Origin of the sequence: Flammeovirga pacifica, assembly GCF_000807855.2 — a bacterium.
Lineage (GTDB): Bacteria > Bacteroidota > Bacteroidia > Cytophagales > Flammeovirgaceae > Flammeovirga > Flammeovirga pacifica.
This window is the reverse complement of the sequence record NZ_JRYR02000002.1, coordinates 911,127-1,026,469: the sequence shown is the minus strand read 5'-3', so window position 1 is coordinate 1,026,469 and position 115,343 is coordinate 911,127. Positions and strand designations below refer to the sequence as shown.

70 protein-coding genes (2 of these 70 cut by a window edge) are annotated in these 115,343 nt (G+C 33.6%); 44 read left to right on the top strand and 26 right to left on the bottom strand.

Annotated features, from left to right (window positions below; all coding sequences use genetic code 11):
• From NH26_RS22985 to NH26_RS22960, 6 genes are all read left to right on the top strand, one after another.
• Positions 1-2,496, top strand: partial view of a SusC/RagA family TonB-linked outer membrane protein gene (locus NH26_RS22985; RefSeq protein ID WP_044227621.1) — the 3' portion only. The gene continues 555 nt to the left of window position 1, outside the view; 2,496 of the gene's 3,051 nt are visible here — the last part of the coding sequence; its start codon lies off the left edge, out of view; its stop codon occupies positions 2,494-2,496.
• Between the two features lie 10 nt (positions 2,497-2,506).
• Positions 2,507-4,045, top strand: a complete 1,539-nt coding sequence (locus tag NH26_RS22980; RefSeq protein WP_158022017.1) for a RagB/SusD family nutrient uptake outer membrane protein — start codon at positions 2,507-2,509, stop codon at positions 4,043-4,045.
• Between the two features lie 72 nt (positions 4,046-4,117).
• Positions 4,118-6,496: a glycosyl hydrolase gene (locus NH26_RS22975; RefSeq protein ID WP_084812345.1), complete on the top strand. Its 2,379-nt coding sequence runs from the start codon at positions 4,118-4,120 to the stop codon at positions 6,494-6,496.
• A 58-nt stretch (positions 6,497-6,554) separates the two neighbouring features.
• Positions 6,555-9,002 carry a glycoside hydrolase family 2 TIM barrel-domain containing protein gene (locus tag NH26_RS22970; RefSeq protein WP_044227615.1) on the top strand — a complete coding sequence of 816 codons (2,448 nt, stop codon included), beginning with the start codon at positions 6,555-6,557 and terminating at the stop codon, positions 9,000-9,002.
• Between the two features lie 240 nt (positions 9,003-9,242).
• On the top strand, positions 9,243-10,526 hold the full coding sequence (locus NH26_RS22965; RefSeq protein WP_158022016.1) for a glycoside hydrolase family 16 protein: 1,284 nt from the start codon (positions 9,243-9,245) through the stop codon (positions 10,524-10,526).
• Positions 10,527-10,535: 9 nt separating this feature from the next.
• A complete protein-coding gene (locus NH26_RS22960; protein WP_044227610.1) occupies positions 10,536-12,086 on the top strand; it encodes a sulfatase family protein in 1,551 nt (516 codons plus the stop codon).
• Positions 12,087-12,186: 100 nt separating this feature from the next.
• Here NH26_RS22960 and NH26_RS22955 read toward each other — a convergent pair whose 3' ends face one another.
• Positions 12,187-12,897 (bottom strand): GNAT family N-acetyltransferase, encoded by a 711-nt coding sequence (locus tag NH26_RS22955; protein ID WP_052432236.1) that lies wholly within the window; start codon positions 12,895-12,897, stop codon positions 12,187-12,189.
• 111 nt (positions 12,898-13,008) lie between these two features.
• Here NH26_RS22955 and NH26_RS22950 point away from each other — a divergent pair, with 111 nt between their 5' ends.
• A complete protein-coding gene (locus NH26_RS22950) occupies positions 13,009-14,751 on the top strand; it encodes an ArnT family glycosyltransferase (protein WP_044227608.1) in 1,743 nt (580 codons plus the stop codon).
• Between the two features lie 106 nt (positions 14,752-14,857).
• Here the strand turns inward: NH26_RS22950 and NH26_RS22945 are convergent, their stop codons facing one another.
• Positions 14,858-16,402 carry a DUF1254 domain-containing protein gene (locus tag NH26_RS22945; RefSeq protein ID WP_199880288.1) on the bottom strand — a complete coding sequence of 515 codons (1,545 nt, stop codon included), beginning with the start codon at positions 16,400-16,402 and terminating at the stop codon, positions 14,858-14,860.
• 581 nt (positions 16,403-16,983) lie between these two features.
• On the opposite strand from NH26_RS22945, the gene NH26_RS22940 reads away from it, so the two are divergent.
• Positions 16,984-18,369, top strand: a complete 1,386-nt coding sequence (locus tag NH26_RS22940) for a hypothetical protein (protein WP_052432235.1) — start codon at positions 16,984-16,986, stop codon at positions 18,367-18,369.
• A gap of 217 nt (positions 18,370-18,586) precedes the next feature.
• Here NH26_RS22940 and NH26_RS22935 read toward each other — a convergent pair whose 3' ends face one another.
• The 3 genes from NH26_RS22935 to NH26_RS22925 all read right to left on the bottom strand — a co-directional run bounded on the left by NH26_RS22935 (position 18,587) and on the right by NH26_RS22925 (position 22,617).
• Positions 18,587-19,732 (bottom strand): glycoside hydrolase family 88/105 protein, encoded by a 1,146-nt coding sequence (locus NH26_RS22935; protein WP_044227606.1) that lies wholly within the window; start codon positions 19,730-19,732, stop codon positions 18,587-18,589.
• Positions 19,733-19,761: 29 nt separating this feature from the next.
• Positions 19,762-21,093 carry a BNR-4 repeat-containing protein gene (locus NH26_RS22930; RefSeq protein ID WP_044227604.1) on the bottom strand — a complete coding sequence of 444 codons (1,332 nt, stop codon included), beginning with the start codon at positions 21,091-21,093 and terminating at the stop codon, positions 19,762-19,764.
• A gap of 168 nt (positions 21,094-21,261) precedes the next feature.
• Positions 21,262-22,617: an AraC family transcriptional regulator gene (locus NH26_RS22925; RefSeq protein ID WP_052432234.1), complete on the bottom strand. Its 1,356-nt coding sequence runs from the start codon at positions 22,615-22,617 to the stop codon at positions 21,262-21,264.
• Positions 22,618-23,168: 551 nt separating this feature from the next.
• On the opposite strand from NH26_RS22925, the gene NH26_RS22920 reads away from it, so the two are divergent.
• Complete coding sequence (locus tag NH26_RS22920) at positions 23,169-26,201, top strand: glycoside hydrolase family 2 TIM barrel-domain containing protein (protein WP_071397274.1); 3,033 nt, start codon at positions 23,169-23,171, stop codon at positions 26,199-26,201.
• A gap of 109 nt (positions 26,202-26,310) precedes the next feature.
• Positions 26,311-27,549: a glycoside hydrolase family protein gene (locus tag NH26_RS22915; protein WP_052432317.1), complete on the top strand. Its 1,239-nt coding sequence runs from the start codon at positions 26,311-26,313 to the stop codon at positions 27,547-27,549.
• 93 nt (positions 27,550-27,642) lie between these two features.
• On the opposite strand, the gene NH26_RS22910 is transcribed toward NH26_RS22915, so the two are convergent.
• From NH26_RS22910 to NH26_RS22900, 3 genes are all read right to left on the bottom strand, one after another.
• Complete coding sequence (locus NH26_RS22910) at positions 27,643-29,145, bottom strand: T9SS type A sorting domain-containing protein (protein ID WP_084812342.1); 1,503 nt, start codon at positions 29,143-29,145, stop codon at positions 27,643-27,645.
• 117 nt (positions 29,146-29,262) lie between these two features.
• The gene (locus NH26_RS22905; protein WP_044229659.1) at positions 29,263-30,135 is read right to left on the bottom strand and encodes a sialate O-acetylesterase; all 873 of its coding nucleotides are present in this window, start codon (positions 30,133-30,135) and stop codon (positions 29,263-29,265) included.
• A gap of 73 nt (positions 30,136-30,208) precedes the next feature.
• Positions 30,209-31,687, bottom strand: a complete 1,479-nt coding sequence (locus NH26_RS22900) for an arylsulfatase (protein WP_044229674.1) — start codon at positions 31,685-31,687, stop codon at positions 30,209-30,211.
• 416 nt (positions 31,688-32,103) lie between these two features.
• Between NH26_RS22900 and NH26_RS22895 the strand changes: the two genes are divergently transcribed.
• The 4 genes from NH26_RS22895 (at position 32,104) to NH26_RS22880 (ending at position 41,817) form a co-directional block, all read left to right on the top strand.
• Entirely contained in the window at positions 32,104-33,585 is a 1,482-nt protein-coding gene (locus NH26_RS22895; protein ID WP_242427366.1) for a sulfatase family protein, read from the top strand.
• A 238-nt stretch (positions 33,586-33,823) separates the two neighbouring features.
• A complete protein-coding gene (locus NH26_RS22890; RefSeq protein ID WP_158022015.1) occupies positions 33,824-37,909 on the top strand; it encodes a hybrid sensor histidine kinase/response regulator transcription factor in 4,086 nt (1,361 codons plus the stop codon).
• A gap of 382 nt (positions 37,910-38,291) precedes the next feature.
• The gene (locus NH26_RS22885) at positions 38,292-40,160 is read left to right on the top strand and encodes an alpha-1,3-galactosidase-related protein (RefSeq protein ID WP_044220392.1); all 1,869 of its coding nucleotides are present in this window, start codon (positions 38,292-38,294) and stop codon (positions 40,158-40,160) included.
• Positions 40,161-40,272: 112 nt separating this feature from the next.
• On the top strand, positions 40,273-41,817 hold the full coding sequence (locus tag NH26_RS22880; RefSeq protein ID WP_084812388.1) for a sulfatase family protein: 1,545 nt from the start codon (positions 40,273-40,275) through the stop codon (positions 41,815-41,817).
• 555 nt (positions 41,818-42,372) lie between these two features.
• Here NH26_RS22880 and NH26_RS22870 read toward each other — a convergent pair.
• The 6 genes from NH26_RS22870 to NH26_RS22845 form a co-directional block, all read right to left on the bottom strand.
• Complete coding sequence (locus NH26_RS22870) at positions 42,373-44,517, bottom strand: hypothetical protein (RefSeq protein WP_139263253.1); 2,145 nt, start codon at positions 44,515-44,517, stop codon at positions 42,373-42,375.
• A 3-nt stretch (positions 44,518-44,520) separates the two neighbouring features.
• Positions 44,521-46,350: a RagB/SusD family nutrient uptake outer membrane protein gene (locus NH26_RS22865; RefSeq protein ID WP_071397271.1), complete on the bottom strand. Its 1,830-nt coding sequence runs from the start codon at positions 46,348-46,350 to the stop codon at positions 44,521-44,523.
• Between the two features lie 17 nt (positions 46,351-46,367).
• Positions 46,368-49,475 (bottom strand): SusC/RagA family TonB-linked outer membrane protein, encoded by a 3,108-nt coding sequence (locus NH26_RS22860; RefSeq protein WP_044220405.1) that lies wholly within the window; start codon positions 49,473-49,475, stop codon positions 46,368-46,370.
• A 513-nt stretch (positions 49,476-49,988) separates the two neighbouring features.
• Positions 49,989-51,506, bottom strand: a complete 1,518-nt coding sequence (locus NH26_RS22855; protein ID WP_044220407.1) for a sulfatase-like hydrolase/transferase — start codon at positions 51,504-51,506, stop codon at positions 49,989-49,991.
• Between the two features lie 276 nt (positions 51,507-51,782).
• Positions 51,783-52,502, bottom strand: coding sequence for an outer membrane beta-barrel protein (locus tag NH26_RS22850; RefSeq protein WP_044220409.1), 720 nt, complete (start codon positions 52,500-52,502; stop codon positions 51,783-51,785).
• A 118-nt stretch (positions 52,503-52,620) separates the two neighbouring features.
• Entirely contained in the window at positions 52,621-54,009 is a 1,389-nt protein-coding gene (locus NH26_RS22845; protein ID WP_044220411.1) for a hypothetical protein, read from the bottom strand.
• Positions 54,010-54,419: 410 nt separating this feature from the next.
• Between NH26_RS22845 and NH26_RS22840 the strand changes: the two genes are divergently transcribed.
• The 3 genes from NH26_RS22840 (at position 54,420) to NH26_RS22830 (ending at position 58,761) form a co-directional block, all read left to right on the top strand.
• Positions 54,420-54,815 (top strand): hypothetical protein, encoded by a 396-nt coding sequence (locus NH26_RS22840; protein WP_071397269.1) that lies wholly within the window; start codon positions 54,420-54,422, stop codon positions 54,813-54,815.
• Positions 54,816-55,039: 224 nt separating this feature from the next.
• The gene (locus tag NH26_RS22835) at positions 55,040-57,331 is read left to right on the top strand and encodes a TonB-dependent receptor (protein WP_044220416.1); all 2,292 of its coding nucleotides are present in this window, start codon (positions 55,040-55,042) and stop codon (positions 57,329-57,331) included.
• A 2-nt stretch (positions 57,332-57,333) separates the two neighbouring features.
• A complete protein-coding gene (locus NH26_RS22830; RefSeq protein WP_044220420.1) occupies positions 57,334-58,761 on the top strand; it encodes a PepSY domain-containing protein in 1,428 nt (475 codons plus the stop codon).
• Between the two features lie 49 nt (positions 58,762-58,810).
• On the opposite strand, the gene NH26_RS22825 is transcribed toward NH26_RS22830, so the two are convergent.
• On the bottom strand, positions 58,811-59,755 hold the full coding sequence (locus NH26_RS22825; protein WP_044220422.1) for a TRM11 family SAM-dependent methyltransferase: 945 nt from the start codon (positions 59,753-59,755) through the stop codon (positions 58,811-58,813).
• 85 nt (positions 59,756-59,840) lie between these two features.
• Positions 59,841-61,412, bottom strand: a complete 1,572-nt coding sequence (locus tag NH26_RS22820; RefSeq protein ID WP_084812340.1) for an arylsulfatase — start codon at positions 61,410-61,412, stop codon at positions 59,841-59,843.
• Between the two features lie 435 nt (positions 61,413-61,847).
• Here NH26_RS22820 and NH26_RS22815 point away from each other — a divergent pair, with 435 nt between their 5' ends.
• The gene (locus NH26_RS22815) at positions 61,848-63,509 is read left to right on the top strand and encodes a T9SS type A sorting domain-containing protein (RefSeq protein ID WP_044220424.1); all 1,662 of its coding nucleotides are present in this window, start codon (positions 61,848-61,850) and stop codon (positions 63,507-63,509) included.
• Positions 63,510-63,559: 50 nt separating this feature from the next.
• On the opposite strand, the gene NH26_RS22810 is transcribed toward NH26_RS22815, so the two are convergent.
• On the bottom strand, positions 63,560-64,033 hold the full coding sequence (locus tag NH26_RS22810) for an RNA methyltransferase (RefSeq protein WP_199880286.1): 474 nt from the start codon (positions 64,031-64,033) through the stop codon (positions 63,560-63,562).
• Between the two features lie 410 nt (positions 64,034-64,443).
• On the opposite strand from NH26_RS22810, the gene NH26_RS22805 reads away from it, so the two are divergent.
• The 10 genes from NH26_RS22805 to NH26_RS22760 all read left to right on the top strand — a co-directional run bounded on the left by NH26_RS22805 (position 64,444) and on the right by NH26_RS22760 (position 78,248).
• Positions 64,444-66,978, top strand: a complete 2,535-nt coding sequence (locus tag NH26_RS22805) for a beta-mannosidase (RefSeq protein ID WP_044220430.1) — start codon at positions 64,444-64,446, stop codon at positions 66,976-66,978.
• 202 nt (positions 66,979-67,180) lie between these two features.
• A complete protein-coding gene (locus NH26_RS22800; protein WP_044220434.1) occupies positions 67,181-68,428 on the top strand; it encodes an AGE family epimerase/isomerase in 1,248 nt (415 codons plus the stop codon).
• Between the two features lie 107 nt (positions 68,429-68,535).
• A complete protein-coding gene (locus tag NH26_RS22795) occupies positions 68,536-69,333 on the top strand; it encodes an aldo/keto reductase (protein ID WP_044220437.1) in 798 nt (265 codons plus the stop codon).
• Between the two features lie 214 nt (positions 69,334-69,547).
• Positions 69,548-70,414 carry an SDR family oxidoreductase gene (locus NH26_RS22790; protein WP_044220439.1) on the top strand — a complete coding sequence of 289 codons (867 nt, stop codon included), beginning with the start codon at positions 69,548-69,550 and terminating at the stop codon, positions 70,412-70,414.
• A 259-nt stretch (positions 70,415-70,673) separates the two neighbouring features.
• Entirely contained in the window at positions 70,674-71,249 is a 576-nt protein-coding gene (locus NH26_RS22785; protein ID WP_044220441.1) for a Crp/Fnr family transcriptional regulator, read from the top strand.
• Positions 71,250-71,340: 91 nt separating this feature from the next.
• Positions 71,341-71,970 carry a hypothetical protein gene (locus tag NH26_RS22780; RefSeq protein WP_044220444.1) on the top strand — a complete coding sequence of 210 codons (630 nt, stop codon included), beginning with the start codon at positions 71,341-71,343 and terminating at the stop codon, positions 71,968-71,970.
• 3 nt (positions 71,971-71,973) lie between these two features.
• Positions 71,974-72,411 carry a DUF2214 family protein gene (locus NH26_RS25900; RefSeq protein WP_044220446.1) on the top strand — a complete coding sequence of 146 codons (438 nt, stop codon included), beginning with the start codon at positions 71,974-71,976 and terminating at the stop codon, positions 72,409-72,411.
• Between the two features lie 226 nt (positions 72,412-72,637).
• On the top strand, positions 72,638-73,516 hold the full coding sequence (locus tag NH26_RS22770) for a sialate O-acetylesterase (protein ID WP_084812339.1): 879 nt from the start codon (positions 72,638-72,640) through the stop codon (positions 73,514-73,516).
• Between the two features lie 91 nt (positions 73,517-73,607).
• On the top strand, positions 73,608-74,021 hold the full coding sequence (locus NH26_RS22765) for an ACT domain-containing protein (RefSeq protein ID WP_044220450.1): 414 nt from the start codon (positions 73,608-73,610) through the stop codon (positions 74,019-74,021).
• 177 nt (positions 74,022-74,198) lie between these two features.
• Positions 74,199-78,248, top strand: a complete 4,050-nt coding sequence (locus NH26_RS22760) for a hybrid sensor histidine kinase/response regulator transcription factor (protein WP_158022013.1) — start codon at positions 74,199-74,201, stop codon at positions 78,246-78,248.
• Positions 78,249-78,459: 211 nt separating this feature from the next.
• Here the strand turns inward: NH26_RS22760 and NH26_RS22755 are convergent, their stop codons facing one another.
• From NH26_RS22755 to NH26_RS22740, 4 genes are all read right to left on the bottom strand, one after another.
• Positions 78,460-79,968 (bottom strand): T9SS type A sorting domain-containing protein, encoded by a 1,509-nt coding sequence (locus tag NH26_RS22755; protein ID WP_158022012.1) that lies wholly within the window; start codon positions 79,966-79,968, stop codon positions 78,460-78,462.
• 405 nt (positions 79,969-80,373) lie between these two features.
• Positions 80,374-82,098 (bottom strand): hypothetical protein, encoded by a 1,725-nt coding sequence (locus NH26_RS22750; RefSeq protein ID WP_044220456.1) that lies wholly within the window; start codon positions 82,096-82,098, stop codon positions 80,374-80,376.
• Between the two features lie 135 nt (positions 82,099-82,233).
• Complete coding sequence (locus NH26_RS22745; RefSeq protein WP_084812338.1) at positions 82,234-83,856, bottom strand: RagB/SusD family nutrient uptake outer membrane protein; 1,623 nt, start codon at positions 83,854-83,856, stop codon at positions 82,234-82,236.
• A 28-nt stretch (positions 83,857-83,884) separates the two neighbouring features.
• Positions 83,885-86,926: a SusC/RagA family TonB-linked outer membrane protein gene (locus tag NH26_RS22740; RefSeq protein ID WP_044220461.1), complete on the bottom strand. Its 3,042-nt coding sequence runs from the start codon at positions 86,924-86,926 to the stop codon at positions 83,885-83,887.
• A 596-nt stretch (positions 86,927-87,522) separates the two neighbouring features.
• Between NH26_RS22740 and NH26_RS22735 the strand changes: the two genes are divergently transcribed.
• From NH26_RS22735 to NH26_RS22675, 13 genes are all read left to right on the top strand, one after another.
• Positions 87,523-88,563 (top strand): nucleoside hydrolase-like domain-containing protein, encoded by a 1,041-nt coding sequence (locus NH26_RS22735; protein WP_084812337.1) that lies wholly within the window; start codon positions 87,523-87,525, stop codon positions 88,561-88,563.
• Between the two features lie 21 nt (positions 88,564-88,584).
• Positions 88,585-89,721 (top strand): glycoside hydrolase family 26 protein, encoded by a 1,137-nt coding sequence (locus NH26_RS22730; protein ID WP_044220466.1) that lies wholly within the window; start codon positions 88,585-88,587, stop codon positions 89,719-89,721.
• A gap of 14 nt (positions 89,722-89,735) precedes the next feature.
• Complete coding sequence (locus NH26_RS22725; RefSeq protein ID WP_044220469.1) at positions 89,736-91,619, top strand: sodium:solute symporter family protein; 1,884 nt, start codon at positions 89,736-89,738, stop codon at positions 91,617-91,619.
• A 33-nt stretch (positions 91,620-91,652) separates the two neighbouring features.
• Positions 91,653-92,861, top strand: coding sequence for a glycoside hydrolase family 130 protein (locus NH26_RS22720; protein WP_317040996.1), 1,209 nt, complete (start codon positions 91,653-91,655; stop codon positions 92,859-92,861).
• A 128-nt stretch (positions 92,862-92,989) separates the two neighbouring features.
• Positions 92,990-94,198 carry an AGE family epimerase/isomerase gene (locus tag NH26_RS22715; RefSeq protein WP_044220470.1) on the top strand — a complete coding sequence of 403 codons (1,209 nt, stop codon included), beginning with the start codon at positions 92,990-92,992 and terminating at the stop codon, positions 94,196-94,198.
• Position 94,199: 1 nt separating this feature from the next.
• Positions 94,200-95,540, top strand: a complete 1,341-nt coding sequence (locus NH26_RS22710; protein WP_044220473.1) for a glycoside hydrolase 5 family protein — start codon at positions 94,200-94,202, stop codon at positions 95,538-95,540.
• 6 nt (positions 95,541-95,546) lie between these two features.
• Positions 95,547-97,334 carry an arylsulfatase gene (locus NH26_RS22705; protein ID WP_084812335.1) on the top strand — a complete coding sequence of 596 codons (1,788 nt, stop codon included), beginning with the start codon at positions 95,547-95,549 and terminating at the stop codon, positions 97,332-97,334.
• Between the two features lie 75 nt (positions 97,335-97,409).
• The gene (locus tag NH26_RS22700) at positions 97,410-99,095 is read left to right on the top strand and encodes a DUF4493 domain-containing protein (RefSeq protein ID WP_206780206.1); all 1,686 of its coding nucleotides are present in this window, start codon (positions 97,410-97,412) and stop codon (positions 99,093-99,095) included.
• 6 nt (positions 99,096-99,101) lie between these two features.
• Entirely contained in the window at positions 99,102-99,728 is a 627-nt protein-coding gene (locus NH26_RS22695; RefSeq protein WP_044220480.1) for a DUF4493 domain-containing protein, read from the top strand.
• A gap of 382 nt (positions 99,729-100,110) precedes the next feature.
• Positions 100,111-100,524 carry a helix-turn-helix domain-containing protein gene (locus NH26_RS22690; protein WP_044220483.1) on the top strand — a complete coding sequence of 138 codons (414 nt, stop codon included), beginning with the start codon at positions 100,111-100,113 and terminating at the stop codon, positions 100,522-100,524.
• A 184-nt stretch (positions 100,525-100,708) separates the two neighbouring features.
• Positions 100,709-106,177, top strand: coding sequence for a PKD domain-containing protein (locus NH26_RS22685; protein ID WP_084812333.1), 5,469 nt, complete (start codon positions 100,709-100,711; stop codon positions 106,175-106,177).
• Positions 106,178-106,490: 313 nt separating this feature from the next.
• On the top strand, positions 106,491-107,054 hold the full coding sequence (locus NH26_RS22680) for a Crp/Fnr family transcriptional regulator (RefSeq protein WP_052431871.1): 564 nt from the start codon (positions 106,491-106,493) through the stop codon (positions 107,052-107,054).
• 70 nt (positions 107,055-107,124) lie between these two features.
• Positions 107,125-108,555 (top strand): hypothetical protein, encoded by a 1,431-nt coding sequence (locus NH26_RS22675; protein ID WP_044220488.1) that lies wholly within the window; start codon positions 107,125-107,127, stop codon positions 108,553-108,555.
• Between the two features lie 86 nt (positions 108,556-108,641).
• Here the strand turns inward: NH26_RS22675 and NH26_RS22670 are convergent, their stop codons facing one another.
• Positions 108,642-109,874, bottom strand: coding sequence for a threonine/serine exporter family protein (locus NH26_RS22670; RefSeq protein ID WP_158022011.1), 1,233 nt, complete (start codon positions 109,872-109,874; stop codon positions 108,642-108,644).
• Between the two features lie 423 nt (positions 109,875-110,297).
• Here NH26_RS22670 and NH26_RS22665 point away from each other — a divergent pair, with 423 nt between their 5' ends.
• Positions 110,298-111,755: a carbon starvation CstA family protein gene (locus NH26_RS22665; RefSeq protein ID WP_044221060.1), complete on the top strand. Its 1,458-nt coding sequence runs from the start codon at positions 110,298-110,300 to the stop codon at positions 111,753-111,755.
• On the opposite strand, the gene NH26_RS22660 is transcribed toward NH26_RS22665, so the two are convergent.
• A complete protein-coding gene (locus tag NH26_RS22660; RefSeq protein WP_044220493.1) occupies positions 111,752-112,045 on the bottom strand; it encodes a DUF3781 domain-containing protein in 294 nt (97 codons plus the stop codon). The two genes, NH26_RS22665 and NH26_RS22660, sit on opposite strands and share 4 nt — an antisense overlap.
• On the opposite strand from NH26_RS22660, the gene NH26_RS22655 reads away from it, so the two are divergent.
• Together NH26_RS22655 and NH26_RS25895 are read left to right on the top strand one after the other, a co-directional pair.
• Complete coding sequence (locus tag NH26_RS22655; RefSeq protein WP_044220495.1) at positions 112,046-112,243, top strand: hypothetical protein; 198 nt, start codon at positions 112,046-112,048, stop codon at positions 112,241-112,243.
• Between the two features lie 3 nt (positions 112,244-112,246).
• Entirely contained in the window at positions 112,247-112,408 is a 162-nt protein-coding gene (locus NH26_RS25895) for a T9SS type A sorting domain-containing protein (RefSeq protein WP_084812332.1), read from the top strand.
• Positions 112,409-112,429: 21 nt separating this feature from the next.
• On the opposite strand, the gene NH26_RS22650 is transcribed toward NH26_RS25895, so the two are convergent.
• The 3 genes from NH26_RS22650 to galE all read right to left on the bottom strand — a co-directional run.
• Positions 112,430-113,242 carry an alpha/beta fold hydrolase gene (locus NH26_RS22650; protein WP_044220498.1) on the bottom strand — a complete coding sequence of 271 codons (813 nt, stop codon included), beginning with the start codon at positions 113,240-113,242 and terminating at the stop codon, positions 112,430-112,432.
• Positions 113,243-113,501: 259 nt separating this feature from the next.
• Positions 113,502-114,548 (bottom strand): aldose epimerase family protein, encoded by a 1,047-nt coding sequence (locus NH26_RS22645; RefSeq protein ID WP_044220501.1) that lies wholly within the window; start codon positions 114,546-114,548, stop codon positions 113,502-113,504.
• A 100-nt stretch (positions 114,549-114,648) separates the two neighbouring features.
• Positions 114,649-115,343 carry the 3' portion of a UDP-glucose 4-epimerase GalE gene (galE, locus tag NH26_RS22640; RefSeq protein WP_044220504.1) on the bottom strand. 343 nt of this gene lie beyond the right edge of the window, so 695 of the gene's 1,038 nt are visible here — the last part of the coding sequence; its start codon lies off the right edge, out of view; the stop codon is at positions 114,649-114,651.

The window sequence follows — 115,343 nt, the reverse complement described above, 5'->3', positions numbered from 1 at the left end:
CCATTAGTATTGATTGATGGTGTTCCGGGTAGTATGCAAGATATATTGCCTTCGGATATTGAGAGTATTTCGGTTTTAAAAGATGCTGCTTCAGCATCGATTTATGGTACTAGGGCTGCCAATGGTGTAATCTTAGTGACCACTAAAACTGGTGGAGCTACAGAAAAATTAAAGGTAAACTATAACGGTTATGCAGGTTTACAAAAAGCGACAGTCTTACCGGATTTCTTGGATAGCTGGGATTATATGACGCTTAAAAATGAAGCAAATATTAATGCAGGAAGAAATCCGATTTATTCTGATGAGGAGATGGATATAGCAAGAGCAGGAAGTGATCCTTATAGATATGCCAATACAGATTGGGCAGACGAAACATTTAAAGATGGAGCTTTCTTCCAAAATCATCAAGTGTCGTTATCTCAAAAAGTGGGAAAAACACAATACATGGCTTCTTTAGGTTATTTAGATCAAAAAGGAATTATGTACGGTACTTCTGCGGAGAGAATCAACTACAGAATCAATTTAAAAAGTGACCTCGGAAAAGGATTTAAATTTGGTACTAATTTCTTTGGAGCAATTAAAAAATCAGAAGGATCAGCAGACTCAGACGATCAAGGTGTAATGCGATTAATCGCCAATTCATCTCCTCTAGTACCTGTGTTTAATCAAGATGGTTCTTGGGGATCAGCATCTGGTAACCCTTATGAAATCAATACAAAAAACCCACTGTTTTATGCAACAGAGGCAAGTAGACAATACAATAACTCAAATAAATCTACAATCAACCCTTATTTAGAGTTTACTCCAATAAAAGGATTGACTTTTAAGACCAACTTTAGTTATTCATTTACTCAAGGATTTAACAAATCTCATAAATATGATTTTCAGTTAACAGACAATGATGGTAATGATTCTGATATAACAAGAGTTCAAAATTCATTAGTGGACGCAGCCAATACGTATGAGACTGTTCAGTGGGAAAACACAGCCAATTATACTAAGAGTTTCGGAAAGCATAATATCAATGTTTTAGTTGGTACTACAATGAATTCTTATGCACATAAATGGACGAATGTTAGAGTAACTGATTTACCAAGTAATGACTTAACAGAGATTGGTTCAGGAAGTAACCCTACAGTGAATGGTACTTTTAATGAGTCAAGATTATTATCCTTATTTGGTAGATTTCAATACAATTACGATGATAGATATTTATTGGAAGCTAACGTAAGACAAGATGGGTCATCTAAATTCCCTTCTAATAATAGGTTTGCTGTTTTTCCAGCATTGTCAGCGGGTTGGATATTCTCTAATGAAGGATTTTTAAGTGATGCTGAATTCCTTTCATTTGGTAAATTTAGAGCCAATTGGGGACAGTTAGGTAACGATAAAATTGGTTATTATCCTTATTCTCAGACTTACACTCCTACAGATGGCTATCCTTTTGATGGTTCTTCGATTGCTAATGGCGGTTTAGCAGTAACTGATTTAGCTAATCCAGACATTAAGTGGGAAACAACAACTTCTTATGGTGTAGGTGCTGATTTTGGTTTTTGGGATGATATGTTAACGGTTACTGCAGATTATTTTGTAAAAGATACCGACGATATTTTATTGAAATTACCGATACCAGGAGCTACAGGTATTTCAAATCCTGCTTATCAAAATGCCGGAAGAGTAAAAAACACTGGATGGGAATTGGCTGTAAATCACTTTAATAAAGTGGGAAATTCTGGATTCGAATATAATATTGGATTCAATATCACCAACATTAAGAATGAGATTATTGATATGCAAGGCGAAACGCAGTATATCAATAACCGTCAAGTAAATATGGAAGGTCAAGCTATTGGTTCTTTCTTTGGATATGAGAATACAGGAATCTATAGAACAACAGAAGATTTAGAAAAATATCCTTATATCGATGGACAAACTCCTCAGTTAGGAGACCTTATTTACCATGATATTAATGGTGACGGTGTAATTGATGATCAAGATAGAACAATCATTGGTAACCCTAACCCTGAATATATGTATGGTATTAATCTAGGGGTTGCCTACAAAGGATTTGATTTGAAAATGTTCTTCCAAGGGGTACAAAATGTAGATATTTATTCTTCTGCTACGGGTCATCATAGTGGTGGTGGAAATAATTTAATGAACTGGACTACAGATTGGATGGACAGATGGACACCAGATAACCCGGATGCTTCAAAACCAAGATTGGGTAATGTAAACAATGAGCAAGTATCTTCTTTCTGGGTGGAAGACGCCTCTTACCTAAGGTTAAAGAACGTAGAAGTAGGGTACAATTTTAATGAAAATGTTTGCAGAAAATTAAAAATGCAACAATTCAGACTTTATGTAAACACTACCAATCCTTTAACATGGTCGGAGTTAGGTCATTGGGATCCAGAGAGATATGCTAATCAATCACGAAACGAAGCTTATCCTCAAACAACAACAATCACATTTGGTACAAACATCATCTTCTAAAAGTAGTAACATGAAAAAAGCATTAATCACTCTATTAGGCGCTACATGTTTCTCTTGTAGTAACTATTTAGATTTACAAGATAATAATACACTTAATCAAGATTCATTCTGGAAAACAGAAGATCACTTGAACTTAGCAGTCACTGCAGCCTACGAAAGCTTAACTCCTGAAGAACTTTACGGAAGAGGTATTCGAGATTTGGATTGTATCAGTGATAACGGTTACAACGAATGGACTTGGATGCAATATTGGGATATTTCTGTAGGTCAACATAACCCTGCCACCGATAGAATTGGTTGGGTATGGAATGACAACTACAAAGGTATTCGAAGAGCAAATGAAATTCTGGACAATGCTCCAGGGATGTCAATTAACGCAGAGGCTAAGGATATAGCAATTGGTGAAGCTTTATTTTTAAGAGGATTATTTTACAATAACTTAAACATGTTGTTCAATAATGTTCCGTTAATCTTAAAAGTGGTTTCTCCTCAAGAAGCAAGAATTGAAAAATCTTCTAAAGAAGAAGTATTTGATCAAATAATCGAAGATTTGAGTAATGCCATCGAGCTATTACCTGAAAAAGGTGAATTCGTTGGTAAAATCAATAAATATGCAGCAATAGCTTTAAGAGCAAGAGTGTATTTATATCATCAAGAATATGAGAAAGCATTAAAGGATTGTGAGGAAGTAATCAATTCAGGACAGTACAGACTGATGGATGATTATAAACAGCTATTCACTGCTGAAGGTCAAAATAGTTCGGAATCTATCTTCTCTGTTCAGTTTATTTCTAACATGAGATCAGGTGAGAAGTTTAGTGGTACATATAAAAAGCAGCCTCAATCTCACTTTGGTGTATTACCAAATTTAGTACATGACTTTTATACTAAAAATGGGTTAAAACCAGAAGATGATCCCGACGCAACTCCATTTAGTGTATGGGCAGATGAAAAGGGAGTACCCAAAAGTGCAAAAGAATTAGAAGCAGAAGGGCTTAGTATTTTTGATTATTGGGCTGAGTTTGCAAATAGAGATCCTAGATTAGACCATTCTATTTTAAGAGGTGGTGAACCTTGGTTAGATCAAGAAAAATGGGACAATGTAGTAAAAGCTACAAAGTATGGTATCCAAAAATATATCCGTGAAGAAGTTGGGATGTATGGAGATGGAGATAGAAATTTCATGATAATTAGATATGCTGATGTTTTACTAATGTATGCTGAAGCAAAAAATGAATTTAGTGGACCATCAGGTGATGTATTTAATGCACTAAATCAAGTTAGAAGAAGAGTAGGTATGCCTGATGTTGACGCGTCATTAAACCAAGAAACTTTAAGAGAAGAAATTCGACACGAAAGAAGAGTAGAATTGGCTTTTGAAGGTTTAAGATATTTTGATGAGTTAAGATGGAAAACTGCCAAAAATGACTTCGAAAATAAAGTGATTTTTCATGAAAGAACTTTTAACGAGGGTAAGCATTATTGGTGGCCAATTCCGCAAACTGAGATTGACAGAAATCCCAATTTATCTCAAAACCCAGGTTGGTAATTTTTTAACCTTAATTGATCTAGAGGGCTGTTTTTTGACACCCTCTAGAATGATATTTAATCTGACTCTAACATGAAAAATACATTCAAAAATATAATTCTAATTCTTCCATTGTTAGCAACATTAATAAGTTGTGACTTGGATGATATGATTAACAATAGACCAGTAGCAGGTGAAGGTGAAGTAGCACCTGAGGTATCTTATTATAAAAAAGGGTATGGACAAACTTTAAAAACACCAATATGGTCAAATTGTGTGGCAGGAGTTTTACCATACTGGCATTACTCATGGGGTAACGATTATCCTACAGATCTACCTGATAACGTTGAATTTGTTCCTATGCTTTGGGGAAGAAATGATGTAGCTGGTAAAGTTGAAAAATTAAAAGAATTAGCTGCAGAAGGAAAGATTTCTTATTTATTAGGCTTTAACGAGCCAGATAAAGAAGACCAAGCACATATGACTGTAGAAGAAGCCATTGAACTTTGGCCACTTTTAGAAACTGTTGGCGTGCCTTTAGGCTCACCAGCTCCAGCAAGTTTAAGCAGTGGTTGGTTAGACGATTTTATGGTGCAAGCTAATGCTAAAGGATTAAGAGTTGATTTTATTTGTTTACACCGTTACACGGATTCAATTGACCCCAATAAATGGATGGAAGCCTTCCAAAATGCGAATACTAAATGGGGTTTGCCTATATGGGTTACTGAAATGGGTTTGGCAGATTGGACTGCTACATCACCAGAAACAAATAAAAGAACCAAAGAACAAGCCTATGACTTAATGGCTGAATTACTTCCGATGATGGATGCCGCTAGTTATATCCAAAGGTATGCATGGTTTGACGGTGGTCGAGCTAAAAATCAAGCAGCTTTACATATTTCAGCTATTTATGAGCAGAATACTGATATGCTGACAGACTTGGGTGCTCTTTATGCTGAACATGATGCCAATTTAAGTACAGGTGGAGGTAGCGGAGAAATTCCTGAAGCTGGAGATTACGGTCTTGTTGTTGATGGCGGTTTCGAATTAAGAAATATCGATGGTGCTTGGGGTGGATACGATAATGGATTTACAGATGAAACTACTGCAAGACATGGTATGGTATCTGGTAAAATTCAAGAAGATAAAAATGGTGACGGTGGTTCAATGCTGCAAGAAATTACAGTTGAACCAAATACAGTCTATGAATTTAATTATTCAACAAAATGGGCGAGTACCCCTGATGGTACCATCTTAGTTCAGGTTCAAGACAGAACACCATCTAGTAAGCCTGAAGCAGGTTGGGATAGATTGTATGCAGAAGAAATCTCTACAAGCACAGATTGGGCAGATGTAAAAACTAAATTTACAACCGGACCAAATACAACAAAAGTATTCTTAGTGTTTTATAAAGGAGGTACAAACGATAATACAAACGCTGGTTTAACAGTACTATATATTGATGAGGTTGCTGTATTTAAAACTGATGAAGTAGTTATCCCTGATCCAGATGTGAAACCAGTACCAGATTCAGGTTTAATTGTTGATGGTGGTTTTGAAACTGTAACACCTGGTACTTTCCCAAGTACTGGTACTCCTTGGTATGGCTTTGATGGAAGTTTTGTTCAAGATATAGCAGGTGCACATACAGGAGAGCAATATGCTGTATTATCAATGGATAATAACAAAGATGGTGCATTTTTAAATCAGGTAGTTAATGGAATTAGTGGTAATAAAGTGTATGCTATTGATTTACATTCTAAATGGTTGACTGCTCCAACTACAGCTGGTATTATCAAGATATTCGATATTACAGACGGAGGGAAAACTGAGTTATTGAATGGTAATTTTGATTCATCAACAGATTGGACAAAAAGTACTTTGACATTCGAAACAAATGCAACTACTTCAGATCTAAGAATCACAATTATAAAACCAGGTGGAGAATTTGAAAATATCGTTCACATTGATGATGTACTACTATTTGAAGAAGGTGATGTAGAACCGCCAGTTACAGAAGATCTTGTTCAAGATGGTGATTTTGAAAATCTTACTGCGGGTGCATTAAGTGCAACAACATCTCCTTGGTCAGGTTATAATTCGGGATCTGCAGATGTTATCACTTCAGCAATTGCAACAGCTTATGAAGGCGAGCAATGTGGTCGATTGAAAAAAGATGATGCTTCTATCATTCAGACGATTACAGTAGAAGAAGGTAAAACATATGTTTTCTCATTGTTTACCAAATGGGAAGATGGGCCAGGTAAAGATCTAAAATTTACGATTAAACCTTCAAATGAGAATTCTTTAAAACATCAGGAAACAATTACTGAAAGTTCAGAATGGGCGGAGACCACTTTTGAATATACAGTACCAACAGGACATAACTCTTTGACTTTTAATATTTATAAAGGAAAAGATAATGATGGTGGGTACTTCTTGATAGATAATGTTTCTGTGAAAGAAAAGTAAGAAAATATAAAAAGTGTGGGAACCTTTTGGGGTTCCCCACTTAAAAAATGATTCATATATGAAAACGAACTACTTATTTTATCTCGTAATCTTATTTTTTGGATGTACGTTCGGTTGTCAAAAAATAGATAAAATTGATAATAACAATAGAGAAGTTACAAGGTTAACAGACGATTGGGAATTTCAGTATAATGATACATTACCACAAAAGTGGAGTAATGTAACTGTACCTCACGATTGGGCTATATCAATGCCTTTTGATAAGAAAATTGATATGCAAGAAGTACTTGTACTAGAAGATGGTGAGAGAATACCTAAGTTAAGAACAGGTAGAACAGGTGCTTTACCTCATATTGGTAAAGGCTTTTATAAAAAAACACTTCATTTTTCTAATCAAGATAAAGACAAAAAAGTTTTTATTCAGTTTGATGGAGCAATGAGTCATGCAAAGGTGTATCTGAATAAAGAATTTGTAGGAACATGGCCTTACGGTTATTCTTCTTTTGAGTTTGATTTGACTTCTTATATTCAATACAATCAAGATAATTTATTAGAAGTACACCTAGAAAATAAACCTTTATCATCAAGATGGTATCCAGGTGCAGGTATCTATAGAAATGTAAGAATTGTAAAAACTAATCCAGTTTATGTAACCAATTGGGGGACTTACATTACAACTCCTGAAATTACTGAAACAAAGGGAAAGGTAAATATTAAAACTACAGTAAAAAACGATTCACAAGAACCTAAGAACATAGAAATTATTCAATCTATCTTTTATAAAGATGAAAGAGTAAGTTCAACATCAAAAACTTTAAAAGTAACCCATACTGAAAAAAATATTGAAATGGATTTAGAGGTGTCATCACCAAAATTATGGTCGATGGAAACTCCTCATCTGTATCAAGTAATTACTCAAATTGCTATTGAAAATGAGATTGTTGATACATATAAAAGTCAATTCGGATTTAGAACAATAGAGTTCACCAATAACAAAGGATTCTTCCTTAATGGTAAATCTGTGAAATTCAAAGGGGTATGTTTACATCATGATTTAGGTCCATTAGGTGCAGCACATAACACATCTGCATGGAGACATCGTTTACTTAAAATGAAAGAAATGGGTGCTAATGCCATTCGTTCTACTCATAACCCTTCTGATCCAAGTTTAGTACAATTAGCCGACGAATTAGGTTTCCTATTTATTGCAGAAGCATTTGACGAATGGGAAGAGGCAAAAACAGAAAATGGATACAATAAACTTTGGAACGATTGGGCAGAAAAAGATTTGGTGGCACTCATTCATAGAGATAGAAACCACCCTTCTTTAATCATGTGGTCTATTGGAAATGAAATTCGAGAACAAAACAAAAAGGATGGATACAAAAATGCTCAATTCTTAACGGATATTGTACACAGAGAGGATCCAACGAGACCTTCAACGGCTGGGTTTAATAATTATAGAGCAGCTATTGATAATGGTTTGGCTGATGCAGTAGATCTACCTGGTTGGAATTACAAACCGAACAAATATAAAGCTACACATAAGGCACATCCTGAATGGAAAATGTATGGAAGTGAAACTGCTTCAACAGTAAGTTCTCGTGGTGAATATTTCTTTCCTGCAAAAGAAGGAAAACACAAGATACGTCCTAGTCTACACTCTAATTCTTTTGATATGGATTTCCCTAATTGGGCACAAACACCTGATAGAGAATTTAAAGCGCAAGAAAATAATGATTTTATTATGGGTGAGTTTGTATGGACGGGTTACGATTATTTAGGTGAACCAACACCTTACAATGAAGAATGGCCTACAAAGAGTTCTTATTTTGGAATCATCGATTTAGCTGGTATTCCAAAAGATCGTTTTTACCTGTATAAAAGCCATTGGTCTAATGAAAAGGTACTACATGTATTGCCACATTGGAACTGGGAAGAAGGTCAAAAAGTAAGTGTTCATGCTTATACCAATTATGATAAAGCAGAGTTATTTATCAACGGAAAATCATTAGGTATAAGAACAAAAAATCAAAGTAATTTATATGATTCTTATCGTTTAAGATGGGATGATATTACTTATCATGCAGGTGAAGTAAAAGTTGTTGCATTGAATGAAAATGGAGATGCAATTGCAGAAGATATAAAATATACAGCAGGTACACCTCATCAATTAAAGATTGAAGTAGATAGATCTGAGGTAAAGGCCAATGGAGAGGAAGTGGTCTATGCAACGGTATCTGTGGTTGATAAAAATGGCGTTTTATGTCCTAGAGCAAGTAATTTAGTGACATTTGATTTAGATGGTGAAGCCAATATTCTTGGCGTAGGCAATGGAGATCCAACTTCATTGGAATCATTTGTAGCACATAAGAGAAAAGCATTTAATGGTAAATGTGTGACTATTTTACAATCCTCTAAAAATGAGGGTACCATTACTTTAACAGCAAAGTCCAAAGGACTTACTTCAGCAGAAGTAACTATTAGTACTAAAAATTCAATTTAAAATGAGAAAGCTTTTCCCCTTGGATAGATGCAAAAGGATGCTATAAGTTCTATTTAAAATATAGAATGAGTGACAACAATTCTGTGTAATTCAAGGGGTAAGGTTTTTCAAATATCTACAGACATTTATATCTGGTAGATGCAACTGACTTTACTCAACGTATCGATAAAAAAAGAGTGCAAACTAATACACTCGTTTTTTGATCATGAATTTAATTTACTACCTCAAAACAAAAAATGTATGAAAAATGAATTTTACTTTCTGACTATTTTCTTTCTTTTTATGGGTTGTGTTAAAGACAATAGCCAACTTCAGAAAAAGGAAAATGAGGTTAAATATCAGCCTTATTTTTTATCAAGTAATCAAAAACAATTAGACTTAGGTGATGCGTGGATAGAAGTCTGGTCTGATGAGTTTAATGGTACTACTTTAGATACCTCTAAATGGACGAAGACTGTAAGTACAAAATCAAGAGCACCACGACCTGAATTAGGTATTAAATCATGGTTTTGGGTTGAAGATCATGTTTGGTTAAATGGAAATGGCCAATTGATTTTAAAAGGGTCAAAAGCATCCAATGATAAGATGTTTTGTGGTAGTGTAGATTCTAAAGGTAAGTATGAAACAAAATACGGTTATTTAGAAGCACGCATCAAAATTGCGGACACATCCAAAGGAAATCATACTGCTTTTTGGTTACAGGGACAGGAACAAGGAAATATAGATGGAACAGGGAATGATGGAGCCGAAATAGATATTTTTGAATCAGCTTGGACTTCAGATTTTACTAAAGCAGTAGTTCATATTGATGGATATGCTGCAGCACATAAAGCCAACACTAAAAAATATGATACACCTAATATTCATGAAGGTTATCATATTTATGGTTTATTATGGGAAGAAGACCGAATGGAAATCTACTATGATGGCGAACTTAAAGTAAGTTATGAGGGTATATGGGTACCACAAGTAAAAGAATGGTTATGGCTTTCTATTGGGGCTAGTTTTGGTGATGGTGATTTTGTAAATCAGCCTATTGGAGATTTATCTATTGCAGAGGTGGATTATGTTAGAGTTTGGGAAAAAGATCCCATGTATCAATCTCCGAATACAACTGATAATATTCGCTTAAGAAATAGAGAGACTGATTTTTATTTCAGGGTAAAAGGAGAAGGTGATGATGTAGCAATAGAACAAACTAATAACTCTAGAACGGGTAGTTGGACCCATTGGAAATTAGTAGAGGATTTCGCTCCATATTATTACATAAAAAATGAAGGAACTCAGAAATTTATCAGAGCTCAGGTGGATGAGAATAATGCACAAGTCTATACTAAGCCTTTAAATAATACCGGAGCATGGACGCAGTGGGAATTTATCTATGTAAATGAAGGCTATTTTTTGGTAAAAAATAAAGAGACTAAAAAGTATTTAAGAGCAACTTCCAAATCAAATGATTCTCCTATTTTACTAAGTACTTCTACAGATTATTATGCTCAATGGAAAATTGAAACGATCAACTAAATTAAATAAATGAAAAAATTACTTATTAGTACCGCAATGGTAGGTTTGATGTCTTGTCAGATGACTTCAACCGATCAAAAACAAGCGGTCAATCAGGAGGGGAAACCCAACATCATTATTTTTTATGTAGACGATTTAGGTTATGGAGATATTGGTGTCAATGGTTTAAAAGGAGCAAAAACACCAGAAATCGACAAATTAGCTAATGAGGGAATACTTTTTACGGATGTACATTCACCTCATGCAACGTGTACACCATCTAGGTATTCTATGCTAACCGGAGAATACGCTTTTAGAAAACAAGCTCAAATTCTTCCAGGTGATGCACCTTTACTAATCGATCCAAATAAAAAAACACTTCCTGATATGTTGAAGGAAAAAGGTTATACTACCGGTGTTGTTGGGAAATGGCATTTAGGATTAGGAAATGGAAATGTTGATTGGAATAAAGCTGTAAAACCAGGTCCTTTAGAAATTGGGTTTGATTATTCATTTTTATTACCCTCTACAGGAGATAGAGTGCCCTCTGTATATTTAGAAAATCATCATGTAGTCAATTTAGATCCTAAGGACCCGATTACGGTAAGTTATAAAAAGAATATTTCTGATAGACCTACTGGCAATGAACATCCTGAGCTTTTAAGACAGGGAGCTGATAAACAACATGGGAATACTATCATCAATGGTATTTCTAGAATTGGATACATGAAAGGGGGAGAGAAAGCAGTTTGGACCGATGAGGATTTTCCAGAGAAATTAGCAGGAAAAGCATCTGATTTTATCAAAAAGAATAAAGACAATCCTTTCTTTTTGTATTTCGCTTTCCACGATATTCATGTTCCAAGATTACCTTCAGATCAATTTAAAGGTAAATCTGAAATGGGTGTAAGAGGAGATGTGATTCTTCAATTGGATTATACAACAGGTTTGGTCATGAAAACACTTAAAGAATTAGGGCTTGATCAGAATACGTTAGTCATATTCACGTCAGATAATGGAGGTGTCTTAACAGATGGTTATGATGATCATGCCATCGAACTATTAGGCGATCATAAACCTAATGGTCCTTTTAGTGGAGGTAAATACTCTTCTTTTGAAGGTGGTACTAGAGTTCCTATGATCACTTATTGGCCGAATAAAATCAAAGGAGGACAAGTAAATGATGCCACGTTTTCTCATATAGATTTCTTCGCTTCTTTTGCTCATTTGCTTGGAGTTGAATTGCCTAAGGAGGTTGCTCCAGATTCTAAAAACATGCTTCAAGAATTGGTAGGTACGTCTGATAAAGGGCGTGATCTTATGCTCGAAGAAGGTTTTACTTTAGCATTAAGAAAAGGGGATTGGAAGTACATTCAACCTATTCCTAAAGGGAAGCGAATTCCTAATTTTATGGATAAAGTAAAACAAATTGAAGGAGGTATGTCGCGTCAACCTCAATTATATGATCTGAGTACAGATTTACAAGAAAGAGTTAATGTCGCCAAAGATCATCCAGAATTAGTAAAAGAGCTACAATCAAAATTAGATTCAATCAAAAATTATAAACAGAAGGAATCTTAGTATTGTTGGTTAGATAAAAAGAATGGAAGCATAACATTATATGCTTCCATTCTTTTATTTATCATAATTAGATGGTGTGAATTGTATTGAATACAGTGTTTTAATTCAATATTCTATACGTTTTGATTTCACCAAATTCTTCAAAACCATATTTTTTATAAATTGGTAATCCCAACTGAGACGCATGAAGAACTGCTAGATTTTTATTTTCTTTTTTGGCTTCCAAAAGAAGTTTTAGCGTCATTTTTTTACCAATTCCTTTACCTCTTGCTTCATCGATGGTACCGATCATGTGAAAACCGGCATTATTAAGACTATCAAAGAATAAAATACCACAACCTAATATTAATTCATTTTCTTTATAAATGAATGCTCGAATATTTTCAGACAAAGTCATATTAAATATAACTTCAGAAGAGACATTATATTTAAAGGAGGCAGAGGCTGTTTTTGCAAAAGACTCAGCATCTTTTTTATTTTTTACTAAAATGATGTTTTCATCGTCTTCATCAGAAAGTTTTGTTGTAGCTAATTTAACCGACATATTGATCTGATTAAAAGCATATTCAAAACGATCCTTATCAAGGTGAATATCAAGTTCACCATCTAATGTGACACCTTCAGGAATACTACCATTTTTTAATGAAGGCAGTTGATCTAGGTTCTCTACATCAATATCAAAAACTCTATTAGGCCAATCCGATGCTTTATGCCATACCATTTTAAATGTTTTCATATCAGAAAATAGATTGGATTGCTGTCCGACGAGAGTCCAGAATTCAAAAACGTTTTGGATGATTTGTTTTTTCATAGTGATGAGTATTATCAGTGAATGAGTTACGAAAATATATATTATAAATCAAAAAGTTCTTATGTAGATGAGTAATTCATTAACTTCGTTTTGTATACAGGTTAAGCAAAAATGAAATTATATAATAAGTTACCTCCGTTAATTGTCTATGTGTTTTTTCTATGGTTTATATTGACTAGTATAAATATAAATAAGGCATTTCATATTGATGATACATTTCATTTAGAAGCTGCTGAATGGATACGCAACAATCCTTTAAAACCAATGTCAGGTTTAATAAATTGGGGTGACCAAAAAGAGGCAATTTATGAATTTAATCAGCCTCCATTATTTTTTTATTTCGTATCCTTATCACTAACCATATTTGGAGATAGTGAAATTTTCCTTCACTTATTTTTCTCCATTTTTACATTCATAGCACTGTTATTTTTTTCCAAGTTATCTAACTTTTTAAAAGTTAGGTCACCCTTTTTATTACTCACGATTTTTGCCTTTTGCCCTGCTTTTATTGTCAATCAAAATCTGATGACAGATGTTCCAATATTAGCTATATCTCTTGTTGTCATGTATTGCCTTTTAAAAGGTCAGAATAGAGATAGTTTTAAATATTACCTGCTTTCTTCAATAATACTTTCTATTGGTTTACTTATAAAATATACCTTACTGCCTTTGCTTTTAGTAATACTCATTACTATTCTAGCAACAGGTAAGTTCAAAAAAAGTGTGGTGGTAGTTGTACCTTTGGTAGTATTGTTGATTTGGTCTATTTGGAATTTATTTGAATTTAATTTTATCCATTTATTTTTTCGAACTACTTCTATATCAGGATTAAACCAAAATAATATATTAGCTTTTATGGCTACCCTAGGAGCAGTTACAATTATTACGGTCGTCTATATATACAATTTGATTCCCAGTAAAATAACTTCTCTTCTTATTATTAGTAGTAGTGCATTTTTTTTATTATTAATTCCGTTAGTATACTTTGATATCATTAAAGAAGCTAGGTTTAATTCTTTATTGAACTACATATTTATTATTAATGGAACTCTTTTAACTCTTTTAATTTGTTATCAAGTTATACATTCTTTAATCTCTCAAAGAGAGAATTTTTTGCGTTCACCTTTTTTTTCTTTAGCCCTCTATATCATCGGAGTATCTGCATTTATAGTTTTATTTGCTCCATTTAATGCTACTCGACACGTACTTTTATTAATACCATTTATTCTGTTATTTGGTCATACGTTCTTGGAAAGAACACCGACTATTATAAATACTATAATGGTCATCACTACCATCATAGTAGGATTATTATTGGGGATTTCTGATTGGTTATACGCCGATTTTTATCGGAAGAACAGTCAAAATTTAAGTTTTAAAAATCAGAAGGTTTGGTCAATAGGTCATTGGGGTTGGCAATGGTATTCAAAAAAAACAGGTATGATAATTTACTCTGAAGAAGAGGAATTTAATATTAGAGAAGGTGAAATAATTATTATTCCTAAAGATGTGAGTTCTCAAAAATTAAGTAAAGATATCCAATTAGATACTATCCAGTTTATAACAGAAACACCAACATTTTTCACTTTTTTTTCAGGTAAAAACTTTGCGAGCATGTACAATTCATTTAGAGATAAACCTTCTTGGTCTTTATCCAAAATGCCTATTGATACAATTTTTATTTGTCAAGTGACAAAAGAGTTAGAGATTGAAGATATAGTTAATAGAATTAAGTCTGATGATAAAAGGTTATTTGAAATGAAAAACAAAGCTTTAAATAAAGGTATATCCTTTGATTCATTACTGATGATGGAGGCGACAAGAGCATTAGACAAAAAAAGAAATAGTAAATAAATATGTCATACATAAATAATGTAGGCGTATTCACTATTTTTGGTTTTAGTCATTACAAAAAAAAGGATGTATAAAATACACCCTTTTTTTAAATTAAAACAATAATTTACACTTTAACCTCTACGGCATCCGATGGATACCATTCACCATCAAACCAAGGTTCTAATGGACCATACAATCTAAAGATTGTATTCCACCCTTTACCTGGAACTGTCTGAATCCAGTTGTTTTCCATTCCTTTAGGGGCTTTAGGCCCAATGTATATATCCCAACTACCATCTTTGTTTTGTATCAATCCCTTTTTGTTGTTGTCTATACCTGGGAATTGTTGATCTGTTTGTAACATTGATCGAGTTTGGTTATCATAAATTGTAAAAGACCAGAAGTCTTTCATTGGAGGGTTAGCAGGAATGTGATATTTATATGTCTTATTCCCATCAAATGTGTTCCCATCTTTATCTGAATAAGCAATAGCATATTGAGAACCTTTTCCAATAATTTTCATCGACATGGCAGGGGTAATACCAGTGGCATAAAAGTGGAAAGCACTTCTTGCATCTAATAAACGCACCCCGTTATGTTCGAAAAGGTAGCTTTTATAGGCAAGAGGGTTCAACCATTGCGTTCCTTTGAACTTATATAAATATTCATTTCTAGGTTTAGCCATTTGAGTACGTACAATAGCACTACCTAATTTAGCCGCCTCTTTTAATATAGCTTGCATTCTTGGGTCAGGATTAAATTCTTTCCCTTTTTCAATACCGATTGCCGCAAGTGTACCTAAAATTTCAGGATTTTCTGCTGCAGATGGTTCTGATTGAACGACAGCATTGATTTCTTCATAAATTCTTTCATCCATTTTATGGATTGTATTGATATCTTGTCCTGATACATTCACAAAGTTCATTTTAGGTTGTTTGTTCTTTTGTGATAGCGGATATACTTTATAATTAGCTTTAGTAGCTCGAACCGCTGGTTTAGGGTCTCCATTTTTTTTGAAACCTCTCCAAATCACCCAATGTCCGTGAGTTTTTGCTTGTTTTACAAAATAACCCTTTGGTATATCACCTTTATAACCTGGAGGTAAGATTAAGAATTTACCTCCCTTCGCTTTATCAGGACCTAAACGTCCAAAGTCGGCTACATATTTAAAATAATGATCATCAATAATACCTAGTACATCAGGAGGAGTTTCAATAACCATGGGTTCATCTCCTAATTCTAACCAAGACATCATGTAGACATTTGTAGTATTGGCTGTGAGGAAGAACGATTTTGAATCCATCAATTCTTCAAAAATAACTACCGTTTGGTTGGCTGGGCCATATTCAAGAATACCTTGTTTCATCGCCTCCATAGAAGCAATCTGGATACCTTTTGTAAAAGCATCCACGGCGTGACCTAAATCTATATAATCATAGACTTTTTCAGCTGTTTCTGGTTTAGGTACACCATCAAAGAAAGATAGTTCTCCTAATGTTTCTGTTTTAATTTCATTTGAACTTTCAATTCCATCAGGAATGTCAGTAGTCATTTTCATTTTTGGAAGCGTATCAGTATTTCCTAATGAAGTATCATTGGAAGACTGTTGACAACTTGAAAATATTGTCCCCATCATGAGGATGGATAATAAGTGTTTGTAATTAAACATTTTGGTTGGTGTTAATTATTTGATAGTCTGATATTTATTTTTAGTATACAAAATTTATTTACTAAAAATTTCTTTTGACATATCAAATGTTGATTCGTACATTTTTTTTAATTTCTTGATTGATTTTTATATCAATCGATTCATATTGTTCATCAAAGTGACTTTTTGATGGATTATGAATCTGAGAATTTTAATAAGTAAGTATAATTTTCTTTCATTTTGATAGATGTTTGATCTTAAACATTAAGAATAATCATATAGTAATATCAAATCATTAAAAATGTCACTAAAAGAATGAATAAATTTATTTAGTTTAATGGTATACAATTTATTTGTGGTCAATAAGAGGAAAAAATCATTAATTTTTTATGCCAAAATGAGTGTAGAAATAAAGCATTTACAAAAGATTAACTCTTTAATTTTCAATATTAAATTGATTTAACAACAGTGCTACGTATAACTAAATAATCATGTTTACTACAGCGTGATTTTAAAAACTAAACTCTCAGAAGAGAAGATTCTACTGCGATCAATTAGACTAAAAAAACCAATTATCAAATTACCATTAAAGACATTACATTATGAGAATCATATACACCAAATCAATTCTATTGTCTTTATTTTTCTTAAGTATTTTCCATTGGACAAATGCACAAGATAAGACTACCGTAACAGCTACAGACGATGATATAAGTGCCAACTTAGATTTAGAAGTAGTCGCTGCCGTTTTTGGTGAGTCAAAAGACTTAGAGGAATTTGAAAAAAAATTAAACGATCCAGAACAACAAATTTCTAATTTAGATTTAAATAACGATGGAGAGGTAGATTACCTTAGGGTAGTTGATACTTCAAAGAAAAATACACACGTAATTACAATACAAGCTGTTATTGGGGAAGATAAATACCAAGATGTAGCTGTAATCGATGTGGAAAAAGATGAAAAAGGAGAAACACAAGTTCAAGTGGTAGGAGATGTCTACATGTATGGATCAAATTATATTGTAGAACCTATTTACGTACATCATCCTCCTATTTATGTTTGGTTTTGGGGACCTTATTACAACCCTTGGAGATCACCGTTTTATTGGGGTTATTATCCTCCTTATTATAGACCTTGGAGACCTTATCCTGTACCTTATTATAGAAATCATGTTAGGGTGAATATTAATATTCATCATAGACCAACCTATCGACATACTACAGTGAGAAAAAGTCATAGAGCGGTGAACATGCATAAAGAAATAAGAAAGACTGATTATGCAAAACAATACCCTAATAAGTCTTTTGATAAACGACATAAAGATGTGGGTAATGCGTCTCAATTACCTCAACAGAAACCTATTACTTCTGATGTGAAACCAAAGGATAAATCGGCAAAGCCAGCAACTCCAAAAACATCAGATAAGTCGATGAAACCTAAGACTTCAGATCATAAAGGAAAAGATAAATCGGTACAGCCGGGTACACCAAGTACTGCAGATAAAAATACGAAAGAGAATAAAGCGGGGAAACCAAATACTCCTGCAACTTCTGATAAACAGGTGAAATCTTCTCCATATAACACTTATGAAGAAAAAGCAAAACCATCTACATCAGATAAAAGAACAGGCAAGGCTTCTACAGGAAAACAGGTGCAAACCGATTGGAAGACGTCTTCAGAAAAATCTGGAAAGAACTCTAACGTGAAAAATAATAAGGTGAGTGTACCTACTTATAATTACCCTACACAAAAGAGTAATACAAAACAAAAGAAGACAACGACCACACCATCTCATAATAAGAAACAAACTCGACCTTCTACAATGCCTTCAAATACACAAAAGAAAGCAACAAGACCGTCGAATAATTCTTACAATAGATCGTACAATAAACCCCAACAGAGGCCACAAACAAGGCCCGCACCTTCTACACGACCTACAACAAGACCTGCTGCCCGACCAGCAACACCATCAAAAAGTCGACGATAGGCACAAGAAAAGGACGTATTTATACGTCCTTTTCTCGTAATTAATAATGTTTTTGTACTTCTACTATTTTCTGTAGGCCAATTTAATCGTAGATTTTCATTTTCTATTTCTGGAACTTGATCAAAGAGAAGAGATACCAATACTTTTGTGTTGATGACGCTAAGACTTTCTATACTGATATCGACTTTCTCCAATAAGACATAGAAAGTAAAATATTTTATTGTTGGCTAACTAGTTGATACATTTCACAAGCAGCAAGTAGGTAAGCACCCACACCAAAATCGGCTGTAGAATTTTCGTCTACTTGTTGACCGGGAATAGCACGTTCTCCGATAGGTTGAACATAACCAATTTTGCCATTTTCATTTAATGCAGTAGTGATTAAATAGTGCCAAGAATTTTGAATAACGGGTAAATACTTTTTCTTGGAAAGAACACCGTTATTAATACCCCATAAGTAACCATAGGTAAAAAATGCTGTTCCGCTTGTTTCTGGTCCTGGTGCATGTTCAGGATCTAAAATACTACGTGTCCAATAGCCTTCTTTTTGTTGTGCTTCTTTTAAAGTGATGGCCATTTTTTTGTAAATGTCTTCGAAATAAGCTCTCTTCTTCCAACTTTTTGGAGTGTCTTGAAGTACTTTTGCTAAGCCAGCAAATACCCAACCGTCACCTCTTGCCCAGAAATCTTTTTTACCATTTTCAGATGTGTGTTTTGGAAAAACATATCTAGCATCTCTGAAGAAAAGTCCAGTTTCCTTGTCATACATGATGTCTTTAGAGTACGAAAAATACTCGTAAAGTTTATCTAAATAACGTTCATCGCCAGTAAGTTGATATAATTTTGTCATGACTGGCATTACCATATAAAGACCATCTGCCCACCACCAATAATCAATTTTAGAGGTAGACATTTCATACTCCATCACTTCTTTTGCTCTAGCAATCATTTGCTCAGATTTATCATCAGATAATTGATACAAATCAATGTATGTTTGAAAGCAAATTTGCCAATCACCAAATAGAACATACTCATCTGTTTCTCCGTATTTGTATTTCCATTCTGATTTATTATTCGATTTAGCACCTTTCCATTCATTGTGTTTTGCCCATGCTAAGGAGTAATGAAAATAAGCTTCTTTTTTTGTGACTTTATACGCGGCTATATTTCCAGTATGATAAGCAGCATGATCCCAAAATGAACGTATCTCTGCTTTATGATTTGCTTGCCAATAATCGTTTACTTTTATAATAATGTCTTTTACCTCTTCTTTTTTAGCGATCGGTTGTTTGGGTGTTTTGTAAGCTACAAATAGTAAGGTTACTAAAGTTCCTATCCATCCAATTAATATCTTCTTTTTCATCGTTTTATCTTTATAATTTCTATTCCTTATTAGTTTACTTTTTCATCGTATTGAGGAGCATCACCCTTAAATTTTTTATTCATAAATTCTCCAACAATTCGTGCTCTATAATTCATATAAGTGGTATATCTACCATGAAACCAAAGCACAACTCGATCTTTAGATTTTGTAATACCTTTAGGAACATAAGGTCTTAAATTATCTTGTTTAGAGTCTTTTGTTATTGCAGTCCATTTCCAAGTATGACCATTGTCTTTTGTAATACCAGAATAGATTTCATAGCGTTCGCCTTCAATGTTTGAGATCGGGTTTTTATTAGAAGACATAAAGACTTGATTTGTATTATAGGGATTGATGGTGATAATTCCTGTATAATCATCTTCTCCTTTGTATAAACCTTTTCCAGCATCACTGACTAAATGATTGCTCCATTTTGTACCATCCCATTTTGCATAATGATAAGTGATATGATCAATATCAATTTGTTTAGAATAACTTACTACCGGGTAGCCTTTAGCATCATAATTAATGTTATGTGTCCAAGCTCTTGCTTTAGTACCATCAGACCCAAATTGATACAGTTTCTTTACGGAAGAAACATCAATAGGTTTGCCATCAAATATGCTTTCTAATTTTGTGATAAAAGTGCCATCCGTTTGATAAATATTGCCTTGTGTCCCGTCTTCATTTGTTTTATAATAGCAATGATATAAACTGTTATCAGCCTTTCGAGGATGACCATCAGTAAAGAAGAAGTCAATTCGATCAATATTATTTGAAGTATATTTTACATATGGACGTACACTGCCATCTCCATTTTTAAAAAGAATAAAATCTTTACCTTTTCTCAGAGGTTCACCAGTATTCGAATAGGTTTTTACATTAGGGTTGAAATTATTGGTACGCATAAAGTTATAAATCTTCCCATTTTCTCCACTTAACTGAAAAGCGTTATTATAGGTTGCACCTTTATGGTCTGAATTATTTGTGGTGATCTGAGTTATTTCTTTTCCCCAATCTTTTTGTTGAGTAGGTTCATCAACTAAAGACGTTCTAAAATAGTTCTTTTTGGGACCAATATGCTTACTATAAAATGCCATGACTTTCCCATCTTTTCTCATTAAAACAGAGGCATTATTATGATCATCTTTTTGGGCCCAAGTACTTAATATTATTTCATTTCCAATAGTTGCCCCAGTTGAAATATCTGTGGTGGATAATGCTGTTTTACCATCACTTTTGACATAAGAAGTATATAATATTCCATTTTTAAAGGCCGCACGCTCGTCGTTGTACCAAGTCCAAGCACCGTCTTCGGCTACGATAAAATCGAACCCTGTTTTAGTATTGTGTTGTGCCATCGCAGTTGAAAAACTGCAAAATAGGATCAGGCTTATTATTAGATTATGTAGTTTCATATAGATAGATTTTTTAGTTCTTATCTAAACATAATCTGTGATATTTTTATTGATCTTCAAATTTGTGCTAAATACGCCTATAAATAAATGCTATTATTGATTGTCAGTGTTTTATGTGTTGAATATTGGGGACTTATTTTCAATATTTGAAAGCTGTTCTTGATATTCTAACGGACTTTTGCCTGTTATTTTTCTAAAAACCGTACTAAAGTAATTAGGATTATTGTACCCCACTTTATAAGCTGTATCACTTACAGAAGTATCGAAAAGATGTTGTTGAGCAGCTTCAATTCTTAGCTTGGTTTGAAATTGCAATATTGTTTGCCCCACTGTTTTTTTGAACTCTCTCATTAAATGTGCTTTACTTAAACCAGCGATAAGTGCGATTTGGTCAACACTTAAATCTTCGTCATAATGTTCTTGAAGATAATCTACCACAGTTTTTACCGCACGAGTATTTTTTTGTAATGGATTATCACTTATCATTTCAGATAATTGTTGTGCTTCACTAAAAATGATTTCATTTACTTGTTTAGCATCTTCACTCTCCAAAATTGCATGAGTTCGTTCAGCATTTCTTTGCAATAAGGCTTCTTTATCACCTCCAGCTTCAATAGTTGTATCAGTAAACATCATAAGGATTTCTCGTATCCTCATTTTATAAATTTCCAGATCGCCGTAAGAGACTTCTTCCAGGTTTTCTAATAGAGATTTGACTTCTTTAGTCTTCACTCCCTGATCTGATTTTATGATAAATTGTAGCTCTTCTTTTAAAAGGCTTACTTTTCCTTTCATGTCGTTGATATCTAAGAAAACGGCCCAAATCCACATACCACCAACAGGTATAGAGGCGATATAGTATAATCCGATATTTTGTGGCTCTGTTCCAATACCAATAACTAAACTAAGTCCGAAAAGTACCCCACCTGCAAGAAAGAGTAGCAGTTTTAATTGTCTTCGGCCTAAAATTTCTTTAATGATAAGAATTGAACAAGGTAGAATCAATTGAATAATGGCTCCAACAATTTGAACTTTATGAGCACTTTTAATACCATCTATATTTACAATTGAATCACTCACAAACCAATGTAATGTTCCATAATCAAAAAATAAGATATAGTTAATGGCAAGAATTACACCCATAGAGTAAGGTAAAATATAAAGACTTTTTGAGGACCTAATTCCACTTTGTTTTGCTGTTGCAATGAGGAGTGAGGGTATACCTATTCCAAGAAGTAAAAACATTCTAACATAAAGAACAATTACTGCATTAGTTTCTGAGGCATAAACCCAAGCCATTCTCCCAATTAAAAACAAAGTAAAAGAGGATAGAAATAAATTGTATAATTTGTAGTCTGCAGAAATTCTTTTTCTTACAATAGTAAAGTATAAAAGTATTGTAAAAAATAGCTGGGCAGAAACCACAGGAGCCAATACGTATTCAAAAATGTCGCGATTTAATTCCACTATTTAGTATGAGTTTAAAGATAGAAGTGTATTAATGATATAATTTATCACCTTTATCGCTCCCCAAAAATAACTAATGATAGAAATAAGTAATCACAATATTACCCCCCATAATTGCCCATAATTTTTTGCTTAAAATCATCATTCAATTCCAGAAATGTATATTATTAAAAATTTATGAGTGATTTAATCTTAAAGTTGATTGACTTCATTTATTCAGAATATATCATTTTGATAGGCTAATTTTTTTGAAGCAAATTATCAAAATTGGAAGCATAAATGGGTGATGAATTGCAAGATTTCTGATATCGAAAAAGTAAATTATTGATATTTTAGATATGTAAGGGGTTCATTTTCATTTTTAAGAGTCTTCAGAAAAGTATTTATTGTAATTGTACGTAAAAATACATTTGGCTAATCGTTAGTTGTTGATGATTGTAACCTATTTAAAATGTGTGGGTTAACTGTGTGAATACACTATTTATACACAGAGGTTCATGAAATGTCTTATATATTTTCATTTTTGTAGAGTAATTCAAAATGAAATATATATGAAATACTTACTTATAATTGGGATATTTTTTTCATCCCTACAACTAATCGCACAGCAAAGAATCAATTTTAATGAACATTGGAAATTTAAATTAGAAGATCAAACTGGAGCTGATAAAGTAAAATATAATGATACAAATTGGAGAGCGTTAAACCTTCCTCACGATTGGAGTATAGAAGGGGAATACGACGAGAATCATCCAATGGGAGACAAGTGTGGTTACTTGCCAGCTGGTATTGGTTGGTATAGAAAAACAATAAAAGTTCCTAAAGAGTGGAAAGGACAATATGTTCAGATTACTTTCGATGGTGTTTTTATGAATAGCACTGTTTGGGCCAATGGCAGAAAACTAGGGGACAGACCTTATGGTTGGATTACATTTGGATATGATATTTCTAAGGAGGTGAACGAAAATGATGAAATCACATTTGCAGTAAGGGTAGATAATGATTTACAACCTGCCGCTAGATGGTATACAGGTTCTGGTATTTATGCCAATACTTGGATTGATTTAAAGTCACCACTTCATGTTCCATTATCAGGAATTTTTGTAAGAACAGAAAAGAATAATGTGATCGTAACTACTGAATTAGAAAATAAATTCGATAGTGATAAAAAAGCTCAATTAGTCACTTCTATTGTTGATGCAAATGGTACTGAAGTGGCCAAAGCAAAATCAAAAGTGGCAATAAAAGCGAATGGGAAAGAATATATTACTCAAAATATAACAATTGAGAATCCTCATTTATGGTCTACTTCTTCACCTTATTTATACAAAGCAGTAACAAAGATTGAAGCAAAGAAAGTCGATCAAACATATACTACAAATTTTGGAGTGAGAGATGTAGAATGGTTACCGGAAACAGGTGTTTGGATTAACGGAGAAAACGTTAAACTTCAAGGTGTTTGTAATCATCAAGATGCAGGTGCTTTAGGGGCAGCGGTACCAGATAAAGTTTTACGTTTCAGATTACAACAATTAAAAGATATGGGTGTGAATGCAATTCGTACTTCCCATAACCCACAAACACCTCAGTTTTACGATATGTGTGATGAGATGGGATTAATTGTTATGGATGAAATTTTTGATGGCTGGCATAAGAAGGCAGATAATGATTACGGTGCTCACTTTTTTAACGAATGGTGGAATCGTGATTTAACAGATTGGATAAAAAGAGATCGAAATCATCCATCAATTATTATTTATTCTGTAGGAAACGAAACTAGAGGTGAAGAAGCAGCGAAAGCTTTAGTAGAAAGATGTCACGAATTGGACAACACAAGACCTGTAACTTCAGGACACTCCGGTTCTGATCATATGGATGTTTTTGGAGTAAATGGTCATAGTGAAAAGAAAGGATTTTTTGATCACTTACAAAAAGATAGAGTGTTTATTGGCACAGAAAATACTCATACTTGGCAAGTAAGAGGATATTATAGAACAAAGACTTGGTATAGAGATGGTTATCCTAGTAAACGTCATTTACCCTACGAATATCCTGATTTAACCGATGAAGAAGTGTTTACTTACGATTGGACAACATCTGCTAAAAAGAATAGCTTTAAACAAATCTTCAATTCAAGTTATGATAACGCTATGGTGCGTTTAACTTCAAGACAAAATATTGAGCAACTAAGAGATATTCCTAATTATGCTGGTTCATTTAGATGGACAGGTCATGATTATATTGGAGAAGCAGGTTTTGTACATGGTGGTTGGCCCTTCAAAGCATTCATGGGTGGAGCTATAGATATGGCCAACTTCGAGAAGGATCTATTCTATCTGTATCAATCGCAATGGACAACAAAGCCAATGATTCATATTTTACCTCATTGGACACATCCTACATTAGAGAAAGGAGTGGAAATTCCAGTTTGGGTTTATTCTAACTGTGATGAAGTTGAGTTATTCATAAACGGTACATCACTTGGTAAACAAAAACCAGGTAAATCATGGGATAAGATGCAATGCGAGTGGTTAGTAGGGTACCAAGAAGGTGAACTGAAAGCGGTAGGTTATAAAGACGGAAAAGCGATTCTTAATGAAGTAATCAGAACAGCAGAAGCACCTTCTCGTCTTAAATTAACTGTGGATGGAGAAGGAATGCTTGATAGTAATGAAGATATCGTTCAAGTAAGAATTGCGGCTACAGATAGCAAAGGTGAATTCTATCCTTATGGAGAGAATCGAAGCTTCTATAAAGTGATCGGTTCTGCTAGAGTGAAAGCTTTAGATAACGGTAGTCCAATTGATGTGGAAAAACATTATGAGGCCAAAGATAGAATTGCTTTTTACGGTCTAACAAGAGCGTATGTTGAAAGTACTGATGCCACAGGTGATATTAATCTTTATGTAGGTGCTATTTTAGGAGAAAAAAGACTTCTGACTTCTCAAAAAGCAAGTATAGATGTAGAGCAAATTACGTTAAGAGGTAAAGCAACTTCTGGCGATATTAAAATCTATTATACTACAGATGGTTCTACACCAACAACAGCATCAAAAGAATATAAAAATGCTTTTGATATCGAATTAGGAACTACTGTGAAAGCTTTAGTTACTTTAGATCAAAAAGAGTTATTAATGATGCACGAAGAGTTTGCAGCCGATGCTGGTTTCGAGTGGAAAACAGTCATGACTGCAGCCAATCCAGGGGGTGATCAAGCAGAAGACGCAACTTTCGATGGTGTCACAATTTCTAATGAAGGAGAAAACTTTAACGGAAAAGGTTTTATCGATTTTGGTAAAAACGAAGGGGGTTATGTGGAGTTCTATCAAGAAAACGATGGTAGTGAAGGTGAATACATTCTTAAATTAAGATACTCTGCTGCACGACGCGATGTGAAACAACATACGGTAACTTTATCAGTCAACGGAAAAGAACAAGTATTGACGTTAGACGCTTGTAAAAATTACAAAAAAGAATGGAAAGAATATGAGGTGAAAGTACAATTAGGTATGGGAGCCAATACGATTCGTATTACTGCACTTAAGTGTAATGGTTTCTGCTTGGACGAAATGAAAGCGATCTAATTCAAAAATATTTAATGGTGATTCTATGACAAATCAATTTATTTTGTGTTTTATAGATAAATTGGTTTGTCTGATTATCAACAATTTGAGGTTTAATTAATTTATTGAGATGAAAAATTATTTTATTCTATTATTATGTCTTTTAGGGCTACAATCCTATGCTCAAAAAGCCAGTGATTTTTACACAGATAAAATCAAAGAAGCTAAGAAAACGGTCAACTTAGTAAAAGACTATAAAGTCAATAATAAAGATGATCAAGACGACAGTAAGAATCTTCAAAAAGCGATTGATGATTTGACAGCAATAAAAAAAGGTGGTGTAATAAATATTCCAGAGGGTAAATATTATTTCAAAAATATTATTTTAAAATCGAACGTTCATATCGTTATTGATGAAAAAGCAACGATTTATGCTACTTACCCAGGAAGCGATAAAAACTTTATGATCATGTCTTTTGGAGATGAAAGTCATAGAGCAAAAAACGTAAGTGTTAGAGCTAAAAAAGGGATGTATACGGTTGATTTGAGCGTTTCTAAAAACAAAAATGTTAGAATGTTCCAAGTGAATAACTCAGAAAATTTCCTGATTGAAGGAATGAATATTCTTGACGACAATACAAAGTTTAACGGTATTACACTAGGGTATTGCAAATACAACGGTAAGTATGTGATGCCTGAAAATGGTGTTATCAAAAATTGTAGAATAGAGAAAGCACACTACGGATATGGTTTAATCCAATCTCAAGCATCAACCAATGTTTATTATGAAAATATTTGGGGTGATGGTGGTGTTACACTTCGTTTAGAGACTGGTTTGAAGAAAATGAATGATCTTCAAGTAGGGGGAAATCACAATATTCACGGTAAGAATATTTATTGCCAAAATGGTAATGCTGCACTAATGATCTCTCCACACTCTATGCAAAACGGACATGTTGAGATGGATGGTGTTGAGTCTGTAAACTGTGGATTTGCAGTTAGAATTGGTAAAGGTTATGTTTCTAAAAAACAAAAAGTAGCTAATTTAAAGCCAGGTACTTATGCCAATACTTCTAAAGTAAGCAACATTAAGAGTACATACGGTACTACAGCTCAGGTTAAGTCGAAGCACTTTAAATACATGCCTTGTCCAGAACGTAAATTAATTGACGGTAAAAACCCTGATGGTGAGAGCTTCAAAGCTCCTTCTTGTGTTACTGTAGTAAACACAGCAAAAGGGAAAGGTGGAGCACCAAAAGGATATTGGAATGTTGAAATCACGAATGTGGAATCAGTAGGCTATCCTCATCAATCAAAAGATATTTTATACGAGCAAGATGCTGTAAAGAACTGTAAGGAAGGGAAATAATTCTCTCTGTTCAATATCTGAATCAAAATAAAAGGAACTGTTCTCATCATTGATAATGAGAACAGTTCCTTTTTATATGGTGATCTATTTGAATTATTTCACCTGTACTTTTAAAATGTCTTTCTGACTTTTTTGAATAATATGAACGATAAACATTCCTCTCCCCCAGGCCGTTCTTAACGCTGTTTCGTTTTGTAAATCGTCTTCAAGATAGACCATTTGACCGACTTGATTAAACACAATGATGTCATAGGGCTCATTATTATTGGGAAGAATCTTAATATCTTGGCCAGCATTTTGAGGCACAGGGTAAATCACTACCTCTAAATCTTGTTCATTTTCAATCATGACCTTATCAGTAGTAAAGTACTCGAATTTACCATCGAAATCGACCTGTTTTAATCGGTAATAGATACTACCATAACGGATAACGTCATCATATTGATACTCTAAGGTTGTCTGACTGTTACCTGCAGCATTTACCTGATCAAGCACTTCCCAGTCTTGATTGTTTAAGGAATATTGTACCTCAAAATAATCACTGTTTATTTCGGTAGCAGTAGCCCAATATAAGCTCACACCATCTTCATAAATCTCGGTATTGAAATAGATCATTTCCACTGGTAAGTCATCTTCACCGTAATAAATTTGTATGGTATCTAAAGCAGTAGGTTCAGATATTTGCTGGGATGTTGATATAGATCTCAATTGAAAATAGACGGTATCAATACGATCAACATTATCATTATATTCATAGTCAATAGGTTCATCCATATCACTAGAAATAGCATCTATATCTGTTAGTAATTCCCAATTTTGTAAGTTATTGGAAGTGTATATCTGATAAGAACCGATACCATTTTCTGAGTACATCGACCATTTTAAACTAGTACGTTCATTCGCATTTACATCTCCTTCAAAATAATGCAATTGATTATCAACATCATCACAGTCTGTAAATCCTGGAGGTCTAATATCATCTTTATTTTGTGAAGGCATATTCTTGTCTTCTTTTTCAAAAGGGTCAATACATCCACCTGAGTATTCCCATCCTACATTTTTTTTGTAATGTATCTTATCACTAAGTTCTTGTATAGACACATTTTCCATATATACATGAAGAGAATCTTCTAATTCACTATCATGTGCTTGAAAATCAACATGACCATCTAACACCCAATAGCTATTATTACAAGTTAAACTACCGTTTTCAAATTTTAAGTGACTTCCTCCATCAGTAGTTAATGTAGCTGATGAGATGATGGTATTTGCATTCTTTATTTCTATTTTTTTATTCTGAACATTAAAATCTTCTTTTTTAATTTTTACTGTTTTAATATCCTCTTTATTCTCAATTTTAATTTCACCTTCCCCAACAATTGTAGAAGATTTAATAGTGACTTGACAGTTTTTCAACTCAAGTTTTCCATTTACGGTGAATGTATTGCCTTCTATAATAACTTTTTTGTTTTCAAATTTTTCATCACCAATTTCTCCACTTAGTCTTTCTACTGGAAGGTCATTTTGTGCAATGATAACTTGAACGCCTAAAGTCATAAAAACAATGAGAAAAACTGTTGATAAAAATAATTTCATAGTATTGAGTTCTTTTGTTTAAGACTTTATATCTATGAAACTATTTTGTCACTGATTAAAACATTAAATATATGATAATGAAAATACAAAGAAGAATAGACGTAATATCTTATCAGTCTATTTTACTTTTTCTATATTTTGGATGGATTGTATTGCTAAAAAAGTCTTACCAAATGCATTACCAAGTCTCTTTTGGCCTTCAGTAGAATAATGTACATTGTCAGGTTTTTTAGGGTAATCATGCCAAGAATCTTCCATAGAAGTAGGAATCATAAATACGTTTTTCATCTGTTGTTCCGTACTCATCATCTGATCTCTAACAATGTTTACTCCTTCCAAATATTTGCCTCTAGGAGGGCAGTTGACTTGCCCAAAAATAAAAGGCATATTTTTTATCTTAAAATCATTTCTATAAGCGTAAATCAATTGTTTTAAATTGGATTTATAGGTGGTAGCAGCTACTTCTGTACGTGTATCTCTTTCTCCCTGCATCCATAACATTCCGACAATTTTTGCATTAGGGTATTTCGCTAACGCGGACTGAATAACGTTGCAGTGCTTTTCATATAATTTGGTCGTCTGACGTTTTTCATCTTTTTCTGATAAAATAGCCATTTCTTGTGTCCAATTCGGGTTCCAAGCCCCTAAAAGTGATGTGCCACCCATTCCTTCTTTTATAAAAAGGAATTTCTTATTAGGATATTTTTCATGAAGTGTTACTCCAAAAAATAATTCAGGTCCAAAATTAATTTGTCTTTTAGTAGCGGATTGATAAGACAATGGTAATTCTTTTCGACCATTAGAAATGATAGAAATTTTTTGAGCAGCATTATCTACTCTTACTATATCGGAGGGCGATAATTCATCAAATTGTCCTCTTCCAACCATGTTGGATTGTCCACCAAGTAAAACAATATACATTTGCTCTTCTTGACAGAAAGCTGTGATCACAAAGAAGAAAAATAGGGAAATAGTGTTTAGTAGTTTCATAGCGATATTTTTTATTAAAAAGGCTGTTCTACTTTTAAATAAAACAGCCTAATGTAAATAAGAATGTAATGAATTAGCTTCTTTTTTTAGAAGAAGAGAAAAGTGGGAAAGTAGGGTTGTCTACTCTCGCATCTACCATAATCTTCTCAATTTCTTTAACCACTTCAGGGTACTGTGCACTTACGTCTTCAGTTTCCTCAGGGTCATTTTCTAAATTATAAAGTTCTAATCTTGCGTTTGGCTTAGTGATGTTGTATTTAACACCTTTCCATTGGTTTAATCGTACTGCCTGACGACCTCCTCTAACAGGAAGTTCCCAATACATATAAGGGTGAGATTCTTTTTGTTCCTGACCCATCAAAGTAGGAAGAAAAGAAATACCATCTGTTGGCGCACTCACTTCAATACCTACAATATCCGCTAAAGTTGGAAGTACATCCCAGAATGCAGAAATATGTGTAGAAGTTTCTCCTGCTTTAATTTTGTTTGGCCATTTTACGATAAAAGGAGTTCTTACACCACCTTCATATAGATCTCTTTTTACACCTCTTAAATTTCCACCACTATTGAAAAATGCAGGGTCAGCACCACCTTCTTCATGGGGTCCATTATCCGACGCAAACATAATGATAGTATTATCTGCGATACCAAGTTCCTCTACTTTATCTACAATTTGTCCAACATAAATGTCTAATGTATAAATCATAGAAGCAAAAGCAGCATGTGGAGTTTCTTGAGGGCAATACATTTCTTTTTTGATATTCGGACCATAATCAGAAGTATACCTTTTTGTCTCATCATGTGGAGTCTCAGGGTATTTACCTTTAAATTTATTGATTACGGAATCCGCAGGAGCAATTAACTCAGCATGAGGTAATGTAAATGGAACATAAACAAAGAAAGGCTTATTTTTATTATCTTCAATAAACTCTAAAGTTTTTTCTTGAATCACATCTGGAGCATAAGTCACTTTATTTGTCCAATCGTTGCCAGGTAAAAAGTCTTTTTGATCATTATCCCATAAATATTCTGGGTAATATCTGTGTGCTACACGCTGACAATTGTAACCATAAAAAGTATCGAAACCTTGATTAATAGCATCACCTTCACTACCAATAAATCCCAATCCCCATTTACCAAAAGCTCCTGTAGTATAACCAGCATCTTTCATTACTTCAGCTACAGTATAAGCATTTTTAGGAAGTGGAGTTTGTCCTTCTTGACCTTTTAATTCTTTGTTACCACGAATAGGAGTGTGTCCTGTATGTTGGCCTGTCATTAACGTAGATCTTGAAGGAGCACATACTGCAGATCCGCAATAGTGTTGTGTAAATTTAATACCACCTTCAGCTAGTGCGTCAATGTTAGGAGTCGTAAATTTTTGTTGACCATAGCTACTTAAATCACCATAGCCTAAGTCATCTGCAAGAATGTAAATAATATTAGGTTTACTTCCTTTATTTGCTTTTGTTGTACTTTTAGAAGAGCTAGCACAACTTATGGCTAATGCCCCAAGTAACAGTGCTAAAATATTTGTTCTAATTCTTTTCATCATTTATAACATTTGAATTCGCAACGTAATTAGTCTTCTGTAACGCATATCGTTTTTACCTTATCTTAAAGACCTATTGTAAATTAAGTGGATCAAAATTTAAAGAATGTCTGTAATGGTTACATTCTTGTGCTTAGTAGTCCAATGGCATAAAATGACACAAAATCACTCATTAAATGATCTAAAATTCAGTGTTTTTATTTCGATAATTAAGATAATTTAAATTATTAAGAAAGAGAAAGTCAAGAAGGGTTCAATAGTAGTGTTAGTAGAAAATGTATCTATGGTTGTTATTGATAATCAGACAACTAAATTTATACATACACAAAAAATATTGATAGGCACATTTGGAATTAGACGATTCGACAAATTGCCATACAATATTTCACTACTAAATAATCAGTATGATAACCGAAATGAACTTTTTAAATAAGCTAAGCGGACTTAATATTTTTCCTTTTGTAATGTTGTCTTTTTTTGTATTGATTTCTTGTCAATCATCTAAAAGTACAGTACAAAAAGAACAGGGTGATGAACGACCTAATATCATTTTATTTGTCACAGATGATCATGGTAAAGATGCCTTAGGGTGTTATGGAAACCCTGTGATACAAACACCTAATTTAGATCAATTAGCCGAAGACGGAACGATATTTAATAATGCATTTTGTACAAGTGCAAGTTGTGCAGCTTCAAGATCTGTTATTCTTACGGGTAAATTTGGACATGCTACAGGTTCATATGGTCATACGCACGATTACCATCATTTTAGTACCTATGATACTGTTAATTCTCTTCCTTTAATCTTAGAGCAGAATGGATATTATACCGCTAGAATTGGTAAATATCATTTGGCACCGGAGAAGGTTTTTCACTTTCAAGACGTTTTACCCGGAAACCAAAGGAATACGGTAGAAATGGCGAATAACGTAAAGGAAGTATTTAATAGTGAAAATCCTTTCTTTTTATATTTCTGTACTGGTGATCCACATAGAGGAGAATCTACAGGACCTAATTGGGATGATCCGAATAGTTTTGGAAATAGCAAAACTGGTTATAAAGGAGTAAAGGAAATTACATACACTACTGACGAAGTTTTAGTACCTAGTTTTTTACCAGATACGAAAGAGTCTAGAGAAGAGCTAGTACAATATTATCAAAGTGTTTCTAGAATTGATACGGGTTTTGGTCAATTAATGGAACATTTAAAAGCATCTGGAAAACTAGATAATACAATTGTAATTTATATTTCTGATAATGGAATTGCTTTCCCTGGAGCAAAGACAACCTTGTACGAACCAGGAATGAATCTACCTTGTATTATCAAAAATCCATTACTTAAAGGACAAACTAAAGTCAAAAATGACTTCATTTCTTGGGTAGATTTAACTCCTACCATTTTAGATTGGGCAGGGATAAACTATCAACCAAATAATTTTCATGGCCATTCTTTTAAAGGCGTGTTGAGTGGTGAGGATACGACAGCAAGAGACGAAATCTATGCTTCTCATACATTCCACGAAATAACAATGTATTACCCTATGCGTGTGGTAAGACATAAAAATTACAAACTGATTTTTAATATTGCTTCTGGATTAGAATATCCTTTTGCCTCAGACCTTTGGGTGTCTTCTACTTGGCAACAAGTATATAGATCTAATGCAAAATACTTTGGCAAAAGAACTGTTCAAGATTATTTGCATCATGCAGAATTTGAATTGTATGATCTTGATAAAGATCCTGACGAGATTCACAATTTAGCAGACAGTAAAGAACACGAAGAGGTGCTTTCTATGATGAAGGAAAAAATGAAGCAATTCCAACAAAATACACAAGATCCATGGAAAGTATTTTGGGATAAAGATTACAGTTTGCAAGGAACTGGCTTGAATTTGTAACTATCAATAATGTGTGACTATATAGATGGTGTGATCAGAATGATAGTAATCTACGTTTTGATGCACCGTCTAACCATATCTTGTCTTAAAGTTCTGAATATTGAGATTAATTATCATTTTTCAGATGAAGTAAGACAATTAATAAGGGGAATAAACTTTACTTTTGCACCTTAAATAAATCAACTAACATATTTAAACTTATCAGGAATACTTACTAACCTTTGTTGAGATGAACGGAATGAAAAGAATATTGCATACTTTGTTACTGGTTCTATTGGTAACAATTAACGGGTTTACACAAAATTCTTTAGACCATAGATTATTAAAAACGTATTCTATGCCTGAAGGTCTATCACATTATGGTGTTACTTCTTTATTAGAGGATCATAACGGCTTACTTTGGGTAGGGACTTTTGATGGCTTAAATACTTTTGATGGATTTGAATTCAAAACGTATAGAAACATTAAAAACTTAAACAGTAACCGTGTAAGAACTTTATTCCAAGACGAAAGGCAAAATATTTGGTTAGGTACAGACCATGGTGTGAGTTTATTTGATTATGATACTCAAAAATTTGAAAGTATCTACCTTCAACGTACAAAACAAGGGGTGAAATCAGGCCCAATAGTTCGTCAAATACAATATTTTAATGAGGATGTTTTATGTACTACAGAAGAAGAAGGTTTATTGTTTTTCGATGAAAATAATAAAGGTTTAATTGATAGAATATCTTTTGATGAAGGTGTTTTAGCTTATCAAACTATTGTTTTAAACGAAAATGAGGTACTTACAACGACATCCAACGGAGTATATTTAATTGATGTCAATGAAAAGACGAAAACCATTATTGGTAACACGAAGGCAGATAAAATATTAGAAATAGCAAAGTACGATGATAATACAATTATTACCGTAAGAAATAGAGGTTTAGGGCTCATTTACAAAAAGAAAAATGGGGAATGGTCAGATCAAAAAAAGGTCTTTAAACACGATAAGTTTCAAACTATTCATATTGATCATGAGCATCATATTTGGTTAGGTCATAAAGAGATAGGTTTATATCAATTAAGTATTGATCAATTAAAAAACGATCAATTACCAGAAGTTTTATATTCAATTTATAGAGTTGGAGTGATATTATCGAATTCTGATGGAAACTATTGGGTAGGTTCGTTAAGAAAAGGTTTATATCAATTGCCTTTACATCAAAATGTATTTCACTATTCAGATTTAGGAAATCAAGAACGTTCAAAAGAATGGTCGAACCATGTATTAAATGTTCAAGTTTTAGATACTACCAATGTATTATTAAATGTGCATTTTAGAGGGATTCTAAACTTTAATACTAAAACGAATAAACTAGAACCTTTACCTAAAAGTTTACAAAAGCTAAAGGGCTTGTCAAATGCTACAATTTTTATTGATAGGGAAGGTGGGCAATTTGTAAAATCTTATGCCTCTAATGGTAAGAATTTATACTTACCTAAGGGGATGAATCACTGGGTTGACTTAAAATATAAAGGCCTTCCAGAGTTAATTTCAGCTAAGTTAAAATCAATTACGTTAGATCAATTTGGATACCATTGGCTGGCTACTCAGGAAGGATTGTTTAGGTTGAAATTTGGTACTTATGGACAAATTAAATCAGCAGAATTTATCAATCAATATCCAGCATTAACGGCTAAAAAAATTATTGATCTTAGATACATTTATGAAGATCCAAAGTATAATTTTATCTGGGTAGGAACTAAAAGTGATGGGCTAATTAGAATTAATAATCAGCCTAAAAAATCATTGGTTAAAATGAAAAAATCTTTATTTGTTCATGATCCAAATAATAAATACTCTGTATCGAGTAATTTTATTTCTGCTATTACAAGGTTGGATAATGGACAGCTTTGGTTAGGTACTGAAGGCGGAGGAATTTGTCTGGTAGAAAACACGAGATTGGCATCAACTTTTAAAGCGTTTAAAGAAAAGGACGGTTTAGATAATAACGTTGTTAAAAGTATTCAGAGCGAAGGAAATAATAGATTATGGATTACGACCAATAGAGGATTGAATGAATTTGATCTTAAGAGTCACAAATTTAGAAATTATACAGAAGATGATGGTGTATTAATTTCACCATTTGAACCTTCTTCTACCGTCTTAGAAAATGGTAAAATGATTTTTGCAGGAGGTAATGGTTTGTGTTACTTTAATCCTTCAGAAGTTGTGGATGATGTACCGATGCCTAAATTTATATTAGGTGATTTTAAAGTATTTAATCAAAAAATTGCACCATTAGATACCTTAAATAAAAGAGTGATATTAACCAAATCACTAGATCAAACAAAAGAAATTGAATTGGAATATGATGAAAACGTCTTTTCTATTGAGCTTATTTCACTTCATTACTCCAACTCAAAAGGTAACCTTGTAAAATACCGTATGTTGCCTCAAGATAAAGAATGGGTGACAGCACCTTCAGAATTGAAGTACGCTAATTTTAACGGCTTACCTCCAGGAGAGTATGTTTTTCAAGCGGCAGTTTCTAATTCTAAAAAAGATTGGTCGGCTATAAAAGAGATCAAAATAACCATCCATCCACCGATTTGGAAAACTAATTGGGCATACTTTATTTATGTAGTACTCATTTTAATTATACTTTACATCATAGGTCGATTTGTCCTAAGATTAAATAACTTGAGCCACGATTTAGAGTTAGAACATATCGAAAGAGAAAGGGTAGATCAACTTAATAAAACAAGAACTAGGTTGTTCATGAATATCGCTCATGAATTTAGAACACCTCTTACCTTAATCTCAGGACCATTGCAAGTGTTGGTCAATATGTTTGAAGAAAACAATGATGCCAACAAGCATTTGTCACTAATTGAAAGACAAGCAAAGAAGATGTTCCAATTGGTCAATCAAGTACAAGATTTCCAAAAGGCAGAACAGAGCTTACTTAAATTAAAAATGTCTTCTTTTGATTTCACAGATCTAATTAGTGAAGTCAAGAAAGGATTTGATCAATTGGCAGAACATTCTTCAAAGAAATTTGAAGTGGTGGGAGAGGCGAATCAGATTTTTGCTGTTGCCGATCGTCAAAAGTTAGAAATAGTTTTAAATAACTTATTAAACAACGCCTTTAAGTTTACGAATAAGGAAGGAACAATCACCTTACAGTATGCGATAAAAGACGAACAGTTGTATTTCTCTGTATCAGATAATGGTGTAGGTATTAAAGATAAAGATCTTCCTTTTGTATTTGATCGTTATTATCAATCGGATGATGTAAATACCGCAACTATTGGTTCTGGAATTGGATTAGCCTTCTCTAAGAGAATTGTAGAATTACATTACGGTAATATCAATGTTTCTAGTGAACAAGGAAAAGGAACAATCTTCGAGGTAATGTTACCTGTAGAAGTAAGCCTTGAGGATACATTTAATGAAGGTCGTTTACAAGAGATTTTAAGCTTAGAAACGGATGATGAAAAACAAAGACTTCATCCAATGGGGGTAGAACTTCCTGAAAGTTTAAAAGATGAAACATTAAAAGAATTATCGGTCTATTATGTAGAAGATAATGATGATTTGAGAGATTTTGTAAGTACGTCACTTTCAGAATACTTTAACGTAAAATCTTTTGTTCATGGAAAACAGTGTATGGATGCTGTTGAACATGAATGGCCTGATCTAATTATTTCTGATATTCTAATGCCAGAAATGAACGGTTTAGAACTTTGTAAATTAATTAAAGCGGATGTGAGAACAAGTCATATTCCTGTGGTGCTTCTCACTTCTAGATCATCTGTAGATGATCAAGTTTTAGGATTAGAAAGTGGGGCAGATGCTTATATTTCAAAACCATTTGATCTGAAGCATTTGATAGCAACCACGCAAATGCTACTTAAAAACAGAAAACAATTAAGAGAGAGATTCAGAATTGATTTCCCGGTAGAAGTAGAGAAGAAAAACAATAATAAAAGTGATAGAGTATTCATGGAAAAACTCTATGGTTTGATGGAAAAACATCTTGATGACGAAGAGTTGGATATCAATATTTTTATCAAAGAACTGCATTTAAATAGAACACACTTTTATCAAAAAGTAAAAAGTATTACAAATCATACTCCATATGAGTTATTGAAATTGTATCGCCTTAAAAAAGCAGCAGAGTTTTTGGTAAAAGAGAAGCTCACCGTTACCGAGGTGTATATGCGAACGGGTTTTAAAAGTAGAACTCACTTTAGTCGAATGTTTAAAGAACATTATGGTATTACACCAGGTAAATACGGAAAAGAAGAAGTTGTAGTAGAGACATCTGAATAATATAATTTCGATGAATTGTAATCGATAAAAAAAATAGAATGAAGGTTATTTCATATTAATTGGAATAGCCTTCATTTTTTATTTCTTAATATTTAAATTCTCTGCATTCATTTATCGTATATGAATTGTATGTCTCCATTTCTATCGGAAATAAAGGTACTTTTATATGTTTCTTTTTTGATTGATTAATGATATAATAAGAGGAATAACTAGTAGTAATAATCACTTTTACAGTGTTTTGTATGCATTGACACATACCATGTACTTGCGCAGACGATTAAGAACATAGAATAACTGATTTTTGTAGTGTGAAAGAATTATTACACAAGTAAAATACTGTGTGACTACTTAAGAGATTAACATTACAATTTTAAAATAAATCATGAAAAAACTATTCATATTTTTTTCTCTTTTGATTTCATCATTAGTCTTTGCAAAGTCTTCTGAAAATATCAAAATAGCAAACACTTCTGAAATAACAGAAGATGCAACTCCATATGTTTTACATAAAATTTTAGAAAACAATAATGCGAAAAGCATTGTCTTTGAAAAAGGAACTTATCACTTTTATCCAGATAAAGGGCTAAGTAAATTTGTGTATTTATCAAACCATAAAGATGTTTTTGTAAAACTTGCTTTTCCTATTGAGGGGTTTAAAGATTTTACAATTGATGGACAAGGATCTACTTTTATTTTTCACGGGAAAATGATTCCTTTTTTAGTTCAAGATTCTGAAAACATCAAGATTAAAAATGTAACAGTAGATTGGGCAATGGCTTTCCATAGTGAAGGTGAAGTGATTGCACATAATGATAAAGAACATACTTTTGATGTTCGTTTTGGTGATGAATACCCTTATGATATTCGTAATGAACAAATCTATTTTGTCAAAGAATATTACGAGCACGATTTGGGACAAACCATCAATTACGACAAGGAAAGAAAATCGATAGCTTACAATGATAAAGCTTCTACTCCAATTTCTACCACTGCTAGATCTTCAAAAAAGCATAATATCGATAAAATAAAATATAAATATAAGGTAGATAAGCATGGACTTACTTTACGTAAAGTGGGTGTAGAAAATAGAATAAGAGTTAAAGAAATTGAGCCAGGTGTAGTAAGATTTTATAATCATAAAAAAGCCTTGCCTCCAATTGGTACCATCTTATCTACAAAAGGACAACAAGGTGAAAATAGAGTAGCTCCAGGTATTAGAGTAACTTACACTAAGAATTTTGATATAGAAAATGTAACTCTTCACCATGCAGGTGGTATGGGTTTATTGGTTGAAAATTCAGAAAATCTAACAATAGATAAATTTACAATTACTCCATCAGGCGACCGTATGGTGTCTACAACTGCAGATGCTACACACTTTGTAGGCTGTAGAGGATTAATTAAGATCACAAATTCGTTATTGGAAAATCAGTTAGATGATTGTGTAAATATTCATGGTACTTATCAAGAAGTGGTAGAGCAATTAGGACCAAAGAAATTAGGCATTAGAATGGGGCATCATCAACAAGAAGGCTTTATTATTGGTCGCAAAGGCGATCAGATCGGTCTTGTGAAAATTGATAAATCATTCTCGCCCTACCATGAGGGGTTAACTATTGAATCAATTCAAAGAATAAATGAGCGTTATCAAATTATGACGTTCAAAGAAGATATCCCTTCTGGAATAGAAGTGGGAGATTACATCGAAAATTTAACGGCTTACCCTGAAGTTATCCTAGAAAAAAATGTTTTCAGAGGTAATAGAGCGAGAGGGATTCTATTGTCAACACCTAAAAATACATTAGTGAAAGACAATTATTTCCAATCAGAAATGGAAGCGATTTTAGTTCCAGTAGAGAGTACTAAATGGTACGAGTCTGGATCACAAGCTAACCTAACTGTTGTAGGAAATACTTTTGACAATTGTAATTATGGTGGTTTAAGTAGAGGAATTATTCGTTTTCATACAGACGAAGACAATACAAGTATCGCATTCCATAATATTTTAATTAAAGATAATACCTTTAAGTTATTTGATAATATGGTTATGGAAGTGCATAACACAGATGGATTAACATTCGAAAATAATAAGATGTTGTCGAGTGATCTGTTTCCTCAACTTTTCCCTGAAAACCCTGCTTTTGTAATTAAACACTCCAAAAATATTGTGTTTAAAAACAACGATTATAAAGGGAAAGCAACGAAAATGATCGAAAGTGATGGCAGTGCTGTCAATGTAGATTTTCAATAAAGAAATTTATCATAGCTATCGGACTAAACTTCAATTGACACGAAATGTGTCGGTTGGAGTAGATAGCAATTTTTTATACTGACTTAATTTTTATAGTTCAATTGATATGACAATGAATAAATTATTATTAGTTGTTGCCCTGTTTATGTCTATGGTGGGATGTAACTCGGTAAAACAAGAAACAACTTCAGCACAAGTAAAACCAAATATCTTATTAATTTATTTAGATGATTTAGGTTATGGTGATATGGGAGCCTATGGAGCTGCCACTAATTTGAAAACACCAAACATGGATTTCTTAGCCGATAACGGTGTGCAATTTTCAAATGGATATGCAACATCTGCTACGTGTACTCCAAGTAGATTTGGTTTAATTACAGGTACTTACCCTTGGAGAAATGCTAAAGCAAAAATTCTTCCTGGTTCTGCTCCTTTAATTATTGACACAGAAGTAATGACATTACCTAAAATGTTGAAAAAAGAGGGTTATGCAACTGGTGTAGTAGGTAAATGGCACTTAGGTTTAGGAGATGGTAACATGGATTGGAACAAAACAATTCAACGTGGTCCTAACCAAATTGGTTTTGATGAAAGTTACATTATGGCAGCTACTCAAGATAGAGTACCTACTGTTTATATTGATAATGGTGATGTTGTAGGGTTAGATTTAAACGATCCTATTCAAGTAAATTATAAAGAAAACTTCGAAGGAGAGCCAACAGCTATCTCTAACCCTGAGTTAGTGAAAATGAAGTGGCATCATGGTCACAATAATAGTGTGGTGAATGGTATTCCAAGAATCGGTTTCATGAAAGGTGGTGAGTCAGCAAAATGGAATGATTATGACATGGCGGATCACTTTTTAGTAAAAGCGAAAGAATATGTGAAGAAGCACAAAGACGAACCGTTCTTCTTATACTATGCAATGCAACAGCCACACGTACCAAGAACTCCACATCCAAGATTTGAAGGAAAATCAGGTATGGGTCCAAGAGGTGATGCTATTATTGAAGCAGATTGGTGTATTGGTGAAATTATGAAAACACTAAAAGAAGAAGGTGTTTTAGACAATACATTAGTGATTTTCTCATCGGATAACGGTCCTGTTTTAAATGATGGTTACTATGATGATGCGGTTGAAAAATTAGGCGATCATAAACCAACAGGTGTACTTCGTGGAGGTAAATATAGTTTATTCGAAGCAGGTACAAGAGTACCATTCTTAACGTATTGGAAAGGTCATATTTCACCTAAAAAATCAGATGCTATTGTTTGTCAAATGGATTTAATGACGTCAATTGCTTCTTTAATTGGTAGTGATGTAACAACAAATGATAGTCAAAATGTGATAGACGCTTTATTAGGTACTTCTGATAAAGGCCGTGAAGAATTGGTATTAGAAGCAACATCAAGAACAGCTTTCAGACAAGGAGATTGGTTGTTGATTCCATCTTACAAAGGACCTGCTGAATTGAAAAAAGTAGCCATTGAAATTGGTAACGATCCAGAAGTTCAATTATACAACATAAAAGAAGATCCTTCTCAACAAAACAATTTGGCTAAAGTTCATAAAGATAAAGTCTCTCAAATGATGACCGCTTTTACAGCAATCAGAGGTAATCATAAAAAAGGCATTAAAACATATAAGCTTAGATAACTGATACATACATATCATTTATTATTAAACCTCTTTCCATTTTATGGATTGAGGTTTTTTTTATGCCAAAGGTTAATTAATGAGCCTAATGGGATGTAATATTATTTACTATGAGGCTAATGATCCAATGGTTATTGATGATGAGAATGTTATGAAAGGAACCATGATAAAGAATAGGTATCAAATAACAATCGAGGTAAAGAAGACAGTGGTTTTAACTTCTATAAATCTATTTCTTCTGGTGTATGTATTGCTCTGTTTAAGGTTCTAATAACGTACCATTATCATATTATATAATCAAAAGTATCTCATTAGTGATAGAGAATGTCAATAGGAGCAGTGGTTTAACCCTCAGGTAAAAGTATAAAGGATGAATATCTTGGATAGGTATAATATTCCATTTCCTTTATGACTCAAAAGGGTGTCTATTGGATAGAGGGGATAGGTTTCAATACATGATAAGACTTACTTACTGTAAAGTATTGAGAGTTATAGGCATAAAAAAAGGATGTCTCAACTACTTGAGACATCCTAATATGTGATCTTAAACTATAACTAAGGTCTTACTTTGATTTCTTTCATTGATGTATTATCAATAAAGAAAGTAACTGGACCTGCACTACTAGTTGTTTCTTTAAATTGGAATTGCAACTTAGTTTTATCAGTTGTGTCATAGTAAGTATCTCTGATGACTACTTTTACCCATTTACCTTTTTCAATACTATTAAAATCAATCGTACTGACAGTATTCTGAGTAGAACTAACCATATTGATTTCAAAGTTATCAGTTAATGGAGAAGTGATTTGACCTTCCACAACGTAAATATCAAATGATATTTCATAAGTAGATTCTGTGTAAGAAATAAAGAAATCTTCAGAGGTGATCGTTTCTACTTTCTTTAATCTATTAATAGTGGATATATCATCTTCTAAGTGAAATTTCAAACTGAAACCACCATCACTTGCGTTTTCATCAACTCTATTATAATAGAAATATCTATCAGACTGTGCATCATGAGAAGAGAACCATCCCATTGCTTTACCACCATTTTCTTTTCCTTTGTATTCTTCAAAACTTCTAAAGCGATCATCCAATTGTTGTGCTGCATTATTTGTATTGACAACGTCTAAATCAAAAGGATTTAATGCGATACCAGCTCTAGAAATAATGGCAGTACCATTGTAAGAAAGGTGAAGGAAATCAGAATTGTAAGTATCTGCATCTAAAGTGATCATCACTTGTTTATGATCATCAGGATTTAGTGCCACAGCAGTAATGTTAAGCGTTAGAGGATTTCCAAGGTAATCTGTTCCTGATATAGTGAAATCACTTGCAGAAGATGCAGGAATATCTTGTAATATCTCGTTACTAAAGAATGAAACAGTATTTGTGATTTCATCCATTGTGAATACATCACCTAAAATTTCTGTATCACCCTCTTGTGAAAGCGTAACATTTAATTTTAATGGAATAACTTTAGTATCTGTTTGCTCTTCCTTATTGATAGTTCTTGTTACAGTAAAGCTACCAACTTTCAAACCATTACCTTGAGTAGTGTACTTATTAGTATCTGTTTTTTCTGTTCCAGATTCACCACTTCTTTCACCACTTACAAATTCCCATGCACGTTTAATTTCAACTACTTCATTGGTAAGATCTTCAAATACTAGTTCATCATCTAGTGCAATATCAAGAGTAGTCCATGTAGATTCATCTTCACTAGGTTCATCGTCTTCACCAATAGAGAGAACTTCAACACCTCTATGATATACTTTATAAGCAGCTTTTAACTCTGGAGGAGCAACATTAAACCTAAACGGAAGATCAATCTTTTGTTTATCAGCAACAACATCATAGGTTCTTTCAGCAGTCATGTTACCTGCACTTTCCTTTTGAACAAAGTCGTTGAATCTCATCTCTACTTCAATAGCATTTTCAGCTTCTAAATAGCTAATTCCTTCGTTATTAAAAGCGACAATTTCAGCATTAGGAGGGAAGACCCACGTTCTTGTATCTGTACGACCTTTAGATGTGATGTCTCTATATATAAACTTTTGTTCAAGGTCAATTGTTAAAGTTGGCCATTGGTCTTTATCGTCTATATCACGAAGTACTTTAGTTTCTCCGTTTTGGATGTATATCATAGAATCTTGGTTGATTGTTGCAATCACTTGACCGTCAACTTCTAATTCTGCTTCAGCATAAATTTCACCATAGACATCTACAACTAAGGTAGTATCGATCACCCACATTCCGTCATCACCTAGATATGATTCAAGGGTATCTGCATGGTCAGCATCTCCATTATAACCGATGTATTTAACAGGATTATAGAATTTATTGTAAAGACGAACACCTTGTTTACCTTCTACAGTAAAAAGCACATTGATATTATAATCTTCAGATGTATTCGTTGAACCAGGGATAATAAAATCCGTAAGATCATCTCCTTTCTGAAATTCACCAGCGATAAAATAGTTACCACTGTCAATAAGCCACTGATGCGAGTAGACTCCTTGAGAAAGATCCATAAAAGACATTGACTGTCCTACTTGTCTTGCTAAATTTTGATGTGCCCATCCACCTGCTTCAGTATACCAAGATACATCCGACCATGAGGGTTTATTTTCTTCATCTCTATTACAAGCCATTGCTAAGATGGCCAATAGAACGACAATTAATTTATTAATGTATTTCATGATTTATTGACCTAAATTCGGGTTAGAGATAATTTCTTCAAGTGGTAGAGGATAGTAATCATGTAACTCAGGAATATAATTGAGCGATGCATCAATACAATCTATAATATCTATACTATTACCGTTTTGGTCTGTACCTTCAAAGATTTCAGCTCTATTTCTATTGACAATATTACCTGTTTCCGGATGGATAAACCTAAAACGTTGTGTATGATATATTTGCTTAGAAATATTCTCGAAATTCTCTTTGATAATTCCCCATCTTCTTAAATCTGTCCAACGAATTTGATGTCCCTCCACAGATAACTCTAAGGGTTTTTCTGTATACATGATATGCTCTAAAGCTTGCTCAATAGTATACATTTTTTCATCATAAGTTCTATCAGAATGATCCCCGGTAGAAGAAGGTCCAATTAAAACTAATCCCCATTTTGCACGAACATCATTAATATATTTTAAACCTGTCGTAAGATCACCTAATCTTAAGTAGATCTCCGCCATATTTAAATAGACTTCAGACAAACGGTGAATAGTTACATTTTTACCAGAGTACCAAACCCCTTTTGGTAAGTTGACTTCCGAAGTAACGATATCGTGATTTGAAAATTGTTTAAAATAAGCAAATTCATATTTCCCGAAAGTAACTTCTAAAGGAGTCATTTCAGCACGATAATATGGTGTGTGAATATCGTTTACTAAGGCTATCGCTGCAGAAGTTCTAATAGAAACAAAGCGTAAAGTATCTACTTCAAGACCTGTTTTTACATCCGTTACTTTTACTATATTTCTAGGGTCTTTTCTATCTACAGGATCAGTTTTGTATTTATAAGCTAACCAACCATTTGGAGTAATAGCTCTTTGTCCCCCTTTAGTACCAGGAGCAGTATATCTAGCAAAACGGTTACTTGGTGAGCTTTCGTCAAAACGATCTAATTCTGGTCTTAAATTATCATCATAAACAATTTCAAAAATAGACTCTTTATTGAATTCACCAGCACGAGTAAACACTAATTCTTTTTCACCTTCTAAAGAAAGCCCGTAGTTATTTTCTAGCTCCTTATAGTATTCAAGTGCTTTAGTGTAATCAGGATCTATAGCATCACCATCAACAGCTGCTGGAGATTCTAAGAAATAAAGATTGGCTAAAAACATAGTAGCTACCCCTTTATTTACTCTACCTGCAGCCAATTCATTGGCCGAAGCACTTCCCCAACTTGCAGGCAGGTGTTCGTAAGCATATTCAAAATCTTTTAAGATAAAAGCTCTCACTTCTTCTTTAGAAGACACTGGAATGTTGAAATCTTCTAACTCTTCTGGTACTTTATCTCTAATGATAACTCTACCATTATTAAAAGTTTGATAAGCCCAGTAATGGAAGATACCTCTCAACATTCTAGCTTGTGCCATTTGTGCCAACCAGATCTCGTTTTCACTTTCCGCTTTAAGTGGTCCTTCTAAACCTTCAATTAATTGATTGGCTCTAAAAATACCAGTATATAGTGCGGCCCATTTACTATTGATCTCTTTTTGAGAGTTGGTATACGTTTTAAAGTACCATTGCTCACCGTTGGCAGATAAAGCGGGTCTTCCTACTGCATTAGAAGGATATGCTAAATCAGATCTCCATGCTTCTTCAACAATATTATAATTGTAGTGATTTAATAAGGCTGAATAGGTGGAAGTTAAGACTTTATCTGATTCTGTTAAAGAAGAGAAGTAGTCTTCTTTTGGCTTTGCATTTGGGTTGTTTTCTTCAAGAAAATCATTACACCCAATTAAAAGAGAAGTTAACCCTAATAATAAGCCTAGTTTAGTGATATATTTATAATTCATCTTCATTACCGTTGGGACTAGAAGTTTAATTTAAATCCTGTGAGATACAATGCTGCAATTGGATAGTTTCCTTTATCTAAACCTCTAGATGAAACACCATTACCTGCAGATTCAGGGTCGTAACCTGTATATTTAGTGAATGTTAGAGGGTTTTGAGCAGATACAAAAATTCTACAATTTGATATACCTAAACGCTGTATAGCATGTTGAGGTATAGTATAACCTAACTGTACATTCTTAAGTCTAAGGAAAGAACCATCTTCCAACCACATATCAGTATAACCTCTAAAGTTATCATGTTCTTTAGTAGTACCTCTCCATGCTGGAATTTCTGAAGTAGGGTTGGCTCTGTTCCATGTACCTACTTGATCAGCATGACGTCCTTCTGAGTATGCCATTGCTTTCGATCCATTCATCACCATATGACCAACAGCTGCGTACCAATGCATCATAAAGTCAAAACCTTTCCAGCTTAGATTAACAATAAGTCCACTTTCCCAATCTGAGAAACCAGAACCCATATACACTCTATCTTCATCAGTTATTTGACCATCACCATTAGTATCTTGATAAATTAGATCACCCATACGCGCGTCTGGCTTTATCTTTTGGTAACTTCTAAGTTGCTCTTCAGATTGGATAACACCATCCGTTTTATACAAGAAGAAAGCACCTGCTTCATATCCTTCTGAAAATACAGTTACTTTAGAAGAAGGACCAGCACCACTAATTAGTCCGTTATCAGTGGTATAGATAAAGTCTTCTGTATTAAGACTTGTAATCTCGTTAACGTTTTTAGTAAATGTACCTGTTAATGACCAATTGAATTCTTTCTTTCTACCTTTTACAGTAGCTGATAATTCAAAACCACTATTTACCATATTACCTAAGTTCATCGTCAGTTTAGAATCTCCACCTGTTCCTACACCTGCAGAAGGAGGTAACTGAACAGGGAATAACATATCAGATTTTTGAGTGTGGTAAATATCTGAAGTCAATATCAATCTGTTATCAAATAAACCTAAGTCGATACCAATGTTATTTTGAATAGATGTTTCCCATTGTACTTCTCCGTTAGCATAACTTTGTTGTGCAGCACCATAATATAATGTTGGGAAGCCACCAGATCCGAAAGGGTAATCCATACCATTTTGAATCGTTGCCTTATCAGTATAAGGAAGGAAACTTTGTCCACCTACTTGACCATGAGATCCTCTAACCTTAAAGTTGTTTACTACAGGTCTAAAGCCATCCCAGAAACCTTCTTCAGAAACATTCCAAGCAGCCGAAGCTGATGGGAAAAACTTCCATTTTTTATCACTAGCAAACTTAGAGTTACCGTTATAGTTACCACTTACAGAAAGAATGTATTTTGATTTGTAATCATAAGTAATACGACCTAGTGTACCAATAATGTTATATACATAATTGTATCCACTTGTTGCAGAAGCTGCTAAAACAGCACCGTTAAGTACACGAATCGAATTATCAATAATGCCATTTTTTTGTGCGGTAAAACTATCTCTTGTATGACTTTCTATGGATGTACCAAGAATACCAGAGATTTTATGATCACCAAACTGTTTTGTATAAGACAAACGAGCATCGGCTGAAAGGTTGGTTCTTCTTGCTGATTCATTAATAATATAAGAAACAGCGGGATCAGATTGTAGAATACCATCTTCATCGTAATTTTCGATAAATGGTTTGAAACGGTATCTAAATTCATTGATACTACTTACACCTAAGTTGGATGTTAATTTTAACCCTTTAACAATCTCATATGTAGCACTAATATTACCTTGCATACGATCTCGATGAGTAACATCTTCCATCTTCATAGATTCTAGTACGTTATTGGTGGTAGTCGGATTTCCTTCATCAATAATTGCCTCATCAGAATTAGGATCAAGTACCGGTTTATACGGCGCATAACGAATTGTTTGAGTCAATAAGTTAGAAGAAGAACGAGCTAATTTTTCAGAACTAATCGCGATAGACGAGTTAATGTCCCAACGACCTTGTTTATAACGAATACCAGCACGACCATTATAACGAGAAAATCCTGAGTTAATTAAAGAACCTTGATCGCCATAATATCCACCTGTAAGGTTATAAGTAATTCCTTTTCCTCCACCATTTACACCAATATTATAGTTTTGTGTAGGTTGATTATCCAAAATAACAACATCTGATAAATTGGTGTTGTTTTGGAACATAGTAGGGTTTCTTGGAATAGGTAAGTTGGTAGAGTTATCAAAATCGTTTGAACCTCGATTCCTTTCCTTAATCATATCAAAGTAAACTTGCTGAGGTGTATTCATTAGATCAATATCTGTGATGATATTTTTTACACCATAAGAAGCATCTAATGATACATTAAGTTTGCCTGAGTTACCTTTTTTAGTAGTAATAAGAATTACACCGTTAGCACCTCTAGTACCATAAATTGCACATGAAGCAAGGTCTTTTAGGATATCCATAGTTTCAATCTCTGATGGAGCAAGTCTAGGGTTCTCATTTTGAGGTATACCATCGACAACATAAAGTGGTTCTGTAGCACCAGCAACATCAGAAACAGTACTTACACCACGTATTTGTATGACAGCATCTGCACCAGGAGAACCTGATGTTGTAACGTTAACACCAGCAACTTGACCTTGTAAAGCCTGTGCAGCATCTCCTGAGACATAAGCCTCTAATGCATCACTTGTAACATGGGCAACAGCTCCAGAAACTTCTTTTTTCTTTTGCTCACCATAACCGATTTTAACTACTTCATCTAATACCTGAACATCTGTTTGTAGAGATACATTAATCACAGATTGAGTAGCTACTTTTACTTCTTTAGGAAGCATGCCGATAAAACTAAATTCAATAGTTTCACCTGTTTCAATAATAATTGAGTATTCACCTTCAAAATTGGTGATTGTACCCTGTGTAGTTCCTTTAATGCGTACATTTACGCCTGGCAATGGAAGATCATCTTCTGCACTAACCACTTTACCCGAAATTTGTTTGGATTGAGCATTTACTTCCATCGAAGTAAGCATTAAAATACTCAATACAGAGAAAAGAAGGGCTGTAAGTTTTAGTCGATAAAAAACAGTAAAAATTCTTTTCATGTTGTGTGAATTCATTTCATCTAAGATCTAAAAGTATAAATCAGAGAAGCGTTTATACTTCTGACAGTGATGATTTGCGAAATAATCATTTTGATTTATGCTTCAAAACTAATTGTACATTTTACAACAGGTGTGCCTTTCGATGTATGTAGTGTATCCAGGCTTCCATATATTGTGATAAATATTTAAAAGACTGAAAGACAGGTTAGTATATTTTTAGATACAGTAAGATGTTTAGCTAATTGATACTTTTAAGAAGTGTATCTTGATGTTTTATAAGTGTCTGCACTCATTTATTTAATAGTGACAGATAGGAGGAATTTTAATTATTTAATTGATTTTCATTTAATACTAACCAAAAGTACAGCTTGTATTTTATAGATAGTAGTTCGGCGTAAACATTTAAGTATTATTAATTTTTTAGAATAATGATTCTAAAAAAAATAAAAAACGGAAGAAGAAAATGTATCAACACTTTCTTCTTCCGTTTTAATTAAATAGTATATATGAATATTACTTTGATTCAGTGATGTTCTGTTTGATATGTGCTTGCATCTTCGCATTGTTTACCACACTATCATTTGTACGTTTACCATACTTTAATAACTTTATTGAAAGTGCTGAAATGATAGATTTATATTCTTCTTGATCAAATAGATTTTGTGATTCAGAAGGATCTTTTTGCAAATCATACAACCAAGGTTTCTTCAGTTGAGCATCGTATACTAATTTATATCTATCTGTGATAGCTGCGACCCAACTATCTATTCTTACAAAGGTGGTATTTTCAAATGTACTCTTATCACCATCTTTCAGTAAAGAAGAAAAGTCATGACCTTCTGTAGAATTTGGATCAAAAACAGCTTTATCAACCTGCATTAAAGATAAAAAAGTATCCATCCAATCTGTCGTATTAAATGCATAGTCTACAACTGTACCTTGATTGACTCCTTTAGGGTATCGAATTAAAAAAGGAATCAATGCAGAACTTTCATATGGAGTTCCTTTATTTTCATGTCCATGTTCTCCCAGCATATCTCCATGGTCAGAAGTAAAAACTATAATAGTATTGTCTAAAATATTTAAGTCTTCTAATTTTTGAAAGATCTTGCCTACGTTATCATCAATACATTTAACCATACCATGATATTGAGTCACCTGATGAATTAGTTTTGTAGAATCATATCCAATTTTAAAACGTTGTTTTTTAGTAATCCATGAAGGGTGATCTTCTTCTCTTAGTTTAGTCGTAGAATATGTATTTGGTAACTTAACATCACTTTTCTTATACATTGTGTCATAAGGAGATCTTACCAAGTTAGGTGTGTGTGGATCAGGTAAACTTAAAACACACATAAAAGGATCTTTTTGATTTTCCTCTATGAACTCAAGAGTTCTATTGGTGAGAAAATCAGTGGTAAAAGTTTCTTCATTAGCTGTTGTAGTTGCTTTTCTAGAGTTTTCATCTGGAATATAAGGTGAATTGTTTTTCATCTCAATTTTTTTCCAGTGTCCTCTATTAAACATGTATTTATGATCAGTAAACCCGTGGTATGCCGGATCGGGTTGCCAACCAGGCTTAGCATTATCTACAGCCAAGTGCCATTTACCAATATATCCTGTTTTATAATCAGCTTTGTTCAATACTTTTGCAATAGTTTGTGCATTTTTTTTAAGTCCTTTGCCATTTTTAGGTACCCCTACAGTTTGAGGGTAGTTACCTGTAAACATCGATGCTCTAGAAGGAGCACAAGAAGGAGTAGAAGAATACATACTTGTTAAAGTAGCTCCTTCTTTTCCTATTCTATCAATAAATGGAGTTGAAAAGTTGGGTATTTCACCCCAAGGATTGGCCAATTCTGAAAGTCCTCTTTTTGCTAAGATTTCTTTGTACATTCCAATGGTTCTAAAATTATGCTCATCTGTGATGATCAAAATTAAGTTGGGTTGATCTGTTTTTTGTGCTACCGTATTGGTTAATTTAAGAAACAGACAACAGCATAGTGCAATTGTAAAAAAATTGAATTTCATATTAAGTAATCATTCATTAAAAATAATAAATTCAATTTACAGTAGGCTTAAAGAATTTATGTACTTATCGATTTATTCATTGTATCTCTCATTATAAATACTTACAAATACCATTGGTGATGGATAGGTGAGCAAAAAAATAGGGAACCTCATCACATTTTGAGATTCCCTATTCTGTAGAATAAAAACAAAGTGTTATTCTATCATTACTTTCACAATTTCTTTTTAGGTTGAAAGAATATGGTTTAAATCTACATCAAAGAGGTTCTTCATATTTTATTGAGATGATGTCCCTTCGATGAATGGTAATGTTACAATAAATTGTAAGACACTTGTTTTAGATTGCAAGGCAACATTATCATTGAAAACATTGGCTAATCCCATTACATACCTTAATCTTAGATCGATACCTTTACCTTCTCTTACTTTACCAAAACTGTGTACGATTTCCATCGTCCAATTGTAGTTTACATTTTTTAAATAGGATTTTGTATCTTGGTTAATGGTAGCATTATTACCATTAGTAAGATCTAATTCTGTGACTTCAGTACTTTTAGATAAAAAAGAAAACTGAGGTCCAGTACCAATATGCCACTTATCCGATATAGAATATCTCACTAAAATGGGTACATCAAAATATCTTATGTCCCAAGAAGTTGTTTTTTGAGAGATTAATGAATCTGCAAAATCTGGTACAGGTAGAATTCTAGGTGTATTCCTTCTACTTCTATCACTAATCATTTTAAATTCACCCACTAATTGCCATTTTTCAGCGAGCTTTGTATGAGTACCCAATCCGAAATTCCATCCCATTTTAACATCGCCTGGAGAGTTCTCATAAAAGGTGGTATTTGCCCCTACATCTAAACTCAGGTGGAAGTTTTCTGAGGCTACTTTATCTCCAAAGATAAGGACCAAAATAGCTGCCTGTCCGTTACAGATACTAACGTTAAAAAGAAGTAAGAGAGCGGTAATAGTAAGTTGTCTGATATTCATAGTATGAAATTGCTTTTGAATTATTTATGAAAATTCTAAAAAAAATTCAGAAATACAATTTAATCATCTACTATGAGGTCTCTTTTTACTAGAATAGTATAAATAAAGATAAATGAGTTTATTCTTTATTTAAATTTTGAAGTTCATCGGCGATATATTTTGGAAAACTGGACTTCACTTTCCTAAGACTCTTCTTCAAGTTACTTTTATCACCCTCTGAAAAATACCCATAATAAAAGTAGAGGTAATACATCATAATTCTATTATAAGTATCTAACTTCTTATTTTCGATCATACTTATAAGCATACTTTCTATTTGTGCTTTATTTTTAGTTTCTGCCAGGGCTCTGCCTATTCTACTTATATTTCCGAAATAATGATTAGGTCCACAATTTTGTACCCTTAAAGAAATTCCAATTAATAAATCACTCACATTAAAATTCAATTCTTCTAATTCCTTGATATAGGTATTTCTTCTTCCGTAAGCATAACTTCCATCCGTCATTCTAGAGAAGTTGTCATTCATTATATCTAAATGTGCACGTAAAAATATCTCCCAATTGACGGTCTCTGCAGAAAGTTGAGCTATAGCAAAAGCATGTAACCTAGGGCTATCATCCATGGAACATTGTCCCCATACTTCTCTACTTCTCTTGAGTTCTAAAGCGGTCTCTTTAGCATAGTATTTTTCAACAATTTCTTCAAAGTAGTCGTCAGAACCGCCCTTATCTAAAACTTCGGCTATGGCTTGAACTAATAAGGTTTGAAATTTTTGTTCTTTGGATAAGGCTTCGATAGTTGCATCATTTTTTTCTAAGTATTTTAAATAATAATTATTGAAAGCTTTCTTTTTAGGCCCAGGTTCCCACCTATGGTATTTTTTTCTTTCAGAATTTTTTACATTAATAATGGTTTCTGAAGTATCAATCATACATTCAGAATACTGAACCATTCTTGCATATTCCTTTGGTAAGGTAGTATTATTGAATGCTGATGTGAAATAAATTCCTTCTAACTTCCCCGAGTTGTTTTCCTTCATTTCATCGTATTCATAAATAAATTTATGATTAAAATTTTGAGAATTCTTTGAAGTATCCTCAACTGAAAATGATTTATCTGTGAGTATATCAAAAAACGTTAGATGGTGATTGCCACTGTAATCCTCCTCAATAGCTTTTGTGTAAATTTGCTCTTTGGTTACCTTTGTTTTAGGATACTTTTTGATGAAATTTTTGAATGTAATTCCATCTTTTAAATCTCTTGCAGCATAGATCAAGTCAGAAGAAGCTACTTTAAAAAAATGACCCGTAGCCTGAGGAACACTAAGGTATTCTCGATCTAGATCACAACGGTTAAAATCTTGATTGATAGAATCTACAATAATTTGAAGTTGATGCATGGTGGCATTATTGTAAATCAATCCATTTTTTTTCACATCAAATTCATCACTCTGAGCAATGGTTTTGATAGAAAGAATTAAGAAAAGTAATAGAATGCTGTTTTTCATGTTAGTAATATTGATTAGTTAAAAGAGCGATAATCATAAAATTGATTATAATAAAGAGTGTACTTAAATGTAAGAGGTTGGAATAAGGTGAGTTAAAGTAAGTGAAATCTATTTGACTTTTTTTGTCTCTAAGTATTTATTATTAAAGTAACTTATTATCCATAGAAGTCAGAAAAGATTTTTCTTTGACTTATCCTATACAATGAAGACATTTGAAAATACTTTGTACCCATCTTCAAACTACTTGAAGGTGGGTTTTCTTTTTCCATTATCTAAAAGTAAAGCATAAAGATTTAATTTGTTTTGTATTATGAAATTAAAAGGAGAAATTCTATTAAATATTTTAACGTAAAAAGGAATTTAAATCATTCATGTTTGTATATTTGGGAGCTCTTTAATTTAGCACCCTAATGATGAACAAACTGAATATATCAGTTATTTTTATTTTAGCTACACTTGTATTAATCCAATGCATTTCAACTCCTCTTATTTGGATGGACTATAAAATGCGTCAGGACTTTTATGCAAATGTTTTGTGCGTAAATAAAAACAGAACAGACCTTCCACAGGTTTGTGGAGGGCGATGTCAACTTAAATCAAAATTAGCTGATGCAACCACTCAGGATAATGAGAGTAGTAAAAAAGAAAACAGTTTGAAGGAAGTGGTTTCTGAACCTCTTTGCCTATCAATTTTTATGTTTTCTACAAAGATGTTATCAGCCCAAATGCATCAATTACCTTTAGAAATTGATGAGGAAGTTGATGGTGACTATGTTGCCTCTATTTTCCATCCTCCCATTGTCTAAATTCACCTTTTATTCTACGACTTTATTACATCAATTTTTTGATAGGGATAACTATGTCTAATGGAAAGCATTCCATATTTTTTGATAAGTTATTTTTATTGCCGAGTCGTTACACCCTTTAAATTTTAATTAATTCATAACCATTTGTCTGGGCTATTGAATATGCTTGTAAAAAAGCGTATTCAAAAGTGATAGCATATCGTTATGTCCAATAAAAAAATCAAATGAAAGCTATTTTTATTTCACTATTATTTCTTTTATGTAGCACGTTTATTCTTGCACAGGATATTCAAGTTAATGGTTCTATTCAAGACGAATTATCTCAGGAACCTCTCGTGGGGGCTATAATTATTAATCAGGAAACAAATGATTATACTGTAACAGATAAAAATGGTCATTTTACTATAGAAGTAGGTCAGGATGCACTCTTACAATTTAAATTATTAGGTTATGCCATGCTTAGTTTGGAAGCTAAAGACTTGCCTTCAATAATTTTAATGAAACAAGATAATCTAGTATTAAATCAGGTGATTGTTTCAGCAAGTAGAGCTACCCAAAGAAGAGAAGAGGCACCAATGGCCATCACCTCAATCGGAGCAGCAGTGATTGAGGAGGCTAAAATTCAATCGCTAGAACAGGTTATAAACAAAGTTCCCGGAGTGTTAATGACAGACTTAGGAAGTGAACAGCATATGATGTCTATTCGTCAACCGATCTCTACAAAGAGTTTATTTTTGTATTTAGAGGACGGTTTACCTATTCGACCAACAGGTATTTTTAATCACAATGCCTTAAATGAAATGAATATGTCGATGGCTCAAAATATTGAAGTAGTTCGCGGTCCGGCTTCTTCTTTATATGGTTCAGAAGCAATTGGTGGTGCGATAAATTTCATTACAAAATCACCTTCTTTAGTTCCAAGTGCGAAAATACAATTAAGAGGAGATTCTTACGGTTACAAACGTTTAGATGCACTTCTTGAGGGTACAACAAACAATGGCAAACTAGGGGTGAGTATTGGTGGATATTCAGCAAAAAGGGAAAATGGATATTTGGACCATAGTGATTTTAATAAAAATATTATTACTTCTGTGATTCAATATCAAGTGAATGAAAGTTTGAAGATTACCAACACTTCTACTTACATGAAGTACTTTTCTGATATGGGTTCTTCTCTTGATAGTACTTCTTTTTACAATAAAGACTTTACTTCATTACATAATTTCACTAAAAGAGAAATTGAATTATTTAGATCAACTTTTACGGTGGACCAAGAATGGACTACTTCGAGTAAGACAGTAGCTAAGGTATTCTTTAGAACAAATACATTAGGTCAAATACCAAGTTATCGAATTAAAAATGATTGGTCTAACCCAAGTTTTGCAAAAGGAGAAGTGAATGAAAGTGCCTTTAAAAGTTATGGTGCTGTTCTTCAACATAATCAGAAAATTAAACCTTTAAAAACTACTTTAAGAGTGGGTGCTAGTATTGATTATAGTCCAACCACTTTTTGGGCTAATTATATAGAAGTGGATCGTGATGAAAATGGAAAATATGTAGGTTATTCTCCTACAGATTCTGTTTTGTCAGATTATCAAACAAACTTGTTAAATACAGGTTTATATGCTCAATTAGAAGTGAATCCGGTAGAGAGACTTTTTATTACAGCAGGTGTAAGATCTGATCATTTTAAATATGACTACAAAAATAATTTAGGGATAGAAGCATTCTCTGGAGCACCAAATTCAATGAGTTATTTTAATGCGGTTACTCCAAAACTGGGGGCTACGTACACCTTTAGAAATGGTCTTGGTTTTTATACAAATTATAGTGTTGGGTTTATGCCTCCTCAGGTATCAGAATTATATAGAGGTGTGAAAGTCCCTGAATTGAAACCTTCTAATTATAAAAATATAGAAGTAGGTTCATGGTATACTTTACCTAAAGAATTAGGTTATTTAGAGGTGGCATATTATCAGATGAAAGGAACGAACGAAATTGTTTCAGTACTTCAAGAAGACGGGTCATATGAAAATGAAAATGCAGGTTCTACCCATCATGAAGGTGTAGAGGCAGCACTACATTTTGTGCCAAATTCACAAGTATTTTTAAGGTTAGGGGGTACGTATACAGAACATACTTTTGAAAATTTTAATACAGGAAAAGAAGATTTTTCAGGTAAAGTAATGGCAAATGCTCCGAATTGGATTTCAAATATGGAAATTACTTATAAGCCAAATTTTCTTAAAGGGTTTAGAACATCTTTAGAATTACAAACGGTGAGTCAGTATTACATGGACAATCAAAATACAAAAAAATACGAAGGTTACCATTTGTTGAATCTACGTTTTGGATATCAAATCAAAGGCTTTGAAACGTGGGTGAACATCATGAATATTACAGATGAATTGTATGCTACACGGGTATCAAAATCTGCTTGGGGAGAAAATTATAATTTAGGTGCTCCTCGTACTTTTCAAATAGGTTTAGGGTATACAATCAGCAAAAATAAGTAAACATGAATTGGTATAAAATACACAGCAAACTAAGTTTAATAGCACTTGTTCCGGTATTAGCATGGACTTTAAGTGGGGTGATGCATCCTCTAATGTCCAACTTTAAGCCTAATGTAAAACAAAGATTGGCTGTAAATAAGGAAGTAAAAAAATGGGGAGAAAATACTCTTTCAATAGATTCAGTGATGACATTGCATCAATGGGAAAGTATCCAATCTTTTAGATTGGTTGGTTTGGATTCTACTCTTTATTATCAGATAAAGCATAGTCAAAGTAATTATTATGTACATACTAAAACGGGTCAAATTTTAGACAATGGGGATGAGAAATACGCTATTTATTTAGCGGGTTTGTACTCCGAAGAAGAGAACACTAAAGTATCGGCAGTTGAAAAACAAGAATCATTTTCTAATGAGTACGTTAAAATTGCTAGAATCCTACCGGTATTTAAGGTGAAGTATTTAAGAATGGATGGTCTGAGAGTGTTTGTTGATGTCAATACGGATCAGATGACTTATGCTACAAATCACCTAAGAAGCTTGTTTCAACAGTTTTTTCTTTGGGGACATAGTTGGACTTTTTTAAATTTTAATCAAACATTTAGATTATTGATATTATCTCTTTTTGTTTTGGTTTCTTTTAGTGCGGGTTTATCAGGTATTTTTGTCTATACAAAATTTAGAAAAACGTATAAGCAACAGCATTCATCAAAGGTAGATAAACAAAGAAAGTGGCATCGTACATTAGGTATTGCTTTATCTTTTACCTTATTACTTTTCACATTAAGTGCATTTGTACATATGTTACCGAAATACAATGCTCTAGATAAGACCTCTTTTTCAACATCAAATAGTTTTGGTAAGAATGATCTTAGGTACCCTTTTAGCGATCTTCCAAAAGGATGGGTGAATATTCAACCGGTCAAAATAAAAGAACAAACCTATTATCAGGTTTTTTATAAAAAAGGGAAGGGAATTTCTAAAAGATACTTTGATGTGACACGAGGAGTAGAACTAAGAGGCGCTGATAGTATTTATGCTGTCCAATTGGCTATGAATTATGGCGGACTATCAGAGGTGAAACAGACAAAGCGAATTCATAAATTTGAAAACGAATACGGTTTTATCAACAAATTACTGCCTGTTCAAAAAGTACAATTTGCTGGTCATGGTCATCCTCGATGGTATATTGATACAACTACTAGTTATGTAGGAGCAATAATTGAAGACCAATCTGCTTTATCAGGTTTTGTATTTGCCTATTTTCACAAATACCATATGTTCGATTTTATGGGAAAAGGGTTTAGAGATACACTAATATCTGTTTTTGCACTAGGTAATTTCTTAGTTTCTTTATTAGGTTTTATGATGTATATCAAAAATGTAAAAAAGAAAAGTAAGAATAGGAAAAAACAACAACTTGTTACTTAGATTGATAATTAATATTGGTTCGAGTAAGGCATACTTATTCGGACCAATATTATACCTTTTCACACACCCAAATATTCCTAGTAAACTTTACTTTACCTATTTTTTCAGTCGTACAAAAATCAACTAAATTAAGATCATATTTTTTAAATACTTCTCTTAGATCAACAATGGAAACAATGACAAGGCGGGGTGCAACTTTTGAAGCAGACTCAATAATTCCTTCCATAATTTCATCGGTAGATGCAGAATAAAGATTGTAAGGTAAATCTATAATGGCGGCATCATATTGTTTGTTAAGGTCCTTAATATCAGAATGGTGTACTATTGCTTCATAGCCATAATGCGCTAGGTTTTTAACCGTATGCCCGTGAGCCTTTTTATTGATGTCGCACCCTTCAATAGCATATCCACCATAACAACCTTCTAACATTACCGTACCTACACCACAACAAGTATCTATAATGCGACTTGTTTTATTACCTTTTGATGCAATATTAACTAAAGTCTTAGCCGTATTAATACTTAATGAATTACTAAACGAACAGGGTTTTTGATTGTGATTTTGCCATTGGACTTCATCTCGAATCGATTCTCCAAAGTAGTAGACTCCATTATAATGACATAAAGCATAAGTTATTGTTGGATGATAATAGTCTGGTTCTCCTGTGATGATATAGCCTATATCTCTTAGTTTATTTAGCCTTGGTTTATAGCCAATCTCATCCCCTTGTAACTTGATATATTCTAACTTAAATCCCTCTGCACAAATATTTTTTGCTTTGATCTTACTTAATAGTTCTTGATAATCTGCAGTTGCAAAAAGTATATCAATACGTTTTTTGAGAAAAGCACTATGATCAGGAGCAAATTTAACATCGGAGAAAAAGTGATTGCCTTCTAATTCTTGTTGGAAAAGAAGTTGAGTTTCTAACCTGCAAAGTGCTGTTTCGTTAGAATTATATTTGATGATATATAAAAATTGCTCTGATTGCATATGGATATAAAAATAAAGGCTTCGTTTGTTACTTTAACAAACGAAGCCCAAAGTTACTATTTATGTTGTAAATAGTAGAAATTTATTAATTTTTAGAATTTTGACGCTCTTCATTCCATCTCTGATAGTCTTCCATTGCTCCGTCTATTGAGAACGAATCAATTTTTTCTATTTGAGGGTACTTATAAAGCGACTGAATAAATTCTCCAGCGATACCACCCGCTTTATAAATATAAGGAGCACGTTTGGCCAACCAAGCCCAATAAGAGTTAGAATCTGTATCGGCTCTTTCGTATGGATCTCTACGAATATTGAATATTTTTGGAAGTCTTAACGGCACAAAAGGTTCGGCCCATACTTGCATTGTATGTGCTCTTTGTTCCATAAAAACTACCTTCCAATCGTCCATTCTAATACAAGTAATATCACCATCATCAGAAGTGTAAATAAAGTTTCTTCTTGGACTTTCATCAACTTCTCCTAAGAAATATGATTTCATATCAAATCCGTCGATGGTAGTTTTAACGCTTCTTCCTGCATAATCAATACCTGCCTCTAATTTACCTTTGATGTCTTCTACACCCACTAAAGACATAATGGTTGGCAACCAATCTTGATGAGAAACAATTCCGTTTAAAACTTGTCCTTTTTTAATATGTCCTTTCCACATGACATGGCAAGGTACTCTATAAGCTCCTTCCCAGTTGGTGTTTTTCTCTGATCTATAAGGTGTTACTGCACCATCAGGCCACTCGTTATAGTGTGGGCCATTATCAGTAGAATACATGATGATGGTATTTTCCATTAAGCCTAATTCTTCTAACTTAGCCAAGATCTTACCAATATTTCTATCGTGATCTACCATTACATCAGCATAAAAAGAATCTCCGCCTTGTCCTGAAATTCCTTTAATATCATCTGCTCTATACGTAGGGAAGTGCATTCCAACAGTGTTGTACCACAAGAAGAAAGGAGTGTCTTCATTGGCTTTTTCTCCTAACCATTCTAATGTTCTTTCTGTAATTTCACGGTCTACAGTTTCCATTCTCTTTTTAGTAAGTGGTCCTGTATCAGATACTTTACCATCAGCATAAGAATGGATTACACCACGTGGCCCAAATCTTTCTTTAAAACCAGGGTCTTGTGGGTAATCAGGATGTTCTGGCTCTTCTTCTGCATTTAAGTGGTAGAGATTACCAAAAAATTCATCAAAACCATGTTGAGTAGGAAGCATCTCGTCTCTATCACCAAAGTGATTTTTACCAAACTGTGCAGTAGAGTATCCTTCTTTTTTTAGTAGCCATGCAATAGAAGGGTGTTCTGGTCTAAAACCTGCATTTGCTCCTGGTAATCCTACTTTTGATAAACCAGAACGAATGGGAGATTGACCGGTTAAAAATGAAGAACGCCCGGCAGTACAAGATTGCTCGCCATAATAATCGGTAAAGGCAATGCCTTCATTTGCGATTCTGTCAATATTTGGAGTTTGATACCCCATTTGTCCTCTGTTCCAATAAGAGAGGTTAAATTGTCCAATATCATCTCCCCAAAGAATAACGATATTAGGCTTTTTAGATTTTTTTGTAGGTTGATCACTGGCAAAAAGGCCGAGTGAGGTGGTGATCAATAATAGAGTGATAAGAAAAGCTCTTGTCATAATATTAGCTTTTTAGAAATATAGTTTTTGAATTGTAGATTGTTATATTGATAATATAAATTACAATTTTTTTGAATAGTATATTCATTATTGAAAAAAAATATCTAAAAAAGGTATATCATTACTATTTAAAAGAAAAATACCATTTTTTATATTAAATAGCTGAAAATAAATGATCTATTTGTCTGTGATGTCGTTCTAAGTTCAAAAACATAGACAGACAAAACCTTTACCCTAGAATACTTCATTCGTAACAATACTCTCTAAGTTTACCATGATCACTAGAATGAATTGGTTTGGCCAACCAAGAAGTTATGATCATGAAATGAATGAAATAGTAGTATACACAATGGGGGAAATACAGTACTGTATCTCTTTAAATTAAGAGGTATTTCCTTAGGATATCTACTATAATTACTGACAAAAATTAATGAAATGAAATTATCAAAAATTACTATTTTGCTAGTATTATTTACTAGCTTTTCTCTATGTGCTCAACAATTGCCTTCCAACAAAACATTTTTTAATCCAACGTTTGGAGGAACAAATCGCTCTATTTCACCTTCTTCAGGTACAGGTGATGATACTTCTCTATTTAATTCGACAATAAATGCTGTTACGTCTAAAGGTGGGATCATTAATGTAAAAGCTGGAACGTACAGGATTTTAGGTGTGAAGATGAAATCAAATGTTCATTTGAGATTTGCGGCAGGTGTTACTTTATTGCCCTTTAATGCTAGTAATGGAGTGAAAGATCCTATGTTCGAGATTGATGGTGGACAAACACCTCTTAAGAACTTTAGTATTATGGGTAGTGGTGGTAGATTTAAAGTAGACTTGAGGTCTGTTCAGAAGACTAAAAATATTAGAGTCTTCTTTGTAAAGAATGCCACTAATTTTAAAGTGTCTGGAATTAATATCACTGATAATCAAACTGTATTTTCAAGTTTCGCATTTTTTGGAAACTATAATACTACAGGAAAAGGGGCAGAACAAAGAATCACTAAAGTACATGGAGTCCCTCATCATGGTATTATTGAAAACATTTCTGTAACCAATGCGGCGTATGGTTACGGATTGGTACAAGTGCAAGTTGGACATAACTTGTTATTTAGGAATCTAAATTCAACAGGAGGAGTGGCATTACGTTTAGAAACAGGGTACAATCCACTTCAGTTTACAAAAGGAGAAATTTTTAATCAGATTAAACTTCGAGAAATATGGGGTAGGTCTATCCATTGTAAAAATGGACAAGCAGCTGTTACGCTATCTCCTCATACTTTAAAACAAGGTAGGGTAGACATTAAAAAAATGACAGCCGTTAGTTGTGAAACTGGCTTTGTTTGGGCTGCAGGTTATGTTTCATCTTCAGTCAATAGACCGGGTCAAAGCAATGCTGGTTTAACTCCAGGGTCTTTTAGTAGCAATTCAAAAATAAGAGACTTACAGGTTACGTTTGGTCAAAATGCACAGTTACATTACTCTAAAAGATTACGCTACATACCTTGTCAATTAAGAAAAGCAAGAGTAAATAATGTAGGTATTGCTGTAAATTTAGAAGCAGATGGAGGCAGTAGAAAAGGACCTTCTATTTGTTCTGTGTATTCTCAAAAAGATGCTAAAGGACATTACGCCTTAGATTTTCCTGTAGGTACTGTAAAAGCTATTGGATTTAAAATCAATGAGTATGGTTTAGCAAAAAACGCAATTGTTAGTACAAGTAAAGATGATTATGAAGTGTGTAACGAGTCTATTCCAAATCTGAATTTTTGGGTACCAAAAGATTATAGAAATACAGTCAATCCAAGAAACCCATTAGAATCGTCATCTTCTTCAAGAACATCAATTGATATGGACAGAGCCATAGAAAATACTGATGTGAATTTTTATCCTAATCCAACGAATGGTCAATTGACTATTGATTTATCAAAAGAAGATTCTTCATCTAGTGTCCAACTTTATAACATGTTAGGGCAGGTAGTATATCAAGCAAGGTTATCTGCTGCTAAACATCAACTTCAATTGGAGGGTATAGAAAAAGGAATGTATATTTTAAGAGTGGGAGATCATCCAACTGAAAAAATAATATTTGAATAATAAATGATGAGGCTGTCTCAATTATATTGAGATAGCCTTTTTATAATTCTCTATGATCGTTCTTTATTAAGTTGACGGTCATACATCACAATACTTCCTGCAATAGCTACATTCAAACTTTTAGGAGTATCAAACTTTACTAAAAAATGACTTTTTTCCATGGCATGTTTTGAAAGTCCATGATCCTCTGCCCCTAATAAATAAACACATCTTCTAGGGTGCTTAAACTGTTCTAATTCTTCCGATTCATCAGATAATTCTACTCCAACAATACGAGTACCTACAGGGATGTTATTGTAAAAATCATCAAAAGTATCGTAATGATAATAAGGAATAGATTTTACAGCATTGTGTGTATCTGAAGCTTGTTTTGCATATCTATTGCCAATTGTAAATATAAAACTAGCACCAAAATTTTGTGCTGAACGCCACAATACACCTAAATTTTCGGGGGTTTTACCATTCTGAATACCTATCCCAAAATATTCATTTTTAAAATTATCGTCCATAGTCGCAAGATACATTTTTTCTACTTAGAGAAGTAATGCTTTACCTGATCTTACCTTTTTCTGAAAAGTGGAAATTTATTTAAAAGGAGGTGATCAGATATTCTAGTGTGAAAACGCAGAATGTTCTTTATTTATCCTTTAGAAAGTACTAACTAAAGGATAACTGTTTAAGTGTTTGTTATTGAGAATATTACTGATATTCACAAAGGGAATTATTTTACATCATGAAAGATTAATACCTTTTATTTTTTGATGATTATGTACTATTTGAAAATTCTATATCGCTTAAAAGCTAAAATCTACCTCTTTTCTTTTTTGACAAATTTTACCTTGCTGACCAATCAAAATTAAATGAAACTGATATGAAAAAAACATACTACCTAATTTTCTTTATTTTAATAACAATTTTACCATCCTGCCAAATGATGAATAGCAACGAACAAATTCCAAGTGTAAAGACAGTTTTATTAAATGGAAAGTGGTGTTTTAAACAAGCAGACAAACAGCAATGGTACGACGCTAATGTTCCCAGTACTGTACACACAGACTTAATGCATCAATCTTTAATTGAAGATCCTTATTATCGATTAAATGAAAGAGATGTACAATGGATAGATAAGAAAAATTGGTCGTACAAAAAAGAATTTAATTTAGAAAAACATCAACTAGAAAATGAAAATATTGAGCTAACCTTTCATGGTTTGGATACCTATGCAACTGTTGTATTAAATGCTACAGAAATAGGGAAAACTGATAATATGTTTAGAACTTGGCATTTTGATGTAAAGGAAATACTAAAGGAGGGAAAGAATACTTTAGAAGTACATTTTGATTCTCCTATTCAAAGAGGATTGGCTGAATTGGAGGCAAATGCTTATCCATTACCAGCAGTAAATGATCAATCAGAAATAGGAGAGGTAGGAGAAAACAAAGTATCAATATTTACAAGAAAGGCAGGGTATCATTATGGTTGGGATTGGGGACCCAGATTGGTAACTTCAGGTATTTGGAGAGATGTAGCTTTAAATTTTTGGAATAAAGCAAAAATCAATCATGTACTTATTAAGCAAAAGGTAAACAAAGAAAAAGCCACATTAACTCTTCTACCAGAATGGAGCAAAAAACTAGAAAATTTACACTATAAAGTAAAAGTGAATGGCGAAGAAGTACCTGTTGTCCTATCATCTGATCAGTCTATTGAAATTACAATTGAAGATCCTCAATTATGGTGGCCTGCAAATTTAGGTACACCCTATTTATATGAGATTGAAATGGAAGCTTTTCAAGAAAATAATCTGATTGATATTTTTCATCAAAAAGTGGGGGTGAGAACCATAAATATTGTACAGAAGAAAGATGAAGTAGGAGATGGGAAAAGCTTTTATTTTGAGGTTAACGGTCGCCCTGTTTTTGCCAAAGGAGCCAATTATATTCCTAACGATTTATTTCTGCCAAGAGTATCTGACTCTACCTATCAACATATTATTCAATCTGCATTGGATGCAAATATGAATATGTTGAGAGTATGGGGAGGAGGTATTTATGAGGATAAACGTTTCTATGACCTCTGTGATGAAATGGGTATTTTGGTATGGCAAGATTTTATGTTTGCTTGTTCAATGTATCCTGGTAATCAAGCCTTTTTAGACAATGTAAAAGAAGAAGCCATCGACAATGTAAAACGATTGAGAAATCATGCTTCGATTGCTTTATGGTGTGGTAACAATGAAATGGAAATGGCATGGGCGCCACATAATCCAGAAGCAGGTTGGGGTTGGAAAGAACAATATACTAAAGCACAGCAAAAAGAGATTTGGGAGAATTACGAAAAGATTTTCCATTCAATTTTACCCCAAGTGGTTACAGAATTTACTGATGAGCAATTCTATTGGGCATCCTCACCCACAGGGGGCAATCAGGAATTGGCTACCTACGAACATTCTTCTGGAGACATGCATTATTGGGGAGTATGGCATGGAGAACATCCATTTTCTGATTTCCGAAAATATATAGGTCGATTTATGAGTGAATATGGTTTCCAATCTTTTCCTGAATTCAAATCTGTACAGAAATATACCTTACCTGAAGATTATGACATTGAATCGGAAGTAATGGCCTCTCATCAAAGAAGTGGTATTGGTAACCTGAGGATAAAGAAATATATGGAAGACCATTATCAAGTACCTATAGATTTTGAGAACTTTTTGTATGTTGGTCAGCTACTTCAAGCCGAAAGTATTTATTCTGCTATACAAGCTCATAGAGAAAAAATGCCCTATTGTATGGGATCTTTATATTGGCAAATCAACGATTGTTGGCCAGTGGCTTCTTGGTCTTCTATGGACTATTACGGAGAATGGAAAGCGCTTCAATATTTTGCAAAAGAAGCCAATAAAAACACCTCTTTAATTGTACATGATGATCAAGGGGAAATAGAAGTGAAAATTGCTTCAGATATAGATATTCCAAATCCTACATCATTGCATTTAGAGATTCAAGATTTTGAAGGGAACACCATTTGGCAGTATTCTCAGAAGGTGAAAGAGATTCAATCTAATACAACAGAGTTGGTCTTTACAGAGAAAGTCAATTCCATAATTGAGGACCATAAAATGGAAAATATAGTATTAATATCTACTCTAAAAGTGGATGATCAATTGATAGATAAAGATCTACATTATTTCGTATTACAAAAAGAATTATACTTACCAGAGGCGGAAGTTAAAGTAGATTTCAGAAAAGAAGATGAGCAATTGATAGCCACCTTTAATAGTAATCACCTTGTCAAAAATCTATTCATAGAAGTTAATCAAGATGATGTGAAACTTTCGGATAATTACTTCGATTTACTTGCAGGAGAAACTGTAAAAGTGGTGATAACATCACGAAAAGGTGAAAAAATAGATCAACATAAAATTAAGCTTAAACACCTTATACAAACAATGCGACCTCAACAATAGAAAGGTCATTTTTAAAAAAGGTAGTCTCATATATTTTTTAATATGATATACTCCCAAGTGTCATTTTTAGTACACTTGGGGTATTTCGTTTAGTATCATTTCTATTGATTTAAGTTTAAAAATTGAATATCAGACCACCTCTTTTATCTTTGTTGTAATATCAATAATTAGCCTATTGTGCTAAACTACGAATAACAAAACGATGATTAATTTAAGATACTATCCGTTATTACTTCTTACATTTTTTTTATTTAGATGCCAGTCATCAAAAAATGAATCTTCTAGCTTTGTATATCAAGATAAAATGCTGGAACTGATATCATTTTTTAATAATAATGCCTGGAATAAGACAAAAGCAACTTTCTACTCAGAAATTGATAACGAAGGGAAGGTAGTTTCTGATAAAATATTTACAGTAGCAAGTAGTCGATTAATTTATGGCTTAGCCTATGCATCTCAATTGGAGCAACCTCTACTGGAAAGGGCAAAAAATGTGGCAGCCTATCAAAAAGCACATTTGATTGGAAAGGACGATGAAGGAGCATTTTCTTATTCTTATATAGAAAATAATAAAGTAGAAATTCCTACACAATTGGATGTTTGGCAACAGGCTTATGGGTTGTGTGGTTTATCGGAATTGTACCGACAAACAAAAGATCCTTCACTTTTAGTTACTATTCATGAATTGCATGATGGATTTATAGGCCGTTTTAAAGATAATGAAAACAAAGGCCTTTGGGGCGATTATAAAATTGGTGAAGGAGGTATATCTTCATCAAAAAGTTTACAATCTTTAATGTACCCACTTACTGCTTATATGATTAACCTTTGGGAAGCGGACAGAACCAATAAAGAGAAGTACGAACATCAGATAGCAGAAAACATTGAGTTATTATATTCTATTGCTTGGAATGAAGAGACACAATGGGTGAATGTAAAATTTAATGATGATTGGTCCGTTCGAAAAACTTCTACTGGGGAATATGATTTTATGGTAACTCCAGGACATAATTTTCAATTATCAGCATTGCTTTTAAGAACATCAAAATTTGACTTTTTAAGTGATGATAATAAAGAGAAATATCAAGAATTAGGTAAAAAGATCTTAGAGATTACCTTAGAGAAGAATTACCTTTTTGCTGATGGAAAAATTGAAAACGGATTTTACTCTGAAGTCAACCCCAATATGAATGAGGTCTTGGATAAAAGAAAGACTTGGTGGCAACACGCAGAAGCTATTATTGCGTTATCACTTTATAAAGAAAAGTATACAGTAGAACAGGGACTTTTAGAAAATTATTTCTTTGATACATTCTATGATAAGGAGTTTGGCGGAGAGTATTTTTATGTCTCTGAAAAGGATGTACCTATAACAACAGAACATAAGGGTAGTATTGGAAAGTCGACTTATCATACTATCGAAATGATACGAATTCTTAATGATTTTTAATCATCAAAAATGAATTACATTCTTTTGATGTTTAAACAAATATTGTAAGTAAATTGAGTTTGTTATTCCTATAAATTTGAATAATTAATCAATAAAAAATTATCAAGATGAAACTAAATAATGGATTAGAAATTCCAAGCTTGGGTTTTGGTACGTACTTATCTAAAAATGAAGAAGTAAAAGCAGCTGTTTTGGCAGCTTTGGAAGCAGGATATCGTCATATCGATACAGCCATGATTTATGAAAACGAGGAAGGTGTAGGAGAAGCGATTAAAGAATCAGGTGTGCCTAGAGAAGAAATCTTCGTAACAACAAAATTATGGAATGAGGATATTAGAAACGGTAATGCAGAAGAAGCATTAAAATTAAGCTTGAAAAAGTTACAATTAGATTACATTGATTTATACTTAATTCACTGGCCTGCAAAAGGGTATGTGAATGCTTGGAATCAGATGATTGATTTACAAAAGCAAGGATTGATTAAATCAATTGGAGTCTCAAATTTCAATATTCATCATTTAGAAGATCTAGAACCTTCTGGAGTGGTACCTGTTGTGAACCAAATTGAATGTCATCCAAAATTACAACAAAACGAGTTACTTGCTTACTGTTCTGAAAGAGAGATTGTTATTCAAGCTTGGGGACCATTAATGCAAGCAAAATTATTTGAAGATGAAACTTTAAAAGACATTGGTGAGCAATATGGTAAATCAACTGCTCAAGTAATGTTGAGATGGCACTTCCAAAGGGGTGTGAATGCATTACCTAAGTCGGTGACACCTTCGAGAATAAAAGCCAATTTCGAAATTTTCGATTTTGAATTATCCGCTGAGGATATGAAGAAAATTACAGCGATGAACGAAGATCAAAGAGTTGGGCCAGATCCGGAAACATTTGATTTTTAGATAAAAATATAAGCACAAGAATTAAACGAAATAGTTCTTGTGCTTTTTTTTAAACACCATTTATTTCTTGACTTAAAAAGCTTAAATTGTATTTGATTTTCAACCATCTATTTATAAGGCGGAATTAAAATTACAATGCTAAGAAAAACTATAATATCAGTCATTGATGGATTGACTCTCTACCTGAAATTGGAAAATATATTAATGATATAACATGGACAAAAAGAAAGTATTAGTAGCTGGAGCAACGGGATATTTAGGTCAATTTATTGTAAAAGAGTTAACCAAGCGCAATCACGAGGTACGCGTTTTGATTAGAAAAGAAAGTCAGAAAAAATTATTCAGTGATATTGATGATTTTTTTATAGGAGAGATTACTGCTCCCAACAGTTTAAAAGGTGTTTGTGAAGATATAGATTGGGTGTTTACATCTGTAGGTATCACCAGGCAGAAAGATGGTCTTACCTACATGGACGTAGATTATCAGGGGAATTCTAATTTGTTACAAGAAGCCAAACGGTCTGGTGTCGATTCATTTCTATATGTTTCAGCCATTGGAGGAGATAAATTAAGGCATCTCAAAATATTTGAAGCAAAAGAACGATTTGTAGACGAACTCAAAAGTTCTTCGTTAAATTATACAATTATGAGGCCCAATGGTTTTTTCTCTGATATGAGAGATTTCCTTGACATGGCAAAATCAGGAAAAGTATATCTTTTTGGAGAAGGGGAATTTAAACTGAACCCAATTCATGGTGAAGATCTAGCCAAAGTTTGTGTGGATAACATAAATGTGGAAAACAATGAAGTAATAGTTGGAGGTCCTGACATGCTTTCTCAAAATGAATTAGCTTTACTCGCACTAAATGCATGGGATAAAAAGCCCGGAATTGTACATTTACCAGATTGGATTCGAAAATTCACAATATGGTTTTTGAGAACTTTTACATCCTCTAAAACTTATGGACCCATTGAATTCTTTCTTACACTTATGGCCTTTGATAATATGGCAGAAGAAGTAGGGGAGCATCATTTAGTTGATTTTTTTAAAGCTGAGGTAGAAAAAAAGAAGCGAAAATAGTAGAATTGATTTAGTTTGTGTGTATGTAATTATTGAAATAAACACTATAAAAGAGTGAGTGTAAAATCCTTTTAAAAGACATTTTATTGATATGAAATAGGGCTCTTGATAATGAAATTCTATTTCTTTTTTTTAAAGAAAAAAGGAGGGTGATTCACCTAATACAGGGTAATAAAGTAATTTGATATCACTCATATTTACAATACATTGCTTCATCCTATGAGAAATCAACCTTAAAAAAGAATAGAGAACTTAGATAATGAACTTAGAAAATTTCAAAATACAGATTCGAAAAGTAACTGATTTTTCTGAAGATGAGTGTTCCATGTTTATTCCTAGTTTACGTAGAAAAATATTAAAAAAAGGAGAATACTTATTAAAAGAAGGTCAGAAAGTTAATGAGATAGCTTTTGTAGAAAAAGGGGCACTTCGATTCTACTGTGTTTCAGATGGGAAAGAAATCAATAATCATTTCTTTTTAGAAAATGATTATGCAGTATCTTATCTTGATTTTTTAAAGAATACATCTAGTAGATATTATATTCAAGCACTTGAAGATTGTGAGTTATTTACCTTTAATTCTAAATCACTTCAAAAGGCTTATGAAAGTTCAAAAAACTGGGAACGTTTTGGCCGAATTATAGCTGAAAGTGTCTATGCTATTGCAACCAATCGTTTTGAATCTTTTTTATTTCTATCTGCCAAAGAAAGGTATTTACAAATGATCCAAGATTATCCTCAATTTATTCAGCGTATACCTCTTTATCATCTAGCCTCTTATTTGGGAATCGAACGAGAAAGCTTAAGTCGTATTAGAAAAGAAATTACGAGCTAAAATAAGAATGTAACATACATCAATTTATAGGAGAAATAACCAATATACTTTTGTAGAGTCAATTTTTAAAAACAATTAAAAGTATATTATTATGCAAAAAACAGCTAATGTATTATTGCTATTTTTGATCACATTAATCACTTCTTGTAGTGTATCAAGTAGGGTTATAATTCCTACTAATGAAACACTTCCATCATTGGAAGATAACTATCCAATTCTTTGGGTAGGTAGTGGAGAATCCTATTTGTATTTAGAGGGGGAGTATCAAAGAAATAAATCAAACGATTATTCATTTGAAGTGATGCAAAGGAGGTATGGGAATTCTTGGGAATCAATAAAAAATATGCATCGACTCCATCCTGATTATGATGGAAAAGCGGGAGAACGTGAACAAACTATGTTTTTTGCCATCGATTTTTTTAAACAAGAAGGTGAGGTTGTTTCAATTATAAATTCATCTTTGGGTAGTGGAACGGGTATAAGTGATAGGGAATTCAGAGAACAAGTCATCCAATTTTCTGTTGATGATATTAGTTCGTTTGCTCCATACAATACAATGAGAATTACTCAACATTACAAATATGAAGAAGGAGTATTACTTGAAACTGTCGAACTTTTTAAAGTTAAAGAAGGTAACGAAATACCTTTTGCAAAAATTGAAGAAAAAGCAGTGATATTTAGACCTGTACACTTAGACAGTGCTCCAACAAAATTTGAATAAGCAATGTGGTTATATTCAATAGTCACTTACCTTCATTTTATCTCAATATTCATTATGTTTTCATCATTAATTGTTGAAATGAGTATTATCAAAGGGACAATGAATTGGAAGAGTATTTTAATTTTGAGAAAGGCAGATTTATTTTATATTATTTTTTCAGGCCTCACTATTTGTACAGGTTTATTGAGAATGTATAATTATGGAAAAGGAGAAGATTATTATTTATCTAATTCTCTTTTTATACTGAAGTTTTCATTATTTATTCTTGTAGGTCTACTTTCAATTTATCCAAGTGTGTCTTTCTTCAGAATAAAGAAATCAAAGAATGGACTAGTAAAGATTAAACATTTCATAAGCATTAAAACCATGATTCTCATAGAAATGATTTTGCTTTTATTCATACCTTTATTAGGTGTTTTAGTGGCAAAAGGAATTTCATAAGGATATATTTATCAATAGCACTTAATTTTGAATATTACATTTGAAGTTGAAGTGCTATTTGGTTATTTGTGACTTTTTGACACACGATATATTTTTGTATTGCGTTAATTAAATTATTTCTTGAATTTCAACTATAGAAAACTTACATTGTTTCATTAATCACTTTTTACTTCATTTCAAGGAGAGGTGAATTTCAGACTGAACAAAGTAAAATGGAAATCATAACATGAAACTAAATCTAATAATATTTTTATGTTCCTTAATTATTTGTTTTAATGTTAATGCAAGTAATAGTGATACAGTTAGGATTGTCTTAATGGCAGGGCAATCTAATATGGGAGGAGCTGGCAATTTTGATGAATTAAATGCTGAAACTAAATTACAACTAGAAGAATTATCAGAAAGATTACATTTACTGGATAAATCGAATACTGTAAGACCGTTATCCTATGGTAAAAGTAGTTTTCATTTGAAGAAGTATGGTTTTGAAAATTATTTTGGACCAGAATTATTCTTAGGGCTTACTTTAGCGAAAGAATATCCTCATCAAGAGTTTCTATTTATAAAAAGAAGCCAAGGAGGGACATCTTTATACGGAGCATGGAATCCAAATTGGGATTCAGAAAAAGCCGATGTTGCCGAGAATAAAGCCTTCAAGAAAAATATGAAGCTATGTGAGTCACATCTTACGATGATACAAAACTGTATCGATAGTCTTAGGAGTAATGGTAAAGTACCTGTTATTGTAGGTATGTATTGGATGCAAGGAGAAAATGATGCAGCAATTGAAGTTTGTGCACTCGCTTACAAAGAGAACCTATCAAATTTAATAAAGCATTATCGTGATTATTTTGAGCTGCCGAATATGCCATTTATAATTGGTCAGATTAATTCAACATATGGTCAATTTAAAGATGGTCCTAGAATAGTTCGCCAAAGTATGGAAGAAGTGGCAGCAGCCGATCAAAATACTTTTATTATCAAAACTTCTACAGATTCTACATGGTCAGATTTCCCGAAGCATTTTGATAATACACATTATAATACTGAGGGTCAAAAAAGATTAGGGAAAGCTTTTGCTATCGAATTAATGAATTGTTTGTAGTGAGTATTGAATTACTTCCTTAACCTTCTGAAATACAAATCATTTGTTATTTTTAGTAAATATTCAAGATCAATAATTAAATTTTAATGATATGTCAGGTGAAACAAATTTATCACAATTAATAAAAGGGATGACCCCAAAATTGAATGATGGAGAATATGTGTTCACGACTGTAAAAGATGTCAGTGGTATTCATCGAGAAGATATCATTTGTGAATTTAAAGAAAGTGAAGGAAGAACGATTGTAATAGAAAAGCAAAAGGCTGATCATTTAAAATTGGATTATGAATATGTTGCTTCTTGGATTACCCTAATGATACATTCTTCTTTAGATGCAGTAGGTCTGACTGCAATTTTTTCAACTGAATTAGCAAAAAATGATATTAGTTGTAATGTGATTGCAGGGTATTATCATGATCATATTTTTGTTGATGTCAAAGACTCAGACAAAGCAGTGAATGTGTTGACAGCATTATCAAGAAATTATACTTCTGATGGAGAATGAAGTAATCAGTTTAATTCTATATCATTTAAGGAAAGCACTTTAATTTTTAACTATTAATAACCTCATTTTATTGAAATAGTCCCTTTAAAATAAGCCTTATTTTTTGTATTTTGCAGTAATCTGTTTGTGATAAAAAAAGAACAAATTGACGTCCACTACTATATAATGACTTGTAATTTGAAATATATACTAACTTACTTTTTATTAGCTTTTACTTTTATAGTAAGTGCAACTCCTATAAAACTGCCTAACTTTTCGGGTTCTGTCACTAATATCCTCCAAGATAAGGAAGGTTACATGTGGTTTGCTACTTGGGATGGTTTATACAAGTATGATGGTTATGAATTGACAATTTTTGGAGAGAGAAATTACCAACCTTTGTTGGATAAAAAGATCTCTGCAATAATGGAACATTCTGATGGACGTATTTGGATAGGTACTGACAATAATGGGATATTTATTTATGATAAAAAGACAGATTCATTCGAACATCTTACTCAAAATTCAGAATCTGCTCGTACTTTAAATATCAAAAGAATAACGTCATTTGATGAAGACAACTTAGGTAACATTTGGATTGGTACTCAAGGCAATGGTTTAGCGTATTATAATATCAATAATGGCTTATTTAAAGCTTATACTCAGAGAGATTTTGGAAATATATTCGATCTTCAGGTTTTCCAAGATTTAGTTATTTCTGTACATTATGATAAAAACGGTTTCCTTTGGTTTGGTACTATGCAGGGTTTGGCTTGTATGGATATTAAAACGGAAGAAGTATCGATTTTAACTGGGGGAGATTTTACAGGTGTATTCAGTATTTATCAATCAGAAGATAATGAGATTTGGTGTTCGAATAAAAGTGGGATCTTTACAGCAAAATTTAAGAACAAAGAATTAATCGGAGAGTTTCAAAAGAAATTTATCAATAATAAAAAGTCGTTTTTAATACCTTCTCATGCTAATAAAGATGTTTTGTGGTTCATGACTTCAAGTGACATTTTTACTGTCAATATAAAAGATAAGACTGTTACTCCTTGCAATGAGTTTAAAGGTAAAACAGGGTTCTCTCATATTTTTGAAGATAGAAGCGGAGTACTTTGGGTTGGGACACATTTTGGGGTATATACTTTTGATTTATTTCGTAAACCAATTCAACCGTTATTACCCAATCGTATAGATCCAGTAGTCACAATTGAAGAAGTAAATGGAAAAATCTGGGTAGGAACAATCAACGGTAAATTGTATTATGAAAAATCTCATGATGATAATGGATTAGGAAATTATGTGAAGCATCCCCACAGGTTTGAGCAGATTTCCAATATAATGGAGTATCAAAATCAAGTATGGGTAAGTGCAGTAGGTAAAGGGATTTATCGACTAGATGAAGCAACAGGTGAAATAATAAATACTTATACAAGATCTAATAAAATCATTAATCCTTATGTTATGTCTATGGCTAATTCGGATTATGATGATAGCTTTTGGATAGGGTTTTGGGATATGGGTCTTTCTTATTTTGATGCAAAGAAAGATAAATTTGTATCCATCAATTCAGGGAATGGGAGAAAGCTTTTTGATGTACCCATCATTAAAATAATTGCTGTAGGAAAAGGTGAACTTTGGGTAGGCACAAGAGGAGAAGGCCTATGGAAGGTAATTTATGACGAGGAGTATCACATCACAGAAATTGAACAGTTTAATGTGAAAACACCTACAATGAACACTTCATTGATTAGTGATATAGTCGAAAAGGATAATCAAACAATTCTTGTGGCTACAGAAAATGGATTGTTCGAATTTCTAAAAGAACGTAATCATTTCTCTCAAAAAAATATACCTACCAATTTATTAAAAGCGACAATCAGTAGTCTTGCAAAAGCACCTAATAATAGTATTTGGGGAACAACATTAACCAATGCTTTTGAATGGAACGGCGATCAATTTTTTAGTTACAATACTGAAGATGGATTAGCAAATACAAGATTCTACAATAATTCAAAGAAATTAACTTCCAAAGGGAATGTTCTATTTGGAGGAGAGAATGGAGTAGATCTATTAAAGATTAAACAATTTGATCTATCACCTTACCAAGTTAAAGCAGAGATCTCACAGTTTTATCTAAATGGTCAAGCTGTTCACCCTAATCAGAAATTAACTTCAGGTGTCTTACTAACAGATGTGATTCAAAATTTAGATCATCTAAAGTTAACGCACGATCAAAATACATTTTCTTTCTATCTGTCTTCATGTAATTATACTAGAGGAGATAAAAAAGTTTTCCGCTATAAAATGGAAAACATTGATAAAGATTGGATAGAAACAACCGGCACACAACACATTGCAAGCTACAATGGTTTAATGCCTGGTAAATATATTTTCACCGTCATGGCATCCAACGTAGATGGAAGTTGGGGAGAGGAGGTAAAAGCTCTACAAATTACGATAACTCCTATTTGGTATCTATCTATTTATGCTTATGTCCTTTATGCCTTTTTGTTGATAGGTGTGATTGTAATTATTATGATTTGGTGGAGAAGAACGGTACAAAAAGCCAATGAAGAAAAGTACGAACATCTCAAGATGAGAGATGAAAAAATTGAGTACGAAAGGAAAGTCAACTTCTTTACCAATTTATCTCATGAAATGAGGACTCCTCTTACACTTGTACTAGGTCCGATTGAACAAATAGCGAAGAATAACGCTGTGCAAACAGAACTACAAGAACCTTTAGGTATTGCCTACAGAAATGCACAAAGGTTATTGCGTTTAACAGACCAATTAATGTTTTTGACTAAAAGCCAGCATGGGCAAATGCGTTTGAATGTGAAACAAGAAGAAACACAAATGCTGATGAAAGATGCGACAGATGCTTTTAAACATGTGGCTAAAAAGAGAAAAATCAATTATTCTATTAACTATTCCGATCAGTTACAACCTTCTGTTTTTATAGATAAAGTGATTTTCGAAGCTGTTTTATATAACATACTTTCGAATGCTTTTAAATACAATGTGGATAGTGGTGGAGTTTGGGTAAATGTATCTACTGTTAAGTTTCAACATGTACAATCAAAATTTGTGAGTTACAATGGTAATTTACCCGATAAATATGCTCGAAATTATCTATGTATCGAAGTAAAAGATTCTGGCATTGGTATTAATAAAGAAGATTTGGACATCATTTTTGATCGTTTTTATCAAGTGAAATCTAAGAATGATACAGGAGCAGGAATTGGTTTAGCCTTTGCCAAATCTATTATAGAAGCAATGAAGGGAATCATTTATGTAGAGAGTGAAGTATCATTAGGATCAAAATTCACCCTTTTTGTACCAAGTGATGAAGACTTTTATTCTGAAGCTGAAAAGGACAATGATGCTACAGAATTGGTGTCTAAACTATTATATTCAAATACAGAAAAACTACAGTTTGAAGATAAATTAAATGATCAGGTAGAGAAGGAGAAAATAGCCAAAGAAGAGTTGATTCTAATCGTCGAAAAGTCGGAAGAAATTCAAGAATATATTGCTAGTATTTTAGAAAAAGAATATAAAGTAATGTATGCAAATGATGGTTTAGAAGCCTATGAGAAAGTATTGAAATATTATCCTTCATTGGTGATTTCTGAAATTTATCTTGAAGGTATGGACGGCTTACAGCTTACCGAAAAAATAAAATTGGGAGAAAAGACCAAACATACACCAATCATTTTATTATCTTCCAATCCTGATACACAAGAACGTATCAAAGCATTAGAAGCAGGTTCTGATTCCTTTATTGCCAAACCATTTTCTCCTAAGCATATGGAGGTTAGGGTGCATCAATTATTAAAAGCAAGATCAAATATTATGGTTTTGGATAAGAAAGAGACAAAAACAAATAAAAATGTCCCTAAAAAAGCGGAAGTTTCTTTTGAAGATCATGCAAGAAAAATAATTGAAAAGAATATATCTGAAGTAGAATTTTCTATACCAGAGTTAGCTAAGGAACTGGATATGAGTAATATTCAGCTTTATAGAAAAATGAAGGCGGAAACCGGTATGCCTCCAGTAGAATTTGTGAGGAATATTCGTTTACAGAAAGCGCTTGATTTATTAAAAACATCTGACCTTAATATATCAGAAATTGCTTACGAGGTGGGTTTCAACGATCCTCAATATTTTAGGAAATCGTTCAAAAAACAGTTTGGACAGACACCTACACAATACAGGAAGCCAATAAAGAAATAGCCTTTATTTATCACTCAAAAACCGATGGATAATATTCTTCTTTTCCTGCTATCGATAAAAGAGTTTTTAAAGAACAAGTCAGGAATGAGATGTTTTAATCTAAAAATTTAAAGGAGGCTGTCCCATATTTATCTATTCAATAAAGGTATTAATTTTATTGATTGGATAATTACGAAACGGCCTCTTCTAAAAATGAAGATGATTTACAGAATTAACGGATGATCAGTTTTTGAGCTTGATCAGCTACTCTAACAATATAAACCCCCGAAGAAAGGGCATCCGTATGTAAAGTATTTGATTCTCTACTTACAGTTTGAGAAGAGATAATTTGTCCCTGTAAAGTCAAAATGTTCGCTTGATAAGTCCCTTCTCCAAGTCCACTTATTTTAACCAATCCTTCTGCTGGGTTAGGTGATAAGCTTATTTGAGCTACAGGAATATCTACTGTAACTAACTCCGTTATTCTAGAAGAACTATTACAATTGGTGATTAAATCCCATTGTCCATCACTTCTTTTTCTGTATAAAATGCCTCCGTTAATAGCATATTGGCCAGCAGAGTAGCTATTTGAATTACCATTGTAAGTAGGTGCATTTGCACATGTTGTACCATTAGATCCACCACCTGAATTACTTTTTGGTTTGTATACTCTTACCCAGTCTACCTTCATTTGATTTCTAGCCGGACTAGCTAAATCGGCATTAGAAGGAGTGTGGTTTAAAGCCAACCACTGTTGAGATTCTACATTAATAATAATATCCATTGCTTTAGTAAAACCATTACCTCCTTGGAAATTCCCAGGATCGATAACACTAATTCCTCTAGAATTATTACTTGCTGCTTGAATAGTGGAAAAGTTATAGTTGGTACTAGTAGCATAAGTTGTTACGGCAGTATATCCATTAGTATTATTGGTAGGGAATTTACCATTCATTGCATTGAAATATTGATATTGCCATGTACCATTAACTTTAGTCGCAGTAGCATTTCTGTACATTACTCTTACCAATTTTCCATCGATATAATATTCAAAATGTTTTGGACCCACCCAATAGACACCCATTCTTACATAACGTCTATTGCCATTGTTCCAACACCAATCCCCCCAGCCATAGTTGGCTGTAACACGATTGTCATTATACCAACTATTCCAATCTCTTGGTTGATAATCAGTAAAAGGAGTACGTATAAATGAGTGATGACTAATGTGCGTAAATTGCTTGAACCATGGAACATTACCATAGTTTTCAATGATATCAATTTCTTGAGTATCGTCGGGACTCAATAGCCAAAAACATGATGCTAAAGAAATGTTGGCAACACTAATAGCAGATTCCACATAAACGGGGTAGACTACTCTTTTATTAGAGGTAACACAGCCAGAAAAAACACCTGGAATACCCATTTTTGTAGTGTTGTTGCTTTTAGCTACAGTAATGACAAGATTGTCTCCATCTACTTTTACTCTATTGTGCTTCCAATAAGTAGTTCCAGGACCATCCCAAGCATTATGGTAAAAGTTATACCATTTCCCATTACCAAAATTTGATCTGTAGTTGACAGCATTGAAGTTATAGTTGAAATCATCAGAAAGGTTACTCTGAAGTTCCCAAGTTTTACCTTGTCCCGCCCATGCAGGTACAGGAATATTCTTCCATTCTTGGGCGTTAGCAATTTGTCCCATTAAGAATGAGAGTAAGATTAAATAATAATATTTCATTTCAAATAAGTTAAGTTGGGCCTTGTCGTATGAGGCTTGATTAAAGTTTTTAATTTAGAAATAGCATCTTCATTTCGGTGTCAAATAAGTGTTTTTATGATGTGTAAGCAAAGATTTAAACTAGACAAAAACTGAATTTTGAGGTTTTATTTAGTGGTACTTGTAAAGTTATAGGGGGTAAATTTTTTTTTATTTAGAGGAAGCCTTGAATAAACATATGGTAAATGGATGTTTTTGTACATTGTTATTTAGGTAGAAATAGAATCGTTGATTTTTTATATAAATGATTGATGTTCTATCATGAACAAGGTTAATTATCAAATTTATTTTAGAGCAAAAAAGAGAGATGAAAAAAACTCCTGCTCAACCATAGTCGAACAGGAGTTATATTATCAAGAAAGAATCTTAGAACATTGGTCCATCAGAGATGACAACCCCATCTAAATTCACTTCATAACGTTCTCCATCAATATTACCAGTAGAGAAACCAATTGCGATGTAATCTAAAGTGCCACCAAAGTCTGGTTTTTCAGCGTCGCCGCCCCAATTACTCCAAGCCATTGTACTTAATCTGAATGTATACAATTGCCATTCTCCATTGGTTTGAACAAAGTAATTCTCAGTATCGATATTTCCTCCAAATTTTGTTGCATTCTGGAAAATTTCGAATTGAAGGTTACCTTTTGCATCTCCTGTATTTACCCAGAATGAAAGGTGTGGATCTGTTACTCCCGAAAGGTCCAAGTTATTCGAGTTATCCATTTGTAAAGCACCTGTCCAATTCCAACCTGTCGCTCCGTTTAAATGAACATTTAAATAATGGTCACCAATATGGGCAGCCATGCTACCACCATCAATTCCATGAGTGGCTCCACCACCGTTATCATCCCATTTGTAAGTAGAAGTTTCGAAGTCTTCTAAATCATGAGAGACAATTACAGGGCCATCAGTAATCATGACATTATCCAAGTTTAGAATGAAAGGGTTTGCACCATTACCTTGTTTGTAAGATAGTTTTACAAAATCTAAAGTACCTTTGATATCAATGGCTTCTAAACCACCGCCCCAATCAGAAAGTTCAAGATCTTTAAGTCGTACTGTTACCCATTGCCATTCGTTATTAGTAGCACGGAATACATAATTATCTCCTTCATTTCCTGTAAAGCCAGGTTTAAAGTCAGCACCATTTTTAGTATCATTTTGTCCTACTTCTAACTGGAAATATCCCTGAGAAGTTTCCGAGTTGATTTGGAAACTCAAGTGTGGATCTGTAAAAGTGACTAAATCAATAGGGTTACCATAATAAAGTTGTCCCATCCAAGATGTCCAACCATCAGCATCTGCTTTTCTAACAGTTAAGTAGTGGTCACCTCTGCCTTTAGAAATACCTGATCCCGCATCCAAACCATTTTCAGGAGTCACATCACCAGGTTCATAAGGGTTAACACCATCTTCAAAATCAAAAAGTACATATGGAGGAACAGGATCGAAAAATTCACCTGCATCTTCTACAGTAATCGATTTAGAATCAGGTACATTAGAGTCTTCATTGTAAGTAAAAACACTAATGACCACTTCATCAGCTAAGCTACTTGGAGCAAGAACATTGATTTGAGAAGGATTACCTTTCGAACCGTCTACCTCAACCGTTTGACCATCAATAATTACTTTATAGATTAAATCTACATTTGTCCCTTTTATGGCAAATACCTGCCCTCTTGTAATAAAAGTGGGGTATTCTACATTTTCTGTAAGGGGATATACAGGAGTATATTCTGCTTCAGAAAGAACTTCTTGTTTGTAAGCATTGATCACTCTTAAATGAGAGATGTCAAAGATTCTTGGAAGGTTAGCTTTAATAGTATCTTCAGAGGCACTTACCACTATACTTGAGCAAGGAGTATCACCTAAGTAAACTTGAGCATTTTTGAAATTTTCACCAACGACAACAAATGGTTCTCCAATTACAGTAGGGTTTTGCAAGTTAGATTCAACAATTGTTGGTTGAGGATAACTGATATCATTTGATTGATTGTACTCTTTTTGAGAAGTACAAGACTCTATTCCGAAAGCCATCCCTAAGAAGGCTATTCCGAATGTCACCTTATGTATTTTTTTTATAATATTCATTATTTCTAATCTAAATTCTAGTGAAGAAATATGGGGCTGTTACTTTTACTATAGTTACGATTTAATGGTCGAGGAATGTCATTTGAACTTATCCAATTAACAAGTAAATAGTAGTTAAAACAGCCCCATTTATTATTAGTAGCCAGGGTTTTGTGATAATCCAAATGAAGCTACTTCAGCAGCAGGAATAGGTAAAACAGGAATGCCGTTTAATTTCTTACCTTCCATATTACTCACTACTGTAGCACCAGTAAGGTCTTCTCTGTAGCCTATATTATCTTTTTGAAGAGCAGTTTCTAATTGACCTGTTCTCAGTAAGTCCCAGAACCTTAACCCTTCCAAAGATAACTCCACTCTTCTTTCATGAAGGATAGCTTCTATTAGTAGATTACCTGAGGCGGTTACTTCTGGAAGTGCTGCCGAATTATCTCTATCAGAATAAGTATTATCACTTTCATTCCAGCCCTTAGGGTAGGTCATTTTTCTTGCTCTATCTCTTACCTCATTTACTCTTTGGCGAGCCATAGATTCATTTCCAGTATGATAAGCAGCTTCCGCATTCATTAATAATAAATCTGCGTATCTGAATTTACGTTGATTCTGAGGGTTATCAGATTGTTCGTTAGGACGCAGTGCTTGATCCATCAGTACCTTTCTAGGGAAGTATCCTGATAAGAACTGAGAAGTAGAAACACCTTGAGCGACACCATGGGCAAATTGACCATCTTGACCAGCTGTCCATTCTAAACGAGGATCATTGGCTTCAAATTCATCTACAAGATCTTGTGATGGATTTAAGAATCCCCAACCCCAACCTTTGATATCTCCAGTACCTCTAGGTGCTGTAAGGATAGGGGAACTAGAACCCGTATTTTGATTGGCCCATCCTGTGTTTGAAGTAGTATGTTGCACTTCGAAGATAGAACCAACACCGTTTTCGCCATCTATTTCAAATACTTCAGCCAAATTGAAGGCCAAAGAATACTGACTTGAAGCAATTACTTCGTTAGTTAAATCAAATACTTCTTGCCAAGTATGATTATTTGCATTCCAAATACCTATATCATACATGATTACTCTAGCCAAGTAGGCCTTAGCAGCTCCAGATGTTGCTCTACCAAGATCCATTTCAGATCTATTGCCTAATTTATCAGCTGCTTCAGAAAAATCAGCTTCAATTTGAGTCAATACATCTTTTACCGACGATCTTCCCACATTTCCAATCTGATCTGGAGAAACAGGTTCAGTAAATAAAGGCACATCACCAAATAAACGTACTAAATAGAAGTAGCTATAAGCTCTGATAAATAAAGCTTCACCTACTAACTGATCTCTAGTTGTTTCATCAAAACTAGTAGCAGGAGAAATACCTTTTATAGCTGTATTTGCTCTATGGATAGCTTGGTAATACGTTTTCCATGCTGAATGTGAAGTAGCATTTACGTTTACGGCAGTCCATTCTTTTAGCATCTGAACATCTTGCATATCTCCAAAATCAGAGCCACCTTTCCAAGCATTATCAGACATTACTTCTCCAAACATCCATTCTTGCATATGAGCAACAACGCCTTGGTCTTGTGCAATAGCTTGGTAACAAGCATTTACTGCCAATTGTGCATTTTCAACATCGTCATAATATGCTGGAGTATCTACTGCTTGTCCTTGAGGCTCTCTATCTAGAAAACTTGAACAACTTGCTGTTGCGATCAACATGCTAGAACATGCCAATACTTTAATTAATATATTTTTTAGTTTCATTTCCTTTCTTCTTTATTAAGGTTGAAGATTAAAAAGTAACATTTATACCTAAAGAGTATGTAGTTGATTTAGGGTAGTTGCCAATGTCTACACCTTGTGCTAATGGGTCATTGTAATGATCAGAAACTTCTGGATCATAACCACTGTAATTAGTTAAAGTGAAAAGGTTATCTACAGAACCATACACTCTTAAACGTTGTACATGTATTTTTTTACAAAGATCATCTGCGAATGAGTATCCCAATTGTACGTTTTGCAATCTTAAATAAGAAGCATCTTCTACGTAACGATCAGAGAATCTTCTGTTGTTATTAGGATCACCTGATACCACTCTTGGCAACGTTCCGTTAGGATTGTTTTCTGGGTGGAAACGATTATCATAATAATTTTTAGATTGATTTTTCTGAGCATTAGAATCCTCAATCCAGAACTTTTGAATATTAGCGACTTCATTACCGTAAGAACCAGTGAAGAATAGATTTAAGTCAAATCCTTTATATTCAACACCAATATTAAATGAACCTGTAAATGTTGGAATAGCCGAACCTAAGTTAGTTTTGTCGTCATCATCAATTACACCATCACCGTTAATATCAACAAACTTTACATCACCTACTGAAGCGTTAGGTTGAAGAGGATTTCCTTCTGCATCAACATGGGCATCTAATTGTGATTGACTAGTGAAAATACCATCAGTTTGATATCCATAGAAATAAGCCACTTCTTGTCCTTCTTCTGTTCTCGTAGTGAATCCTAATTTATCGATATAACCACCGTCAATATGGCCTGTTTCACCTAGGTTAGTAATTTGATTATTAATTACTGCAATGTTGGCACCGATATTCCATTTTACTTCGTGTTCTACATTTCTGTAATTCACAGCAAATTCAAAACCTTTATTCTGCATAGTACCTACGTTCACATTAGGAGAGTTAGCACCCACATAATCTGGAACTGGCTGAGGTACTACCATATCTTTTGTGTTTTTAATAAAATACTCTGCAGTAAAGGTTAATTGATCATTAAATAATCCCATATCCAAACCTACATTGGTCATTTCTGCAGACTCCCATCTTAAATCAGGATTAGAAAGTGTAGTTGGAATTCTACCTTCGATTACTTGACCATCGACTACATATCTAAGATTATTAGTAACTGTAGACAAGTAATCATTGTTACCCGCTGAAGATTGGTTACCTACTTCACCCCATCCGGCTCTTAGTTTTAATTGAGAAACGATATCTGATTGCTTTAAGAAGTCCTCTTCTTTCATATTCCATCCAGCAGAGAAAGAAGGGAAGAAGCCCCAACGATTTCCATCTGCAAATTTAGAAGAACCATCAGCTCTGAATGTTGCCGTTAAAAGGTATTTGTTATCAAAACCATAATTGGCACGTGCAAAATAAGATTGTAAAGCATTAGCACCTTGAGAAGAAGTAGCAAAGAAATCAGATCCTTTTGCTGCACCTAAATATCTCATGTTGGGATTAAATGGAACATCAAAACCTGTAGCCATCATATTGTTGTAGCTAAAGTATTGCATTTCCATACCTACCATTCCACCAACAGTGTGTTTACCAAACGTTTTCGTATAGTTAGCATAGTTAGACCAAACCCAGTCAAAGCGAATGTTTCTATGTTCATCTAATTGAGAAGTCATTCGTTGTTCTTCATTAGAAACATAATAGGCAGGTAGATACATTTTCTGAGATTGATTTCTGTAATCTACTCCAAAGTTAGAAGTGAAAGATAAATTTTTTGATGCTTTAGCATTCAAAGAGAAGTTACCTACAATTCTGTTATCAAATGATCTTTTGTATTGTTCTTGATCAGCCATACGAGCAGGGTTGTTATTGTACGACCAATTTGCTCTAGCATAGCTGCCATCAGGATTAAATACAGGAGTGATAGGATCAGCCCATAAAGACTGTGTTAGAGGACTTGAATAGATATCATTCAAGTTCGTTAAAGAGTAATTTGCATGCGTATAGGCAACATTTTGTCCAAAGTCTAACCAATGAGTTAGCTTGTGATTGTTATTAAATTTTACAAAGAACTTCTCTAAGTCAGTACCTTTTAAAATACCTTCATCCTTAACATATGATGTTGAGAAGTTGAATTGATTCTTTTCAGAACCACCATTAATACCAAAGTTATAATTTTGGAAAGAGCCTTGTCGTAAAAGTTCATCTTGCCAGTCTGTACCTTGATAATTTCCGTTAGCAACATAAGATAATTGTTCAAACTCATCTGTTCCCTCAGCAAAACGTCCAGCTTCCAATCCTAGTTGAGCATATTCTGATGCATTGGCCATTTCAATAACATTAGCCGCTTGTTTTACACCAGATTGAGCATTAAATGTATAAGTATATTTACTACTTGCTTTACCCTTTTTTGTGGAAATTAAAATCACACCATTCGCACCTCTTGAACCATACACTGCTGTGGCAGAAGCATCTTTTAATACTTCCATAGATTCCACATCTTGAGGAGCAATATGAGAGATATCTTGCATCGGGAAACCGTCAACAACATATAAAGGATCGGAATTATTGATAGTACCAATACCTCTTACTCTTACTTTAGATCCACTTGCAGGGTTACCAGAGTTGGTTACTTGAACACCTGGAACACGACCTTGAAGTGCTTTATTAACATCTTCAGTTGCAATTACTGTAAGTTCTTCCGACTTCACAGTAGAAACTGATCCAGTCACATCACTTTTCTTTGCAGTACCATAACCAATGACTACTACCTCATCTAGTTCTTCTAAATCAACTTCCATATTCATGTTGATCTCCGTTTTGGAACCTACATCTAATTCAGTTGTTTTATACCCTATAGAGGAGAATCTTAAAATAGTTCCATCTGAAGGTATGTTTAATTTAAATTTACCATCAAAATCTGTAATCGTACCCGTAGAACTCCCAACAATAGTTACGTTCACCCCTGGAAGAGGTCCATCTGTTTCATCTTTAATACTACCTTGTATTATACGTTCTTGTGCGTAAGCACTAATCGAAAGTGTAATAGCGATGAACAGCAGAAAAAAATTTTTAAAGATCTGCATGATTATCTCTTTTTATCGTTTTGTTGTTATTCAACCTAAATAGTTTAGTTGAATTAAGAATAATAAATAACCGCGGCGTTATGTATACAAATGTAGGGTGAACACTAATTAATCCGAGGTTGATTTTTGACAAAAAGGAGTTGAAAAAAATATATTTATCATGATAGTGAAATTTTATTTATGGAATAATTTAACTTTTTTGATGAAAAATTACTCTTTTAGATAAGTAGTTCTATTCGTTTTCTTTCTTTCTGAAAGGAGTATATATCAATATGGATTAAAAAGTGGAAAATTATAAATATTCCCACTATTTTAACAGTTTTCTATTTGTAGTTTTATTGATAAAAATGTCATTTTATTAGGTTGTTTTTTATTGCTTTATTTTTGTTTTATTGTAAAATATGAACCTATAAAAACCCCTTTATTGTATGTAAAAATGGATATTGTGATAAAAAATAACCTTTTGTAATTCTCGTTATTTATTTCCTTTCATTTCACTGTATTCATCAAAAATAAAAATCTCCCTACCCTTGTTTAGTGTTTGATGTACATTTGAATTGTGATCTAAAAAAATCTAGACTTATATCTGTAATTTAATGAAAAGAATGTACTCTATAGTGTTGTTAATTTTGTTCTCTTTTGGAGTAGGAGCCTGCTCTAAGAATATGCAGCAAAAGGAGTCGCCGAAGGTAGAGAAGCCCAGAGTAATTATTACTACAGATATAAATACAACTAGGTATTATAAGGCCGATGAGTATGCAATAGTCTATATGTTATGGTATGCTGATTTTGTTCAAATTGAATCAATTATTACATGTAGACCCTCAGATTCTTCTTCAGATAGATTGAGTGATTTACTCAATTTATATCAAAAAGACTATGAGAATGTCAGTTTTCAGTTTCATGAAAATAGATTTCCATCACCTAAAGATTTAGCTTCTCTTGTTTGTAGGGATAAAGAGAAAGCAGCCATCAAAATTATACAAGCTGCTAGACAAAAAACAGAGCAACCTTTATGGATTTTGATGTTAGGTAATATGAAAGTGGTAAAAGAAGCCTTGTTATTAGCCCCAGATATTGAAAATAAAATTCGATTGATTTCGATAGGAACAGGTATTAAATCTCCGGATGAAGATGTTTGTGGTAATCTAAATTGGAACGGATGGGGTCGAACAGAAATCTACAACAGATTTAAATCTTTATGGTGGATAGAAAACGATTGGGCATATAAAGGTATCTCGGAAGGGGAAGTTTCTAATGAGGTTATGAATAAGGTTGGGCAATGTGGTGCATTAGGTAAAATCATGCTTAATAACACTCAACCAACATTAGTACTCGACAAGGCAATACCTTTTATGTTTTTATTAGATCCAACTATTCATCCTAATCATCCAGAATTTGGAGGATGGACAGGAAATTATATCAAACCTTTTCCTGTAGAAAGACCCAATTACTGGGTGGATCGAGCAGAGACAAAGAAATGGAATTACAAAAACCCTTGTAGTTCATGGGAATTAGCAGAACAGGTATATAGAGAAAGAAAGTTTAGTGTACAAAACCGTAAAAATGAGATGTATGCTTCATTAGTCGATCGCCTGACTCAACTATACTCTAAGACAAAGGGAACTAAATATTAAAAATTTTTTAAAGACAAAATGATGAGAAAGAGATTAATAGCTGCTTCTTTTCTAATTGGACTTCTCGCTTTCAATTTTGGAATAGCAGAGAAGAAAGAGAAAGCATCAAGATTAAATGACAAGAAAGCAACAAAAGAGACGGTAGATTTATATCATAAGTTATATGAAGTTAGTGGTAGAGCACAAACTGTTTTTGGACATCAAGATGATCTAGCTTATGGTTATCATTGGTGGGGTGATGGTTCCGATGTGAAAAATGTAACTGGAGATTATCCGGGTTTATATGGTTGGGATATGGGAGAAATGGGCAATGAAACAAATTTAGATGGCGTTGCTTTTTCTGATATCAAAAGGTACATCAAAGAATCTTATGTTAGAGGAGGGATTTCAACTCTGAGCTGGCATATGATCAACTTAAAACAGAAAACGAGTTCTTGGGATACTACTAGAGTGGTAGACGAAATGTTTGAAGGAGGAAAGTATCACCAAGATTTTATAAATAAACTAGACCTATTCGCTGACTTTATCAATGATTTAGAAATTGATGGAAAGAAAATTCCTGTATTATTTAGACCATGGCATGAACATAATGGTTCTTGGTTTTGGTGGGGTGGAAAGAACGTAGAAATCAAAGATTATGTTGCTTTGTGGCAATTTACTGTTGAATATCTGCGCGATAAAAAAGGCCTTCATAACATTATCTATGTTTATTCTACTGATGCTTTTAATTCAGAAGAGGCTTACCTCGAACGATATCCAGGTGATAAATATGTAGACATTTTAGGCTTTGACGATTATGGAGCTTTTAGAGCTAATGCCACTCCAGAAAGAGAAGCATGGATAATTAAGGAATTAGAAATTGTAGCAAAGTTAGCCGATCAGAAAAATAAAATTTGTGCTTTTACAGAGACTGGTTTAGAGGCAGTTACCGACGATCAATTTTTCACTAAAAAACTATTAAAAAAATTGAATCATAATGAGTGGACTAAGAAGGCAGCGTACGTGATGTTATGGAGAAATGCCAATTATGAAAAAGAACAGAGAGATCATTTTTATGTGCCTTATAAAGGACATTCCTCTGCTCAAGATTTTACAGAGTTTAAAGAGGACCCAAGTATTCTCTTTGAATCAGATTTATCAAATGTGAAGGTGAACTAATTAAGGAACTCATTATGCAATTAAAATTATTAGATCTCATCATTATTGGTCTTTATTTACTATCGACAGTAGTGATTGGTATATATTTAAAAAAGCAGGCTTCTAAGAATATGGAATCCTACTTCTTAGGAGGCAACTCTTTACCTTGGTACATGTTAGGGTTATCCAATGCCTCTGGAATGTTTGATATTTCGGGCACGATGTGGATGGTGTATCTATGTTTTGTTTACGGACTTAAAAGTGTTTGGATTCCCTGGCTATGGCCTGCTTTTAATCAAATATTTCTTATGATATATCTTTCGGTATGGTTAAGAAGATCAAATGTTCTTACAGGTGCTGAATGGATTAGAACAAGATTTGGAGATGGAACAGGAGGGAAATTATCTCATATGGTTGTTGTCTTTTTTGCCATCTTGAGTTGCTTAGGTTTTCTATCATACGGATTTATCGGTATCGGGAAATTTATTGAAATATTTATCCCTTGGTCTTATGTAGGAGAATACATGCCATTCGATTTATCGCCAGAGCATGTTCCTTACGCTTACGGTATATTATTTACAACTATTGCTACATTTTATGTAGTAATGGGAGGTATGCTTTCTATTGTGTGGACAGATGTTATCCAATTTGGGATCATGACAGTTTCTGCTGTTGTAATTGCAGGAATTGCCATGACTCAAGTGGATTCTGAAACTCTTATGGCAATGGTTCCTGAAGGATGGGATTCTCCTTTATTCAGTTACGATTTAAGTATGGATTGGACCGCTTATATTCCATCAGTTAACGATAAAATTTCCAACGATGGATTTTCTCCATTCTCTATCTTTTTTATGATGATGCTCTTTAAAGGATTTTTTGCTTCAATGGCAGGACCAGCACCTAATTTTGATATGCAAAAAATCTTATCGACAAAATCACCAAAAGAAGCAGCAAAAATGAGTGGTTTCGTCTCGGCAGTCATGTTTCTACCTAGGTATTTGATGATCGGTGGATTTACTATTCTAGCAGTAGTTTATTTTAGTGGAGATATTAACCAAGCAGGATCAGGATTTGATTTTGAAAATATCTTACCAATGGCTATCAAAGAATTTGTACCTACAGGTTTAATGGGACTTCTATTAGCAGGTTTATTGGCCGCTTTTATGTCAACATTTGCTTCTACTGTTAATGCAGCTCCAGCCTATCTAGTCAACGATATTTACTTAAGATATATCAATCCTAAAGCTAGTGGTAAGCTGCAAATGAGAGCGAGTTATATCATATCAGCTTCTGTTGTAGTAATTAGTACGATTATCGGATTATTTGTTGAAGATATAAATTCAATTTTACAATGGATCGTATCCGCATTATACGGAGGATATATCGCAGCAAACTTCTTAAAATGGCATTGGTGGAGATTTAATGGCCATGGATTTTTCTGGGGAATGGCTGCAGGTATTGCCGCATCAATGATTTTCCCATTAGTCTTTAAGCAAACATTAGAATTATACTACTTCCCATTATTATTCCTAGTATCATTAATTGGTGCAGTAGGAGGCACTCTATTGACTCCAGCTACAGAAGAAAAGACTTTAATGAAGTTTTATAAAACTGTAAAACCTTGGGGCTTCTGGGGACCAATCAAAAAGAAAGTAATGGCAGTAGACCCAACTTTCGAAGGCAATAAAGAATTTAAAAAGGACATGTTTAATGTGGTCATAGGAATAGTATGGCAATCTATGTTAACATTACTTCCATTGTATATCGTCATCAGAGAAGAATTAGGCATTGTTTCTACAGCTGCTATTTTGATCATTACCACTTTAATTCTGAAAAAGAATTGGTACGATAAACTTCCTGAAGAGCCACCAAAAGTACCAGAAGTAGTAGATCAAGAAGAATTAGCAACATCAAATTAAAAAATAGTGTGTAAACACTTAAAAGATAAGATCATGAATTTCAAAGAAAAATTAACCAGCTTAATTAAAGAACAAGAAGTCTTGTTATCTCAGAAAAATCAACCTTCTGAAGCATACAACGGTATTTTTACTAAATACAAAAATCCGATTTTAACGGCGGCACATACCCCACTATATTGGAGATTTGATTTTAACGAAGAGAGTAATCCTTTACTTCAAGAAAGAATAGGAATGAATGCTACCTTTAATGCAGGAGCCATTAAGTTTGATGGGAAATATGTATTGATGGTAAGGGTTGAAGGAGCTGATAGAAAATCATTTTTTGCAGTAGCTGAAAGTGATAACGGTATCGATAATTTTAGATTCTGGGATAAGCCTGTACTCATGCCAGAAACAGAACAACCGGATACAAATGTATACGATATGCGACTTACCGCTCATGAAGATGGATGGATTTATGGGATCTTTTGTACAGAAAGAAAAGACCCAAATACTCCAGAAAGTGACACATCGTCTGCTGTGGCCGCTGCAGGAATTGTAAGAACAAAAGACTTGGTGAATTTTGAGAGATTACCAGATTTGATTTCATATTCTGGTCAACAAAGAAATGTGGTCTTGCATCCTGAGTTTGTAGATGGGAAATATGCTTTATATACTAGACCTCAAGATGGTTTTATCGACACAGGTTCTGGTGGTGGAATTGCATGGGGATTGACTGATTCTATGGAACGTGCTGAGGTGAAGCAAGAAGTTGTGATAGAGCCTAAGATTTACCACACGATAAAAGAAGTGAAAAATGGACAAGGTCCTGCACCCATTAAAACATCAGAAGGATGGTTACATTTGGCGCATGGCGTAAGAAACACGGCAGCAGGTTTAAGATATGTACTATACATGTTTATGACTTCTTTAGAAGACCCAACAAAAGTGACTCATCGACCAGCAGGACATTTTATTGCACCATTAAATGAGGAGAGAATTGGCGATGTTTCTAACGTAGCCTTTGCCAATGGTTGGATCGCAGATGACAATGGAGAAGTGAAAATTTATTATGCCTCTTCTGATACAAGAATGCATGTAGCAACATCTACTATTGATCAGTTAGTAGATTATTGTAAAAATACTCCAGAAGATGAATACAGATCTGTAGCTTCAGTAGAGTCTATACATCAAATGGTTGACAAAAATGAAAAAATGATGGAAGAATTAGGTTTGATGATTCCAAATAGGCAGACGGTTTAGAGAAATTGTCTTCATTAAAAATTACTTACTAACCCACGATAATAGTCGTGGGTTAGCACATCGAATAAAATCATCAAACCACTCTTCACAATTTAAGCTGTGAAAATAGTGCATCATCACCAATTCTTATGGATATCAATTCATTTAACATATCGCTTACCAAAGAACTCCAAGAAGGTATACTTGCTTATTGGATGAATAACACCGTTGATCATAAAAATGGAGGATTTTACGGACAGATTACCTACGATAATCAAGTTATAGAAAAGGCCGATAAAGGAGCAATTCTTCATGCAAGAATCCTTTGGACTTTCGCTGCAGCTTATAATCAATTAAAAGAAGAAAAGTATTTAGAAATATGTGATCATGCCTATCAATATATACTCGATCATTTTATTGATAAGGAAAAAGGTGGGGTATTTTGGATGCTTGATTATAAAGGTGAAGTGGTAGATAGTAAAAAGCAGATATACGCTAATGCTTTTGTGATTTATGCTTTTTCAGAATATGCGATAGCAAAAGGAATCGATTCTCCAATAAAAGTAGCACTTGATATTTTTGATAAGATCGAGCAAAATGCCTTCGATAAAGAGTTAAACGGCTATTTTGAAGCCTATTCAAAAGATTGGGTCCTTCTAGAAGATTTAAGGTTAAGTGATAAGGACAAAAATGAAAAGAAGACCAATAATACACATTTACATATTCTAGAAGCATACACAACACTTTATACAGTCTCTAAAGACGAAAAGGTAGGACAACAATTGGAGAACTTGATTCAATTGTTTCTACATCAAATTCTCGATAAAAACACATATCATTTCAAACTGTTTTTTGATGAAAATTGGCAATTAAAATCGGATGAAATTAGTTATGGTCACGATATTGAAGGAGCATGGTTAATTCAGGCTGGAGCCGAAGCTTTAGGGAAAGAAAACTTGCTAAATGAAGTGAAAGCAGTGGCCAATAAAATTGCAGATGTAACCTTAAAAGAAGGTATTGCAGCAGATGGAGCTATCGTAAATGAAGGGAACCCTGATGGAATAACAGATACCGATCGTCATTGGTGGCCACAAGTAGAAGCAATGGTTGGTTTTATCAATTCCTACGAAAATACAGAGGATGAAAAATATTTAAATGTAGCCATACGCCTCTGGGAATATACTTTAGCTCATATTGTCAATACAGAATATGGAGAATGGTGGTGGAGAGTTGATGAAAACAATCAACCTAATTTAGAAGAAGATAAAGTAGGACCGTGGAAAGCACCTTATCATAACGGAAGAGCATGTATTGAAGGAATAAAACGATTTGAAAAATTAGCAAAAACATCAATATAAAATGAATAGAATTAACTTACTTTTTGGACTAATTGTTCTCTTATTTTCGTCTTGTATGAAATCAATGCAAGAAGGAAAAACAACAACATCATCAGGATTTGTGACGGTTGAAAATGATCGTCTGATGCTAGATAATCAACCCTATTACTTTATGGGAGCAAACTATTGGTATGGGATGAATATCGGTATGGAAAAAGGGGGAGATCGCATTCGTTTGATGAAAGAACTTGATCAAATGCAAGAAATGGGAATCACCAATCTTAGAATTTTAGCTTCTTCGGAAGGAGATGAAAATCAACAATTTCAAGTTCACCCAACATTACAACCATCACCCGGAAAATACAACGAAGAAGTATTTGTAGGCTTAGATTTTCTTCTCGATGAAATGAAGAAAAGAGACATGAAAGCAGTGATGGTTTTGAACAATTTTTGGACATGGTCCGGAGGAATGCCTCAGTATTTACAATGGGCTGGAAAAGGAGAAGTGCCTTATCCTCAAATTTCAAAAGACTACAATACTTTCACGAACTATTCAAAACAGTTTTACGCAGATGAAAAGGCCTCAAAAATGTTTGAGAATCATCTTAAAGTACTGATAAATAGAACAAACAGTATCAATAAAATAAAATACACTGAGGACGCGACCATCATGGCTTGGCAATTAAGTAATGAACCAAGAGGATATAGTGAGGTAGATGCTTACCATAAATGGATTAAACAGACGGCAGGGTTAATTAAATCTTTGGATCCCAATCATTTAGTTTCTTTAGGTGCTGAAGGAGATTCACCAGGACCCAATGCAGGTATCAATACTTTAAAAGACAATGATGTGAAAGATATTGATTATGTGACCATTCATATTTGGGCACAGAACTGGGGATGGTATGATCCTGCACATCCTGAAGAGAAATTTGAGGAGACTCAGCAAAAAGTAACAGAGTATTTAACCAAGCATGTCAACGACGCTAAAAGACTTGGGAAACCATCTGTATTAGAAGAATTTGGTATTGCTAGAGATAATGATGATTACTCTCCAGTTGCAACTACTTCATGGCGTGATAAATACTATACTTTTGTCTTTCAATCTGTATATGAATTAGGCAAATCGGGAGCACCTATTTACGGTATGAATTTCTGGGCTTATTCTGGAGAAGGTAGACCGAGAGCACCAAAAGAGTTTTGGCAAAAAGGAGACGATTTTTTAGGAGATCCACCACATGAACCACAGGGATGGTATGGAGTTTACGACAAAGATGCATCTACTATTAAGGTGATAGGTGATTATGCGAAAAAGATGCAAAGCCTATCTACAAAAATTGTAGCTGATAACGTTGAAAAGTAAATCGTTATGAAAAGAATTCATTCAAATATTTTATTTGTTGTGTGTAGTCTGATGTTTGCTTCTTGTACATCTAGTGTGGTACAAGAGCAAGCCTCTAGACCTCCTAATGTTATTGTCATCCTTACAGATGATCAAGGTTGGGGTGATTTTTCTTACACAGGCAACGAGTATTTATCAACGCCTCATTTTGATAAAATGACGGAGCAAAGTGCAGTGCTTAATCGTTTTTATGTTAGTCCTGTCTGTGCACCTACAAGAGCAAGTGTCCTCACAGGTCGGTATCATTTAAGAACAGGAGTTTCTTTTGTGACAAGGGGAAGAGAAAATATGCGTACCGAAGAAATTACGATGGCAGAGGTTTTTAAAGAAGCCGGTTATGCTACTGGGTGCTTTGGGAAATGGCACAATGGAGCACATTATCCTGAGAATCCGCAAGGTCAAGGTTTTGATACTTTCTTAGGTTTTACCTCTGGGCATTGGAGTAATTATTTCGATACTCAATTAGAATCGAATGGAGAGATGGTTTCTACGAAAGGATACATTACCGATGTATTGACAGAAGCAACTTTATCTTTTATTGATGAAAATAAAGATCAACCGTTCTTTGCATTCGTTCCTTTTAATGCACCTCACACACCTTATCAAGTTCCAGATCAATACTTTGATAAATACAAAGATTTAGATTTTGGATACGATGAAAAACAAAACAAAAAGATCGCAACTATTTACGGTATGTGCGAGAATATTGATGATAATTTAGGCAGAATTCTTCAACATCTGAAGGAGCTAAAATTAGAAGAGAATACCATTGTTGTTTTTCTATCGGATAATGGCCCACAAGGGGCACGTTATAATGGCCTATTAAGGGGAGGGAAAACATCAGTTCATGAGGGTGGTACTTTAGTTCCATGTGCTATACAATGGAAAGGAAATATTCCATCAAGCAAAAAAGAGGCGATAACAGCACATATAGATTTAATGCCTACCTTAATGAGTTTGGCAGGAATAGAGTACAATAAATCCATTGCATTTGATGGTGTAGATTTAAGTGATTATCTAAAAGGTGATCGAAAAGATACAGAAGAAAGAAATTTATATACTCATATGACGGGATTTGAGATCACGGCAGAACGTGGTGCAGTGCGCCAAGGGACATATAGGTTTACAACAGAGTTCGGTGAAGAAGGGTTGTTCGATTTGAGTAATGATCCATCAGAAAAAGAAAACCTTGTAGAACAGTTACCAGAAAAAACAGGAGAGTTGAGAAATGCTTTTCAAAATTGGTATACCGATGTGACTTCAGAGGGATTTTCTGATTTGAAAATTCCGTTAGGCTATAATGAAAGTCCTAAAGTAGTCTTAGCAGCACACGAAAGTAGCGGAAAAGGTGGATTACATTTTAAGGCCAATCAAAACGGTTGGGCACATGATTGGTATCAAGTAAAATCAGATGGATACATCAGTTGGCCTATCGAAGTTGTGAATGCTTCTACCTTTGAATTATCATTAAAATATGCAGGTAAAGATATAGTTGGCACTGAATTAGAATTTAAAGTAGGTGATCAAACTATCCATAAAAAAATTACAAAAGATTTTATTCCTGTAACACTGCCTACTCCAGATCGAGTGATGCGTGAACAGGAAGCCAAGGAACAAACTTGGAAGACATTGGTATTAGGAGAGATATCATTACCAAAATCACAAAATACAAAGGCAACTTTGGTGATTAAAAAACAAGGAAAAGGAATATTAGAGCTTAAAGAAATAGAGACAAAAAATAGAAAAGCTCTATAAAGAAAAAGAACTAAAGAGGTTCAAAATCCTCTATCTGAAACAACGTTAACTTTTTAATTGACTATGAAATTTAGAATGATTACTAACGCATTACTTCTGTTACTATGGCTAACAGGATGTTCTTCTAACGATACTCCATTAGAGTCAGAAGAAGGAGGTATGGGAAATTTATCCTTATCAGTAGATATCAATGAGGCAGTAGACGAGGTATCCAATTCACGTAGTATGTCAACTGCAGATGTGAAAATAAATATTGTAAATGCAGAAGGGCAAACGGTTGTTAGCTATAATTCAATAAATGAAGTTCCTGAAAGTATTGAATTGGATGCTGGAGTGTATAAAGCAGTTGCCGTTAGTACTTCAACTAGCTTGGTAGCTTTTGAGGCACCTCAATATGGGGGAACTTCTGCAGAATTTGCAATTCAGAAGGAACAGACAACTTCTATTGCATTAGAATGTTTACTTCAGAATACAAAAGTGACGGTTGATTATTCTGATTTAATCAAAAATCAATTTTCGACGTATGCTACCGTAGTAAAATCCAATATAGGAGAATTGCTATTTGATAAAGAGGAAACGAAAGCCGGATATTATAGATCTTCAGGCGACCTCAATGTATCAGCAACTATAGGAACAGGGGTAGATCAAAAAATCACATCGTTTTTGATAGAAAATATTCAACCACAAACTCACTATAAGATAACCATTGATATTGACCAAGGAACTGGGAAAATTGTTATTGACGTAGATGAAACCTTAGTGGATGGAGGGAATCATGATATTATTGTTACTCCAATTGAAGGTGAAGCAAGACCTGATTACAATACATCTATCGGATTCTTTACTAAAGAGGGTAAGTTGTACGATGCCAATGGAATGGAATTTCACCCAAGAGGTGTGAATAATGCACATTTTTGGTTTGATAGTGGTAATCGTCTATGGGCTTTTAACGCACTTTCACCAATAGCGGCTTATCATTCAAATTCTGTGAGAATGGTTTGGCAGACCAACTACAATAAAGAATCTTGGAACAATGTGGAAGAAGCAGATCAGCTAAGAAACATGTTTAACGAAGCTATTTCAAAAGGTTTGGTACCTATGATTGAATTACATGATGTAACAGGTAATGAGAGTAAAGAAGATCTACTTAAAACAGCTGCTTTTTATGTTCGTCCGGATATTCTATCGGTAATGAAAGAATTTGAAAGTATTCTTTTGATAAATATAGCGAACGAGTGGAGCGGTAAAAATACAGTGTATAGAGATGCTTATAAAGAAGCTGTAATTATGCTGAGAAATGCAGGATTGAAACACACTATCGTGATTGATGGTAGCGGTTGGGGACAAGACATGACACCAATTTTTGATTATGGTCAAGAAATTATTGATGCAGACCCTCAGAAAAACATTTTATTCTCTGTTCACATGTACGAGAATTATAGAAACGAAAGTACAATCACAACGAACCTAGAGAAAGCTGTTGAGATGAAATTACCTCTTATAGTTGGCGAATTTGGTTTTCAACATGGTGGTACTGCAGATAATCCGATACAGATTCCTTACACTCATATTTTATCAGAATGTGAACGTCTTGGATTAGGTTGGTATGCATGGTCTTGGAAAGGTAATTCTGGAGGTGTAGACTATTTGGATTTATCAAATGATTGGGAAGGAAACACACTTTCCGACTGGGGAAAGGGAATTGTGAACGATGTAAATGGATTGGCAAATACAGCAAAAAAAGTATCAGTAATCAACTAAGAAATCATGATGAAATATAAACAATATATCCTTGCTTTTTTAATCAGTAGTCTGATATTCAGTTGTCAAACTACTCAAAATGAAGAGCGTGTTTCTAAAGGTAACTTGCAATTAGTTTTTGGATCTAACGGAAGACTTCAAGAAGATATCAATAATTATGGTTTGAGTATCGAAAATGCCGAAGGTAAGGTGATTTTGTCTTTTGATAAAATTTCAGAAGCACCAACATCAATACCATTGGCTGTGGGAGAATATACTGTAAAAGCTTTTAGTGCTTCAGAAATGCCATATGTTACTTTTGATGCACCTTACTATTACGGGGAAGAAAGTTGTACAATCGAGAGTGGGAAAGAGACTTCGGTGAACATCACTTGTGCATTAAAGCACTTGAAATTAAATGTGAACTTTGATAGTGATATAATCAATAATTCAAAATCGTATTCGGCAACAGCGGCTACAGCTCATGCTGATATTACGGTAGATGCAACTACATCCAATACTGTTTTTGTGGAAAGATCAGCTTTATTGATCGAAACAGTCATTGAACAAATGGATGGAAGTATTATCAAAGGGAAACAAATACTTTCTGGATTGGAAGAACAAACAGAATATACGGTCAATATATCTTACTAACTTTTTGGAGATGAGATCGCATATCAACTCCTAGATATGAGGCTATCTATAAATTTCGTTTATCGATAACATCAGATAGCCTCTTTTATGACTAAATAAATGCTCGAATGTAGTAGTCGAGTGTTATTCAACTAACTAAATAAGTCACACATAATATATTCATTATGTATGACTACTCACTAATAAATTTTAAAGTATGAAAAGAAAATTACTAGCTAAATCAAAATCTATAAACCATCCTTATTTATTACTAACTATCTCACTCTTTTTCTTAAGTATTTTCGTCGGAACATTAAAATTGAATCAAATATCTATCACACTGAGTTCAAATGGCAATTATTATTTGTTGTTGATTCTCATAGTTTTGTTAGTACTCTTATTGATGATCTTTCAATTTAAAATCAATGTTCCTAAAGAAGGAGAAAAGTCAACGGAGCAGGGCAAAAGAAGATTAAGTGATGATCATGGACTCATTAATAAAGTAAATGATTTGATCTTCCAGAAATTATCAGACCCGACTTTAAGTGTATCAGAAATCGAAAAAGAAATAGGAGTGAGTAGACCTATTCTTCTAAGTATTTTCAAAAAAGAAAAGGGAGCTACAGTAGTAGAATTTATAAAAAAGGAAAGGCTAAAGAAAGCAAGAGGTTTATTGGAATCATCTTCTTATAACATATCAGAAATAGCCTATCAAGTCGGTTATTCTGATCCAAAATATTTTAGTAAGTCGTTTAGAAAAGAATATAGTACAACCCCAACTCAGTACAGAAATAGATATTTAAAAATGAACAAATAGATGAAATAGTACAGTGACTAAACAGTTAATAATCATTTCATTTCAAATAGGGTTACATAATTTATGTAGCTCTATTTTTTTTAAGTGTAATTTTTTAAAATCAGGGTGAATCCTTAAAAAAATACACTCTGCACTGTTCTTAACTTCAGACTTTTACAATGAATTATTACTAATATTTTTTACTATGAAAACTGAAGTGAAACTGATGCGATGCATCATGAAGTGGTTGGCTATGACCATTTCAATTTACAGTCTAAGTGCCTCAATGGTGCTTGCACAAAACAACAACAATCCGAACACTAATTCATCTGAAATTAGCTGTTCTTCTAACGATCACTGTCCACCTGGTTTTGTCTGCGATGGATGGCCCAATTATAAATGTGTGCCTGATGGTTCAGGGGGCGAAGAAGATAACGGAGGAGACAATGAAGTAGATCCACCTCAACCAAGTCAAGAAGCCAACAAGATTGGTATTTTATGGACTTCATGGGATGTATCTCATTTTAGTAATTATGCCACATACATAGATAATATGGATAGCTGGGGCATAGATTATGTTTCTATCAATCCAACTTATTTTGTAAATACCTATGAAGAAGGAATACTAACAGAGTGGCAAGGCGCAGAGAAAACACCAAGTATTTCTTTGCAAAAATCAGTCATTAAGGAATTACTTAAGAGAGATTACTATATCAATTATAGACCGCATATTGACCCTATCAAGTATGCAATGCCTATGGGTTCTACACGAGACAACTGGAATACCATTCCGGGTGGTCAAGATTGGAGAGGTAAGTTCGATCAATTTGATCCAACGAACCCCACAATAGGTTACCGTGAGTTGGTGATCTTACCTGGTCTTCAAATGTTAGCAGAGGCAATCAGAGAGGAAGGAGCACCAACAATGCCAATCAGATATGACTTGGGAGCAGAATTGATGGATGCCATGCTCAATTATCCCAATGAATGGATTGCTCTAAGAAATGAAGTAGAAAGTTTATTGGCTACCACTTACAGTGATGTTGCACCTCATATTACGCTAAGTCACAACTTCTGTCATCATATTGAATTATTATTGAGTATACCTGAACACCAAGATTTTTTCGAGAGAATTGAACCAAATCAGCAGTTAAATCCTGAAGGACAATTTTTAGACAGAGCAGGAGTAACTGATGAGGATAGAGCAGCCATTGGACAGTATATTGCTGGATTGGATGAAGTGACTATTTCTCAATATATGCCTCTTGATATTTTCGCACAAGAAGGAGCAACGACAACTCCTGAACAGGTGAAACAAGCGTTATTATGGCATGAAAATAATTTCATTAATGAGGTATTGATTGGCGCTCTTGGTATTGCTCCGGAGGATATTCCAATACTTCACATAGGTGAATACGGCATGGGTTGGAGAGGCTTAGCAGCACCCAATGTTTGGGATTCCGATGCTTGGCTTGAAGCGGGCGCAGGTGAGTATATTTTAAATAATACTGAGCAAAAGGCTGATGCCGCCATCGCTATTGATGGGATTGTGAAATATGTTGCGGATGATTCTGGAACTAAATTCAACTCTTTCTTATTATGGTTTGGTGGAGCGCCTTATGATGTCATCGGTATAAATGAACATTCAGAATGGTACAATGCACCTGCAGCAGAGGCATTATCAGCCTACTGGAGTTCACACGACGGAGCACCTGCTACATTATTTCCTCCTTTTGATGCTCCAATTGATGTACCTGTAGCAAAAGCAGGTAGGGATCAGATTGTAATTGATGAAGATGGAAATGGTTTTGCTACCATTACATTAGATGGTAGTGCAAGTACAGACGATGTAGCTGTAACTTCTTATTCTTGGTCGGATGCTAATGGTGTTGTATCATCAAAAGCAATTGATTCTTTAGACCTTGCCATAGGTACTTATATTTTTACTTTAGCTGTGGGTGATGCCGATGGAAATACGGATACTGATGAAGTCAACATCGTTGTAAGTGATCCATTAGCTAATCAAAATCCAATGGCTAAAAGTACCTCTTCAAGAGTGACAGATACTGATAATAACGGTGTAGAATTAGTTACTTTGGATGCATCAGAAAGTACAGACGATGGTGTAATAGTATCATATATTTGGTCTATTAACGGAATTGAGATTGGGAATGGTGTGTCAATCACGGAAGAATTTACAGTAGGAACACATACTGTAATATTAAAAGTGACAGATGACAAAGGAGCAACAGGAACTACGGAGACAACAGTTATAGTTGATCCATTTAATGAAAATAGAATGGATAGAATTCTTGTAGGTAATCAATCTATTTTCTTGTCTGGAGGTAATTTAGCATGGTATAATTTCGCCAATGACTTTGGCGAAAAGACAACCAATTTAGCTTACTACGAACAGGCTATTTCTGATTTCGCCTCAAGAGGTGGTAATTCTATGCGACTTTGGGTTCACATCAATGGAGCCAATAACCCTGAATTAGATGCCAATGGATATACTTCTGGTCTTGAGCCATCAATGATTCAAGATTTGAGAGATGTATTAGACATTGCATACGATCACAATGTGGTATTGAATCTATGTCTTTGGTCATTTGATATGTTGAATACGAGAGATTACCCTATTGAAGTATCTCAAAGAGCACGAAAATTATTGGAAGAAGAAAACAATATTGATGCTTACATCAACAATGCTTTGATACCAATGGTCAATGGATTAAAAGATCATGAAGCCTTACTATCATGGGAGATTTTTAACGAGCCAGAAGGCATGAGTAACGAATTTGGTTGGGACTTTACAGATCATGTTTCTATGTTAACCATCCAAAGATTTATCAATAGACTTTCTGGAGCCATCCATAGAGAAGATCCTTCAGCAAAAGTAACGAATGGTGCATGGTCGTTTAAAGCAAATTCAGATATTTTCTCTGGTGTAGAAAAGAACTATTACTCAGATGAAGAGTTAATCGCAGCCGGAGGTGATATAGAAGGAACCTTAGATTATTATCAAGTACATTATTACAGTTGGGCAGGGACTTCTTATTCTCCATTTGTACATCCTGCATCTCATTGGGGATTGGACAAGCCTTTAGTAATTGGAGAATTTTATGTAGAAGACCAACCTGGTCCTGTAGCCGAAGAAGATTTGTTTACAATTTTGTACAACAATGGCTATGCAGGTGCATGGGGATGGCAATATAGAACCTATGATGACGGAGATAATACGGATGAAATCCATAGAGATGCAATGCTTGCAGGAGTAGCAACACTAGATGGTTATCCTGATATTGCTATCGACCCGAATCGTAATATTAGACCCACAATTATAGGTGCCATTCCAAGCTTAAGAGTAGATAAAAATGCTGAATCTTTGTATAACTATGTAGATTTATCGACAGTGTTTACTGATCCTGAAGGTACACCTTTAAATTATTCAGTTTTGACTTCCCCTGCGAATGTAGTGATACCATCAGTGAACGCAGGACAACTTTCACTCGCATTTGCTGACGGAAAAACAGGGGAAGTAACGGTCACAGTTACAGCAACAGATTCTGGAGATCCAGCAGCATCCAATTCATATGATTTTATCGTAAGTGTAAATGAAGCCGGAACAGGTAATTTAGCACTCTATCAACCTGTATCTGCTTCATCTTTCGAAGAAGGACCGAACAAAGCCGAAAGCGTAAATGATGGTGATCAATTAACGAGATGGTCAAGTTTGTACGAAGATCCAAGTTGGATTGCCGTTGCATTTGATCAAGAGTATTCTGTCAATGAAGTTAGATTGTTCTGGGAAGGATCGTATAGTTCTCAATACGAGATACAAGTATCTCAAGATGGTTTGTCTTGGACTACTGTGTATACTAATAATGCAGGTGTCGGAGGAGAAGATATCATTACTTTTCCTGCTGTAAATACAAGACATATTAGAATGTTTGGACTTAAGAGAGCACTTGAGTGGGGTCATTCAATTTATGAATTTGAAGTGTATGGAGATCTACCAAAGTCTATTTCTGCAAATGCGGGAATGGATCAATTCTTAAATGATAATGATGGAAATGGAGTGGAGACAATTACATTTGATGCTTCAGCTTCCTCAGACTCAGAACAGACCATTGTATCTTATGAGTGGAGTGAAAATGGGACATCTATTGCTTCAGGTGTTTCAGCAAGCGCAATTCTAGGCGTTGGTACCCATCAGATTACATTAACTGTCACAAATGATCTTGGAATAAGTAGTTCAGATGAGGTGAATATTAAAATTTTACCAGCAGGATGTATTTCTAAAGGGACACCACTTGCCACTGATTGGACACTAGGGAATGAGTGGTCAGATCAAAACAATGGCTCTAATTTATCAAATGCAGGAGGATCATTAGTTTTGAATCATAGAAAGTGGGGTAAGACTGATATTTGGTTGATGCAGACTGGAGTACCGTTAACAATCACAAGTGGAGAAACAGTAGCCGTAGAATTTGATTTAAGTACAGCCAATACTCCAGCAATCACTTCAATAAATGCGGCATTGATCTCTTCTTGGGGTCAAGAGGGTCCTGTTGATGTGATACAGTCAGATATTTCTATTTCAGGTCCATTTGAAACGGGGTTCAATACTTACAATGTTGATTTTACAGCCGTAGAAAATTCAAGTAACGCTTATTTGGCATTTTATGTGACATTTGCTTCTCAACCAGATGAAGAGGTAGCTTATTCATTCAAAAACCTCACGGTATGTACAGGTACTGTAGGTAATAATCCAAATACGGCTCCAGTAGCCAATGCAGGTATAGATCAGCAGGTGTTTGATAACGATCTTGATGGATTTGAATCAGTTCTTCTCGATGGATCGGCAAGTAGTGATGTTGAAGGTCCTATAGTATCTTATAGTTGGGTATTGGATGGTATTGAAATTGCTTCTGGTGTAACTGCTTCAGTAGAATTAGCAGTAGGTACACAAGAGATTACATTAGTTGTAACAGATACAGGTGGATTAACAGCTACTGATACGATGACTGTGATTATTGAGCAATCGATTTCAGAGACAAGTGTGTTAGAAGCTGAAAGTGCCTCATTAGAGGATGTAGTTGTAGAAACTGACCCTAATGCTAGTAATGGAAGCTATGTTTACATGCAAGGACAAGGATCAATTACTTGGACTTTCAATGCAGTAACAGCAGGTACTAAAACAATCAAAATTGGATACTTCTTACCACATGGCAATAAGAATCAATATGTAAATATTAATGGAAATTCTTTGGGTAGTATTCTTTTTGATGGACCATTAAATACATGGTTGGAAAAATCGATTGATGTTGATGTGGTGGCAGGGAATAATACGCTAACAATTAGTAAGCATTGGGGTTACATGTACTTTGATTATATCAGCACTGAAGCAGCAATTCCATCTAATTCAAGAGAAGTATCTACTTTGTCAGAGACATCACTTGATGCGATATCCATTTATCCGAATCCAGCAACAACAACATTTACGGTGAATGCAGAAGGGTTTGATTCATTGACAATTTATGACATTAACGGTGTTGCCTTGATCAGTTCAGATCAACTTACGGTACAGATTGGAGCATTGGGTACAGGTATTTATATAGTACGTGTAAAAACTGTAAACGGTGTGAAGAATGTCAGACTAATAGTAAAATAAAGGGTATATCAATTTTATTACTGAAACAGAAGTGTATTAGAGATTTTAATTAGAAACGGTTTCATTTTTAGGATTGAATAGACATATAAAAAAGAAAAGGTTGTCCTCAATTATTTGAGGCAACCTTTCTTCATTTAAGGGAAATAAAACATATCAAAATCTAAATTATAGTTACGTTGTATTGCCTCTTGATAACTTAAAATAAGTTACTAAAATATAGATTAGGTGAAAGTCACCCAATAAAACACTGTTTGATAATAGCTAAGCAAAAACAAAATGTATATCTTAGTTATACAACCAAAACCTTATTCAAATGCACCTTCTGCTCAAGAAAATCACTGAAAAAATAACCATTAATCCATCATTAGAAAGTAAAATCCAAACACATTTTACTAGAATAGACACCAAAAAGTCAGAACAGTTATTGTCTGCTAATCAAACGGCAAAATATTTATATTATATAGAAAAAGGTGCTTTGCATAATTATTATTATCACGAAGGAAAACAAGTAAGTTCGTGGTTTTATTTAGAAGATCAATTGATTACTTCATGGTATAGTTTTTATTCTCAAGAACCAAGTTTTGAAAATATAGAGTGTTTAGAAGATTGTACTTTGTATCGAATTTCTTATTCAGATTATCAATTACTGATTGATGAATTTCCAGCGTTTGGAAACTTCGCGAGGTTACTCTCAGAAGAGATGACTGCAGTGTTGGATTACTTTTCTAAGAGTTGGTCATTTTTATCCGCTAAAGAGAAATATATAATGTTGGATGAATATTTTCCAAAAATAGAGCTTCGAGTGAAATTAGGATATATTGCTTCGTTTTTAGGCATTTCTCAAGAAACATTAAGTAGAATTCGTGCGGGCAAATAATTTTTTGATATAGATCAAAAGATCTTTCTTACTACTTCTTCACCTTTGTATTATAACATCAATAAATAGTATGATCAATCACAAATTTACACTCTCATTATTAGCTAGTTTATTTTTATTTATTGCTGCATTCAAAACAGCTGGATCAGGAAAAGAGGTGAACACAGAAGAGGTGATATCCTATAATGGTACTATAAAACGTATTATTAAAAATAATTGTATTGTGTGCCATTCAGGTAAAAGACCTTCAGGAGATTTATTATTGACGAATTATGAGCGGGTGGTCGAAGCGGTGAAAACCAAAGATGTATTAAAACGAATCAATGACCCGAACGATCCTATGCCTATTTATGGTATGATGCCTGAAAAGGAAAGGAAGGCAATTCAACAATGGGCTGAAAATGGTTTTGAATTGGAAATTAAGAATAAGGAAGAAAAAGAAGATTCAATCAAAAATATGGATAATTACGCTTTCAATGTGCCTGATATAAAGGCAGTAGATATAAATAATAATGGTTTTGAGTTTTTAGAAAAAATGCAAGGTCATTGGGTAGGTAAAATATTTTTGTTAGGGCAAGATATTCCTTGGTTCGCCTTCGATTTTAGAGCGATTAATAGTTCACAAATACATGGTTTATTTGAAGGTGGGAGTATGGGTAACCTTTTCAATACTTTTTTTGTAGCAGATTATAAAGGTAAAACTACAATTATGCTACGCAATGGAGGTATTTTAGGAGGAATTTATCGCACAAGTTATTTTGTATTGACATCGGTGAAAGATGATACGTATGTATTTGAAGATGCCTATGGAGGAAAACAGATCATGTGGGTTGAAGTATCTTTCAAAAATGACTCAATGAAAATGCTTACTTATACCAGTAAAATGGGTTTAAAGGAACCCAGTAAGCATATAGAATTTGAGGGTAAAAGAATGCATTCAGACCTTGCAGTAAAAGCAGCCAAGTCTTATGGGTTTCCTAAAAAAGACATAGTTAAAAGTTTCCCTAATGGGATGCCTCTACCAAATTGGGGAGAAGAATACCCGGTAATCACTTCGGCAAGTTATCTAATGGAAAGTGAAGATTATAATTACGCTCTTTTGGGTAAATTAGCAGAAGATCCTATTCAAATTTCTGATATTCAAAATATTGCTTCCATTCAGCTGGAATTTTCAAGAAAAGATTTAAGTAAAGGAAAAAATATTCAGGTATACTTATCAAGGACTCCTTTAACAGATAAAAAAGGAAATTTTGCCACCGAATACGGGTATATCAAACAGCAAGCAATGGATAATATTCTACTTTTTCCAGTGATTGATAAAAGGGACAATGAGTTCACTTTGACTTATTTGCACGAAGGAAAATGTTATATCACTTGTGTTATTGATAATAATGAAGATATGATACCGAGTAAAGGAGATTATTATAGTAAAAGTCAAGAACTTGATGTATCAGGAACGTTAACCTTGAAAATCAATGACATTAAAATGACTATTGAATAATACTAATAAAATAAACAACATCAATTACTTAATGAAAGACTATTGATGTTGTTTATTTATAGTAATACGTTATAATATTTACGGTATTATATCACCTCATCTCTATTGTCTAAATTAGGATAATATGTACTGTATGCAACCAACATTCCTACTACAATAGCACAGAACATTAATAGACCAGAAGTGCCTATACTAGGATTATCAATAATAGGATCGTTGTTAAACTGATGTGATAAACCCATAAATAACCTACTTCCGGGAACGAGAATAACAATGCCCTGTAATAAATAAACCGATGGAGGAACATTTTTCCACTTACTTAAAATGATACTTAAAAAGGTAATCAAAAAGGCACTAATAAATGTTCCGAATATCCAACCAATATTTTCTTGGAAAATCATAGGTCCCCAAAAAGCGATAACTGCAAGGAATAATCCAATCAATAAATCTTTTAACTTGGTATTGAATACCACGCCTAATCCAGCAGATAGGATGGGAAGTGCAAAAAAGTGCATCCATTTTGGAAGCTCATTTATATAACTATCAGGGGATAAGTCAAAAAAGAAAGTACCGATAGACATGCCAAGATAAACACCTATAAAGAGTTTCAAGAATATCATGACAGAGTTAAAGAAAAAACCAGAACCTGAATTAAATTGATTGAAAGAAATTTCTTCTAATGCAATAGAAATGGTTAGACCCGGTACATACAATATAATAGAGGCTAAACTTAATTCAATAAGGTCTAATTCAGGAATATAGTATTTGCAGACACTCCCTATGAAAGCACACATAAAAGCAGTATAAAACTCTATGGTATACTTAGAAGTATTAAATCTTTTCACTCCTTTAGTGATTAAATAGGTAATGAAGCCCATCAAAAAACTAAATGAAAAAGTAATCCAACTTGCTCCAATTAAACCAAGAAAAGCAGGAGGGATAACAGTATAGGCTAAAGCGATACAAAACTCATTATAGATCAATTTCTTATTCATCACCATATCAATATTCTGAGTGATGGTTTCATAATCATGTCCTTCTTTGAAAGCCTCTCGAATTTTTTTATGAAGGTCTGCTAACTTCCCTAGATTATTGCTTCCTAAAGGGATGTACTGCAAGATCACTTGTCGTTCTTTAGTTTGAGGGTCTTCAATCTGATAGTTTAAGGTATTTGTGGTCACCTGACAGGCTACTTCCACTCCAATGTGTTTGGCGACATCTTGGATATAGGTTTCTACTCTTAAAGATGAACAGCCAAATTTATGTAATGCATTTCCTATTTTTACTATTAATTTATATTTTTCTTCAAAGTTTTTCACGGGTATATCAAAATTATATTTTGTTTTAGTTTTACGAAAGTACAAGAATTATTCTGTTTTTCACTACCAAAATAGTGATGGGTTTGATTTGTATGTAATGAATGGTATAAAAACACAATCGGAAGTATGAAAATTAAGGTTTAAGTTGAAACAAATAGTCATATGCAAGACAAATTTTAAGAAACGTTTTAAAGAATTATCACTAAAAATTAAACGAGCACTTGTGACACATAAAAAGAAAGTAAACTTGAAAACATGGCTATTTAATCTTACTTATAATTCTTCTCTTTATATATCTATGTTTTTTATTGATAAAGAGTACAAATTTCATATTCTCATCTCTTTATTTTAGAAATTAGAATAGCTTTTGCTTAATTGATTGATAGAAATGAATTAGCAAAAAAAACTGACAAATATTTAATCATGATTACATTTATAATTTGTATTGCCATTTTGATAGGAGGATACTTTTTTTACGCCTCTTTCCTAGAAAGAAAATTTGGTGCAGATGCAAATAACGTTACTCCTGCTATAGCAAAAGAAGATGGAATGGATTATGTTCCGATGAAATTATGGAAGACATTTCTGATTCAATTTTTAAATATTGCAGGTCTTGGACCAATATTCGGTGCAATTGCTGGTGCTTTATGGGGACCTGCTGCTTTTCTTTGGATCGTATTCGGTTCTATTTTCGCAGGGGCTGTTCATGATTATTTTTCGGGTATGCTTTCCATTAGAATGGGTGGTGCAAGTATCTCAGAAATTGTTAGTAAATATTTAGGGAATAAAGTACATATCTTCATGACTATCTTCTCGGTATTATTACTAATTTTAGTAGGTGTTGTTTTTGTGAAAGGCCCAGCTACAATTATTCATCAACTGACAGACATTGATACGCAGATCTTAGTAGTTGTTATTTTTATCTATTATGTATTAGCTACCATGATTCCTATAGATAAATTAATTGGTAAATTATATCCTTTGTTTGGTTCGTGTCTTTTAATAATGGCCATTGGTATTCTTTCGGTCCTTTTAATTGGAGATTATCAAATTCCTGAATTAACTACAGCTACTTTTACCAATATGAGATTAGACGGTGATGATAACCCTATTTTCCCCTTGTTATTTATTACGATAGCATGTGGTGCAATATCAGGTTTCCACTCTACACAGTCTCCTATGATGGCAAGGTGTATTACGAATGAAAAACAAGGTAAAATTATCTTTGCTGGAGCAATGATTACTGAAGGAATTGTAGCATTAGTTTGGGCTGCAGCATCTATGGCTTTTTTTGGCGGTGTAGAAGAGTTGGGTAAAACAATGGCTATGGAAGGTCATAACGCCGCATGGGTAGTTAATGAAATTTGTAACACGATGTTAGGTAGAGTAGGTGGCATATTAGCTATTTTTGGTGTGGTTGCCGCTCCAATTACCTCTGGAGACACAGCCTTTAGAAGTGCTCGTTTAACTATTGCTGATGCATTTAATTATTCACAGAAGAAACTTTCTCAGCGACTTATAGTAACAGCACCGCTTTTTGTTGTCGCTGTTTTCCTTACCACAATAGACTTCTCAATTATTTGGAGATATTTTGGGTGGTCAAATCAAGTTTTAGCTACTATTGTTTTATGGGCTTGTGCTGTTTTTATGCAACAAAAACATGGTAATGCTTGGTATGTTATTTTCCCTGCAACTTTTATGACTGCAGTAGTGGTTACTTATATCATGATGGCTCCAATAGGTTTGCGTTTACCATTAAATATTGCCTATGGGATAGGAATTACAACAGCAGTAATTTCTTGTATCATATTTATGCTAAAAGTAAAGAAAGTGAACCCAAGTAATATTCAAGAACAAGTGTTGGAAACCACTAATGATTAATAGATAGGTTTTGATTTGGATAATACATCTACTGTTATCACTCTGAGTGTATAAATATTGATTGTAATTCGAATATTATCCTCTTCATTATGTATATAAATATTTTTGCCTCTTTTTACGAAATGCTCTATACTCGTTTTATCAATTACAGTGTAGAGCATTTTCTCTATCACTTTGTTAGAAAGCTGTAAACCAAGTTTCTTATTAATTCTTCCATAAACTAATTCAGTATAGCATATGTTTTTTAGCAGATTAGCTTTGATGTGCTCAATATCAATTTGTTTGTTCATATGTTTAAGTTAATAATTTTAGTATTGTCTTTAAAAGTGATTTATGGTGATGTTGTTGTATCAGACCATGTAACAATAACTATGACACCATCTTCAGAACGACAAAATGACCCAACGTCACTCTCCAAGTCTCCAGATTTTCTTCTTAGATATTATCCAAATCCAGCTATAGATGTAGTGATGATCGAATTAAAATAATCAATGGATGTTTCTATTTTTGATAGCAAAGGAAGGTTATATCAAAAAATAAATTTACCCTCCGGTAATCAGTCGATCGATATCACTGAATTACCCAGAGGTATATATGTTTTTCATTTAGAAAATGATTGGCAAAGTAAAAATATTAAGGTAATTAAACGATAATTGTTTGTGATAACACCTTGTTTAATCTCTTAGGAAATCAATTACTTGATCTAAAACACTATCCGTTCTTAGAATTCTAAAGTGCCCTGTGCCTTCGATTTTTACAAGTTCACAATTATCTCCCCATGCTTTAGCTACAGCCTCTGATTGAGATAAACGAACAATCTTATCGTTAATATCTTGGAAGATCATACCCTTTTTGACATTCATTTTAGGGACATAATCACTCACATTTTGTTCATCAGCTTTTACTTGAAATTTTTGTTCTAAACGATGAACCAATCTGTGTTTTACTTTATCACTCATACCAACCATTTCAGAAACGTCATCAACACGTTCCATAAAACGATCTGGTGTAGTCATCATTACATACTTATCAATTTCAAACATATGATTAGATAAACAGTAAGTCGTTCCAACACTTCCAAAAGAGTGGGTGATAATCTTATTAATTCTATATTTATCCAACATGATTTGCACCAAATCTGCAAATTCAAACATGGTAGTTTGCCCTTTAGGCGAAAAACCATGTGAAATGGCATCAAAAGAGTAAAGGGTGAAATTCTCTTTTTCCATTTTTTTGATAAGATCAGAGAAATTACCTGACTGACCTTCCCAACCATGAACCATCAAAAGTTTCTCTTTTCCATTACCCCATTTATAGGTTTTAACTTGCATACCTTTATAATCAATCGTTCCTTTTTCGGCACGATCAATCACCTCTAATTCATGAGGTCTCAACTTTAAAACCTGAGGATGCATTATTTTATTATAAGCTAATTTCACCACAACATTAGGTGCGGTGTATGAAAGAAATTTGATGAGTGGTTTCATTATTATTGAATGTTTCGACAAAACTAATCATTTTACATCATTATAGAAACGAATATTCATTCATTTAATGAAATACTATTTTCTCTATGAATTGTTTGATGGATTATACATTTATAAAAAGACGAGGTGACTTATGGAGTTCTTGAATGGTATGCAGAAATAAATGTGTGTGGACATCATCAAAAAAAATGAAATGTCTAAAAACAAAAAAGCCAACCCATTGAATGAGTTGGCTTATCACTAAGGATTACCTTAGAATTTATTTTGTAAAAAACTTATAAACAGTTTTTTGAGTATATTTTTCACCAGGATTCAGTTCTGTAGATGGGAACTGAGGTTTATTTGGAGAGTCAGGATAATGCTGTGCTTCGAAACAGAAACCTTGACGTTTAATTAGTTTCTCCCCATTTCTACCTAGGTCGTCTGCTAGCCAGTTACCAGTATAGAATTGTACTCCAGGTTCCGTTGTGTATGCCAACATTGCTCTACCTGTTGTAGCTTCATACGCCTCACCAATAAGTCCAAATTCACCAAGTGGTTTATCAATGACAAGGTTATGGTCGTAGCCAATACCAAATTGAGTTTGTTCGTAATCTGAATCAATTTCATCCCCAATTCTTTTTGGAGATAAGAAATCGAATGGAGTTCCTTTCACATCTCTAATTTCACCTGTTGGAATACAAGTTTCGTCGTATGGAGTGAAAGCATTGCAATTTAATTTCAATACGTGATCCTCAATAGAGCCTTCGCCTTTTAAGTTAAAGTAGGCATGTTGAGTTAAATTCACGATAGTTTTCTTGTCTGTTTGAGCAGCATACTCAATAATGATTTCATTATCATCAGACAAGCTATAAGTTACTTCTACAGTAAGATTACCAGGGTAATTTTCTTCGCCGTCAGGACTTAAGTAACCAACTTTTAAAGATTGATCACCCTCTTCAACAACATCCCAAACTTTTGTATCAAAACCCTTAGCTCCACCATGTAAACTGTTAGGGCCGTTGTTTACGGCTAATTGATAATCAACACCGTCTAAACTAAATTGTCCTTTGCAAATACGATTAGCATATCTACCCGCAATTACGTTCAAGTAACTTGGGTTTTCTTTATATTGATCTAAGGTGTCTTTACCTAAAAGAACCTCACCTAAATTTCCATTTTTATCAGCAGTTTTAAAGCTAACAATAATACCACCATAGTTAGTGATTTGTAGTTCTGATCCTACTGAGTTAGTTAGTGTATAAAGAAAAACTTCCTTCCCTTCAATTTCTCCCCACGATTGTTTTTTAATTTGAGTTGCTTCCATGTTTCATTTCATTTATGGTAAGAAAATTATTTTTTTTTATAAACAACAAAGAAGTAGATCTTAATTATCTACTTCTTTGTAATGTCAAATTTAATACAAATTAAACAGACTGTGCTTCTTTTTCTTTTAAGCGAAGTTGCCATTGCCAAGCAGAAGATGTCATATCATCTAATGTTTTTTCTGACGACCACCCTAATTCTTTATTACTGAAAGTAGTATCTGCGTAAATCTTTTCGATATCACCAGCTCTTCTTTCAATAAGTTTATAATTTAATTTCTCTCCTGAAGTTTTCTCAAATGATTGGATTACCTCAAGAACAGTAGACCCTGTACCAGTACCTACATTAAAGAATTCATATTCTGATTTTTGTTTTCCTTCGATCATACGATCAAGAGCAACGATATGAGCCTGAGCCAAATCAACTACATGAATGTAATCACGAATACATGTACCATCTTTAGTGTCATAATCATTACCAAATACACTCAACATTTCACGTTTACCAACTCCTGTTTGTGTAATAAATGGCATTAAATTTTGAGGAACACCCAATGGTAGTTCTCCAATTTCTGCTGATGCATGAGCTCCAACAGGATTGAAATATCTAAGAGCAACCGCTTTAACATTAGGATCTGCTGCAACAGTATCTCTTAAGATTTCCTCACAAATCTGCTTTGTATTACCATACGGTGATAAAGCAGCCTGAACAGGAGTTTCTTCTGTTACAGGTAACACATCAGGTTGACCATAAACAGTACAAGAAGAAGAGAAAACAATATTATCAACTCCATATG

Excerpts from the sequence above, each read along its gene's own strand:
- NH26_RS22980 (WP_158022017.1), top strand. The coding sequence starts at position 2,507 with ATGAAAAAAGCATTAATCACTCTATTAGGCGCTACATGTTTCTCTTGT.
- NH26_RS22975 (WP_084812345.1), top strand. The coding sequence starts at position 4,118 with ATGAAAAATACATTCAAAAATATAATTCTAATTCTTCCATTGTTAGCA.
- NH26_RS22970 (WP_044227615.1), top strand. The coding sequence starts at position 6,555 with ATGAAAACGAACTACTTATTTTATCTCGTAATCTTATTTTTTGGATGT.
- NH26_RS22965 (WP_158022016.1), top strand. The coding sequence starts at position 9,243 with ATGAAAAATGAATTTTACTTTCTGACTATTTTCTTTCTTTTTATGGGT.
- NH26_RS22960 (WP_044227610.1), top strand. The coding sequence starts at position 10,536 with ATGAAAAAATTACTTATTAGTACCGCAATGGTAGGTTTGATGTCTTGT.
- NH26_RS22955 (WP_052432236.1), bottom strand. The coding sequence starts at position 12,897 with ATGAAAAAACAAATCATCCAAAACGTTTTTGAATTCTGGACTCTCGTC.
- NH26_RS22950 (WP_044227608.1), top strand. The coding sequence starts at position 13,009 with ATGAAATTATATAATAAGTTACCTCCGTTAATTGTCTATGTGTTTTTT.
- NH26_RS22945 (WP_199880288.1), bottom strand. The coding sequence starts at position 16,402 with ATGTTTAATTACAAACACTTATTATCCATCCTCATGATGGGGACAATA.
- NH26_RS22940 (WP_052432235.1), top strand. The coding sequence starts at position 16,984 with ATGAGAATCATATACACCAAATCAATTCTATTGTCTTTATTTTTCTTA.
- NH26_RS22935 (WP_044227606.1), bottom strand. The coding sequence starts at position 19,732 with ATGAAAAAGAAGATATTAATTGGATGGATAGGAACTTTAGTAACCTTA.
- NH26_RS22930 (WP_044227604.1), bottom strand. The coding sequence starts at position 21,093 with ATGGCACAACACAATACTAAAACAGGGTTCGATTTTATCGTAGCCGAA.
- NH26_RS22920 (WP_071397274.1), top strand. The coding sequence starts at position 23,169 with ATGAAATACTTACTTATAATTGGGATATTTTTTTCATCCCTACAACTA.
- NH26_RS22915 (WP_052432317.1), top strand. The coding sequence starts at position 26,311 with ATGAAAAATTATTTTATTCTATTATTATGTCTTTTAGGGCTACAATCC.
- NH26_RS22910 (WP_084812342.1), bottom strand. The coding sequence starts at position 29,145 with ATGAAATTATTTTTATCAACAGTTTTTCTCATTGTTTTTATGACTTTA.
- NH26_RS22905 (WP_044229659.1), bottom strand. The coding sequence starts at position 30,135 with ATGAAACTACTAAACACTATTTCCCTATTTTTCTTCTTTGTGATCACA.
- NH26_RS22900 (WP_044229674.1), bottom strand. The coding sequence starts at position 31,687 with ATGAAAAGAATTAGAACAAATATTTTAGCACTGTTACTTGGGGCATTA.
- NH26_RS22895 (WP_242427366.1), top strand. The coding sequence starts at position 32,104 with ATGAACTTTTTAAATAAGCTAAGCGGACTTAATATTTTTCCTTTTGTA.
- NH26_RS22890 (WP_158022015.1), top strand. The coding sequence starts at position 33,824 with ATGAAAAGAATATTGCATACTTTGTTACTGGTTCTATTGGTAACAATT.
- NH26_RS22885 (WP_044220392.1), top strand. The coding sequence starts at position 38,292 with ATGAAAAAACTATTCATATTTTTTTCTCTTTTGATTTCATCATTAGTC.
- NH26_RS22880 (WP_084812388.1), top strand. The coding sequence starts at position 40,273 with ATGAATAAATTATTATTAGTTGTTGCCCTGTTTATGTCTATGGTGGGA.
- NH26_RS22870 (WP_139263253.1), bottom strand. The coding sequence starts at position 44,517 with ATGAAATACATTAATAAATTAATTGTCGTTCTATTGGCCATCTTAGCA.
- NH26_RS22865 (WP_071397271.1), bottom strand. The coding sequence starts at position 46,350 with ATGAATTATAAATATATCACTAAACTAGGCTTATTATTAGGGTTAACT.
- NH26_RS22860 (WP_044220405.1), bottom strand. The coding sequence starts at position 49,475 with ATGAAAAGAATTTTTACTGTTTTTTATCGACTAAAACTTACAGCCCTT.
- NH26_RS22855 (WP_044220407.1), bottom strand. The coding sequence starts at position 51,506 with ATGAAATTCAATTTTTTTACAATTGCACTATGCTGTTGTCTGTTTCTT.
- NH26_RS22850 (WP_044220409.1), bottom strand. The coding sequence starts at position 52,502 with ATGAATATCAGACAACTTACTATTACCGCTCTCTTACTTCTTTTTAAC.
- NH26_RS22845 (WP_044220411.1), bottom strand. The coding sequence starts at position 54,009 with ATGAAAAACAGCATTCTATTACTTTTCTTAATTCTTTCTATCAAAACC.
- NH26_RS22840 (WP_071397269.1), top strand. The coding sequence starts at position 54,420 with ATGATGAACAAACTGAATATATCAGTTATTTTTATTTTAGCTACACTT.
- NH26_RS22835 (WP_044220416.1), top strand. The coding sequence starts at position 55,040 with ATGAAAGCTATTTTTATTTCACTATTATTTCTTTTATGTAGCACGTTT.
- NH26_RS22830 (WP_044220420.1), top strand. The coding sequence starts at position 57,334 with ATGAATTGGTATAAAATACACAGCAAACTAAGTTTAATAGCACTTGTT.
- NH26_RS22825 (WP_044220422.1), bottom strand. The coding sequence starts at position 59,755 with ATGCAATCAGAGCAATTTTTATATATCATCAAATATAATTCTAACGAA.
- NH26_RS22820 (WP_084812340.1), bottom strand. The coding sequence starts at position 61,412 with ATGACAAGAGCTTTTCTTATCACTCTATTATTGATCACCACCTCACTC.
- NH26_RS22815 (WP_044220424.1), top strand. The coding sequence starts at position 61,848 with ATGAAATTATCAAAAATTACTATTTTGCTAGTATTATTTACTAGCTTT.
- NH26_RS22810 (WP_199880286.1), bottom strand. The coding sequence starts at position 64,033 with ATGTATCTTGCGACTATGGACGATAATTTTAAAAATGAATATTTTGGG.
- NH26_RS22805 (WP_044220430.1), top strand. The coding sequence starts at position 64,444 with ATGAATAGCAACGAACAAATTCCAAGTGTAAAGACAGTTTTATTAAAT.
- NH26_RS22800 (WP_044220434.1), top strand. The coding sequence starts at position 67,181 with ATGATTAATTTAAGATACTATCCGTTATTACTTCTTACATTTTTTTTA.
- NH26_RS22795 (WP_044220437.1), top strand. The coding sequence starts at position 68,536 with ATGAAACTAAATAATGGATTAGAAATTCCAAGCTTGGGTTTTGGTACG.
- NH26_RS22790 (WP_044220439.1), top strand. The coding sequence starts at position 69,548 with ATGGACAAAAAGAAAGTATTAGTAGCTGGAGCAACGGGATATTTAGGT.
- NH26_RS22785 (WP_044220441.1), top strand. The coding sequence starts at position 70,674 with ATGAACTTAGAAAATTTCAAAATACAGATTCGAAAAGTAACTGATTTT.
- NH26_RS22780 (WP_044220444.1), top strand. The coding sequence starts at position 71,341 with ATGCAAAAAACAGCTAATGTATTATTGCTATTTTTGATCACATTAATC.
- NH26_RS25900 (WP_044220446.1), top strand. The coding sequence starts at position 71,974 with ATGTGGTTATATTCAATAGTCACTTACCTTCATTTTATCTCAATATTC.
- NH26_RS22770 (WP_084812339.1), top strand. The coding sequence starts at position 72,638 with ATGAAACTAAATCTAATAATATTTTTATGTTCCTTAATTATTTGTTTT.
- NH26_RS22765 (WP_044220450.1), top strand. The coding sequence starts at position 73,608 with ATGTCAGGTGAAACAAATTTATCACAATTAATAAAAGGGATGACCCCA.
- NH26_RS22755 (WP_158022012.1), bottom strand. The coding sequence starts at position 79,968 with ATGAAATATTATTATTTAATCTTACTCTCATTCTTAATGGGACAAATT.
- NH26_RS22750 (WP_044220456.1), bottom strand. The coding sequence starts at position 82,098 with ATGAATATTATAAAAAAAATACATAAGGTGACATTCGGAATAGCCTTC.
- NH26_RS22745 (WP_084812338.1), bottom strand. The coding sequence starts at position 83,856 with ATGAAACTAAAAAATATATTAATTAAAGTATTGGCATGTTCTAGCATG.
- NH26_RS22740 (WP_044220461.1), bottom strand. The coding sequence starts at position 86,926 with ATGCAGATCTTTAAAAATTTTTTTCTGCTGTTCATCGCTATTACACTT.
- NH26_RS22735 (WP_084812337.1), top strand. The coding sequence starts at position 87,523 with ATGAAAAGAATGTACTCTATAGTGTTGTTAATTTTGTTCTCTTTTGGA.
- NH26_RS22730 (WP_044220466.1), top strand. The coding sequence starts at position 88,585 with ATGAGAAAGAGATTAATAGCTGCTTCTTTTCTAATTGGACTTCTCGCT.
- NH26_RS22725 (WP_044220469.1), top strand. The coding sequence starts at position 89,736 with ATGCAATTAAAATTATTAGATCTCATCATTATTGGTCTTTATTTACTA.
- NH26_RS22720 (WP_317040996.1), top strand. The coding sequence starts at position 91,653 with ATGAATTTCAAAGAAAAATTAACCAGCTTAATTAAAGAACAAGAAGTC.
- NH26_RS22715 (WP_044220470.1), top strand. The coding sequence starts at position 92,990 with ATGGATATCAATTCATTTAACATATCGCTTACCAAAGAACTCCAAGAA.
- NH26_RS22710 (WP_044220473.1), top strand. The coding sequence starts at position 94,200 with ATGAATAGAATTAACTTACTTTTTGGACTAATTGTTCTCTTATTTTCG.
- NH26_RS22705 (WP_084812335.1), top strand. The coding sequence starts at position 95,547 with ATGAAAAGAATTCATTCAAATATTTTATTTGTTGTGTGTAGTCTGATG.
- NH26_RS22700 (WP_206780206.1), top strand. The coding sequence starts at position 97,410 with ATGATTACTAACGCATTACTTCTGTTACTATGGCTAACAGGATGTTCT.
- NH26_RS22695 (WP_044220480.1), top strand. The coding sequence starts at position 99,102 with ATGATGAAATATAAACAATATATCCTTGCTTTTTTAATCAGTAGTCTG.
- NH26_RS22690 (WP_044220483.1), top strand. The coding sequence starts at position 100,111 with ATGATCTTTCAATTTAAAATCAATGTTCCTAAAGAAGGAGAAAAGTCA.
- NH26_RS22685 (WP_084812333.1), top strand. The coding sequence starts at position 100,709 with ATGAAAACTGAAGTGAAACTGATGCGATGCATCATGAAGTGGTTGGCT.
- NH26_RS22680 (WP_052431871.1), top strand. The coding sequence starts at position 106,491 with ATGCACCTTCTGCTCAAGAAAATCACTGAAAAAATAACCATTAATCCA.
- NH26_RS22675 (WP_044220488.1), top strand. The coding sequence starts at position 107,125 with ATGATCAATCACAAATTTACACTCTCATTATTAGCTAGTTTATTTTTA.
- NH26_RS22665 (WP_044221060.1), top strand. The coding sequence starts at position 110,298 with ATGATTACATTTATAATTTGTATTGCCATTTTGATAGGAGGATACTTT.
- NH26_RS22660 (WP_044220493.1), bottom strand. The coding sequence starts at position 112,045 with ATGAACAAACAAATTGATATTGAGCACATCAAAGCTAATCTGCTAAAA.
- NH26_RS22655 (WP_044220495.1), top strand. The coding sequence starts at position 112,046 with ATGTTTAAGTTAATAATTTTAGTATTGTCTTTAAAAGTGATTTATGGT.
- NH26_RS25895 (WP_084812332.1), top strand. The coding sequence starts at position 112,247 with ATGGATGTTTCTATTTTTGATAGCAAAGGAAGGTTATATCAAAAAATA.
- NH26_RS22650 (WP_044220498.1), bottom strand. The coding sequence starts at position 113,242 with ATGAAACCACTCATCAAATTTCTTTCATACACCGCACCTAATGTTGTG.
- NH26_RS22645 (WP_044220501.1), bottom strand. The coding sequence starts at position 114,548 with ATGGAAGCAACTCAAATTAAAAAACAATCGTGGGGAGAAATTGAAGGG.